Source organism: Streptomyces sp. NPDC097107, from assembly GCF_044762405.1.
In the GTDB taxonomy this organism is placed as follows: domain Bacteria; phylum Actinomycetota; class Actinomycetes; order Streptomycetales; family Streptomycetaceae; genus Streptomyces; species Streptomyces thinghirensis.
In genome coordinates this window covers 1-114446 of record NZ_JBIWEF010000016.1, presented here as the reverse complement: position 1 = coordinate 114446, position 114446 = coordinate 1, and the positions used below count along the sequence as shown (strand labels likewise).

Genomic DNA, 114446 nt, shown 5'->3' with positions numbered 1-114446 from the left:
TTGATGTTGATGCCCGGACCGAGCACGACGTGGACGGCGTGGGCACGGGCCTCGGCGGCGATGGCGGTGGCGACCCGCCGGGCGAGATCGCGGTCCCAGCTGCTGCCGAGCGCGACGGCCGGCGGGAAACAGGTGGTGGGTGCCGCGCTGTGCAGGTCGAGCTGGCCGCCGTCGCCCTGGTCCTTGGGAAGCCGCAGACCATGGGGCCCGTCGGACAGGGAAAGCGCGGGAACGCCACCCACCGCTTCGGTGACGAAGTCACCCGCGCCGCTGGTCAGAGCGGCCTTCTGAGCGGTCGTCAGAGCACCTGTGTCGATCGCGGTCTCCCCCGCCGAGGGGGTTCGAGTCTGCTGGGTCATGGAGTCTGCCCCGGTCGTTCGGCGAGACGGCACTCTGCCGCCACACCAAAACCATATATTGATCGGTTTTGGAAGTCGAGAGTGCGGCGCGAGGGAGGCCGCAGTCGCCGGGGCCGTCCGGTTTCCGCCGTGCGCGATCCATTGACGGCCAGAAACCGATCGATCTACGGTTTTCGCGCCGGATCGGCCGCCACCCTCACGAGAAGAGGTACAGCGATGACGCTGCGCCCTGCCCACGATCACTCCGCATCCGCCGGTTCCCCGCGCCGGCGCCGTGCGGCACTGATCACCGTCTGCGCCGGAGCCGTGCTCGCCGCCACCGCACTGCCCGCCAGTGCCGGCCAGGCCGGTGGGTACGACCGCGGGCACGACCACCCGGCCGAGGCGGCCCGCGCCGCCGCTCCGCAAGCCGGCCACTACGCCGCTCTGGGCGACTCGTTCAGCTCCGGCCTCGGCATCCCCGCCGAGACGGACGCCACCTGCGGCCGCTCCGACCACAACTACCCCACTCTCGTCGCCACGGCCGTCGGCGCCCGGGCATCGACCGACGTGACCTGCGCGGGCGCCGAGACCCGTCATGTGACGGAAGCCCAGAACACCGCCGCGCCGCAGATCGACGCGGTCCGACCGGACACCTCCGTGGTCACCGTGGGCATCGGCGGCAACGACCTCGACCTCGCCGGCATCATCGGACGCTGCGTCCTGCTGGCCTACCTCAACCCGCAGGGCTCACCCTGCAAGAGCAGCTTCACGCTGTTCGGTACGGACCAGATCGGCTCCCGCATCAACGCCACGGCTCCGAAGGTCGCCGACGTCCTTGGAGCCGTCCGCGCCAAGTCGCCGCAGGCGAAGGTGCTCGTCGTGGGCTACCCGGCGATCGTCCCCGACGACGGCTCGGCGTGCCGCGAGGCGATCCCTCTCGCCGTGGGCGACTTCGCTTGGCTGCGCGACAAGACCAGGCAGCTGAACACCATGCTGGCCCAGCGGGCCGCCGCCCACGGCGCCACGTTCATCGACACCTACGGCCCCTCGGTCGGCCACGACGCCTGCAAGCCGGCGGGGGTCCGCTGGCTCGAACCCGCGGAGACGGAGGCCGGTGCCGGCTTCCACCCCAACGCGGCCGGCCACCGGAGCACGGCCGAGACCATCGTCGCGGCGCTCGGTGACTGACGTTCCCCGGCCCGGGGGCTACGGCCGGTGAAGGCCGTGGTTCCCCAGGAACTCCCACACCCGCCCCTCCATCGGTACCGCGGCCGGCTCCAGCAGCCACTGTGTCTGCAGACCGTCCATCAGCGCCAGCAACTGCTGGGCGACGGCGTCCGGATCGGCCGTCACCGGCGGCTCGGCCGACTCGAACAGCTCGCCCAGCAGTGCACCGATCTCGGCCCGCAGCAACCGGTAGCGCTTGACGAAGTAGGCGCGCGCGGGATGACCCGGTTCCGACGCCTCGGCGGAGAGCTTCGCATAGAGCGCCACGAGTCCGGGCGTCCGGCTGTTGCGCCCCACCACGGCGACGAGCCGGTTCAACCGCTCTGCCGCACAAGGCCCTGCCGCGGCGAGGGCCGGAGCGGGATCACTGCCGAGCAGGCCCGGGAACAGGGACGCGGCGTCGACCTCGTCACGTCGGCTGAGCACCTCCAGCAGAAGCTGCTCCTTGCCGGGGAAGTGGTGCAGGAGTCCGGCGTGGGTCAGGCCGGCGTGCGCGGCGATCTCCCGCAGGGACACGGAGTTGTACCCGGAGCGGGAGAACAGCTCGGTCGCGGAGTCGAGGACGCGGGCGCGGGTGCGCTCGCCCTTCGTTCTGGGCGCCTGGCTCAAGGGACGGTCTCCTCGTACGGCGAGGCCGGCGGACACGCGGCGCAACGGAACTTACCAGTTGGTAATGTCATCGCCGGAAAACCTACCAACTGGTCAATTCTGTGGGTAGGGTGGCCGTCGTTCTCGTCCACGGTGCCGCCGGGGACGTTCCTCCGCGCATGAACAGGGCTCTTCCGACGCTCTCCCGACGGGCCCGGGCCCGGGCGCGATTCATACCGGCCGATGCGGCCGCCGGTCACGGATACCGAGACTCATGCTGAACTTCATCGCACGCAGAATCGGAGCGGGAGCGGTGCTCCTCCTCGTCATCTCGTTGCTCTCCTACCTGCTGTTGTCGATCCCTGACGCCGACGTCGGGCGCCAACTCCTCGGCCCCGGCGCGCCACAGGGCGACGTCGACGCCAAGAACGCCGAACTCGGTCTCGACCGGCCGGTGCTCGTCCAGTACACCGACTGGCTCACGCACGCCGTCGGCGGCGACCTCGGCACCTCCTGGTTCTCCAGCGAGGATGTCACCCTCGCCGTCGCCAACCGGCTGCCGGTCACCCTGAGCCTGATGCTCGGCGTCACCCTCGTGACGGCACTGCTGTCCCTCCTGCTCGGTGTCTGGGCCGGTGTGCGGCGCGGCGCCGTGGACCGCTTCGTCCAGCTCCTCGGTGTCGTCGGCTACGCGCTGCCCGGCTTCCTCGTGACCCTCGTCCTCGTCCTCGTCTTCGCCGTGCAGCTGAACTGGTTCCCGGCCATCGGGTACACCCCCTTCACCGAGTCCCCCAGCGGCTGGCTGGCGACCGTGACCCTCCCCGTCGCCTCCCTCTCCGTGGCAGCCGTCGCGGGCGTCTCGCAACAGGTCCGCGGGGCCGTCATCGACGTCATGCGCCAGGACTACGTACGTACGCTCCGGGCCCGTGGACTGTCCGAGCGCCGAATCGTCTTCAAGCACGTCCTGCGCAACTCCTCCGCCCCAGGACTGTCCGTGCTCGGCATGCAGTTCGTCGGACTCCTCGGCGGCGCGGTGCTCGTGGAGCAGATCTTCGGGCTGCCGGGCATCGGCAGCATGACCGTCACGTACACCGCCCGCGGCGACATCCCCGTGATCATGGCGCTCGTCATGCTGACCGTGATCGGTGTCGTACTGATCAACCTCCTGGTCGACATCATGATCGGCTGGCTCAACCCGAAGGCGAGGATCGCGTGAGCGAGAATTGCGAGAGCGCGAACCGCGACAGCGCGAGCCGAGAGAGCGCGAAGCGCGAGGGCCACGTGAGCGCGAGCCGAGAAGGCGACGGCCACGTGAGCGCGAGCCGGGAGAGCGACGGCCACGTGAGTGACGATCGTCCACGCGACGAGCTTCCGGCCCGGCGAGGCGCCGCGCGGCGGCTGCTGCGCAATCCGCTTGCCGTCGTGTCCCTCGCGGTCCTGGTCATCCTGATCGCCGGCTCGCTCCTGGCGCCCTTCCTGGCCCCCCAAGGCCCGGCCGACTCCTCCCTCGCCGACGCCTTCGCCGGTCCGAGCCCGGCCCACCCTCTCGGTATGGACTCCGCCGGACGCGACATCCTGTCGCGCCTGCTCCACGGCGGGCGCAACACACTCAGCGGGGCCCTGATCGCCTTGGCCCTCGCGCTCGCCCTCGGAGTCCCGGCCGGCCTGTACGCCGGATACCGCGGCGGCTGGTTCGACGCCGCCGCCAACTGGACGGTCAACCTCGTCATGGCGCTGCCCGCCATGGTCGTGCTGCTCGCCTCCCGCGCGATCCTCGGCCCGAACGTGTGGGTCCTCATGATCGTCCTCGGAGTCCTCGCCGCGCCGAGCTTCTTCCGGCTGGTACGCGGCATCGTCGCCAACGTGCGCGGCGAACTGTACGTCGACGCCGCCCGGGTCTCCGGCCTGTCCGACACCCGCATCATGGCCCGCCACGTCCTCACGGTCGTCCGGGGGCCGATCATCATCCAGACCGCCCTGGTCGCGGGCATCGCGATCGCCCTCCAGGCAGGACTGGAGTTCCTGGGCGTCGGCAGCGGATCCGAGGCCACGTGGGGTGCCATGCTCAACGAGGCGTTCCAGAACATCCAGCGCGCTCCCGCTCTCCTGCTGTGGCCCGGGCTCGCCCTCGGCCTCACCAACGCCGCCCTCGTACTGCTCGCCGCGGCGCTGCGGGACGTCCTGGAGGACCGCACGGGCCTGCAGACCGGGCGGGTCCGGCGCCGCGCGACCACCCCGGCCCCGCCGCCCGGGACCGGTACGGTGCCGTCGGCCGGGACCGGCCCGGCCGAGCGCGCCGATCTCCTCTCCCTGCGTGAAGTCAGGGTTGCCTACGCCCAGCACGACGGCACCGACAAGGAGGTCGTCCACGGCGTCGACCTCGACGTCCGCCGCGGCGAGATCGTCGGCCTGGTCGGTGAGTCGGGGTCGGGCAAGACCCAGACCGCGTTCTCCGTCCTCGGCATCCTCCCCGAGGGCGGCCGTCTCAGCACCGGCAGCATCCTGGTGACCGGCCGGGAGACCGCGGGGCTTGCGGAGCGGGAGCACCGCGCGCTGCGCGGCACGACCGTCGCCTACATCCCGCAGGAGCCCATGAGCAATCTCGACCCGGCCTTCACCGTCGGCAGCCAACTGGCCGAGCCGATGCGGCAGATCCTTCGTCTGTCCCGCAGCGAAGCCGCCGAGCGGGCCGTCGAACTGCTCCGCCAGGTCGAGGTCCCGGCGCCCGAGCAGGTCGTCCGCCGCTACCCGCACGAGATCTCCGGCGGCATGGCCCAGCGCGTCCTCATCGCCGGCGCGATCTCCTGCGACCCCGCCCTGCTGATCGCCGACGAACCCACCACCGCCCTGGACGTGCGTGTCCAGGCCGAGATCCTCGACCTGCTGCGCCGACTGCGCGAGGAGCGCGGCCTGGGCGTCCTGCTCGTCACGCACAACCTCGGTGTGGTCGCCGACCTCTGTGACCGGGTCGCCGTGATGAACCAGGGCCGCGTCGTGGAGAACGGCACCGCCGAGCAGGTGCTCCACGATCCCCAGGACCCCTACACCCGCAACCTCCTCGCCGCGGTCCTCGACTCCGCCCCCGCACGGGAACCCTGGCGGCCCCGCCCGACAAGGAGCGTCTCCGCATGACCACCAGCCACGCCGAAGCCCTCCTGTCCGTACGGGATCTGCGGGTGTCGTTCCCCGGGAAGGGGTGGCGGGCTCCGCGCACCGAGGTACTGAAGGGCGTCGACCTCGAGATCAGGCCCGGCGAGACCCTCGGACTCGTCGGGGAGTCCGGCTCCGGCAAGACCACCATCGGCCGCGCGATCCTCGGCCTGGTCCCCGTCGCCTCCGGAACCGTCACCTTCGACGGCGAACGCGTCGACACGGCGAGCACCGCCCGCCGCCGCGCGCTGAGCCGCGAACTCCAGGTCATCTTCCAGGACCCCTACACCTCGCTGAACCCGGCGCGGACCATCGGCGACACCCTCTCCGAGCCCCTCCTCGCCCAGGGGATCGACGCCCGCGCGGCCCGCGGCAGGGTCGGCGGCCTGCTGGAGCAGGTCCGGCTGCCCGGTGACGCCGCAGGCCGACTGCCGCGCGAGTTCTCCGGTGGCCAGCGGCAGCGGGTCGCCATCGCCCGCGCCCTGGCCCTGCGCCCCCGCCTCGTCGTCTGCGACGAACCGGTCTCCGCCCTCGACCTCACCACGCAGGCGACCGTGCTCGATCTCCTCCTGGACATCCAGGAGGAGACAGGGGTCGCCTACCTCTTCGTCTCCCACGACCTGTCGGTCGTCCGGCGCATGAGCCACCGCGTCGCCGTGATCCACCACGGTGAGATCGTCGAGACCGGGGACGCGGACACACTCACCCGCACGCCGGACCACCCCTACACCCGAACCCTGTTGCTGTCGGCCCCCGTCGCCGACGTCACCGAACAGCGCAGGCGCCGGGAGCAACGAACCGCTCTCGCCGAGTCCTGACAGCCCGGGACGGTTCGGGACCCCGCCTCGCGCGATCGTGCTCGCGCCGGCCGGTCGCACTCCCTCCGGATACGCAGACTCGTACGAGCTGCGCGGTGGTGCCCGAGGGAAGCGCTCGGCGAGCCGGCGGAAGTGCGGCGGAAGGGCGGCGGAAGGGCCGGTCCCGCCGACCGGATGCCCGTCGTGGCCACGACGGCGCTGTCATGCACGGCGACCAGCAGTATGTGGCCCGGGTCATGCAGATAGGTGTTCTCGATGTCGATGACGTCTTGGTGCCACGCGGGCACGTAGCCGCAGCCGAAGTCCCTCGCAGCCTGAGAGACCGCGCACCTCAGCAACTCGCCGCGGTGCAGTACGTCTTCCAGGACGCCAGGGCGGCGTTCGACGAACACCGTCCGGTCCTGGACCAGGTCGCACGGACGGCCGTGCGGCTGCGGGGCCTGGCCAAGGCGGATGCCCAGGCCGGAGCGCTGACCACGCTCCCCGGCCTCGGCCTGGGCGAAGACCTCGTACGCCGTCGCCTCGGCCTGGGTGAAGACCTCGTACGCCGTCGCCTAGGCCTGGGCGAAGACCTCGTACGCCGTCGCCCCGGCCGGCTGCCCGGCTGCGAACTCCAGCGTGCCGCGCTGGCCCGCGCCTGCCGGCCCGGCCGGGTGTGCTGATCGGTGACGAGATCACGTCCGGCCTCGACACGGTCACCCGGCGGGCGATCCTCGACACGCTCGCCGGACTCGTGCGCGACCGGGGCGAACCGTTCGCATCCCACCGTTCCGGGTCAGCCGTGGCCGTCGTGCGGTCTTTGCACGGCGCCGTACTGCCCAGCCCAATGAGGCAGCTCGTGCCACCCGTGGGCGGACCCGGCGAGTTCCTGTGATGTCCGCCGACGCCTCACAGCACGCACGGCGGTGGTGTATGCGCGCCGGGCACCACCGGTCGGGCGCGCTCACGCCGGCTGCCAGATCCGGGACAGCGCCGTCGGGGTGAGTACGCACTCGGGCGGGCCCTGCCCGACCAGCCGTCCGTCGCTGAGGAGCAGGCAGGCGTCGGCCGAGCGGGCGGCCTCCAGGTCGTGCGTGGCCTGGACGACGGTCGTTCCGTCGGCGACCAGCTCAGTCAGCAGCGCCGTGATCCGTTCCCGGGCCTCGGGGTCGAGCCCGGTGGTCGGCTCGTCCAGGAGCAGCAGGTCGGACCGCTGGGCGAGGCCCTGCGCGATGAGGACGCGCTGACGTTGCCCACCGGACAACTCGCCGAGCTGGCGGTCGCCGAGGTCGGCGATGCCCAGCCGTTCCATGGCGGAGTCGACCACGGTCCGGTCCTGCCGGGTCGGCCGCCGCCACAGCCCTCGCTCTCCCCAGCGGCCCATCTCCACGGTCTGCCGTGCCGTGAGGGGGAGTGCGTCGCCGACGGCGCCGCGCTGCGGGACGAAGGCCGGCGGGCGGCCTGCCGCGTACCAGAGCTGTCCGGATGTGGCGTCGATCACGCCGGCCAGGACACCGAGCAGGGTGGACTTCCCGCTGCCGTTCGGCCCGACGAGTGCGGTCATGGCCAAGGCCGGTATGTACGCACGGAGTTGACGGAGCACCGGACGGCCCGGGTAGCCCGCGTCAAGGTCGCTGAACCGGACGCGCTCATTCCTCGGTTCGTCGTCGAGGGGCGCCGGGCGGTGTTTGTTGAACATGGTTGTCATTGTAGGGTCCTCGTATGGAGTGGTTGACGGCCCCTTTCGAGGTGGCCTTTGTGCAGCGGGCCCTGTTGGCCGGGATTCTGGTGTCGGCGATCTGCGCCCTCGCGGGGACGTGGGTGGTGCTGAGGGGGATGGCCTTCCTCGGTGACGCCATGTCCCACGGGCTCCTGCCGGGCGTCGCGGTCGCCGCGCTGCTCGGGGGGAACCTGCTGGTGGGGGCGGTGGTGAGCGCGGCCGTCATGGCGGCCGGTGTCACCGCCCTCGGCCGTACTCCGCGGCTGTCCCAGGACACCGGCATCGGGCTGCTCTTCGTCGGCATGCTGTCCCTCGGCGTCATCATCGTGTCGCGCTCGCAGTCGTTCGCCGTGGACCTCACCGGGTTCCTCTTCGGCGACGTCCTCGCCGTACGCGAGAGCGACCTGCTCCTTCTCGGCGTGGCGCTGCTGCTGGCTCTGGTCATCTCGACACTCGGTCACCGTGCCTTCCTGGCCCTCGCGTTCGACGAGCGCAAGGCCCGGACGCTCGGCCTGCGTCCCCGACCGGCGCACGCCGTACTGCTCGGTCTGCTGGCCCTGGCCATCGTCGCCTCCTTCCACATCGTGGGCACGCTGCTCGTCCTCGGCCTGCTCATCGCCCCGCCCGCGGCAGCCCTGCCCTGGTCGCGCAGCGTCCGCGGCGTCATGGTCCTCGCCGCGGCCCTCGGTGCGACCGCCACTCTCGGCGGCCTGCTGCTCTCCTGGCACCTGAGCACCGCGGCCGGCGCGACTGTCTCGGCCCTCGCGGTCAGTCTCTTCTTCCTCTCCCACCTGGCGTCCGGATTGCGGCACCGGGTGCGTGCCCGCCGCTCCGTTCTCCCCGTCCGTGCCGCCACGGACACCGCACACGCCCCCACGACCCGACCGAACGAAACCTGAGGCGATCTCGTTGTTCGTCCGAAGAAACGTCACACCACTGGTGCCGGCACTCCTGTCCGCGGTCCTGCTGACCGCAGGCTGCGCGGGCCAGGATGACGCCAAGTCCAGCCCGAAGCGCTCTTCCTCCTCCGCCACCGCCCATGGCTATGTCGAGGGCGCCAGTGAGGCCGCCGAGCAGCAGTCCCGGCTCCTTCTCAGCGACCCCGGCACCGGTGACACCCGAGTGCTGGACCTGATCACCGGCAAGATCCACGACATCGCGCGCAGGGCCGGCACCACCGGACTCACCACCGACGGCCGCTTCGGCTACTTCCACGGCGCGGACGGCACCCGCGTCCTCGACAGCGGCGCCTGGATGGTCGACCACGGAGACCACGTGCACTACTACAGCGCGAAGATCCAGGAGGCGGGCGTACTTCCGGGTGATACCGGTACGAGCGTCCGCAGCGACGCGGGCGTCACCGTCGTCACGGCAACGGACGGCAAGGCGGGCGTCTACCCGCGCGCCGATCTGGAGAAGGGTGCTCTCGGCGCCCCCGACCAGTTCCCGGGCACCTACGCCGGGCCCGTGGTGCCGTACGCGGAACACCTGGTCGCCCTCACGCGCGACGGTGACGCTCCCGCGGAGGTCGTCGTGCTCGACCGGTCCGGCAAGCGCGTCGCCACCCCTGAGTCCGCGTGCGAGGATCCGAAGGGCGACGCGGTCACCCGGCGAGGAGTCGTCCTCGGCTGCGCCGACGGCGCCCTGCTCCTCCACGAGGGCGACGGCACCTTCACCGCCGAGAAGATCCCGTACGGCGCGGACGTGCCGAAGACGGAGCGGGCCACGGAGTTCCGGCACCGTCCAGGCAGCACCACGCTCACCGCACCCGCGGGGAAGGACGCCGTCTGGGTCCTGGACGTCACCGAGCGCGCCTGGACCCGGGTGGAGACCGGGCCCGTCGTCGCCGCCAACACCGCAGGTGAAGGCTCCCCGCTCGTCGTCCTGGAGAACGACGGAGCCCTGCACGGCTACGACATCTCCACCGGCGAGGAGACCACGGTCACCGAACGTCTGCTGACGGACGTCCCCGAGGCCGCCACCGGCGAAGCCGCGGCACCGGTGATCGAGGTCGACCGGAGCCGGGCCTACCTCAACGACCCGGCGGGCAGGCGCGTGTACGAGATCGACTACAACGACAACCTCCGTGTCGCCCGCAAGTTCGACCTGGACGTCCGGCCGTCCCTGATGGTGGAGACGGGCCGATGAGCGTACGTGTGGGGGCCGCGCGGGTGCGCGCCCTGCTGCTGGCCCTGGTCACCTTCTTCGTCGTCGCCGGTACGGCGACCGGCTGCGCGGGCGGCGACGAGCGGCCCCGGGTCGTGGTGACGACCAACATCCTCGGTGATGTCACCCGGGAGATCGTCGGCGACGAGGCGGACATCAGCGTCCTGATGAAGCCCAACGCCGACCCGCACTCCTTCGGACTGTCGGCCGTGCAGGCCGCCGAGCTGGAGAACGCGGACCTGGTCGTCTACAACGGCCTGGGTCTGGAGGAGAACGTACTGCGGCACGTGGGGGCCGCCCGCGCATCAGGAGTGGCCACCTTCGCCGCCGGCGAGGCGGCCGATCCCCTCACCTTCCACATGGGCGAGGAGGGCGGTCCCGACGACGAGGCAGGCGAGCCCGACCCGCACTTCTGGACCGATCCCGACCGCGTGCGCAAGGCGGCCGGCCAGATCGCCGACCAGGTCGTCGAACACGTCGACGGCGTGAACGAGAAGGCCGTCCGGGACAACGCCGAACACTACGACGGACAACTCGCCGACCTCACCACCTGGATGGAGAAGTCCTTCGCGGACGTCCCCGAGAACCGCCGCGGCCTGGTGACCAACCACCACGTCTTCGGGTACCTCGCCGACCGCTTCGGCTTCCGCGTGATCGGCGCCGTCATCCCCAGCGGCACGACACTCGCCTCACCCAGCTCCTCCGACCTGCGCTCCCTCACCCAGGCCATGGAGAAGGCCAACGTGCGCACCGTCTTCGCCGACTCCTCCCAGCCCACCCGGCTCGCCGAGGTCCTGCGCCAGGAAATGGGCGGTGACGTCAATGTCGTCTCGCTGTACTCCGAGTCGCTGACCGAGAAGGGCGAAGGCGCCGGCACCTACCTGGAGATGATGCGCGCCAACACCTCGGCCATGGCCGAGGGTCTCACCGGTGACTGACCAGCTTCCCCGCGGACCGGCGTACGGATCGCCGGCCGCTCCGACACACAACCCCGTGCCCCGAGGGCCGGAGAGGACAGACACACGATGAACAGGTCGACACGCGCCAGAATGCTCACGGGCACGGCCCTCGCCCTGACGGCGTCGATGGCGCTGACCGCCTGCGGCGGCAGCGACGGCGCCTCGTCCGACGCCGAGCCGAAGAAGCAGACCAAGAGCAGCGAGCCCACCGCGGTGGAGAGTCCGCTGGTCGCCTCGTACGACGGAGGGCTGTACGTCCTGGACGGCGAGACCCTCAAGCTGGCGAAGACCGTCGAGCTGCCCGGCTTCAACCGGGTCAACCCGGCCGGCGACGAGGACCACGTCATCGTCTCCACCGACAGCGGCTTCCGCGTGTTCGACGCGGCCCGACAGACGTTCACGGACGCCGAGTTCAAGGGCGCCAAGCCGGGCCACGTCGTCCGGCACGGCGGCAGGACGATCCTGTTCACCGACGGCACGGGCGAGGTGAACGTCTTCGACCCCGCGGACCTGGCCGGCGGGAAGCAGCCGGAGGGCCGCAGCTACACCTCCGCCGAGGCCCACCACGGCGTCGCCATCGAGCTGGCCGACGGCGCACTCGTCACCACCCTGGGCACCGAGGAGAAGCGCACCGGCGCCCTCGTCCTGGACAAGAACGACAAGGAGATCGCACGCGCCGAGAACTGCCCGGGTGTCCACGGCGAGGCCGCCGCCAAGGGCGAGGTGGTCGGTCTCGGCTGCGAGGACGGCGTACTCCTCTACAAGAACGGCGAGTTCACCAAGGTCGACGCCCCCGACGACTACGCCCGCACCGGCAATCAAGCCGGCAGCGACGTCTCCCCGATCCTCCTGGGCGACTACAAGACCGACCCCGACGCGGAACTGGAGCGGCCCACCCGCATATCGCTCATCGACACCCGCACGGCGAAGATGAAGCTGGTCGACCTCGGCACCAGCTACTCCTTCCGCTCGCTCGCCCGCGGCCCGCACGGCGAAGCGCTCGTGCTCGGCACCAACGGCGTCCTGCACGTCATCGACCCCGAGACCGGCGAGGTGGAGAAGAAGATCGACGCGGTCGGCGACTGGACCGAGCCCCTGGACTGGCAGCAGCCCAGGCCCACGCTGTTCGTCCGCGACCACACGGCGTACGTCTCCGAACCGGGGGAGCGTCAACTGCACGCCTTCGACCTGGACTCGGGCGAGAAGCTGACGTCCGTGACGCTGCCGAAGGCCACCAACGAACTGTCCGGGACGGTCGACGGTCACTGACCGGGCCGCTCCCCGGCGCTCCCTGAGCAGCGCCCGTCGGCCTTGCGTCGGCGGGCGCTCCGTACTGCCGCATCAGCGCACACGCCCCCGCACAGAAGGGCCGGTAGGCTCCTCGCCGCCGGTCGGTGAGGCCATCAGACCTCCGTCGTTCCTCCTGCGCGTCCGTCGAGAGAGTTGGCCGCCGTTCAAGCGCGCTGTTCCGCGGAGGCGTTGCCGGGAGGGCGGGGGAGTCGCGATGCCGTCGGCAAGGGTGGTTCTCCGCGATTTCGACGCTTGTGTGGCGCTCGTCCTGACGAGCCGTCACTGCAGGCGGACGTTCCAGGACGAGTGAAGGCCGGCCCGACGTTGTGCCGGCGCGGCTGCGGTTGCGCATGCCGGCAGAAGTAGCTGAGCGAACGCACTGATCGGGCTTCCTGGCGGCAGCAGTGGACGCGAAGGCCCGCCCGCCGGGTATTCGACGGGCACGGGGGTCAGGGGCGCGCGGCGACGACATCAGATTCCGCCCGGCCGCTGTGGCGGGGCGGTACGGGAGAGGACACCGCGTCCCCGGTGATGTCGTCGGCGCGGAGCCGATCACGCCGAAGGCGGTGAATGCCCGCGGCGGCGGCCGCACGGACACCGGCCCCGCGCGCCGCTGGGGGCGGCCGCGCCGAAGACGACCGGACCCGACGGCGAACCCGAGGTGGCGCAGCACGTTGGTGGTGGCGCTGGCCATGACCATCAGCTGCGGTGCACGCTGCCCAGCGCCACGGTCGTGACGGAGCTGATGGTCGGAGCGGATCCGACGCCGATCAGCAGGGCGGGCAACATGGGTGCTGCCAGGTTCAGGTCCGAGATCAAGTGCTGACAGGCCGGAGCCGCGACTCGCCGTCGATCCGCTCAAGCGTTGCTTGGTGTCAGCGTGGAGGCGTCAATGACGTACCGGTAACGAGCTTCGGCGGCTACCACCTTGTCGTAGGCGCCGTTGATCTGGTCGACGGGGATGATGTCGACTTGGGGTGTGATGGCATGGCGGGCGCAGAAGTTGAGAACCTCCTGTGTTCCGGCGATCCCGCCGACGGCGGAGCCGGCGAAGGACAGGCGGTTGCCGAAGGTCATGAAGACTGAGACGGTGATGGGACCTTCGGCCGGGCTCATATCAGGTCACAAGCTCCCGACCGTCCGCGACGCGTGACGGCACCGCCCGGAAGGCCGACGATTCAACCCGAGGTCAACCGGAGCGCCAGTCAGGCGGAGGGTCAAACCCCCAAGCGGTGCCATCTACATCCTCACTGTCAGGCGGTGACCCTGCCGAAGAGGTGGTTGGCAGGAGCATCCGGGTCGTTGCCGTAGAAGAACTCGGTGAGGGCCTGGTGGAATTCGGCGCGGTCCAGCCCACCGGAGCCGTCCCTGTCCAGAGCGGCGAAGACCGTGGCGCATTCCTCGCCGGGCACACCGGCGACCGAGTCGAACATCTGCTGGAACTCGGCCTGGTCGATCTTGCCGTCCGCGTTGAGGTCGACGAGGTCGAAGAAGCAGTTGGTGACCGGCGCGATCTGCTGGGGATAGAGGGCGGGGTCGGTCAGGACGTTCCGGAAGCCCTCGGTCATCTCCCGCAGGTCGACCTTCCCGTCTCCGTCCTGGTCCATCGGGGCGATCACATTCGTCCAGAACCCGTCCATTCCCTCGATGAGCCGGCGGGCCGTCGCGGAGTCCGGCGCGGTGTCCCGGGCGGCGATGTAGCGCTCGCTCATCGCGCGGACGTCTCGCTGGGTGATGAACCCGTCGCCGTCGACGTCGGCGCCCCTGAACCACTGGCCGTACTTGAGGTCTTGAAATGCAGTCATGACTGCGAACAGTAGTCATCTGATTACGCGATCGCAAAACGAGGAGTGGAGCCTCTGGCAGCCGGGACGGCCCGCTGCGCGCTTGACGACGGGGATCATGAAGGACCTGCCCGAAGAGGCAGGCGGCTTGCGTGTCAGTGTTCGAGGTGCGGTGGTGCGAAGGCGAGCACATCCGGCAGGGGGCCGTCGTAGAGCTCGACGTCGACGAGCGCACTGTGGGCGCTCGGTCCCTGGGACAGGCGCGAGCACCCCCGGTCGGCTGTGAGGGTGTTCGGATTGCCGTGGCGGTCCAAGCTGCCGCTCTGGCCTGGCTGGGCCGGGTCCCACCAAGCCCCGGTCGACAGTTGGATGACGCCTGGCATGACGTCGTCCGACAGGACTGCGCCCGCCAGGCAGCTGCCGCGGTCGTTGTGGACTCGTACGATCATGCCGCTCTCGATGCCACGGGACGCGGCGTCCAGCGGGTTGATTGTCACGGGCTCACGGCCACGGATCTTCGACTTGAGGCTGTGGCCGCCGTTGTCGTACTGGCTGTGCAGGCGTGAGGCGGGCTGATTCGAGATCAAGTGCAGCGGGAACCGGTCCGACAGGCCGGCACGGAGCCACTCCACTGGTTCGAACCACGCCGGATGCCCGGTGCAGTCGTCGTAGCCGAAGGAGTCGATCTCCTCGGAGAAGATCTCGATCCGGCCCGACGGGGTCGTCAGGGGGAAACGCTGCGGATCTGCGCGGAGCGTCTCGAAGCTGCCGGGAAACGGTCCGCTCAGCGCCGGCAGCTCAGCCGAGGAGCTCCGCCAGAAGTCGTCGAAGCTCGGCAGGGCCCCCTCGTCGCCGAGGTTGGCCCTCGTCTGCTCGTACAGGTGCCGGACCCATTCGATCTCGGAGCGCGACTGCGTGAACTCGCACTCGTATCCGAGCCGGGAGGCCAGGGCGGTGAAGATGTGGTGGTCGGTGCGTGACTCGCCCGCCGGCTCACGGACTTTCGGCATCGCGACGAGGTGGGGGTCGGAGAATCCGGCGGCGAAGTCGTCGCGCTCCAGGCTGGTGGCGACGGGAAGGACGATGTCGGCGAACTTGGCCGTGGTGTTCCACCAGGCTTCGTGAACCACCACCGTGTCAGGGATCTGCCAGGCGCGGGTCAACCGGTGGAGATCTTGGTGGTGGTGGAACGGGTTACCTCCGCACCAGTAGACCAGGCGAAGTTCGGGCAGGGTCAGGCGCCGGCCGTCGTAGTCGATGGTCCTGCCCGGATGCAGCAGGGTGTCGGCGATCCGTGCGACGGGGATGAAGTCCGCAACAGGGTTGGGAACCCGGGGAACCGACGCCACGGAGGGCCGTCCGGGGGCGACGCCGGTCGCGTCCATCGTCGCGTAGCCCGCACCCCAGCCGCAGCCGGGCCGCCCCATCGAGCCCGCCATGGCGGCCAGCACGACCGACATCCAGATCGGCTGTTCGCCGTGGTCCGCCCGTTGTATCGCGTAGTTGACCATGACGAGGGAACGTTGCGTGGACAGGCGGCGAGCCAGTTCGGTGATCGTGTTCCGGCTGATGCCCGTGATCCTCGCCGCCCAGGGGGCGTCCTTGGCAATGCCGTCGAACTCGCCGGTCAGGTAGGAGGCGAAGCGTTCGAACCCGACGCAGCACCGGCGAAGGAAGTCCTCGTCGTGCCAGCCATTGACCAGCATGGTGTGGGCGATGCCGAGCATCGCGGCAGTGTCGGTGTTGGGGATGACGGGCAGCCACTCGGCGTCGAGGAAGCCGGCGGTGTCGCTGCGGATGGGACTGACGTTCACGAACCGCACCCCGGCCTCACGGCACCTGCGCTGCAGGTCCTGCGTCTGGTGTCTGGCCAGTCCGCCGGGGTTGATCTGGCTGTTCTTTAGGGCCAGCCCTCCGAACGCCACCACAAGCTCACAGTTGTCGGCGATCTCGTCCCACATCGGCATCCGCGACTGGTAGCTCCACGGAGCTCCGCCGATCACATGGGGGAGAATGACCTCCAAGGCTGCGGTGCTGTACGTGTTGCGGGAGTCGGTGTATCCCCCGCCCAACGCCAGGAACCGGTGGAGCTGACCCTGCGCGTTGTGGAACGCGCCCGCGCTCGCCCAGCCGTAGGAGCCGCCGAACACGGCGCTGTTCCCGTGCTGTGAACGTACTCGGCGCAGTTCCTCGCTCACCATGGTGATCGCGTCGTCCCAGCTCACCTCCACGAAAGCGTCCGTGCCCCTGGCCGTGTCGTGGGCGCGTGGCAGGCCGTTCAGCCAACCCTTGCGCACCGCGGGGCGCAACACGCGGGCGCTGTCGTCGGCGGCTGTCACCATTCCGGGTCCGATGGGCGACGGCGCGGGGTCATCGCCCCTCGGCTCAATGCGCACCAACCGACCGGAATCGACCACCGCGACAAAACTGCCCCAGTGCGTCGCGACCGACATGCGTCGTTCCACCATGCATCAACTCCGTCTCCGAAGTTCCCCGGCTCCCCGACAGCGGCCACTTACGTCACAAGGGCTCCGTTTCAGGTGACGGTCCGCAGGACACAGACTCCCCCTGCGGACCGGTGCCCAACCCTGTAGGTGCACGAGCCTTCCAACGGCCGCACAGAAGCGCCGTCCGAGCCGACTCATTGCGTTGAAGCGAGCACAGTGAGTGCTTGTGGTGCGGGTGGGCGTGCGCGAATCATGGATGGTCCCTCGATCCTCGTGAAAGGAACGTCCCCTTCATGGCCCACCGCAAGGTGTATCTCGCCGTCGGCAGGACCAAGACCCGGATCTACCGCTTCGCGCCCATCGACAGTGACACCCGCGTCGTCGAAAACGTGCCGCCCTACGAGCCCGGCTGCACCGCCAAGTTCCACGCCCTGCTCGATCGTCTTGCGGCCAGAGGCGGCAGGTCGAGCGACGGCGGACAGGCTAATGTGCCGGGCGTGGGAGCTGGGACTGCGGCGTCCGGTCCGCGGTTGGATCGATCCCGCCACGGCTTGGTGTGGTGTGCACTGCCTGCCTGCCTGCCTGCCTGCCTGTCTGCCCGCCTGCGGCGGACAGGTCATCGGATACAGCGACGACCGTCAGGTGAAGGCGGACTTCGCATCCAACCACCTGTCGGGCACCGCACTGGCGCTCTACCCGGGACCATTACCCGCTCGGGGCCAAGAACAACTTCTTCCCCCACCAGGTCACGGCGATTCTGGACATCCTCGCCGAGCTTGAGGGTGTCGTCAGGTGGGGCGGCGACAAGGAGTCGCCCATGGAATCGGTCTTCTACATCGACGTCCCACCGGGTTCGGCGAAACTCGCCCTGGTCGCAGAGACGCTCAGACAGTGGAGCGTCACTCCCGGCAAGGGGGCCGGAACCCGGAATATCGAGGATCCCAAGCGCATCAAGGCCGCCAAGAAGCTCGCCAACACGCAGGCGGCCTGACACTGCGGGTGGATAGGTCGTCACGCGGCAGGCATCGCGGTCGTCGCGCCTACCGCTTCGCCGCCGACACCGACGCCCGTCCCCGACACCGGTGCCGAGCGGCGACTCGCGCCGGTCATCCGCGCGGTCGGCCGCTTCGGGCTGTCCTCGCGCATCAAACACTCGACGGCGCAGCGTGCCGTGCACCCCTTCGCGCCGCAGCTGCGTCCGGGGCCCTGTGACGCCCGAGGGCGGCATCCTTCCAGGATGCCGCCCGCGGGCGTCCACGGTCGTGCCGGGGCGCGTTCGTGTCAGAGTGAGCCGGCCGGCGTCCGCTCCTTCGGGGTGGCGTTCTCGTCCGATGCGCCCCAGCATTCCACCTCGCCGCGCAGGCCCGGCACCTGGTCCTTGCGGAAGACCGGGTCGAGGCCCTGGCGGCGCTGGGCCACGTAGTCGTCGAGGAGGCGGAAGGCGACCGTGCTGAGGGGGATGATCGCGATCAGGTTGACCAGGACCATCGCGCCCATCGTGACGTCCGCGAGGCTCCAGACCAGCGGTACGGAGCCGATGGCGCCGAGGACGGCGCAGGCGATGACCATTGCGCGGTACGAGCTCATCACACTCTTGCTGCGGGTGATGAACTGGATGTTGGACTCGCCGTAGTAGTAGTTACCGATCATGGAGCTGAAGGCGACCATGAAGACGACCAGGGTCAGCAGGTGACCGGCCCAGTCGCCGAGCGCGCTGGTGAAGGCGGACTGGGTGACGTCCGCGCCGCCGCGCTCACCGAGGGTCGGGTTGGCGGAGAGGATCACGAGGGCGGTCATGCTGCAGATGACCAGGGTGTCGAAGTAGACGCCGAGGGTCTGGACCAGGCCCTGCTTGACCGGGTGCGTGGTCTCCGCGGCCGCGGCAGCGTTCGGGGCGGAACCCATGCCCGCCTCGTTGGAGAACATGCCGCGCCGCACGCCCTGCAGGATCGCCGTACCCACGGCGCCACCCGCGACCTCGCGGAAGCCGAAAGCCCCGCCGATGATGTCGCCGAGCATGCCCGGCACGCTGTCGAGGTTGAGGAGCACGATGACCAGGCCGACCAGCAGATAGAGCCCGGCCATCACCGGGATGATGACCTTGGTGACGGCCGTCAGGCGCTTCACGCCGAAGAACACCGCGAGCGCGAGCAGCACGGCGAGCACGATCCCGAGGACGGGGTTGAACCAGGAGGCGTCCGAGCCGAAGGAGCCCTTCGTGGCCACCGTGATGGTGTTGGACTGCACCGCGGTCAGCACGAACCCGAACGTCAGCGTGATCAGGACGGCGAAGACCACGCCGAGCCAGCGCATTCCGAGCGCCTTCTGCATGTAATAGGCCGGGCCACCTCGGTATGTACCGGGCTCGGTGTCGCGCACCTTGTACAGCTGGGCCAGGACCGACTCGACGAACGCCGAGGCACCGCCGACCAGGGCCATCATCCACATCCAGAAGACAGCTCCGGGGCCGCCCATGGTGATCGCGGTGGCCACACCGGCGATGTTGCCGGTGCCGATCCGCGCGGCGGCGGAGATGCTGAAGGCGCCGAAGGGACTGACGCCGGACTGCGGCTTGTCCTTGAAGACCCGGAACATTTCCGGGATGAGACGGATCTGCACACCCTTGGAGCGCAGCGTGAACCAGACGCCGGCGACGGCGACCAGTGGAATCAGCAGGTATGTCCAGAAGACGTCGTTGAGCTCGACGACCCAGGTTTCCAACGTGCTCATGCGAGTGCTTCCCGGTTCCTCGTGAGTCGGGGAATCGGCCCGGTTTCTGCGTGTGCGTACAGGTCATGTACGGAGCGGACGGTCGGGCCGGGTAGTGCGGAGGCAAAGGCTCCGCAAACCCCAGGACTTTAGGCTGGCGTCGCCGACCCTGCCTATGGTTTCCGAAGGTGCTCTATCTCACATGAATCCGATGCATGGCAGAAGCCACCGGTCGAAGCCGTTGTCACCGCCTGGCGCCGGGGTGGTGTCGGCCGACCAGCGGCCGGGTCCATGGGCGACGGGGCGGTAGGCGGGACGATGAGGACAGGGGGTACTCGTAGCCGCCGTTCCGCATCCGAAGGCCGTGCGGCCACTTGACCGGAGCGCGACGGTCATGACGCCGACGGCGCCGGCCGCGGCCAGAGGGAAGGGCAGCCCGGCGGCCAGCAGCAGCCCTGCCCCGATCTGGCCGCCGCCTGCGCCGGCGCGGTCAGGGCTTCACCGCGGAACCCGTCTCCCTCGAACTCCTGCGCGCCGCCCGTCGGCCCTTTGCCGTCCGGTGGAAGCTGACCCTTCTGCACCCCGTGGAGAAGAAGGCCCGTGAACGGCCGCAGGATCAACGGACCGGTGTCCGTCGTCGCACTGCTGGAATGGTGGGCGGCGGATGATCGGTCGGCGGCGGTTCGGGTTGACCATTCACTGGGCGTAGGTGACTCCCATGCCGTAGGCGTCGCCGTGTTCCCTCCCGCCGGCGAGCGTCTGGGTGTACCTGTGGCAGGGGTGCGATTACGTCCGCTGCTGGAGTACGCCGTGCGCCTGGGCTCGAGCAGCGGCGATTCCCTTCGACGGGACGGTGGAGCCGTGTCGGCTGCTTCGCCGGTGCGCAACCGCTGCCTCCGTCCGCACGCCTTCAGGACGGCTGCGAGCCGGGCCGAGATGTCCAGGGTGCGGTCGGTTGGAGTACGGCCTCGGAGAGCGCGCGGGTCCGTAGCGCGGTGATCTGCTGATACTCGGGGTCGGCGACCATGCCGCAGAACGCCTCCCGGTCGGGATAACGCACCAGCAGCACGGCGTCCCAGGCCTGGCCTTCGCCGGCCACGAGGGGTGTGGCGCCGTCGCCTGCGTAGAGCAATTCCCCTCCGTACCTGCTGAGGAAGACGGCCGCCCGGCGTGAGTATTCCTCGTAGGACGGCCGGCCGTCCGGCGTGAACCGCAGGAGGTTCAGCATGACGAGCGGCCCCTCGGGGCCGTGCTTGGCGAAGGCGTCGAGAACCGCCTTGTCGGGATCGACAGCCACGGGCTTCTCCTGTCGGTCGTCGGAGGATGCGGCCCGCGCGGGCCGGGTGACTCGAGGTTAGGTGATGACAGGCCCGCTTGCATACCACCCGGTCGGTACGCCCTGTCTCTCGTGGGTTGACCACGTTGGCCGTTCGCCCCCTATTGGGTCTTGCTCCGCGCTCGTCGGCACGGCGGCCGTGCAGACCGGCGGGCGGGGCGGCGTCACGCAGGGACGCCTAGCGGCGGGTGCTCGAGCACGCGGGGCTTGTACTCGACCAGTTGGATGCGGCCGTCGAAGGTGCGGTGCTCGATCATCTCGAGGGCAACGTCCGGATAGCCGTCGTAGATGCGTTCTTCGCCCGTGGCACCGGTGATCACTGGGAACATCACGACTCGGAAGCGGTCGACGAGTCCGGCTCGTAGGAGGGACCGGCATAGGCTGAGGCTGCCGATCGTGCTGAGAAGCCCCGAGCCACTCGACTTCATGGCACGGACCGTCTCGACGGCGTCGTCACGGACGAGTGTGGAGTTGGGCCACGTCAGTGGCTCCTCGAGCGAGGAGGAGAACACCACCTTGGACGCTTGCGTGAGCTCGTCGACGGACGCCTCTTCTTCGGGCCTGAACTCGTCTTGGCCACTGGGGACCTCGCCTGCGGCGAAGCCCGACATCAGGCGGTAGGTGTTCGCTCCCATCAGGTAGGTGGCCTCGGGCTGCTCGCCGAGCCATGCGAGGTACTCCGGGCCCTCGAGGCCCCAGAACCCGGGCCATCCCCGGCCCGATGCGTGGCCGTCGAGGGAGGTGATGAAGTCGACGAGAAGCTCCGACATGGCGGTGTCCTTTCCTGAAGGTGTCATGAGCTTGGACCGGCCGGGAGCCAGAAACTCATCGGCCGCGCCGTGGAGCAACGAGAAGACCCAAGACGCTGCAGCCGATCAGATCGGCGGAGCGGCACTGCTCCGGAGGACCAAGACCCATATGATTGCAATATGCATGCGTCGAGTAATGATCTCCACGCGCGCGAAACCGACCGGGTCTCTTTCGTGGACGGCGTGGCCAGTCGGCTTCTCGATGAGCTGTGTGAGGGCGTCGTGCCGCCATGTCTTTCGCCTGCTGGATGCTGAGAACCGAGCTGCGGTTGACAGCGGCGAGAGGCCAGCCTGGTTCCCTGCCAAGCTGTCATCGGCGCCAAGGAGGTCGCGGACGATCACGTCGCACTGCGCCTGCGTGATGGACGCCGACTCGGCCCGCAGCCGGTCAGTGATGTAATCACCCACATCAGCACTCTCGTCGGAGCTCACAGCAACGACCTTCGAGAAGAGCGCGAGCCTGCCCGTACGACAGCCGGGCCAGCCCGGTGTGCGGGCACACGTCACGCGGGCTGACGGCCCGGCCCCGGCCTCGGTGGGTGACGGACACCGGCCCGCGCGCGGCCTTCAGTAGCCGGAGCAACAGCCGGGCGGTGCCAGCGTCCCAGTACACCGTTCTCCAGCACGAAGTCCTCGCACGCCTGGCCCCGGCGGCGGACCTTGCTCAGCGCACCTTTCGCCTTGACCGGACAGCGACGCCCGGCGAAGTCCGGATCCTCGGTGTTGATGCCCAGGATCTCCTCCGCCCGCCCGGAGGTCTCGTAAAGCATCCGCCACAGGGTCTTCCCCCGAAGGTGGACCTCGCGCCGGGCGATCACCCGGTCGATCGCCCCCTTCGAGCGGGCCGGGGTTTCGGAGCCCGGCACCGCCGGCCGCTTCGCCCAGACCGGTATCGCCGGGCCCTCGTAGCCGCGGTCCCGGCACCAGCTGAGCCAGGACAGCACTCCGGTCCGACGGGAGTCTTGGGTGTCGAACGCAGCGGTGCCCCGGAGCAGTTCGAGAGCATCGCCGGTCTCGTCGTCCGCGACCGACGCCGGCGGCCGGCCCTCGCCGAATCCGTTCGGCGGTCTTGCCGACCCCGATCCGGTAGTTGCGGACCGCGTTCGGGTTGCCGAGCGAGTCGAGGAACGCCGGCCGCCGCCCGGACGGTCTGCGCCTTCCCGGTCGGCAGCTGTACGACGCTGGACACCGCTTCCCACTTGCCGCAGACAATAGGGTCGCTTCACATGGCGACCGGAGAGCGTCGCCGCAGGTGACGGGACAATTCACCGCAGATATCCGGATGTTGCCGGTGGGACGACTTCAGGCCGGTCCGGGCGCCGACACCCCGTCAGCCGCCTGTTCCTCAAGCTCGAGGCCTCAGCAAAGCTTTCTCCGTAAGATTTCGTCCGATCCTGATGGGCACCGCACATCGGGGTACACGGGGCGGTATGGCACCGAAGACCGATCGCATCCAGTTCCTGCGGGCCGTGCGGCAGCTGCGCCGTATCCGCACTTTCTACGCTGCGGCCCTTGTGCTGTGGGCAGGGTCTGCCGTCTGGACCGGCTGGCAGGCACCCGGGAGCCGGCAAATGTGGGTGTCCGTCCTGCTCCTGGCCGTCTTCACCGTTCTCCTGGTCACCGCGAGCGTGTCCCTGCGGCGTCTTGCGGTTCCTGGGACCGGCCGGCCCGTGCATCATGCTGCCTCGCACAAGGCGCCGGACACCCGCCGCCACGCCCACGCCTGAGTACCCGTCCCCCTGCCGAAGTTTCCTGTCTGTGCATAGGCGTTGGGTATGCCAGGTCGTCGTATTCGTTGTCCGAGGGTCAGGCCACGCCTTCGTGACAGTGCGGTAGCCGTTCAGGAGGAGTGCAGGATGCAACGTCCTGACCAGCGTGGCTCGCAGCCTTGGGTCAGCCCTGGGAACCGATGGGGGCCGTGGGTCTACTGGCCGATGCTCTCTGTCAGCATCGCCTTGTTAGCGTGGCGGATAATCGGCGGCGATGGCCCTGGTCCCATCGTCTTCGCGGCCGGCCAAGTCCTCGTGTGGATGTGTCTCCTGGCCGCCAACCGCACCGCACGACGCAAGCAGACGACCTCTTGAGCCGGTCACGCAGCTGCTCCGAGGGTGCGCTGCAGGCAGACTGCCCAGCATGACTGCGGGGTACGTTGGCCGCATCGCGCAGCGGCGCCGGCCTCTGTGGCGCGCGGCTCCACCAGGTAGCCGGAGCGCAACGCAGGTCACTCGCGGGGCAGCAGGCCCGGACACGCAGTGAGGTTTTCTCGACGAAGGTCACTCACAGTGTCCATTGAGGGGGAGAGCGGGCGCGGGCAATGTCGCCGATGCGGCTGGGGCTCAGGATGACCTCGCGCGGGAACAAGCCGAGGAAGAACGCCGGCTCGCCCACGAACGATGGCAGCGGGGCGGACGGTCGCCGAGCGGCGCCCTGCGCGGGGTCGGTGGCAACGTGCGCGGCCTGCTCGCCTTCGACCGGCCCTCGTCTGTGCCATCGACGCCGTCACGCCCGAGATCCAGCGGGCGACAGCGCTGTTGGCCGCACGCCGCGCCTGTGAGGGATGCCGCGGACCAGTGGGATGAGGGCCTGGCCATCAGGCCCTCCACCGGTCCCGACTCCCGCCGTTCCCCGCGCCGCCCGGCCGGCCGGCCGCCGAGCCGGTCAGGAGACCCTGGTCAGAGCCAGGACGACGTTGTGTCCACCGAAGCCGAAGGAGTGGCTGACGGCGACACGGACGTCCTGTCGGCGGGGCTCCTTGGTGACGCAGTCGATGTCGAACCCCGGAGCCGCGGCGTCCAGGTTCGCGACCGGGGGCACCGTGCCGTGCTGAAGGGTGAGCACGGTCAGCGCCGCCTCCACGGCGCCGGCCGCGCCCAGGCTGTGGCCGAGCACGCCCTTGGGTGCGGTGACACTGGGGCGGTGCGGCAGTACCCGGGCGATCAGGGCCGACTCGGCGGCGTCGTTGGCCGCTGTCGAGGTGCCGTGGGCGTTGACGTGGTCGACGTCGCGTGGAGCCAGGCCCGCGTCCGCCAGGGCGGTGCGCAGGGCCGCCTCCGCGCCCCGGCCGTCCGGGGCGGGCGCGGTGGGGTGGTGGGCGTCCGAGGTGCTGCCGCAGCCCACCAGCAGCGCGCGGGCACGGGCACCACGGGTGGCCGCGTCCGCGGTCCGCTCCAGTACGAGGACGCCGGCGCCCTCCGCCAGGACGAAGCCGTCACGGTCGGCGGCGAAGGGCCGCGACGCGCCGGTGACCGCGTCGGTGCGCCGGGACAGCGCGCCGGCGCGCCAGAAGCCCGCGGCGGCCAGCGGGGTGACGGCGGCTTCGGTGGCTCCGGCCACCGCGATGTCGCACCGGCCGGCGGCGAGGAGGTCACGGGCGACGGCGACGGCGGTGGCGCCGGAGGCGCAGGCGGTGGCCGGGGCGAGGCCGGGGCCGCGGGCCCCGAGGTCGATGGAGACCTCCCCGGCCGCCATGTTCGGGATGATCTGGGGGATGGTGAGCGCGGAGACCATGTCGGCGCCCCGTTCCGCCAGCCGCCTGGCCTGTTCCTCGCGCACCGCGTCCGCTCCCAGCCCGCAGCCGATGACGACGGCGACCCGGTCGCCGTCCCACGTCCGGGCATCGAGGCCGGCGTCGTGCACCGCCTCGCGGGCGGCGAGCACCGCCAGCACGGCGTTGTGCGACATGCGCCAGGCGGTGCGGCCGACGCGCCGGTCCAGGTCGTCGCGGCACAGCGGGACGCGGCAGGAGAAGTTCACGGGAAGGCCGGCCAGCGCCGGATCGTGCGCGGCCGCGGTGCCCGCGCCACGGCGGACCGCGTCCCAGGTGGCGCCGGTGTTCTCCCCGGCGGGTGTGATCAGGCCGAGGCCGGTGACTGCGACGGGCTCGGTCACGAGGGGGCCACCGCCCCGGTGTCACCCGCGCGCAAGGTGTCGAGGTGGTCGACGACCTGCGCGACGGTCGTGCTCCGGGAGGCGTACGCGCTGTCGATCTTCACCCCGAAGTGTTCGTGCACGATGAGCACCAGCTCCGCCAGCGCCAGGGAGTCCAGGTCCAGTTGCTCCAGCGTGAGGTCGGGCGCGATCTCGTCCTCGGGGATGCGGAAGGCGGTGTTCAGGATGGATTGGATGGTGTCGTAGGTGTCCGGCACGGTGTCTCCTCGCTGTCGGTCGGGGTGGAGAGGGTCAGCTCCGCAATACCGGCGTCGAATCCGACCGGCGGTGCGAAGTCCAGGTCGCGGCGGGCCGCGGTGAGGTCGAAGTAGTGCGGATGCAGCAGCTCCGCGACCAGGAAGCGGCTCAGGGCGTGGGTGCGGGTACTGCGTGCCGCGCGCAGGAGGGTGTCGCCGACCGCGGCCCCGATGGTGGCGAGCCGGGGCGGTACGGCGCACCAGCGGGCGTCGATGCCGGCGGCCCGCAGGAAGTGGCGGGTGATCTCGCGCAGCGGACGCGGGTCGCCCTGGCCGATGAAGTAGGCGCGGCCGCCCGCCGTCTGCGGTGATCGCCGCAGGCTGTCCAGGGCGAGCAGATGGGCGTGGGCAGCGGTACGCACATGGGTGGTGTCGACGAGGTTGCCGCCGTCACCGGGCATCAGCAGGCGGCCGGCCCGCACGGCGCGCGCGAGAACGGGGGCGAAATGGGGGTCGCCGGGGCCCCAGATGATGTGCGGGCGCAGTGAGACGGTGGCCAGCTCCGGGCCGTGGGCCGCCAGGATCAGGGCCTCGGCGCGGGCCTTGGTGGCGGGATAGGCGGCCAGGTGACGGGGCGCGGGGGGAAGGCTCTCGGTGACCCCCTCCAGGCCGCCGGGCCGGAAGACGACGCTGGCGGTCGAGGTGTAGAGGAGCGTGCGCACGCCGTGGGCGCGGCACTGCTCGATCACATGGCGGGTGCCGACGACATTGGTGGCCCAGTAGGGCCGCGGAGGGCCGCTGACGCCGGCCAGGGCGGCGTTGTGGATGACGGCGTCGCACCCGGCGACGGCACGGGAGACGGCGTCGGAGTCGGTGAGGTCGCCCAGGTGCTGGTGGACGCCCAGCCGTTGCAGCGCGCTGCTGGGGCGGCGGTGGAGAGAGGAGGTGACGTCGCCGCGTGCGCTCAGCCGACGGCAGATCTCCAGACCCAGGAAGCCGCTACCACCGGTGACCAGTACCTTCATCGAACCCTCCCGCGCAGGCGCTTGGCGGCCCAGCCGGCCAGGCGCATGCGGTCGATCTTGGAGTTGTGCCGGGGGTCGGTGGGAAAGGCGGTACGGATCAGCACGGCGCCGACGCGGTGCCCGTCCGGGTGGTCCTTCAGAACGGCGCGGACAGCCTCCAGGGCGCGGGCGCGGGGGGTGGAGGGCATGGGTTCCACGCAGAGCACGGGCAGTTGGCACACGGCCGTGCCCACGCCGACGAGGGCGGTACGCCGGATGCCGGGTGCGGTGTCCGCGGCGGCCTCGACCTCCTCGGTGGTCAGGGTGAAGCCGGTACCGGTGATCAAATGGGCCTTGCGCCCCAGGAACCACAGCCGGTCCTCGTCGTCGAGCCGGCCCAGGTCCCCGGTGCGGTGCAGCACACCGTGGTCGGTGTCGCTCTTGGTACAGGCGTCGGCGTCGGGACGCGCGTGGTAGGCGGGGCTGACGGTGGGGCCGGTGACGGCGATCTCACCGAGCCCGGTGGCGTCGGGGTCCAGGATGCGCGCGCGGATGCCGGGCAGTGGCCGGCCCAGGCAGGTGCCCGCGTGCCCGGCGGGCGGCGCGGTGCGCGAGGCCCGCAGGTCGTGGTCGCCGATCGCGGACACGGGCAGGCACTCCGTGGCGCCGTACACGCTGAGGATCTCGGCGTCGTCCGGCACGGCCTTGCGCAGGGCGTCGGCGAGACCTACGCGCAGCGGGGCTCCGAAGGACAGGATCTGCCGGACCGAGGGCAGGGTGAGGCCGTGGCGGGCGCAGTGACGGGCGATCAGGGTGAGGACGGCGGGGGAGGCCAGGACGATGCTCGCCCGGTGTTCCCGAAGGGGCCCGACGACCTCCTGCGGCGAGGTACGGGCCGGGGCCAGGTGGTTCACGGCCGGGACGACGGTGGCCAGGCCCAGCAGCGGACCGAGCAGCGCGACCGGCAGGAATCCGGCGAGGAGCACGTCGTCGGGCCGGGGGTCCATCAGCGTCGCCAGAGCGTCGAGCTGCCCGGCCAGGGTGGAGTGGCGGTACTCGGCGCCCTTCGGCCGTCCCGTGGAACCGGACGTGAAGGCGATGAGGGCCGGCTCGTCGCCGTCGGGCTCACGCACCTGCGGGGGCGAGGCACTGCCGGCCGGCGTCCGGGTGACCAGCCGCCGTCCCGCGGGCAGCGGCGCGGATCCGGTGACCAGGGCAGTCCGGACGTGGGGGCGGCCCCACCCCAGCGCCCGGCGCCCCAGGTGGGCCAGCGGCTCCCCGATGAAGACGTCCGGGGCGATGTCCTGGAGGCAGCGGCCCACCTCGGCGCGCGGTTCGATCAGCACGGGTACGGCGCCGAGCATGACCAGTGCGTAGGAGACGGCGGTCAGATCGTGGGCGTCGCGGGTCATCACGACGGCCTTGTGGCCGGGCCGGACCCCCGCCTCGCGCAGGTCCTCGGCGAGGCGGCGGCAGTGACGCACCAACTCGCCGCGACGGGTCGTCCGCGAGGTTCCCTTGCGGCTCTCCACGAGTGCGACGGCGTCGGGCCGCTCGGCCAGGCGCCCGGTGAAGTCCGCGGCGGTCGTGGTCATGGGGCTCCCTGGAGGAAGTCACGGATGTGGTCGCCCAGTTCGGCCGCGGCGTCCTCCATGACGAAGTGCCCGGCGCCGGGGAAGCGGTGGATGACGGCCTGCGGGAACCGGCGCGCCCACTCCTGAAGCAGGTCCGGAGTGAACACGGGATCGCGCATGCCCCACCCGACGAGCAGGGGCAGGTCCGCCAACGCGGCCCCGGCGCCGGGTGGTTCGAGCAGGTGCCACGCGGGGTCCGCTGGGCCGCGGGGGATCGCGCGTACGGCGTCGGTGACCGCCCGGCGCTCCGCGCGGCGGGCGTAGGGCCGCAGGTAGGCCCGCCGCTCGGCAGGGAGCATCGGATGGTGGACTCCGGCCCGTACGGCGACGCGGGCGAAGGCGTTGGTGGCATGGACGAGGGCGGCGACCGGCCGGTGGTCCCGGATCCAGCGCAGGTAGAACGGCAGCCGGAAACCTTCGGGGAAGGGGAAGGCCACGGTGTTGCAGACGACCAGCCGGGCCACGACGCCCGGGTTGCGCAGTGCCCAGGCGGTTCCGAGCGGGCCGCCCCAGTCGTGCAGGACGAACGTCCAGCCCCGCTCGGGCAGGCCCTCGTTGCGCACCAGGTGACGGTGGAGGCTGTCCAGGCCTTCCAGCTGGGCCTCGTAGGGGTCGGGCACCCCGCCCGCCGGCCGCAGGTGCCGGGACAGCCCGAAGCCCGGCAGGTCGGGAGCCAGACAGCGGGCGTGCGGGGCGAGCCGGTGCAGCAGCTTGCGCCAGACGTAGCTCCACGAGGGGTTGCCGTGCAGGAACAGCACCGGCCGGCCGGAGCCGAGGTCGAGGTAGTGCTGGCCGGTGACCGGTACCCGCCGCCAGTGCCGGGGTTCGGGGTAGCCCGGCATCAGCCGTTCCAGTGCGGCACGGTCCGGTGCCGGGGCGTGCCCGGCTCGTGCGGTCACCACCGGACGAGCGCCAGACCGAAGCTGAAACCACTGGCCAGGCCGATCATCGCCACCAGGTCACCGCTCTCGATGCGGTCGGCCTGCCGCGCCTTGGCCAGTTGCAGGGGCAGGGAGGCCGCCGCGCAGTTCCCGTGCTCGGCCACCGTGGGCATGCACCGGTCCTCGGGCAGGGAGAAGAGGTCGATCATCTCGCGGTACTGCGGCATGGCGATCTGGTGGAAGGCGATGAAGGAGACGGCGCCGGCCTGTGCCGCCCGGAGCTCGTCCCCCGCGGTGTCCATGATGCGGGGGAGCACGTCGAGCGCGCTCTGCCGCAGGTCTCCGTTGAGGCGCAGGGTGGTGTGGTCGTCGTGGACGGAGAGGTGGTGCATGCTTCCGCCGCCGGCCACCGTGCAGGCCTCCCAGGCGGGGGAGTTGCTGACGAACCGGAGGGACAGGATGCCGGGGTCCCCGTCGCCCGCGGGGCCGGCGGTGAGCACCATCGCGGCACCGGCGTCGGAGGCTGTGTAGCCGGGCAGTGCCCTGAGCAGGTCCTCTCGGGTGGGGAGGTGCCAGCGGGTGGCCAGGGTGGCTGGTTCACCGCAGGCGATGAGGACCGTGCCGTAGCGGCCGGTCTCGATGAACGAGGCGGCCACCTCCATGCCGTTGAGGAAGCTGTTGCAGGCGTTCTTGACGTCGAACACCGGGCAGGAGGCGCCCAGTTTGGTGGCCACGAGGTGGGCGGTCGCGGGTTCGATCAGGTCCTGCGAGGTCGAGGCGAACAGCAGCAGGTCCACGTCGCCGATCTTCAGTCCGGCTTCGTCGAGGGCGCTGCGGGCGGCTGCCACGGCGAGGTCGGAGGAGATGTCGCCGTCCTCGTGGACATGGACCCCGCGCACACCGGTGAGATCCTCCAGCAGGCCGGGCGGCGGGGCGTAGCCACCCGTCTCGGTGATCCTGACGCGGATTTCGTCCAAAGTCCGGTAACGGGACGGAAGATGAGCGGAGACGGCGGCGATACGGGCACGGATGGCTTCAGGCACCGGGTCACCGTAGCTGTTGTGAAACCGGCATGGCGTATGTGTATGGACATTCACTACAACGAGTGCTTCATCTCGGATTCTTCCACTCGCCACACGCTGCGTCCTCTTCAATCCGCACGAAGGTCAGTGATCGGCGTAAAGGGGTGGGGACTTGGCGATGCAGCAGTTCGAACGGGCCGTGGCGGTGGTGGGCGTGGGATGCCGGCTCCCCGGAGGCATCACCGACCTGGACGGCCTGTGGGCCGTCCTGCGCGACGGGCGCGACATGGTCGGCGAGATGCCCGCCGACCGGCTGCCCCGCGACCGGACCGTCGACCCGGGAGGCGTGCGGGCGGGCCGCAGCTACACCGCCGCCGGCGGCTTCCTCCAGGACGTCGCCTCGTTCGACGCCGCCTACTTCGGCATGTCACCCGCGGAGGCCCGGCACATCGACCCACAGCAGCGGCTGCTGCTGGAGATGGCCGCCGAGGCACTGGACGACGCCGCGATTCCCGCCGAGTCACTGGCCGGGACGGACACCTGCGTGTACGTGGGCGTCTCCGACCCCGCATACGGCGTGAACCTGTCCATGATGCAGGACCACACGAGCCCGCACACCATGCCCGGCACCGCCCTGTCCATCACGGCGAACCGGATGTCGTACGCCTTCGACCTGCGCGGGCCGAGCATGGCCGTGGACACGGCCTGCTCCTCCGCCCTGGTCGCCCTGGACCGGGCCTGCCGCACCCTGCGCGAGGGCCCGGGCCGCGTCGCCCTGGCCGGCGGCGTCAACGTGCTGTCCAACCCCTACTCCTTCGCCGGATTCTCCTACGCGGGCATGCTGTCGCGCCGCGGACGCTGCGCGGCGTTCTCCGCCGACGCCGACGGGTTCGTCCGTGCGGAGGGCGGCGCGGTGCTCGTCCTCAAGCGCCTCACGGACGCGGTGGCGGACGGCGACCGCGTCCACGCCGTACTGGCCGCCACCGGCAACAACACCGACGGCCGCAGCACCGGAATGATCGTGCCCAGCGCCGAGACCCAGGAGGCGCTGCTGCACACGGTCTACGCGGAGGCCGGCATCGACGCGGACGACCTGGTGTACGTCGAGGCCCACGGCACCGGTACCCAGGCCGGCGACCCGGCGGAGGCCGAGGCCATCGGCCGGGCCCTGGGCCGGCGCCGCAGCCGCGGACCGCTGCCGATCGGCTCGGTGAAGACGAACATCGGCCACCTGGAACCCGCCGCCGGAATGGCCGGCCTGCTCAAGGCGATCCTGGTCCTGCGCCACCGGCTGGTACCGGCCTCCCTGCACGCCCTTCCCCTCAACCCCCGCATCGACTTCGACGGCCTGGGACTGGCCCCCGCCATCGCCCCCGTCCCCGTCCCGCTGGAGCCGGGGCAGAGGGCGGCCGTCGGAGTGAGCGCCTTCGGTTTCGGCGGGGCCAACGCCCACGCCGTCGTCGTCCAGCCGCCCGCTGCCCGCCGGATCGAGCCGGATCCGGTGCCGCACGGGCGTCCGCTGCCACTCGTCGTCTCCGCCCGGTCCGCCAAGGCGCTGAAGCAGATGACCGCCCGTATGGCGGAGCGACTGCGCAACACCGGGCCGGCGGACTTCTACGACCTGGCCCACACCAGCACCGTACGGCGCACCGCGCACCCGCACCGTGCCGCCGTACTGGCCGCCGACCCGCAGGAGGCCGCCCGGCAGCTGGACCGGCTGACGGCCGCGGAGCCCGCGAGCGGGGCCATGGTGCGCGCCGGCGAGCGGGACGGGACCGCGTTCGTGTTCTCCGGCAACGCCTCCCAGTGGCCGGGCATGGCCGCCGACCTGCTGCGGGAGGAACCGGTCTTCCACGAGGCCGTCCAGGAGGCCGACGCGGCCCTGGCACCCCACCTGGGCTGGTCGGTGGCCAAGGAACTGGCCCACCCCTCCCCCCGGAAATGGCAGCGCACCGAGGTCGCCCAGCCCGCCCTCTTCGCCGTGCAGGTGGGCCTCACCGCGCTGCTGGCCTCGCACGGAGTGCACCCGCGGGCGGTGACCGGACACAGCGTCGGCGAGGTCGCCGCCGCCCTCGCCGCCGGGATCCTCACCCTGGAACAGGCCGCGCTGGTGATCGCCGAACGCAGCCGCACCCAGGGCGCCACGGCCGGCCGGGGCCGGATGGCCGCCGTAGGCCTCCCCGAGGCACAGGCACGTGAGGAACTACTCCGCCAAGACGGCGCACTGGAGATCGCGGGAGTCAACAGCGACCGGGACGTGACCGTCGCCGGGGACGCCGACGCGCTCGCGGCCTGGGGAGCCGAACTGACCGGCCGCGGCGTCTTCTTCCGCGAACTGGACCTCGACTACGCCTTCCACAGCCGGCTCATGGACCCCATCAGGAAGCCACTGCTCGACGCCCTCGACGGCCTCCGACCCGCCCCGGCCCGCATCCCGTTCGTCTCCACCGTCACCGGCACCCCGCTGCACGGGCCCGAACTCGACGCCGCGTACTGGTGGCGCAACGTCCGTGAGCCCGTACGGTTCGCCGAGGCCGCCGCCCGCCTCGCCACCGAGCACGCCGGCGTCCTGGTCGAGATCGGACCGCACCCGGTGCTGCGCCCCTACCTGCGCCACACCGGCGCCCCGTGCGTCCCCACCCTGCACCGCGACGGGGACGGCCTCCGCGAGACCGCGGCGGCCGTCGCCGCCGTACTCGCCGCCGACACCGCGACCGACTGGCGCCACCACTTCCCGCGCCCCGGCCGGGTGGTCGACCTGCCCGCCTACGCGTGGCAGCACGAACGGCACTGGCACGGCACCGCGCAGGACCTGGTCACCCACACCAGCGGCAGCGGACTGCTCGATCATCCGCTGGTGGGCGAGCGGATGCCCGCCCCGCACCCCGTGTGGCACGGCACCGTCGAGCCGCAACTGGTGCCCTGGCTGGGCGACCACAGGATCGGCGACGACGTTCTCATGCCGGCCGCCGCCTACGTGGAGATGGCCCTGAGCGCCGGTCGCCGGGCCATGGACCGCCCGGTCGAGGTACGGCACCTGGAGATCGGCCGCCCACTGTCCCTGCGGTGGCCGGACCCGACGCCGGTCGCCCTGCAGACCGCGGTCACCCCCGACGACGGCGCCGTGACCATCAGCGTCCGTGAGGAACACGGAGGTGAGTGCCTGCCCGTGGTACGCGCACAGGTCCGTACCCTGCTCGGCACGGCACCGCCCCCGCTCGACGTCGGCGCAATCCGGGCACGCTGCGACCGGAGCGTCGACGGCCCGGGCTTCTACCGCATGGGCCAGGGCATCGGTCTGCACTGCGGACCGGACTTCCAACTCGTCGACCACATCGACATCGGCGAAGGGGAGGCGCTGGTCAGCTACCGGCTGGAGCACCCCGCCGACGCCTACACCGCCCACCCGGTCCTGATCGACGCGCCGTTGCAGGCCACCGTGGCCCTCGCCAAGGCCCAGGGGAAGTCCGCCGCGTTCCTCCCGACCGTGTTCGCAGCCGTACGCGTGTGGCGCACCCCCGCACCCACCGGCGTCGTACATCTGCGCCGCCGCAGCCGCAGCGCCAACGAGATGTGCTGGGACATCACCTACGCCGACCCCGACGGCACGGTCACCGCCGAGATCGACGGCTGCCGCACCCGCCGGGCGCACCTGGCCGAACACACCCCGCTGACCGTCCAGCGCACCGTCCTGAGAGCCGCCCCCCACCCGGGCGCCGCCGCCCCGCCCTGGCCGCTTCCCACGCCCACCGAGGTGGCAGCCGCGGTCGAACCGCGCATCACCGCCGCACGCACCGCCCTGGACGACGGCGGGCACCGCCGGTTCACGGCAGCCGCCGAACAGGCCGGCGCCCATTGCTGGGCCGGGACGCTGCGCGGTCTTCTCGCCGACCCGGCCGCCCCGTTCTCGATGGACGACCTGGTGGCCGGGGGCCTCCAGCCCCGGCACCGGCGGCTCGCCCGGCTGATGCTGCCCCTGCTGGCCGAACACGGTCTCGCCCGGCCGGCCGGGCAGACCTGGCAGCTGACCGGCGCGCAGACCCGCGCCGAGGCCCTGCTGCGCGGCCTGGTCGAGGACCACCCCGCCTACGGCGCCGAGACGCTGCTCCTCAACCGGCAGCTGCGCCGGCTGCCCGACGTGGTGCGAGGACACGCCGACGCACGCGAACTCCTGCCGGCCGGGGACAGCGCGTACGAGCAACTCCACGAGTCCGGCCCCGCCCACCGCTTCGCCCACCGTGCCATCCAGGCCCTGCTCGGCGACATCGTCGCCCGCTGGCCCGTCGACCGTCCACTGCGCGTCCTGGAGTTCGGGGCGACCACCACCGCCCTGACGGCCGCGGCCCTGCCCGTGCTGCCGGCCGACCGAACCCGCTACACCTGCACCGCACCCACCCGCAGCACCCTCACCCGCGCCGAACACCGTTTCCCGGCCCACGACTTCGTCGACTACCGCACTCTCAACCCGAACACCGATCCGGCCGACCAGGGCCTGCCCCGAGGCACATTCGACCTCGTCCTCGCGGGCGACTCCCTGCACACCACCACCGACCTGGCCGCGACCCTGCGCCGGCTGCACAGCCTGCTGGCCCCCGGCGGACACCTGCTGGCCACCGAACCGCACCACGCGCCGCTCCAAGCCCTGCTGTACGGCACACAGAACGACTTCTGGGAGCGCGGAGACCACACCCTGCGCCCCGTATCCCGCATCCTCGCCCGGGACCGGTGGGCACCACTGCTGCACCGGTGCGGCTTCTCCAGTGCGGTGCAGACCGGGGCCGAGGACCGCTCCGTCCTCCACGCCGCGGCGGACCAAAGCCAGGCGGTAACCACCACCGAGGCAGCGCGGCCGGTTCCGGACGCCACCTGGGTGATCGCCGTCGAGGACGGCACCGAGACGGCGACCGCGCGAGCTCTGGCCGCCCACCTCGGCAAGGCCACCGTGATCACCGCGCCCGACGAGACCGCCGCCTGGAAGGCGGCCCTGCCCACGGACCCCGATCCGCGCGTCGTCCTGCTGCTCGCCGCACCCGGCACGTACGAGACCGTCACACGGACCACCCGCCGCGCGGCCCTCCTGCGCTCCCTGGCCACCGCCTGCGACGACCTGACGGGCAAAACCAGCCCCCAGGTATGGCTCGTCACACGCCCCACCGGCCTCTTCCCGGCCCCGGAGCAGCCGACGCACCCGGTGGACGCGGCCGTCTGGGCGGCCTGCCGCACCTTCGCCAACGAACGCCCGGACCTGTGCCTGCGCCGCCTGTCCTGCCACCGCACCGGTGAAGCCGACACCGACGCCCGCCGCCTGGCCGGCGAACTGCTCGCACCCGGCGACGACGACCGCAGCGCTCGGGAGGACGAGATCATCCTGACCGCACGGGGCCGGTTCGTGCCCCGACAGGTACAGCACCCGGTCAACGAGCCCCCGGGCGCCCCCGCCGGTACGCCGTTCATTCTGGAAGCCCGTGACCCGGGCCTGCACCGGCGGCTCGTCTGGCGGCAGGCAGACGACCCCGAGCCGGGACCGGGCGAGGTGGTACTGGAGATGCGGGCCGTGGCCCTGAACTACCGCGACCCCATGCGAGCCAACGGCCTGCTCCCGCCCGAGGCGGTGGAGAACAGTCCGCTCAGCCGCGGACTGGGCACCGACGCTGCCGGCATCGTGCAGGCCGTGGGAGCGGGGGTGGAGGACCTGAAGCCCGGCGACCGGGTGTGCGGCATCGTGCCCGCCGCACTCGCCTCACACGCCACGACCCCCGCCTTCTCCGTGGTCCGCATTCCCGACGAGATGAGCTTCACGGAGGCGGCGACCTTCCCCGTCGCCTTCCTGACCGTCCACCAGACCCTCGTCCACCAGGCCCGGCTCGGTGCCGGGGAGACCGTGCTCGTGCACGGCGGTGCCGGGGCGGTGGGTCTGGCCGTCCTGCAGTGCGCCCGCGCGCAGGGCGCCCGCGTCATCGCAACCGCCGGCACGGAGACCAAACGGGACCTGCTGCGGACGCTCGGCGTCGAGCACGTACTCGACTCCCGCAGCCTGGACTTCGTCCCCCGAGTGCGGGAGCTGACCGGCGGTCAGGGTGTGGACGTCGTGGTGAACTCCCTCAGCGGTGAGGCCATCGCCCAGGGCCTGGACCTCCTGCGCCCCAACGGCCGCTTCATCGAGCTCGGCAAGAGGGACATCTTCCTCAACAACCCGATCACACTGCGCCCCTTCAACCGGAGTCTCACCTTCATCGGCTTCAACCTCGACGCCGTCGTGGACGAACCGTCCCTGCGAACCCAGCTCGTCGAGGATTTCGGCGCGGCGATCGGCTCCCGCACCTACCGGCCCCTGCCCCACTCGGCCTATCCCGCCGCCCGTGTCGACGAGGCCTTCCACCTCCTGCAGCACTCCCGGCACACCGGCAAGGTCGTCGTCACCTTCGACCCCCTGGACGAACCCGTCCCCGTCGAACCCGCCCCCGGCTCCCTCCGCCTCGACGGCGACGCCACCTACCTGATCACCGGGGGACTGAGCGGGCTCGGCGCAGCCACCGCCCACCTGCTGGCCGACCGCGGGGCCCAACACCTGGCGCTGCTCTCCCGCAGCGGACCCGACGCCCCCGGCGCGCACACCCTGCTCCGGGAACTCGCCGACCGCGGTGTGCAGGCCACCGCACACGCTGCCGACGTCACCGAGGAAGCGGCGCTGCGCCGGGTCCTCGACGCCGTGGACGCCACCGGGCACGCCCTGCGGGGCATCGTGCACGCGGCGATGCACATGGACGACGCGGTGCTGTCCGACCTCACCGACGACCGGTTCGCCGCCGTACTGGCGCCCAAGGCGGCGGGCGCCGCCCTGCTGGACCGCCTCACCGCCGACCGCGATCTGGACCTGTTCCTCGCGTACTCGTCCGTGTCCGCCAGCATCGGAAACCCAGGACAGTCCGCCTACGCGGCGGCCAACGCCTACCTGGAGGCCCTCACCCGGGCCCGGCGCGGCACCGGCCGGACGGGTACGGCACTGGCCTGGGGGCCGATCGGCGAAACCGGATACGTCGCCCGCAGCGGCATGGAGGCCGCCATGGCCGGACGCGGCCTCGAACTGCTCACCCCCGCCGAGGTCCTGACCACAGCCGACCACCTTCTGGCCGCCGGCACCGATGTCGCCGGAGCCGGCCGTTACCGCTGGCAGACCGCCCGCCATCTGCTGCCTGCCCTGGCCACACCCCGGTTCGCCCCGCTGGCCCCGGCGTCCTCCGCGGCATCCCCGGACGCCCGTAACGAGCTCCTGAACGCGCTGGCGGACCTCCCGGCGGACGAGGCGGTACGCAAGATTACCGACACGATCACCCAACTCCTCGCCGGTGTCCTGCAGGCCGACCCGGCCGGTCTCGAGCCCACGGTCAACGTCACCGACTTCGGACTGGACTCGCTGCTGGGCATGCAGTTCCTGATGCAGGCCCGGGACCTCTTCGACATCCGCCTCGGACCGGCCGACCTGGCCACCGGACGCACCCTGGCCCACTTCGCCCGTCTGGTCCACCAGCGGCTGGACCTGAGCGCCGCCGACCGGCAATAGACGCAACGCGGGCGTCCGCCGTGCCGAGGCATCCCGGTACGGCGGACAGTCGCAGCCACCTCCCGCGGTCACGCATCACCCGCCACCACCTGTACCGACGTCCTAACCCCGCCTGCCCGACTGACACCACCGCCGGCGACAAGGCCGACCGCGACGCCGGCACAGGACGGCTACACGTTGGCCAAAGCACCAGGCGCCTGGCCAGTACTGGGACACGCCAGACAACTGCTGCGAGATCCGCTCGCCTTCATGGAGTCGTTGCCCTCAATCGGGCGATCTCGTCCAGATCGGCGTCGGCCCGCTCACGGTGACCGTTGTCTGTCACCCGGACCTTGCCCGCCAAGTCATGCTCGACGACCCGATCTTCGACAGGGGCGGCTTCCTCTGGGACCGCATGCGGGAGGTCGTCGGTGACGGCGTGGCCACCGTCGGACGTCACAAGCACCGCCGTCAGCGGCGCATGCTCCAGCCGGCCTTCCGACCCCAGGCCGTCCGCCGTCCGCACCTACGCAGCGGTCATGAGCGAGCAGGTCACCACGATGACGGCCAGTGGGGGGAGAGGGTGTGCTCGACACGGGCGCGGACCATGCGGTGCTGTGCGTCGTCCTCCTCCTCGCCCTTGAGCAGAGGCCGTCCGGGGCGTTTGCGGTGCGGGCGATCAGGCCGGTGCTGATGTAGGCGCCGTCGCCGCGGACCGTCACACCTTCGCAGTGTGCGGCCAGGCCGGAGTCCCGCCAGGCTCTCGCGTCCGCCGCGTTGCCGGGCACCGGCCACCACCAGACTCCCCCGACGCCCCCGCTGGCCGAGGCGCGAGGTGGGTGGGCCGATGTCCTTCGACTGTCGGGTGGTGGTTCGTGCTCACAGCCTCACGTGGGTGAGGAAGGTGGTGCGGCTGGGGCAGGTGGTGTGAGGGAGGTAGAGCGCGTGGAGTGGCGCGTGGATGGGGGGTTCGAGGGTGAGGACGTGCGCTTTGCCGCCCGCCGCGCGGCCCGGTGGTGTGGTGACGAAGGCGATGTGGCGGGTACCGATGACGGCTGTGATGGGGGGTGTGCCTTGGCGTGCGGTGCGTTCGGTGTTCGGTTCGAAACCGGCGTTGCGGCAGTGGTCGATGAGGAGGTCGGAGTAGCCGGAGCGGCCGGGGGCGCCCCAGACGAGGAAGGACTCGTGGGCGAGTTCGGGCAGTGTCACGGATGTGCGGGCGGCCAGGGGGTGGTCGCAGGCGACGGCGATGTGCAGGCGCTGGTGGCCGAGGGTGGTGCGGGTCAGACCGTGGGCGGGCGTCATTCCGCGGCACAGGCCGATGTCGATGTCACCGGCGAGGAGGGCGGCGGTCAGCTCCGAGGGATAGCGCTGGTGGATCTCGGGGGTGAGGGCGGGATGGGTGTCGGTCACCGGTGCGAGCAGGGTGACGAGTTCGTCGCCGGTGACGGCGGGGGTGTAGCCGATGCGGAGCGTCTGGGTCTCGCCGCGTCCGATGTGCCGGGCGCGGTGCAGGGCGGCGCGGGTCATGCCGTTGAGGACACGGGCGTCCTCAAGCAGGGCCGCCCCGGCGGGCAGCACGGTGACGCCGGTGCTGCCGCGCTCCAACAGCGGCACCCCGACTTCGCGTTCGAGGACCCGGATGGAGGTGGACAGGGCCTGCTGGGACAGGTGAAGCCGGGCGGCGGCGCGGGTGAGACTGCCTTCCTCAGCAACGGCAATCAGGTGGTCGAGTTTGTTCAGGTCCAGGCGCACCTCAACGCCTCTCGGCTCGATGGTGGACGGTGAAGAGGTTGGCTGCCAGCGTGGCGGCCACCGCCAGGCCCATGCCCAGGACGGCGCCGCCGATTCCCAGGGCGGGTGCGCTGAAGCCCAGAGCCAGCACCACGAGTGCACCGGCGACTACCAGCAGGGCGTGCCCCACCGCTCCGTTACGGGTGGCCAGGTGCAGTGCCCCCAGCATCAGGAGCGCGAGCACCACGGGGACGGCGACCGCCAGTCCGGCCCCCCGGGTGGAAAGGTGTCCGTGGTGTTCGGCGGCATCCAGAGCCGCCTCCAGACCCGCGCCGATCGCGGCCAGCGCGGCGAAGACCACGTAGTGGCTGTACCCCCAGACCAAGGCGGTGCGCAGCGTGGTCAGCCCGGCTTCGTTTCCGGTGAAGTAGATCCACCACAGGGCGAAGACGAGCAGCAGGCCGCCGATCGCGATCAGGAGGACCGGGGCGGACAGTCCGCGGTCGGCCACGGTGGAGCGGAGGGCGGCGAGTGAGCCGAGGATGACCTCGCCCAGGACGATGATGGTGAAGAGGCCGTAGCGCTCGGCGATGTGCCCGGGGTGCCAGCTGGTGGGTTCGCCCCGGTATTCGGCCCATGCCGGCACGGCCAGCTCGGCTGCGACCAGCACCAGGAAGGTGGTCCACGCCCAGGCGTCGGGTGCCCACAGGCGGGCGACCCAGCACATCTGCACCACGGTGATACCGGTGGCGTAGCGCAGTGCACCGCCGCGGCCCTCGGGGTGCTCAAGGGCGGCGCGCAGCCACTGCGCGACCATCGCGACCCGCATCACCACGTAGCCGACCACGACGAGGGTGAAGTCGCCGTCCTCGAACACGGCGGCCACCCCTGATGCCAGCACGAGCACGCCGGCCATCTGCAGCAACGTCAGCAGCCGATAGGGCACATCGTCGGTGTCGTAGGCGGAGGCGAACCAGGAGAAGTTCATCCAAGCCCACCAAATCGCGAAGAACACCGCCGCATAGGCAGCCAGCCCGGAGCCGACATGGTCTTCCGCGAGGGAGTGATGCAACTGGGACGCGGCCTGAGAGACGGCGACCACGAAGGTCAGGTCGAACAACAGCTCCAGCGGCGTCGCCGCCCGGTGCCTCTCCCTCGGATCCCGCCCGCGCATCACCCGCCGCAGCGGTCCGGTCGGCGTGACATCAGCCTGGCCGCTCATCGCGTCCTCTCTTCCGCATTCGGTCGGCGTCACTGACCGGTCCCCGTCCTTCCCGCACGACCGGGACGCCACGGGCACAGGCACCGAGCGGGCCGGTCCGCCCGGCCCGCGATATGACATCGGTGTTGTGCTGTACGCATCCCCCGGTACCACCGGCATGGCCCACCCGCCAGCCGCGAGCTGGGCCGGTGAGCGAAACATGCCGCCATGCGGGCGATCCCATGGACGCCCCGAACCCGGCACGGCGGACAGGAAGGACCGCTCAAGGCCTGGCCGGTTTCGGAGCTGCTGATGCGCCCGTCGGTGACGGTGAAGGCCCACCGAGTGCGCATACTTCCCCAGGTGGCGTTGGTGTATGTGACCGTCAGTGGTCCGACCGTCGGGCGAGACGCCCTTGATGTCCATGTGGCCGCTCGAGGAGAGGATCTCGCGCTCCGCCCACGCGGCAAGGTCACGGTCAGTGCCGTCGTCGGACATGGTGGCTTCATCGGTCAGCGTGGCGAAGAAGACGTCCTTGTCGCCGGCGCTGGCGACGTCGACGAAAGCGGCCGCCGTGGGGTCACTCGGATGTGAGGTCACCACTACCTCCTGGGGTTGCGCGCAGGGCGCCGACGCCGGCGGAACCCGGCCGTGCCGGGGCCGGCCGGGACGCCCCGCCGGGCGGGCACGAGGTCAGCGGGTGGTGTAGCCGCCGTTGGGGAACATCGTCTGGCCGGTGAACCACCAGCCTTCGGTGGCCAGGAACCTGATGATCGGGACGATGTCCTCGATGTGGGTGAGCTGGTTGCCCATCGCCTGCGACTTGTGGAACTCCACCCGCTCCGGGGTCTCCTGACCGTAGAAGAACGGCGTGTCCATCGGCCCCGGAGCCACCGTGTTCACGGAGATCCCGCGGTCCGCGAACTCCTTGGCCGCCGCCCGGGTGAAGTGCTCCAGCGGCGCCTTGCCGCCGGCGTAGGTGGAGTAGCCGTCAGTGAAGGCGGCCAGCAGAGACGTGCCCAGGCTGATGATCTTGCCGTGGTCGTTCAGCCGGCGCCCGGCCTCCTGGATGAAGAAGTACGCCGCCTTGGCGTTTATGCCGAACATGCGGTCGTACTCTTCCTCGGTGGTCTCCAGGATCGGCTTGCGCAGCACCATCCCGGTGGTGTTGACCGCGATGTCGGCGCCACCGTAGGTGTCCACTGCCGTGTCGAAGAGCCGCCGTACGTCGGCGACCTCCGTCAGGTCCCCCTGGACGGAGACGGCCTGCCCTCCGGCCTCCTGGACCGCCTTCACCGTCTGCTCGGCGTCGCTCTCGGAGCTGTGGTAGTGCACGACCACCTTCGCCCCGGCCTCTGCGAACGTCCTGCTGATCAGCCCGCCCAGGTTCTTCTCGCCACCTCCGACGACGGCGACCTTGTCCCGCAACGTGTTCTCAGTCATGCTCCGCACTCCCTCACGTCCTTGCCGGCGATCGTCTTGATCACCTACTACGGCGAGCCTAGGCGGACATTCCGGTCATCGGGTAACAGAAGTTTCGGGTCGCTCCACAAGCATCATCGGTACCCCAGTCGGCAGACCAGCCCGCTGGAGAGCGGCTGCTTCCCGCCTTCCTCCACGGTGTCGCCTCAAGCGCTCCCGCACTCGCATGGCCGCCATCTGCGGAAATTTCCGGTCAGTCCCGGTACTCGCAGTGGGGCTGCGACCGCATCTCCCTGTGCAGTGCGCGGGCCGGGCACCGTCGCCCGGACGGACAGGACCAGGCGGCTGTTCCTGTCGAGCGCGAACCGGCCGTACGGGTTCATGCGGGTTCAGAACAGCGGTGGCAGGGCCCCGCCGGTCGGCGTCGGTGAGCCGCTTCTTCCACTTCTCTTCGTTCGGAATGTCCTGCAGCAGCAGGGTGTTGACGTGCGCCAACGCGGACTGGAGCAGGTGCAGGGCGGGCAGGGACATCTCCTGGGTCTCCTTGTCGGAGCCGGTCAGGTCGCCGTCCTTGCCGTAGAACCCGTCCACCTCAACGCCGGCCGGACCATGATCAAACCCAACGGCGCTTTCTGTACCGCAACTACCCACACCCGCGTACGGTGCGGCCAGGGCTACAGCCCGCGGTCAGCGCCGTTCCTGTCGTGCATCGAGATTCCTTGCCCGCTGCCAGCCGCTCGACGGCGGCCAGGGCGTCCCGGCGGTCCCGGCTCAGCGCAGGCCCGCCGCGAGTACCGGAACCGGGTCGGCACGGCCACACCGTGTGCCTCGCCCATCTGGCTGACGCCGATCGCGACGCCTACCTGACGGGCCTGGCTCCCGGTCGCCGGAGACTTCGCTCCGCGACAGAGGGGGCGGATGCAATCCGGCCGGCTGCGGCCATCGGGACGCTACGCGGGTCCCGGGGGCAGGTGGACGGTCATGATCAGGTGGCAGGTCTCGGCGCCTGAACCGCGGTAGGTGTGGGGGGCGTCGGCGTCGAAGGTGGCGGTCTGTCCGGCGGTGACGGGGTACTCGGCGCCGTCGACGACGAGCACCATCTCGCCTCTGGTGACGCTGACGGTCTCGGTCACGCCGGCCTGGTGGGGGTGACTGGGGTACTCCTCGCCGGGTGCCAGTGCCCAGCGCCAGACCTCGGTGGCCGCCGGGCCGCCGGTGGTCAGCATGAGCCGGGCCTCGCTGCCGCGCTCTCCCTTCCACAGGGGCATGACGGTGTCGGCGCTCACCACCCGCACGCGCTGTTCGGGGCTGCCTTCCATCAGTGCGGAGACGGAGACGCCGAGGGTGTCGGCGAGGCGGACCAGGGTGGCGAAGTTGGGGTTGCCCTGGGCCCTCTCCAGGGCGACGAGGGCCCCCTTGCTGACCTTGGCGCGGCGGCCGAGTTCGTCCAGGGACAGTCCGGCGCGGGTACGGGCCGCGCGGACGTTGTGCGCGAGCGTCCGCAGTGCCGCCTCGGTCTCGGCCATCGGTTTTGTCCTCCAGCAGCAGGTCGTTGTGCTGCACCGTGCGGTCGTTCGGTTGAGAGCTGCGGTCGGTGCGTTGTACGGTGCAGTCGTTCCATTGATAGTAAGGGCTGTACGTACCGTGATCGCTCTCCTGCTGGCTGGGCAGCTCCCTGGTCTACGGGTGCGCCGACTTCCTCGGCGGCCTCGGCGCCCGCAAAGCCCACGTTCTGCGGAGCGTGATGATCGCCGCACCGGCCTCGCTCACCGTCGAGCTGCTGCTGTGGCCCTTCCTCGGCGCCTCCTTCGCCCCCGCCGCCCTCGCCCGGGGCGCGGCCTCCGGCGTGGCGTCGGCCGCCGCGTTCGCCCTGCTGTACCGCACGCTCGCGATCGGCCCGATGAACGTGCTTTCCCCGATCACCGCGCTCATTTCGGCGATGCTGCCGGTCGGCGTGGGGCTGGTGCAGGGCGAGCACCTGGGCCTGGCCGGGCTGATCGGCCTGCCGCTGGCACTGGCGGCGGTGGTCCTGGTCGGCGCCGGGCACGGCGCAAAGTCGGCACGCCCCTCGCGCACCGCGCTGCTGCTGGCCTTCGGCGCCGGGGCCGCCATCGCCCTGCAACTGGTCTTCCTGATACCAGGCGCCGTCCGACAGCGGCGTGGGCCCGCTGATCGTCGGCCGCGCCATCTCCTCCGCCCTCACCCTGGCCGCCGCCGGCGTGATGTTCCGGCGCCTGGGCCTGGAGAAGCCCGCCTACGCGATCTCGGCGGCGGCCGGTGTGCTGGACTCGGTGGCCAACCTGTTTTTGCTGGCCGCCCGCAGCGGCAACCTGGCCGTCGTCGCCGTGATCACCGCCCTGTACCCCGCCGCCACCGTCCTGCTCGCCCGCAGTGTCCTGGCCGAACGATCCACCGCGGCCAGCTGATCGGCCTGTACCCCGCCGCCGTCGCCGTCGGCCTCCTCGCCCTCACCTGAACCACCACCCTGTACGGAAGGATCCCGGCATGTTCATCCAGCCCTGGGACGCCGCCCTGGACGACGCCGAATGGCAGACCTGGATCGCGGACGGCCACGACTTCGGCATCCTCAGTGTCAACGGCCTGCGCGGCCAGGCCCCGGTCGTCGTGCCCACCCACTTCACCGTCGACGGCACAGCCCTGCTGATCCATCTCGCCCGCCCCAACCCCGCCTGGAAGACGATCGAGGCCGACCCGAACGTCACGTTCACCGTCACCAGCGACTACGCCTTCATCCCCGGACCCTGGCGGGCCAAGCCCGGCACCCCGCCCACCGACGGCGTCCCCACCAGTTACTACGCCGCAGTCCAGTTCACCTGCCAGGCCACCATCGTCGACGAACCCGAGGCCAAGGCCGAACTGCTGCGCCGCCAGATGGCCCACTTCCAGCCCGACGGCGACCACGCCCCCATCGACCCCGGCCAGCCTCCCTACGGGCGGATGCTGCCCGGCATCCGCGGCCTGCGCCTCGACGTCGCCGAGGTCCGCGCCAAGTTCAAGTACGACGACCATAAGCCCGTCGAGCAGCGCACCGACGCCGCCCGCCGGCTCACCGAACGCGGATCCTCGCTGGACGCGCCCACCGCGGCCCAGCAACTGCGCCGCCTGGACCGCGTCGGTACCTGGAAGTCCTGACCGCCCTCGCCCCCAGCCCGATCCCGGAACGGAAGCGCTCTCACGATGACCACCTTCCGCATCAGCCCCGCCGTCGCCGACGCCTTCCCCGACACCCTGATCGCCGTCGTCACCGCCACCGGCCTGCACGGCTGTGAGCCCTGGCCCCGCACAGCCGCCGCTGTGGAGATCCTGGAACAGGACCTCGCCACCGGCGCCTGGACCCCCGCCGACGAGAGCGACCCGCGCATCGAGGCATGGCACACCGCCTACCGCTCCTTCGGCACCAACCCCCGCCGCACCCGGCCCAGCGTCGACGCCCTCGGCCGCCGCCTGGCGAAGAAGGGAACGCTGCCCCGGACCAACCCGGCCGTCGACTCCTACAACGCCGTCTCCGTCCGTCGCGGCCTGCCCGCCGGCGCCTTCGACCTCGACCACGTCACCGGCGACGTCGAGATCCGCTACGCCGAGGGCACCGAGACGTTCACCCCGCTCGGCGAACCCGACACCGTCGAGAATCCCAAGACCGGCGAGATCATCTACACCGACACCACCGACGTCCTCACGCGGCACTGGAACCACCGCGACGCCCACCGCACCCGCGTCACCGAGAACTCCACCCACGTCGCCTTCGTCGTCGAAAGCCTCCACGCCACCCGCGACGGCCACCTCCTGACCGCCGCCGCCGACGAACTGCAGGACCTCCTCACCGAACACTCCCTCCAGAGCACCGTCCACTGCCTCAGCCCCGCACACCCGCAGGCCACCCTCTGACACCACGCCCTGGCATCCGGGTGACGGCGAAGGCCGGACAGCACCTCGTCCGGGCCTTGTTGCTTACTCCTGGCCACCGCCGTCCTCGTCCAGCTCCAGCGCGTCCGGGTCTCGCAGCGGACGCAGGGCGCCCGGAGGCCGGGACCTGGGCGGTTAAGCTGTAGCGGCCGCCGAGCAGGTAGGTTGCGGTGCCTGCGCGGGAGCACGTCCCCCGCCCCTATGCGCCCCCTCCCGCGCCCGCCTCTCTGACGGCCTCAGTTGAAGGCCTTCTGCCGACGGCCGACCTCCTGCTCGCTGGCGACCTCACCGGCACCGCGGTCGCCGGCCGTGACCGCGGAGCCTGTATCGCCCTGCGGACCGCCCTGAGACGGGCGTTGACCAGGTGCTTGACGCCGCGGTGCCGGGGCTTGGCGACGCCACCATGCGGGCCAAGCTGTAGTAGTGCGCTGTTCGGGCATGGTCCGGGCGGTCAGTTCGACCTCGACGATCTGGAGGACGATGTGGAGGTGGCCGGTGACGCCGGTGATGGGGTTGCGGGAGGAGCGGGAGGCCGCTGCCCGGGTGTGTGCGGGCGGAGCTGGCCGAGGCCCTGGCTGCCGCCGATGGCGGAGCAGCGCAGGAGGTGCCGGAGCTGGTGCCGGCGGCCCAGCGGTGCAGGTCCCGGTCGCGGGGTCAATCGTGCCGCACTTCGGTGACGACTGCCGCCCTCTGCGGTGCAGGAGCGGCGTGCTCCCGCCGCCCCAAATGTGCCGCCGCCGGTGACGACCGGGGAGTGTGAGCGCTCGGCGTTGCCGGACCTCAGCCAGCTGTCACGGACTTTGCGTTCCCCGTCCGCTGCCGAGCGTGTCCGCCCAGGCCAGCAGTTCGGGAGCGTCCAGCGTCGGCAGCCACCTGTCGGCCTGGCCGGTACCGTCGCCCTTTGGCCGGGGGCCGACGCCCAGGACCCGCAGGCCAGCCCGTCGGGCCGCTTCCACGCCGGTTAGTGAGTCCTCCACCGCCAGCGCCCGGTGCGGGTGGACACCGCAGAGCCGGGCCGCCACGGCGTACACATCGGGGTGCGGCTTGGGGCGCACGCGGTCCCCGGTGTCGGGTACGACGAGGTGCTCGAAGTGCTCGAGCAGCCCGGCCCGTGCCAGGCTGCCTTCGACCACGACCCTCGGGCAGTTGCTGGCCACCGCCAGCGGCAGGCGGCCGGAGAGCAGCCGTACGACCCGGACCGCACCTGGCATCGTCACTGGTTCGTCGGTGACGAGTGCCAGGAAGTGGTCGAGAAGCGCGCCTGTCAGGCCCTCGGTCAGTTCGGGTTTGTGCACGGACTGCGCCATGAGTCGGCCGCAGTCCTCGTAGTGCAGGCCAAGGGCCTGCTCGGCAAACCCGGGCGGTGGCTGGAGTCCGTGCTCCCGGAACGCCTGGCTGCGAGCCTCCTGCCAGTGGCGTTCGCTGTCCATCAGGGTGCCGTCGCAGTCGAAGACGACGGCTTCGGGCGACCAGTCGAGCAAATCGTGGTCCGAGCGGGTCACTGAGGTCTCCCATACCTTCGCATGTATGTGGCATTCCCGTAACCGGAGGAAACGGAAAGATAGCGACGGCTACGTTATTTCCGTCCAGGCAAATCGGGCAATAACCCTTTTCGGTGACTAGGCGTGCGCCGGAAGTAGGCGTATGGCTGCGCCGCGGCGACATCTGCGAAGCGGGCCGCCAAGGCCTTCAACTCCTCGCGCGGGCACGCCGGTTGCCGCGCTTGCTGGATCGTGCGAGGCCCTGGAGTGCTTTGCTTCCGATACCACTCGCAGGCGTTCGCATTCGAAAGAACTATGTAATCAGCGCACGAAAGAGCCCTGTTGGAACGCCAGGCGTACGCTGGCGCACTAAATTCTTGAGTGGTGTGAAATCAGAGCGAGGGCGGACGGAACATTGCAGGAACGGGCGAAGGAAACCCGCAGATCACTGCTTGAAGCGGCTGCCCAACTGTTCGCTGAGCAGGGATACGCGGCCACCAGCGTCAATGACATAGGCGCGAGGTCCGGCCGGACCAGCGGTGCGGTGTACTTCCACTACACCGGCAAGGAGGGGATCGCCGTCGCCGTCGTCGAGGACCGGTTCGCCACCTGGTCGCAGCTCGCTGCACGATATGGAGACGAGACGCTCCCCCCGCTCGAACGGCTCGTCGCCCTCAGCTACGACATTGCGCACGCCCTCACTCGGGATCCCGTGACGCGTGCCGGTGCCCGTCTGTGGGCCGAGCGCACCGTCATCACAGCTCCCGTACCCCACCCCTTCGCGTTGTGGACCGCCGCCGCCACGCGACTGCTCGCGCAGGCCCGGCTGGCAGGACAGGTCAACGAGCACGTCCGCCCCGCCCGTGCGGCCCGCGCTCTCGTGCCTGCGTTCTTCGGCCTGTGCACTCTCACCGAGGCCCTTGAGGGTACGACCGTCCTCAACGACCGCCTGACCGACTGGTGGCACCTGACCTTGCCGTCCCTCCGGCCGCAACCGTCTCGCGACGACCATCCGGCATGCCGGTGACGCACATCGGGCTGATGGGCCGGTGCGATGGTCGCGGGCCGGCGGGGGTGCCGGGGACCGCCTCATCCTCGTTCGCTGTCCTGGTGGCGGCTGGAAGAGGGCAGCGGACCTTGATCCGGCCAGGGCTGCGGCCGGCTCTGTGCGCCTTGGTCGAGCCCGACGAGCGGGTGACCCGATGTCGCCGATGCGGTGCACGACGAGGAGTTCGTCCATTTGGCGAGTCTGCGGTAGCGGATGAGGCTGCAGGCGATGGCGGTGAAGGCCAGGAAGTGCCAGGCCTTCCGTTCGAAGCGGCGGTGCAAACGGCGGCAGTCGATCCAGGACTTACGGGCCCGGGACTGGGCCGAACACCCCACGCTCACCGGCAGACTGGCCGCCGTGATCGCCCTCGGGGAGCTCGCGATCCACCACCAGGACATCGTGCGCGGCCTCGGTCTGGACGGTGAACCGCCGCCCGCCGTGCCGTCGTACATCCTGTGGGTGGGGGCCCTGCTCAGCAGCCATTCGAACCTGCGCGTGTGGCGATATCGCGTGGTCCCCACCGACGGACACCCGCCGTTGGGCGTGCCGCAGGCCCTGCGGCCGCCTGAAGTGCTCGGCACCCGGGAGGCGCTGGGCATGTGGCTCGCCGGGCGCGACGCCGCCGCCGGGGAACTGCACTTCACCTCGTCCCCGCCGACGGGCGACGGCGGACGGGACCCCGCATCGGAGCAAGGGGTGAGCAGGTGAACCCCGAACACATCGAGGCCCGGCGGGTGCTGGTCGACGGGGTCTCCACGCTCTACTGCACGCACGGGGAGGGCGCCCCGGTCCTGCTGGTGCCCGGCGTCGGCACGAGCGCGCGGGACTGGTCACCGGTGATGCGAGAGCTGGGTGAGTCCTGCCGCGTCCTGGAGGCCTTCCGCAGTGCTCGGAACCGACCGGGCAGCGCCGCGACATCCTGGTACTGGACCGGCTGCACCGCGTCCGCGTCCCGACGCTGGTCGTCTGGGGCGACACCGACACCCTGTTCCCGGTCTGGCAGGGACGGGCGGCGGCGCGCAGGTTGCCGAACGGCAGACTCGTCGTCCTGGCGGGCGCCGGGCACGCCTCCTACCTCGACCGGCACACCGACTTCATGGACGCCGTCGGGCCTTTTATACGCGACAGCGACGACCGGGCCCCCTGACCGCGGGCGCACAACGGAAAAGGGGTGCACATGACCGACCGAGCCCGGGAGGGCTTTCGCGAGGAACGCCACGACGTGGTGATCGTGGGTGCGGGGGTGGGCGGCAGCGTCGCAGCCTTCCGCCTGGCCCAGTTCGGCGTACGCAATGCCGTACTGGAACGCGGACGGCGCTGGCCCGTCGATCCGTCGGGCGGGACCTTCCCCGCCTTCCCCTCGCTGGACCGGCGGCTGATCTGGCTCGACGACGAAAGCGCCGCCCTCACCGCGCCGCGCGACGCACCGTGGTCGGTCCTGTCCGCAGCGGTGAAGGCTGCGCTTCCGCGTTCCACCGGACTGCTGGACATCGTCGTACAGGAAGGCGCGATCCTGGTGTGCGGGGCGGGAGTCGGAGGCGGCACCCTGGGGTACGGAGGAGTGCTCGCCCAGCCACGGCCGGACGCGTTCCACCGGGTCTTTCCGGCCGGGCCCGACTACGAGCTGCTGGCCCGGGACCACTATCCCAGGGCCCGGCGCCGGCTGGGCGGGGCGCCGTTCCCCGAAGACCTGCTGACCGAGCCACCCTATCGCGCCCACCGGCTCTTCGACCGGGCGGCGCGCGCCTGCGGCCGCACTTGTCAGCCCAGCGCCGATGGACAGTGGCCTTGCCGGCACCGGCCCGCGCCGCCACGGCGTCGACGGACACCTGTTCGCAGCCCTCGTCGCGCAGCAGCTCGCTCGCCCCCCGTCGCGCGAAGGTGTCGATCAGATCTGGTCGACGGGAAGGCGTACGACGAGGCCGTCCAGGGCGGGAGACAGGGAGATCTGGCAGCTCAGTCGACTGAACTCGGTTGGTTCCAGAGCTGCTTCGAGCATGGCGTCCTCCATGTCCGATCGTGGCTCCAGGCCCTGGTTCCACGGAGGTTCGACGTAGCAGTGGCAGGTCGCGCACGCCGCGATGCCGCCGCACTCGGCCAGGATGCCCCGGACGCCGGTGCGGACCGCGGCGCGCATCAGACTCTCGCCGACCGTGCCGGAGCGCCGATGGACCGAGCCGTCAGCCGACACGAAGGTCAGCTCGACCGTCATCAGGACTCCGCCCCGGCGATCGAAGGGACCGAGGGGCCGGTCATCGGGTAGGGGGTCAGTTCGGTGACGCGCTTGCCGTCATCGCTGAAGCGGACCTTCGTGCGGAACATCATCCGGACGCGGTTGTCCTGCCACACGCCGTGGATGGGATCCACGCGGAAGAAGACCTGCCGCAGCCGGACGCCGGCCCGACGGAAGTTCTCGTACATGTCCGAGTCCTTGAGCCAGTCGAACTGGTCGTGGCTGAGCTGCAGCACATGCTCGATCTCGTCGGGCTCCTCCAGGAAAGTGGCCCGCCCCGTGACCTGGACATGCCGTGCCTGCGTGCGGCCGTCGAAGCCGTCCGAGGGCATGTGGGCGACGGTGTAGCTGACCCGTCCGTCGCGCAGGATGCTCGCGTACTTGCGCGTGTAGGTGAAGGTGTGCAGGTAAGCCCTCAGCCCGTCGCCGGCGAAGTGCATCATCGCGACGGACGGAAAGCCGTCCTCGTCCAGGACCGCGACTGCCCCGATCTCCTCCTCGCGCAGCAGCTCGGCGATGGCCAGCGTCGCGTCATCTGCAGTGGGTTGAGTGACCGCCATAGTGCCCTCCAGAGGTTCAATGTGTACGGCACCGTACCGTTGGACTCATGTGGCCGCAATGCTTCGCGCCCTGTCTCTAAGTCAAATGTGTACGGTAGCGTTTTGTTCATGGAGCTCTACGATGTAGTCATCGTCGGTGCCGGTCAGGCAGGCTGCACCACGGCCACGCGCCTACGCGCCCTCGGATTCGACGGAACAATCCTGTTGATCGGGGAAGAGTCCGCTCCGCCCTACCAGCGCCCGCCGCTCTCAAAAGGCCGCCTCAGGGCAACCGCGGAGCCCGCCCCGCTCGAACTGCGCCCTGTGTCTGTCTATGGTGACGAGCACATCGAGCTGCGACTCGGCAGCCGGGTCGACACGGTGGACACCGACCGGCGTTTCGTCGGCCTCGCGGACGGCACGAGAATCGGCTGGCACCGTCTGGTGCTTGCCACCGGGGCCGCGCCCCGCCTCCCCGCGTTGCCGGGAACCCAACTGTCTCAGGTGCACGTCCTGCGGGATCTCGATGACGCGGACAGACTGGCAGCCGCTCTGGGACCGGGACGTCGCCTCGTCGTCATCGGTGGCGGCTACCTCGGGCTGGAGGCCGCCGCCTCTGCCCGCGGCATGAAGACCGATGTCACTGTGGTGGAGGCGCAGGATCAGGTCCTGGCGCGCGTGGCAAGCTCCGAGGTCGCGTCGTTCCTGGAGCGGTATCACCAGTCACACGGCGTGCGCATACGCCTGCAATCCCAGGTCGAGGCCTTCGAACACGCCGGTGACGGACAAACGGCAGTGGTGCGGATGGCGGACGGCGCACACCTGGAATGCGACGCGGTACTTCTGGCTGTCGGTGCGTCGCCGCGAGTCGTGCTCGCCCGTCAGGCCGGCCTTGCCTGCCAGGGCGGCATCCCCGTCGACCTGCGCGGGGCCACTGGCGTTCCCGATGTCTACGCCGTCGGGGACGCCACCGTGCGCCCTGTGCCTCCCGACGGCCGCCGGATGCGTCTGGAGAGCGTGCAAAGCGCCAACGAGCAGGCCCGCAACGCTGCCGCGGACATCTGCGGCGTGCCCCCGCGCCCTCATGAGACGCCGTGGTTCTGGTCCGACCAGTACGACCTGAAGATCCAGATTGCAGGCCTCAGGGCAGATGCAGATGTGGCAGTGGTGCGAGGAGACCCCCGAGGCCCGGGTTTCGCGGTCTTCCACCTGAAGGGGGGGCGGTTGCGCGCGGTCGAGGCCGTCAACGCTCCCAGGGACTTCGCGTTGGGGCGAAAGTTCATCCGCGAGGGCGTCCACGTTTCGGCTCATACCCTCGCGGATCCGGCGACGCCGCTGAGGGACGCGGTGCTCACGGCAGATGAGTCCGTGCCCGGATGACAACCACCGGGACCGCAGCCAGAGCGGACCGCGGTGCTCGCTGTACCCGATGAACAGCGAGCCGTCGGTATCGGACGAGCCCCGGGCGCCGACGGCTCGTTCCCGGTCCGGGCGCAGGTCCGCGGCCGGCAGGCCGTCGAGGATGCGTCCGACGGGGCCGATCTGAGGGCAGCGTTCGATCTGAGCACGCCGCGGTGCGTGCTCAGGCGACACGCGGCTGCTCACCGGCGAGGCACTCGGGGAGGGTGTGGAAGGAAACAGCCCCAGCCGAGCTCGTCGGCTGGGGCTGCATCACTCGCCGGCCCTCTGGGGCCGGCTGCGGCCGCCTGCGGTGCCGTCCCCTGCTCCCGGCGGCCGCCCCATGCTCCATGCGGCATGGGGGGTCTGGTGATTACGCGGTTGTCGCGCCGCTGTTGCGGGCTGCTTCGTGGTCATGGTGGAGGAACTGGCGCAGCCGGGTGAGTGTGTGGGGGTGGATGCGGTGCCAGCCCTTGCGGTCGTAGAGCCAGGTCACACCGAAGCCGATCAGAAGACTGGCCAGGAGGCCGGCGCCCAGTGTGATCCAGGCACGGTCGAGCCCTGCGGCCGCCTGCGCGTCGAAGTACATGATGGCGCGTGTTCCGTCGGAGATGGCCCGCTGCGGTTCGAACTGGGCCAGGAACTGCCAGAACGGAGGCATCGCCTGCACGGGGATGGCGCCACCCGAGGTGGGGATCGCGGCCGCGACGAAGAAGATCATCGCGGCGACGATGCCCGGCCCGCCGAGGGCGGCCAGCACGGTCAGGGTGCCGATGCCCACCGCGGAAGCCGCAGCGGTACCGAACACCCAGAGCAACAGCGAATGCGGCAGGTCGAGGTGGAGAGCGAACGTGGACACTGCCAGGATCGCGGCGGACATGACGGCAGACGCGCCCACCATGATGAGGTACTTGGCCAGGAGGGTCTGGCGCCGGCTGATGTGCTGCGGCAGGGCAAGATGCCTCTTGGGACCCAACTCGTTCGCGCTGTAGCCGAGTGCGGAGTCGGTCGTTGCGTGGATGAGATTGGCTCCGAGGAAGCCGGACATCATCAGCAGCAGCGCATAGAAGAATGCGGTCATGCCCTGGCCCGTGCGGTCACCGAGGGGCGCTCCAGCCTGTGTGGTGACGGACACCGGGCCCTTCACAAGCGCCTGGTTCGCGGCCGGCACCGTGGCTCCTGCCTTCTGGGCCTGCTGCAGGATTCCCGTCGCGGCTCCCGATGAGGCGCCACGGACGGCGCTTTCGGCGATCTGCTCACCGATCGAGGAAGCCATGGACCCCGCACCGTGGTTGGTGAGAACCGTGACCGCCGGCTTCTCCGGGGCGGTGCCCAGGAGGCTGAGCATCTTGGTGCTGTAGTCGTGCGGCAGGACGACGGCCGCGAACAGTTCGTTCCGTCCGATCGCCTGTTTCGCCTCGGCGAGGGAGGCGAAGGTCCTCCACTCCACCGACCTGTGAGGCTTCTGCGGCTGCTCGGCGATGCCTGCCGTGACTTGACGGCCTATGTTCTGGTGCCCTGCCTCCTTGGTGGATACGCCCTTGTCCAGGCTGACCAGGCCGATCGGGGCATCTCTGAGGTCGGCGCCGGGATTGGCGACGCTGCCGTTGAAGAGCAGGGTGATGAGGCAGAGAGCAAGAGTGAGCAGCCCCGCCGGGACGAGCCACACCTGAGGGGTACGCAGCAGGCGTGCGGCTGTGGTGACCGCGGAGTGTTCGGGAGAAGCAGAGGGCATGGGATGCTTCCTGACAGCAGAGAAAGCTATGTATCTATAGCTTTAGGATTAGAGGTATTGGGCCTGATTGAACTGGGGAGTGTCCGCTGCGGGTGGTGGTGCCGCCTACGGGGTCGGTGCCAAGGTGCGTGCAAGTTCCCACAGGTCGGGCAGTGCGGCGCTGATGCGTTGCTCGGCGCCGGCCGGCAGCTGCTGCAGAGTCTCCGTGATCGCCTTGCCCAGGCTCTCGTTGACTTCGTCGCCGGCTGTGATCATCTTCCCCGTGGGGTGCAGCTCCACGAACCGTCGGTCGTGTGCGCTGGGGCGGCGGTCGATGAAGCCGTCGCGGGTCAGCTGGGTGACAAGGGTGCTCACGTTGTTGGGCTGCATGCTCAGAGCGGTGGCGATCTCGCGGACGCTGATGCCTGGCCGGCTGTCGATGAGGCGCAGAACCTCCACCTGGGCGAGCGGGCGAGCTGACTGGCCTGTCGGCGGCGTCTGGCGCTGCCGGAGCGCCCGGTGCAGTGTCCATGCAAGGCGGATCAGGTCATCGGGTAGCCGTTCGGGCTCTCGCTCGCTCACTCGCCCACTATACCTCTAAAGCTAGAGCTGTATCACTTGTCGAGCCGCGGCGGGTCGCGGGTGACTTGACGGGAGGGGTGAAGGGAATGACTCTAGCGTTAGAGGTATAGCTCTAGATTTACACACCCCCTCTCTCGCATCTTGGCGTTCCGCCTTCTATGCTGACCGTAAAGCAGGACATGAGTCCTCTTATTCAGGACTGGAGCCGCCATGAGTCCCTCCACCGTTTCGACCGGCCGACCGGCCGAGCCGGAGATCGAACGCTCTCTCACCCTGCATCTGCGCGGCGACTGGGGCACCGCGAACCTGCACCGGGTCTGCGGATGGATCGCCCAGGAGCTCGCGGACCGCTGCGGGCCCCACACCCGGATCGCCACGTGGAACAGCAGGGGCTTCAGCGACGCGGTACGGGCCGTGGGCCGGGGAGAGGTGCAGGTCGCCCTCACCACACCGACGGCTTTCGCCGCCGCGGCGCTCGACGGCCGCGGCGTCTACGCGGACGAGTTCTTCCCGGACCTGCGCGCTCTCGGCGTGGTGCCGCAGCGGGACCGCCTGGTCGTGGCCGTGCACAAGGACCTCGGCGTCACCACCTTCGCCGAACTGCGTCAGAGCAAGCCCGCCCTGCGGCTCGCCACCTCGGTCCACGACGGCGTCAACCACGTGGGACTGGCCGCCCATGAGCTTCTGACACGTGCGGGCGTCGACGTGGTCGGCTGGGGCGGCGAACTGCTTGAGGACGAGCGGCCGTTCGAGTCGTTGGACCACGCGACGGAGGGACGGGCGAACGCCATCGTCCATGAGGCGATCATGCTGCCCGCGTGGCAGGAGATCGGCCGCCACTTCAACTTCCTCGAAGTCGAGGACGACGTCCTGGACAGCCTTCATGACGACTTCGGCTGGCCGGCGGCAGTCGTCGACGACGAGTACTTCCCTGGCCGGACGGCCTTCAAGACCCTCGACTTCTCGGACTTCCTCGTCTGTACCCGCGCCGATCTCGCCGGGGACGTGGCCTACGCCATCGCGTGGGTGCTGGGGGAGACGCGGCACCTCATCGAAGGGCAGTACCGGCACCTGGCTCCGGAACGCAGCCCCATCACCTATCCGCTCGACCCCGTCACCATGGGCAGGACCACGATCCCCCTGCACCCCGGGGCCGCCCGCTACTACGACGCCCTGCCCACCGCATGACACCGGCCCAGGCCCGCAGGCTCGCCGTGGAAGCCTCCCATGCTCTGGCCGCGGCCGGCCAGGGCGACATGGTCTGGGGGCACGTTGCCGTGCGCGACCCGGACGGCCGCGGCATCTGGATCAAAGCCCCGGGCTGGGGCCTCGAAGAGGTCCGCGACGACCGGCTGCAGCTCGTCTCCCACGAAGCCGAGGTGCTCATCGGCGACGGGAGCGCGCACAAGGAGTGCCACATCCACCTCGAGGTGCTGCGCGCTCGCCCGGAAGCGCACTGCAGCGTGCATACCCACGCGGTGTCGGCCATCGCGTTCGCCGCCCTCGGTGTGCCCCTCCTGCCGCTCTCCCACGAGGGCGCCCTGTTCGGGGGCGAGGATGTGCCGAGGTTCAGGGAGACGGGAGGACTCGTCAGCAGTTCCGAGCTGGGGCAGAAGCTCGCCGCGGCTCTCGGCGAGGCCCCCGCCGCCCTCATGCCCAAGCACGGGCTCGTGGCCGCCGGACACACCGCTGCGGCAGCCGTCACGCACGCCGTACTGCTCGACAGCGCCTGCGCCATCCAGCTACGGGCCCAGGCGGCTGGTCGGGCGGTCGTCCACTCCGACGCCGCAGAGGCCCGCGCCAAACGTGCCCAGTGCTGGCCTGACAGCCAGCTGGAGGCCGGCTACCGCTACCTCGTCCGGAAAGCGGCCACCACGGCCGCCGCGCGCGGCTCGCTTTCGTGCCCAGCCTGACGCCGGGCTCCGCAGCTTCCGCACTTTTCACAGGGTGTGCCCCCGTCACACCGGTTTCCTGATCCACAGCAGAAGGACTAGTGCCATGACCGACCAGCCCAACTCCGCCGCAGCCACCGACTGGACCACCCTGTCCACCGGGGACGGACCGATGCGCGTCTTCGTCGCGCGGCCCGCACAGCCCACGAACCGGGCCGTGGTCGTCCTGCAGGAGGCTTTCGGAGTCAACGACCACATCCAGGACATCGCACGCCGCTACGCCGCGCGTGGCTTCCTCGCCCTGGCCCCGGACCTGTTCCACCGCAATGGTGTCGGCACCCTCGCCTACGAGCAGCACGCCGAGGCCATGCCGCTGATCGGCGCCATCGGACCGGACGCGATCGTCACCGACGTCGAAGCCGCCCTGACGCACCTGGCCGAGAAGGAGAACGTGCCCGCCTCCCGTACGGCGATCCACGGGTTCTGCTTCGGTGGCCGCGCCGCCTTCACCGCCGCCACCGGCATCCGCGGCCTCGGCGCCACCGTCGTCTTCTACGGCCCGGGCATCGCAGCCGGCCCGCACGCGGTCCTGGACCGGGCCGCGAACATCGACTCCCCCATGATGCTCCACGTCGGCGCCGAGGACCCCACCATCCCCGGCGACCAGGTAGCGGCCATCGAGGGGGCTCTCACCGCCGCGGGCGTTCACTTCGAGAGCTACGTCTACGAAGGTGCCGGGCATGCCTTCGCCTGCGACGCCCGCCCGCACATGTACGTCGAGGACAGCGCGGAGCGCGCCTGGCAGCGCACCCATGCCTTCCTGGACGAGTACCTTCCCGCAGCCTCCTGATCGCACTCCTCCCGACGAAACAAGGACGTTTCATGGGTACTGTCACCGAAGTCGTCGCGGTCGTCTGTTCCGACCAGCCTTCCCGCACCGTCGAGCGGGACGAGCACCTTCTGCTGTCCCCTCCGCACCCCAATCCCTTCCCGGTGAAGCTCTGGCGCGATCACGAGCCCTTGAGCGTGGTGCACTTCCCCCACGCGTACGAGTCCGTGCCGTTCGCCCCGCCGCGTGGCGTCTACGAGAGCGCCCAGGTCCGCGTCGAATGGCAGACGATGGACAACCGGCAGCCCTTCTACCACCGCAACTGCGACGTCGACGAGATCTCCTACCAGATCGCCGGCGAGCGCACCCTGATGACCGAACTCGGCACCGTCGAGCACCGGCCCGGGGAGTTCTCACGGCTGCCCCGCGGTGTCGCCCACGACAACTACGGGCGGCGCGAGAGCCACCTGCTCTTCTACACTCCCGCCCCCGTCCGCGAGGAACGCCCCCCGGTCAGGCGGTCCGAAGCGGTGTTCCCGCCCTTCCCCGGCTGGGAACCGGGCAACATCAACGAGGCGGTCACCCAGTGCATGGGCACGCCCGGTCATGACATCACCGTCGCCCCTGTCGACGAACAGCGGCTGCTGGAACAGGTGCACGCCGAGAAGGAACGCCTCAGTGTCCTCACCGGGGCCGACGAAGTCGGCATGACCTGGCTGTACTGCTCCGCCGGCTTCCGTCTGGGGTCCGTGCGGCTGCGGCCCGAGAGCGAGCGTGTCTACCGGCGCACCCTGGACGCCGACGAGATCCAGTACCAGATCAGCGGCCGCCGCACTCTGGTCAGCCAGCGCGGCATCGCCGAGCTGGGGCCGGGCGACTTCGTCCGTATCCCGCTCGGTATCGCGTACACCAGCGTGTGCGCCGAAGCCAGCGAGCACATCGCTCTGTTCGCCGACCGCGAGCTCCCGCAGATCGCCGAAACGACCAGGACCGCCGAGCCGTACACCCCCGAACGCCTGGCCGCGCTGCAGCACTGAAACGATGTAGGAGCCACACATCATGAACGCCATGCTCGCCGCGCGCGCCCAGAAGGGCTCCGACGCGCTGCACCTGCACAAGGTCGCCATCCCTGAGCCGGGACCCCAGGACGTCCTGGTGAAAGTGGCCTCCGCCGGCCTCGCCCCGGGGATGATGACCCTGCTCGCCCAGGGCGCCTTCACCCACCTGCCCACCACACTCGGGCACGAGGCCGCCGGCACCATCGCCGCCGTGGGCGGCGAGGTGGAGGGGATCCACGTCGGCACTCGCGTGCGGGTGCACCCCAACCTCAACTGCCGTACCTGCGGATACTGCCGCTCCGACCGGGACATGATGTGCCCGCAGCAGGCGATGATCGGACACGCCGCCTTCGGTGACGTTCCCATGCCGCTGTACGACCGCTACCACGACGGCGGACTGGCCGAGTACATCCGGGTACCGCACTGGCTCGTCGACACCCTGCCCGACAGCGTGTCCTTCGACGTCGGCGCCAAGGTCCACGACCTCGCCAACGCCATCCGTGCCCTCAAATGCGCCGACCTGCCGCTGGGCGCCACCCTCGTGGTCACCGCCGCCACCGGCACGATGGGCACCGCCACCGTCAAGCTCGCCCGGCACTTCGGCGTCTCCCGGCTCATCCTCGTCGGACGCAGCTCCGAGCGGCTGGACGCGGTCCGGCCGCTCGCGGGTGACATACACACCGACGTCGTGGCACTTGAGGGACTGCCGTCGAACTGGGCGAAGGAAGGCGGTCTTACCCGCGCCCTGCGCGCGCTGGTCCCGCAGGGCGCGGACGCGGTCCTCGACTTCGTACCGGAAGGACCTGCCACGTCCCAGGCGCTCGCCGCCCTGGCAACCGGCGCAAGCCTCGTGCACATGGGTGCCAACCGCAGCCCGCTGCTGTTCCCGATGATCGCCGTCATGGTCAACTGCTGGCGCATCGTCGGCACCCGCGCCTGCACTCGCACGGATGCCCGGGAAGCTCTCACCCTGCTCGGGCGGGGCGCGCTGGATGCGGAGGAGCTCATCACCCACCGCTACCCACTGGCCGCAGCGAACGAAGCCGTCGCCGCGCTGCAGAACCGGACGGAACCGATCTGGATGGCGGTGGTCAACCCGTGACCGCGGCTCAGCAGCTTCCCGTACTCGTCGTGGGCGGCGGTCCTGTCGGCCTGACCGTGGCGAATCTCCTCGCGGCCCGCGGCGTGCCACTCATCCTTGCCGAGCGCAACGCCTCCACCAGCGATGAGGCCAAGGCCATCAGCCTGGACGACGAGTCCCTGCGAACCCTGCAGACAGCAGGTCTCGCGGACAAGGTCCTGGAGGTCGTCGTCCCCGGCACCGGAACCCGCTACTACGACCGCAAGGGCCGGCCGCTCTTCCACGCCCGCGGCCCGCAGCCCTACCGTCTCGGCTTTCCGTTCAAGAACCAGTTCGCCCAGCCCGAACTGGAAAAGCTCCTCCTGGACGAGCTGAAGTCCCGTCCCCAGGCGGACGTCCGCTTCTCCACCGAGCTGGTCACCGTGACGGAGAATCCCGACGGTATCGGCGCCACCGCCGCGATCCGGTCACCCGGTGACACCGTCACGGAAGATCTCCAGGTCAGCTGGGTCCTGGCATGTGACGGGGGCCGCTCCACCGTACGAGAACTGCGTGGCATCGACATGACCGGCACCAGCCACCAGGACGTCTGGCTGGTCGCCGACACCACCGGCGACCACCACGACGAGCGCTACGGCATGCACCATGGCACCCCCGACCGGCCCACGGTGATCGTGCCCGGCCGCGGCGGCCGCTGCCGTTACGAGTTCCTCCTGTACCCCGGGGAGGGCGAGAAGGGAGCGAAGCCCGACTTCGAGACCCTGCGCGCACTCGTCGCGCCCTACCGCCCCCTGACCGAGGACCAGGTGGAACGCTGCACCGTGTACACCTTCAATGCCGTCGTTGCCGACCGGTGGCGCGACGGGCATGTCCTGCTGCTCGGTGACGCCGCGCACATGATGCCGCCCTTCGCCGGCCAAGGGCTCAACTCCGGTGTCCGGGACGCCGCGAACGTTGCCTGGAAGATCGACGACGTGTGGCACGGCCGCGCCGGAGACAGCCTGCTCGACACCTACGAGGCGGAGCGGCGCCCCCACGCCACCGCGATGGTCCGCTACTCCGAACGACTCGGTGATGTCGTTATGACCACCGACCGGCGCCGCGCTCTCCTGCGGGACATCGCCGCCCGGACTCTGCTGCGTATACCACCGGGGCGCCGCTACCTCACCGAGATGCGGTTCCGTCCCCACGCGCGGCACGAGACCGGCCTGGTGGTCGGAGACCACGCGCTGACGGGTACCCAGCTTCCCCAGCCACGGGTCCTGGTCCCGCCGAGCCTGCACCCCCAGTGGTTCGACCAGGTTCTCGGCCGGTCCTTCGCTCTGCTGGGCATCAACGTCCCAGACGCCGCCTGGCAGTGCTTCGACGGCACCCACTGGCCGGACGACAAGTTCGACATCAAGCGGATCGACGTGCTGCTGGACGACCGGCTGCCCTCGGCGGCGGCAGCACGCGAAGCTGTCGCGGACGCGGACGGCCGCCTGGAGGAAGCTCTGGCTGCTGCCCGTAACCGGTTCGTCCTGGTCAAGCCCGACCGTTACATCGCTGCCGTCATGGGACCCGACGACATTCCTGCCGTCGCCGAGGCATTGCGCAGGAACACCCGGTGACCTCGATCCCGACGACCACGGCCGCCGTATGGGTCTACGAACACGGCGGCCCTGAGCAACTCGTCCACGAACAGCGGCCCCTGCCCGCCCTGGGCCCCACCGACGTGCTGGTGGCCGTCAACACCGCCGCCGTCTCGGGCTGGGACCTGAAATACCGCCGCGGACTGCAGCCCGGCACGAAACTCCCGGGCCGCAACCCCTTTCCCATGCCCCAACAACTGGGACGTGAAGCCGCAGGAACGGTCGTCGCCGCCGGACCCGACACCCAGCTGCTGCACGTGGGCGACCGGGTAGCGGCCGTCGTCCATCCTGAGAACCCCTATGCCCCGGAAACCTACCGGGGCCTGGGGAACCTCTCCACGGGCATCGCCATCCCCGGCCACCAGGCACCGGGCGCCTACGCCGCGTACGTGGTGCGCGACGAGCGGCTCTTCCTGCCGGTGCCCGACCACGTCGACCTGGAACAGGCAGCCATCACCCTGTGGCCCTACGGCACCAGCCACCGCGTCCTGCGCGACCGGCTGCGGGTCACCGCGGGCGACACCCTGCTCGTGACCGGAGCCGCCGGCCCGATGGGCCTGGCCACCATCCAACTCGCCCAGCTCTTCGGCCTGCGCGTCATCGCCACCACCCGACACACGGAGCGAGCCGACGCTCTGCGCACCACCTGCAGTGCCGAGGTGGTCGTCACCGACGACCTCGACGCCGCTCGGCACGCCGTACGGGACCTCACCCACGGCCAGGGCGTCGACCACGCGGTCGACTACTCCACCCACCGCGACCTCCTGCGTCTGGCCCTGGACGTGCTGCGGCTGGGGGGCAGGCTCTGTCCGGCGGCCGGTGAACAGAACCCGCCGGGCCCGATGCCGTTCACCGTCTTCGACCTCACCCGTCTGGAAGCCGACATCGTCGGCGTCCGCGGAGCACGGCACGAGGACGCTCTGCGTGTGATGGCCCTCCTGGCCGACGGCAGGCTGCACTCACGGGTCGCGGCACGCTTCCCGTTGGCCGAGGCTGCGAAGGCCCACGAACTGATGGAACAAGGCACCACCGTCGCCGGGCGCATCCTCCTCAAACCCGGGACCTGAAAGCGCGCGGGTGGCCGGTTCCTGCCCTGACCCGGCCACCCGCGTTTCCTCATCGCACGAGAGAAGAAGCTCTTGCCCACCCTCACCACCGTCGCAGTGGCCCGCACCGGCGAGGACACCTTCCACTGGGAACGCGCCGTCCTCGACGATCCCGGCCCAGGCGAAGTCCTCGTCCGCCTCGTCGCTGCCGGCCTGTGCCACACCGACCTGTCCGTCCTGGCCGGCCGCCTGCCCACCCCTCTGCCCGCCGTCCTGGGCCACGAGGGAGCAGGAACCGTCGAAGCCGTGGGAGCCGACGTAGCCGGCATCGCCCCCGGGGACCACGTGGTGCTCTCCTTCAACTCCTGCGGCCACTGCAACGCCTGCCGCACTGGCCGTCCCACCACCTGCGAGACGTACTTCCCCCTCAACTTCCGGGCCGCACGCGCCGATGGCACCACACCGATCCACACCGAGGACGGCGCACCGCTCGGCGGCCTGTTCTTCGGACAGTCCTCGCTGGCCCGGCACGCCGTCGTCTCCGCGCAGAGCGTCGTCCGAGTCGACGTCGCGGACGAGGAGGAACTCAGCCTGCTGGCACCCGTCGGCTGCGGAATCCAGACCGGAGCCGGAGCGATCCTGAACCTGCTCAAGCCCCACTACGGTGACAGCGTGGCCGTCTTCGGCGCCGGGGCAGTGGGACTGTCCGCCGTCATGGCCGCCCGCCTCACTCCCGCCCGCACCATCGTGGCCGTGGACGTCGTCCCGTCGCGGCTGGCCCTCGCCACCGAACTCGGCGCCACCCACACCATCGACAGCAGCAAGGAAGATCTCCGGTCCCGCCTCGCCGACCTCGTCGGCCCCGGCGGCCTGACCTACATCGTCGAAACCACCGGCGTCCCCTCACTGCTGGAACTCGCCGCCACGGCCATCGCCGCCGACGGAACCGTCGCCGTCATCGGCGCCCCCTCCGCCGGCAGCCGGGCCTCCTTCGACATCAACTCCCTCATCGACGGCCGCACCATCCGCGGTGTCACCGAGGGCGGCAGCGACCGCACCACCTTCATCCCCGCCCTCATCGACCTGGCACGCCAAGGACGCCTGCCCTACGAGAAGTTCGTCCGCTTCTACGCCGAAGACCGGCTCCACCAAGCGGTGACCGACGCCCGCTCCGGCCACACCATCAAACCGGTGATCTGCTTCGACAACCAGAAGGGGGAGGAACGATGAGCCTGCCGCACGCCCGCAACCTGATCGACGGCCAGTGGCACGACGGACACGCGACAGGCACCGCCTGCGCACCGGCCACCGGACAGCCCATCGGCACCTTCGCCGACGCCGGAGCCGTCAGCGCCCGCCACGCCATCGACGCGGCCCGCCGCGCCTTCAAAGACACCCCTTGGGCCCGCGACCGGCAGCTGAGAGCCCGCGCCCTGTCGGAGCTCGCCGACCGGATGTCCGCCCGGCGCGACGAACTGGTCGATCTGCTCTGTCTCGAGAACGGCAAACGGCGAGCGGATGCGGCCATGGAGATCGACTCCGCCATCCCCAAACTGCGCTACAACGCAGCCCTCGCCCTGACCGACACCGGCCGCGCCGCGGAAACCAGCCCGCACAGCTACTCGATGACGATCCACCAGCCCGTCGGCGTCGCCGCCGTCATCGTCCCGTGGAACTCTCCCGTCATCCTGGCGGTGCGCTCCTTCGCCCCCGCCCTGGCCGCCGGCTGCACCGTGGCCATGAAGATGCCCGCCCAGACCGCCCTGACCAACGGCCTGCTGTACGAGATCATCGCGCAGACCACCGCGCTGCCAGCCGGTGTCGTCAACGCCTTCACCGAGTCGGGGAACGAGGGCGCCCCCCTTCTCGTCTCCGATCCCGGTACCGATGTCGTCAGCTACACCGGCTCGACCGCGGTCGGCCGCGTCATCATGGCGCAAGCCGCCCGGCATCTGAAGGGCTGCTCGCTCGAACTGGGCGGCAAGTCCCCGATGGTCGTTTTCGACGACGCCGACCTGGACACGGTCGTTCCCGTGCTCACCGCTGCCGTCACCACCTTCTCCGGCCAGTTCTGCATGGCCGGCAGCCGCATCCTCGCCCAGCGGTCCGTAGCCGACGAGCTCCGCGGGCGGCTGATCACCGCTCTGCAGTCGGTCCCGGTCGGCCCGGACGCCGATCCAGGAGCAGCCATGGGCCCGGTCATCGACCGGGCCCAGGCACTGCGCATCGACTCCCTGGTCGCCGAATCCGCCGGCTACGGCCGGGTCCTCGTACGAGGTGGGCTGCTCACGCCCGACGGCGACGACGCCTTCGTACGGCCGAGTCTGGTGGAGTTGGACGACCTCGCGGCCCCGCTCGTCCAGCGGGAGGTGTTCGGGCCGGTCGCCACCTTCGAGGTGTTCGACGACGAGGACGATGCCGTTCACCGGGCGAACGCCACCGAGTACGGCCTCGCCGCCTCGGTCTGGAGCCGGGACGTCGACCGGCCGTTGCGGGTCGGGCGGCGCCTCGACGCCGGAACCGTCTGGATCAACGGCTGGGGCGTGATCCGCGACCAGTTCGAAGAGGGCGGATTCAAGCAGAGCGGCGTCGGCAGGCTCAACGGCCCCCGGGCCCTGGCGGAGTTTCAGGAGATCAAGCATCTGGTCCACACCCCCGGCGCCGGCTGACGCAGGGCTCCCGTGGTGCGGCACGGGAGCCCTGCGCACAGCGGACGCCACAGGCGTGCCGGGGCCGGTGACACCGGTCCCGGCACGCCTGTCATGCGCAGGGCGCCACGGTCATCGGGGAGCGGGGGCCATGGCTGGCGACTGATGTGTCAGTTCGGGTGCCCGCGTCTTTGGCAGACAGGCCACAGCCACCGCTCCGAACATGGCCGGCACGGTGAACGCGTAGAACCCGGCCTTGGGAGAGGCGACCCAGGTGGTGACGGCCGCGAGGTAGCTCGGGCCCACGATGGCGCCGAAGCGTCCGACTGCGAGACCGAAACCCATGCCGATGCCCATCAGATGGGGCGGGTAACTCGCCGCCATGCAGCCCACCACCAGGCTCTGGGTGCCCAGGGAACCGACTCCCGCCAGTGCCGAGAGCAGCAGCAAGACGGGGCGTGGCTGGGGGGTGCTCCGCGCGAGGAGCGCACTCGCGGCATACGTGTGCAGCATCAAGCGCGCGTGCGGAGCTCGACGTCGTCGGCTCCGCACGGCCGGTGAGCCTCAGCCCCGCGCCTCGCGGACGCACACGTTGCGGGTCTCGCCCAGGCCCTCGATGACGGTCCTGAGGGTCTGACCCTCCTTGAGGTAGACCTTGGGGTCACGCCCGTCGCCGACGCCGCCCGGCGTGCCGGACAGGATCACGTCGCCCGGCTGCAGCGTGATGATGTCGCTGATGTAGGAAATGATGTCGGCGATCCCGAACAACAGGTCCGACGTGCGGGAGATCTGCATCACCTCGCCGTCCACCTCGCAGCGGATCTCCAGGTCCGGCTCCAGGCCGCCGAACTCGTCCGCCGTGACCAGTTCGGGCCCCAGGGGTGTGGTCGCCTCGAAGGTCTTGCCCGCCAGGAACTCCCTGGTGCGGCGCTGGTATTCGCGCACGGTCACGTCGTTGGTGACGGTGTAGCCGGCCACGTAGTCGAGGGCCTCGGCCTTGGGGGCATGGCGGGCGACCCGGCCGATGACGAAGGCCAGTTCCGCCTCCCAGTCCACGGTGTCGCTCACCGTGGGCAGGATGACCGGGTCACCCGCGCCGATGAGGGAGCCGTCGTACTTCGCGAACAGTGTGGGGTACCGCGGGGTGTCGCGTCCCATCTCCTTGATGTGCGTGGCGTAGTTCAGACCGAGGCAGATGATCTTGTTCGGGTGCGGGACCACCGGGGCGAAGGCGGCCTCGGAGGCGTCGACGCGCTCGCTTCCGCCGGCGGCGCCCGCCCGGACCCAGTCGTCACCCGAGTTCAGCAGGTCCCCCACGTTCGCGTAGGGGAGCAGGACGTAAAAGCCCCCCTCGCGCCGAGCGGCCCGGGTTCCGTCACCCGTCCGCAAAGTCGCCAGTCGCATGCCTGATGCACCTCTTCCCTTCATTGACTGATTCCGAGGTCGATCGTACGCTAGGTGCGACATGCAGGATAGATGTCCTGCTAAGCGAGACAAAGGAGGGGTGGCATGGCAATCACCGGACTCGGTCACACGGGACTGTGGGTCTACGACCTGCCGAAGATGCGGGACTTCTACGAGCGCGTCATGGGGCTGAGCGTCACGGACGAGGACGAAGGCCTGCAGATCGTCTTCTTCAGCGCCCGGCCCGACGAGGAGCACCACGAGTTCGTGCTCCAGTCCGGACGGACCTCTCCCATCGGCGACAAGCAGCAGCACCAGATCTCCTGGCGCGTGGAATCGATCGAGGACATCCGCACCTTCCACCGGCGCTTCGAGGAAGAAGGGGTCAAGGTGCAGCAGGAGGTGACGCACGGCAATGCCTTCGGGATCTACTTCTTCGACCCCGAGGGGAACCGCAACGAGGTCTACCTGCGCATCGAACGGGACGTACGGCAGCCCTTCCGCAAGACCATCGACTTCAGCCTCCCGGCGGAGGAGATCTACGCGGAGGCCGAGCGGCTGCTGAGCGACGGCGGCGCCGCCTACCAGCCGGTCCAGTAGCCAGGATCGGGTCCCTCACTCTCTGTTAGGTAGCCTGTATGTCGGGATCCGTCTCTCGTGACGTGGGAATCGGGCAGGGGCGCCGGGGGAGGAACGCGACCGCTGACCGAGCGCTGGACATCCTCCTCATGTTCGACGACGACCGGCTGGTCCTCTCCGCCGCCGACGTGGCGGACCGTCTCGGGGTGGCCCGGTCGACCGCCTACCGGTACCTGCAGAGCCTGACCGGCAACGGCTTCCTGGAGGAGAAGGGCGGCTCGGGATTCCGGCTGGGACCCCGGGTCGTCGATCTCGCACGCCTGGCACGCAAGGGCGTGGGGCTGTCGGACCTGGCACGGCCCATCATGCGAGGACTGGTGAAGCGCACCGGCATGCCCGCCCTGCTCACCCGCAGAACCGGTCGCACGGTCGTATGCCTGGAACGCGAGGACGCGGGCACGTCACTGCGTCTTTCCTACGAGCGAGGGGAAGTCCTGGCCATCAACGCGGGAGCTTCCGCGCTGGCCCTGCTCGCCTGGGCCCCCGCGGAGGAACTCGACGAACTCCTGGCCAGCCCGTTACCCCGCTACACCGATGCCACCCACGCCGATCCCGCGGGGCTGCGTGCCCACCTCGCCGAGATCCGGGAGCAGGGATATGCGGTAGGCCATGGCGAACTCGACCCGGACGTCCTCGGGATCGGCGCCCCGGTCAGAGGGGACGACGGCAACGTCATCGGGGCACTCAGCGTGGCGGCCTTTGCCCACCGGGTGCCGGACAAGGAAATTCCACACCACATCGAGGCCGTGTGTCAGGCGGCCGACGAGCTCTCGGGCCGAGCGGCGCGCATGGGGATCGGCTGAACGGCGGCCCATAGCCCGCGACACCCGTACGATGTCCTGCATGACAGGACGTAAGTCAGATAGGGCCGCTCCGGCGGGCCAGTACCGGGAACGCAACTCGACCGCAGACCGTGCGCTCGACATCCTCGGGCTGTACTCGCAGGACAAACTGTCCCTCTCCGGCCAGGAAGTGGCGACCGCTCTGGGGACGGCCCGCTCGACCGCATACCGCTACCTCCAGAGCCTGGTCGGCAGCGGGTTCCTGGAAGAAGACCCCCAGGGCGGGTTCCGGCTCGGTCTGCGGGTCCTGGAACTGGCGCGCCTGGCCCGCCGGGGATACGGACTGTCGGAGATCGCTCTGCCGCTGATGCGGGAGCTGTGTGCCGAGGTCGGCGAGACGGTACTGCTGACGCGCCGTGCCGGAGGCGCCGCCATCTGCGTGGAGCGATGCGAGGCAGAACATCCGGTGCGCATCTCCTACGAACGCGGCAGCGTGCTCCCGGCCAACGCCGGCGCCTCCGCCCTGGCGCTGCTCGCCTGGCTGCCCGAGCAGGAGTGCCGTGAACTGCTGGAGGCGCAGAGACTGCAGCGCTTCACCGCGCGCACGATGACCGACGTCGACGATCTCATGGCACGGCTCGCTCAGATCCGGCAGGACGGCTTCATCGTCAGCCGGGGCGAACTCGACGCCGACATCCTCGGCATCGCCGCCCCGATACGCGGGTCGTCCGGGGCCGTGGTGGCCGCGCTGAGCATCGCCGCACTGGAGCACCGGGTGCCGGACCGACGGCTCGACGAGGTGGTCGCAGCGGTCCGCCGTGCCGCTGAACTCATCAGCGGCCAGCTGGCGGTCGTCGGGGACTGACCAGAGGGCCCGCCGAGGGTGTCGAGGGTCAGATGGGTGTCGGCTGGCGGCCGTTTCGCACCGGACAGGGCCGATCACCATGACGACGGCCGCGGTCGACATCCGTCCGTCTGGCTGAGCGCGGTGACCTTCGCCCCTCGCGGGAAGAAGACGCTACGCGACCGGGTACGGGAGCAGGCCGCCCGCTGTCTTTTCCCAGGCGGCCCTCAACTCGGTCAGCAACTCCGTTTCGATCCCCGCGAGATCAGCCTGTTCGCGTGCGTCGTCCGCCAGGTTGTACAGGTGATCGCTGCCGGCGCTGTCCCGATGGTACTTCCACCCACCACGCCGCAGCGCCCGATTGCCCCTCACCCGCCAGAATAGGTCATGCTCCGGTGTCTTCTCGCCCCTCAGCAAATATCCGGCGAGGCTGGTGCCGTCCAGTGGGTACGCCGGGTCGGGCCGGGCGCCGCCCACCTCCAGCAGGGTCGCGGTCCAGTCGGGGGAGAGGTTCGGTTCATGGCTGACCTGGTGGCCCTCGATCCGGGCCGGCCAGCGAAGGATCGTCGGCACCCGGATGCCGCCCTCCAGCAGGAGGGACTTCCCGCCGCTGAGCGGCCACTGGTAGGAGTAGCGCTCGCCACCGTTGTCGCTGGCGAACAGCACCAGCGTGTTCTCCTCTTGACCAGAACGGCGCAGCGTCGCGAGGACCTCGCCGATGGCCGCGTCCAGGCTTTCCACCATCTGTGCGTACTTCTCCACCGAGCCGCCGTCCTGGTGGTAGAGCGCCGCTCCGACTTCCATCGGAGTCTTCGCGGCCCGGATCCGCGCCGCGATGACGGCACCGGTCTCCGCGTCGTCCTCGGTCAGCCACGGCCAGTGGGGGGTGGTGAAGTTGAGGTTCAGCAGCCAGGGCGTGTCGTGGTTCCGGACGATGTACTGCACGGCTCGTTCGGTGAGGACCTCGGTGTAGTAGCGCAGGTCCTTGTACTGGGCATCGCCCTCGTAGAGGTCGTGCTCGCCGAACTGGCCGAGCTTGGATAAGTACTCCAGGATGCCGCCGAGGTTGCCGAAGAACTCGTCCCAGCCCGACTTGGTGGGGCTGTAGTCGGGCAGCCAGCCGCAGTGCCACTTGCCGATCAGCGCGGTGGAGTAGCCTGCCGCTTTCAACAGGGAGGCGAGGGTGGGGTGGGCGGGGTCGAGCCCTTGCGTCCTGTCCGCGACCGGCTCGGCCCGCCCGCCGGGCGTCCGGCCCGGATAGCGCCCGGTGTAGAGGCTGAACCGGGTCGGTGAGCAGGTCGCGGACCCGGAGTACGCGTCGGTGAACCGCACTCCCTGACGGGCCAGCCGGTCCAGATGGGGGGTCCGGATGTGCGGGGCGCCGTACGAGGAGAGGTCTGCCCAGCCGAGGTCGTCAGCGAGGATGACCAGGATGTTCGGGCGCTTGTGGGACCGGGCGCCGGGGCGGGCCCTGAACGGCCGCTCGGCGGGCGCCGCCTCGGCTGCGCCGGCCGTGGTCACGAGACCCCCGCCGACGAGACCACCGAAGGTACGACGGGATCCTTCTGGCATGAGTGATCCTCGGGTGGGTCGGTCCCGAGAGGGACGGGAGACCGGCAACCGGGACCGCGAGGGATCGGGAAGCCGGCCGAGAAGGCCAGGAAGAGGAAGGAGGAAGTCGGGCGGAGAGCTGCTTTTGGACGGCGCCAACCGAAAGACGCAGCAGAGCAGTACTGGCCGAGTCCATGTCTCAGGCGACGCACACTCCCGGCACCGCTGCCGTGCGCATCACGACCGGATGGGAGATCGAGCCGTCCGGGTAGAGCGTCAGCGTGCTCTGGAACTCCTCGGTCAGGAACGCGTCTCTGAGAGAAGTCAGGGTCTCCCAGACGGCCACGTTCGTCAGCAGGCGGCTGTCGCCGACGCCGCGGTACAACTGGGCGGAGACGAAGCCGGGCTGCGCCTTCATGATCAGGGAATCCTGGCGCCAGATGTCGATGACCTTGTCGACCTGTCCTTCGGGTGCGAGGAAGGTGTTGACGAGAGTGACGGGCTGTCCGTCGTCCGGTCCCTGGAGCTGTGCCAGGAACGGGGCCGAGGGGTCGAGGTCCTTGAGCTCGATCATGTGAACTCCTCCGGGAGCAGGTCAGGCGCTGTGGGAGCCGGTCATCAGCCCGGCCAGGTCGTCGGGCTTGATGAACGAGGGGGGCGGGGGCGGCCCCCAGTTGAACAGTCCCTTGGCGCCCTCGAAGACTTCCGGCTTCCACAGCTGGTCGTCGACGATGCAGTCCAGGTCCGAGTAGTACTCGGAGAAATTGCCGGCGGGGTCCTTGAGGTACCAGAAGAAGTTGGAACCGGCGTGGTGGCGGCCCAGGCCCCACACGTGGCGTTCGGGGTGGTCCTCCAGCATGGCCGCGGCACCGCGGCCCACTTCGTCCACGTCGTCGACCTGCCAAGAGGTGTGGTGCAGGAACGCCACCGGAGCCGCGAGCACGAGGACGTTGTGGTGATCGGTGGAACAGCGCAGGAAAGCGCCGACGTCGCCCATCAGGTCGGACACCTTGAAACCCAGGCCGTCACGGAAGAAGCCGGTGGTGGCCTCGAAGTCGGTGGTGCCCAGGACCGCGTGCCCCAGCTTCCGGGGGCGGACCCGATCGCTTCGCAGCAGGGCGGGCGCTCGGGTGCCGGTGCGTTCGACGCGTCCTGGGCCGTTGTAGGGAGTGGGCGGGGTCTCGGGCTGGGTGACGCGGGGTTCCACCTTGAGAACGGCGCGGACGCCGGTGATCTTCTCGTAGGCGGTGAGGGTGCCGGCCTCCTGCAGGGCGGAAACACCCAGCCGGTCCAGCCGGGCGGCGGTGGCGGAGAGGTCGTCGGGGGAGTCGACGCCCACGGTGATCTCGACGAGCCGACGCGTGGGCGTGTGGACGACCTGGAGCTGGCGTCCTCCGTCACGGGTGCCGAACCAGCCGTCCCCTTCGGGTGTGAGCCCGAAGTCGGCGTAGTAGGCGGCGGTCTGGGTGGTGTTGGGGACACCCATGACGATGGAGGACAGACGGTGCAGAGCCATGGTGAACTCCTGGACGCGGGAAGTGCGTGGTGGTGGGGGAGCAGGCTTCAGGCGCGGAAGGTCTGGCGGAGCTCGCCGATGCCCTGGACATAGCTCACGAGGACGTCGCCGTCGGCGAGCCAGCGCTGCGGTGTACGGCCCATTCCGACACCCGCAGGGGTGCCGGTGAAGACGACGTCGCCGGGCAGCAGGGGAAGGACGGCCGACAGCCGGGCCACCAGCGCGGGCACGGAGAAGATGAGGTCCCTGGTCCGGCCCTTCTGCACCTCCTCGCCGTTGATCGAGCAGCCCAGCTCGAGGTCATCGCTGTCGGCCAGAGCGTCCGGCGTGACCAGGTACGGCCCCATGGGGGTGAATCCGGGGAAGGACTTGCCCAGCCCGAACTGAGGTGCTGGTCCCGTGAGTTGGGTGATGCGCTCCGAGATGTCCTGGCCCACGGTCAACCCCGCGATGTACGACCAGGCGTCGTCCTCACCGACCCTGTGGGCGGGCTCGCCGATGACGGCGACGAGCTCGACCTCCCAGTCCGTGTGGCCCTCTTCGGGGAGCCGGACTTCGGTGACGGGGCCCGTGATGCTGGAGACGTACTTGGTGAATACGGGCGGCAGGGTGTCGGGGGCCGCGAAGCCGGACTCGTCGGCGTGGGCGAGGTAGTTGAGACCTACGGCGAGCACCTGCCGCGGAGCGGGGGCGGGTGAGCCCAGGTCCGTGGCCGCGAAGGGCCGACCCGCGGGCAGCCCGGCGCTCGCAGCCCACGTACGGAAGGCGGTCCAGCGCTCGTAGACCTCTTGGGGATCGGGGCCGAACCGGCCGTCACTGGCCTGCTCGACGTCGACGGCCGTGTCGTCGTCGGTGATGATGACGAGACGTCCGGACAGGTTGGCGGTACGCACGTGCTGCTCCTCTGAGGGGTGGGGGTGTTGTGCGGGTGGTCACACGAGGGGGGTGATCTTCTCGTCGATGCCGAGCAGGGCTTTGCCGTACACCTCGAACGCCACCGTCGGCGCGGCGACTGCGTGCCGGCCCGCGGTGTTGGCGTCGCGCCAGATCCGCTGCAGGGGGTTGACGTCGGCGAAGGAGCCCGCGCCGTGCACGCTGACGAGGGTGTTGATCGCTTCCAGCACGTTTTGGATGGCCCAGCCGGTGTCCGCCCGCACCCGGGCGCGCTGGGCGAAGTCGAGATACACCCCGTTCTGCGCGGCCTGGTCGATCTCGGCCGCAGCGCGTTGCGCGTGGAGCGTGGCGGTGTCGATCCGCAGGGCTGCCTCGGCGATCTGCAACTGCACGGCGACCGACTCGGCCTGCGTCTCGTAGAAGGTGTACGAGATCGGCTTGCGGGAGGACTTCTCCGTGACGTACTCAAGTGCCGCGCGGCCCAGCCCCAGTTGGGGGCCGGCCAGGACCAGGGCCAGGATGGGCACGAAGGCGGAACGGGACAGGACCTCGTCCGTGTGCTCGGTCGGATACCGGCCCTCGATGGCGGCGGGCACGGACAGGACCCGGTGCTCGGGCACGAAGATGTCCTCGGCGATCAGACAGTTGCTCGCGGTGCCCTTCATCCCCGCGACGAACCAGGTGTCCTCCAGGGCGAGGTCACCGCGGGGCACGAGCGCGAGTGCCTGGTCCACCACCGCGCCGTCCTCGTCCGTGAGAGGAACACCGAGCACGGCCCAGTCGGAGTGCGAGGAGCCTGAGTTGTAGTACCAGCGGCCCGAGACCTGCCATCCGCCGTCGACCTTGGTCGTCGTGGAGGTGGGGCTGAGTACCCCGGTGACCCGGGCGTCGGGGTTGGCGCCGAACACGTCGTCCTGGGCTTTGGAGGGGAAGAGGCTGGTGAGCCAGTTACAGACGTTGACGAGGGTGACCACCCAGGAAGTGGAGCCGTCTCCCTCGGCCAGGGCGGCCGACACGTCGAGCATGGTGCGCATGGACGTCTGGTGACCGCCGTACCGACGGGGAGTGGCGAGCTTGAACAGGCCGGCGTCGGCGATGGCGTCGATCACCGGGTCCGGCACCCGGCGGCCGGTCTCCGTGGCAGCCGCGTGCTCACGCAGCAGTGGCCGCAGGGCTGCGGCGCGGGCGACGAGGTCCTCATGAGTCGTCATCGTGGTGCGCTCTTTCTGTCATCGGCGGGACAAGTGGTTTCTGGTTCGAGCGGGAGGAGCGGTCAGCGTGCGCAGGCTGCGACGTGTTCGCGGATCGTGTGGCGCGGGCGGTCGGCGAAGGCGGAGTGGGTACCGAACGTGCGGTGCCCGTAGACGAGCGGTGCCGCCGGCGTCGTTTTCGCGTGGGTGACCAAGCCGAGGATCAGAAGGTGGTCACCGCCGTCCACGGCCTGAGCCACCTCGCACACCAGCCATCCCGGGGCCGACTCGATCCGGGGGAGGCCGTGATCGAAGTCCCAGTCCACGCCGGCGAAGCGGTCGGCCCCACGGCGGGCGAAACCCAGGGCGAGATCGTCCTGGGTCCGGGCGAGGACGTTCACACCGAAGCGTCCGGTGGCGGTGATGTGGGACAGGACTCTGGACCCGCGGTCGAGAGCCACGGTCACCATGGGCGGGCGCAGCGACAGCGAAGCGAAGGCGCTGACCGTCGTGCCGTGGGGGAGACCCTCCGCCGTGGCGGTGACGATGGTGACCGGGGCGCAGACACCGGCCATGAGATCGCGGAATGCCTGCTCACCGAATGAGGGGATCATGAGGATCTCCATTCATCATAATGATTACGGTGATGCTGCATCCGGGTTACATGAGGCGTCAAGAGGTGCGACTGTATTCGCCATAATGATTTTCGGGAGCTGGTCGAAGGGGTGGAGTGGCCGTGGCGGTGCGCAAGAACGACGCTCGGCATCGAGGTGCGGGCGCGAGCAGGGGAGTCGATCCACCGGCATTGCGACGCGCCGAGTGGGGACAGGCGGGGAGTGCATCTCGTGCCGAGGCGGCAGCGGACGCTGTGGCCGAACTGGCCGCGCATGTCGCTCCCGGCACCCGTCTGGGCACGAAGGATGAACTGCGGTCCCGCTGCGGGGTGTCCGTCGGGACGTTCAATGAGACGCTGCGCCTGCTCCAGACCAGGGGCGTGGTGACCGTGCAACGCGGTCCGGGCGGCGGCCTGTTTGCTGCCGAGCAGACGCCGATGACACGGCTCGCCCACTCCGTTCTGGCCCTGGACGCCTCCCGAGGTGATGTGGCGCAGGCGTTGCGCATCCGCAATGCTCTTGAGCCGCTGCTGTGGCAGGACGCGTTGTGGCATGCCTCGCCGGCCGACGTCAAAGACCTCCAAGTGCGTCTGGAAGGCATGGCTGCGGCCGCGGCCTCGGGCGACGCGGACGAGTTCGTGCTGGCCAACTGGCGGCTGCATGCCAGGGTCGCCGATATCACTCCGAACTCCCTCCTGTGTTCGCTCTACGTAGCCCTCCTGGAGCTGGTCGAACGTCATGCCCTGGAGGTCCGGCCGCAAGCCGGCGTCTCTCTCGCGCATCACATCCGCGACCGCTGGCAGCTGCATGCCGCGATGGTCGACGCCCTCGACGAGCGGGACGGGGAGACCCTCTTGCGGCTTGTCGCCGAGCACGACACGACCGCCGCCGTGGGCGAAGAGTGAGGCAGGGGCGGCCGGGAGGGCTAGGTGACGGCGGTCGTCTTGCATAGGAGGACCATTGTCCTGTTTTATCGGTCAGGTATCCAGGGGTCGGTCTTCTACTGGCCGAGCACCTCGGTGAGGTGATGCGCCTCCTCCAACAGCTAGGGAGCCGAGCTCGGGCCGTCCGAAGGCGCGGAAGCGATTCCGCGCCTGCGAGGGTCAGTGCTAACGCCGGTACGCCCGCGCGGTTGAAGACCGCCGCCGCCATGCCCCAGCTTCCTTCGACCACGAAACCGGGCCTGAGTACGTGGACCCACCTTGCGCGTAGCCGTGATCCGCTGCGCGACGCCGCGGATCTCTTGGTCGCCGCCTCGCCGCGAAGGACTCCTTCGACGCGGTGACCAATCTCGCGCGCTGGTTCCCCGTCGAGGTCGTCGGCGATCTGATCGGTCTGCCGCGCGAGGGGCGCGAGCGGTTGCTTCCCCTTCTCGACGCGAACTTCAACTGCTTCGGACCCAACAACGCCCGGACCCAGACATCGTTCCCGCAACTGCCCGAGCTGGCCCCGTACGTCATGGCCAGTGCGACTCGCGGAGCACTGCCCGAGGGCAGCATGGGCAGGGCGGTGTACGGCACCGTCGACGCCGGGGGAGATCCCGGAGGCCGCCGCTCCATGGCTGGTCATGACCTACGTCACGGCAGGGATGGACACCACCGTGCACACGCGATCGGCCACACCGTCTGGTCCGACACTTCAACAACATCTTGTGTGGCCTGGATTCGCTGCCAGCAACTGTCGTCCCTGAGACGTGACGCGGCGCCCTCGTCAGCAGGCGCCAGCTGCCTGGAATGACCCGTCCTGGGCAGCGACCTATGGGAGGCGCCGATGAACGGCCATCACATGCTCTTCGTAGCAGGCATCCCGGCTGTGCCTCAACCCCCGGATGCCGCCGTGCTCATGACACGCAGACACCTTCGACTGCTTCTTTGCCAAGTAGTTGTCGCGTGGAGTGATAGCACTGTCCGAGGGCGGCATGGGGGGAGCGGTTCATGACCCGTCGACGCCGGGAAGTGCCTGACGGTTGGCAGCTCTGTGCCCTTGCTCAGCGGCGAGCCAGGGTGCGTCACCTCGGTCGATCTTCAGCGAGTGTCCAGGGCCTGAGCCGCGGACCGGCGGCCTGACCGCCGCAAGCCGTTCTAGCTAGGCGTGCTGGGTCAGGACATGGAGCAGAACCGTGTCCACGAAGTGTTCTCGCACGTCGGTGGTAAATGCCTTCCCCTGAACCACGCTGCGCGCGAGGACCTGTCCAAGAACCAGATCGAACAGAACATCCGACAGGGCGGCGTCCTGGAGCTCACCTCGACCGATGGCGCGCTGGACGACATCCCGGCAGTTGCGGCGCATCGGGTCCAGGGCTCCGTTGCGCAGGGCTTCGCCGACGGCAGGCTCCTTCTGCGCCGCGGCGAGCAGGCTGACGAAACCCGGAACATCCTCCTGATCGGCCAGAGCGGCTGCCAAGTCCGTCAACGCCATCAGGTCCTCGCGCAGGTCGTGCGCCCCTGACGGCAGCTCCGGGGCGGACACCGAACGGTCCAGCAGCGCAGCACACACCAGTGCGCGCTTGTCAGCCCAGCGGCGATAGATGGTGGTCTTGCTGGCGCCGGCCCGCGTCGCGACCGCATCGATCGACAACTGCTCGTAGCCCACTTCGCGTAGCAGTTCGTGCGTGGCGCCGATGATCGCTGCAGTACGTGCCGCAGTGCGGCCGGGTAGCGTCGTCCTCTGGGGCATGGTGTACGTAACCGTATCTTTCACCTTGCTGTGCAGCAAGGAAGAAGGACGGTATCCAGGCAGCAGCCGAACGGGAACGTCCGCCTCACGTGTACGGCACCGGATCGGAGGGTCTGCGGGGGAGTGCTGACTCGCGAGGGAATGCCGCCGTCACCACGGGTCCGTTTCCGGCGAGAGGACCCGCCGGAGACGGACCCGTGGCGTCCTCACCTCCGGCCAGCGAAGGCGCCGGTCGGAGGTGGCCGGCCGGGCGGCGCACTCAATGCATCCCCCGGCCCGTAGACGATGCTGTTGGCCTATTCGGGGGCTGGTCCTACTTCGCCCCGCCGAGCATGAGCTCGGCGGGGCGAAGTGCTGCGAAGTGGCTGGTGCGGATGTTGGCTCGGGGTGTGTTGGTGAGGTGGGCGTCGATGCGGGCGAGGTTGATGGCGGCGCTGGTGAGCTGGTGTTGGAGGCTGGTTTTCGCGAGGCCCCGGTAGCGGGATCTGCGCAGGACGCAGCGTTGGACGCCTTGGGAGATGGTGCCCTCGACACCGGTGCGCATCTTGTAGCGCTCCTTCCAGGTGTCGGTGTCCTGGTCGACGCGGGCCTGGCGCAGGGCTTTGACCAGAGCAACGCCCCAGTCCTGGGGGAAGTCGGCCGGCAGGCCAGGCCCCCGGCCGCAGGACCGGGTGGTGCGCAAAGCTCCACGCCCGGATCCGCCGCCAATGGCCCTGCCACCGACGGCGCGTGCGGCTCACCGGCTCGTGTCCACATACCCCGTGCCCCGTGTCCGCTCGCCGTTCTACAGCGCCCGCTGATAGATCCGGTAGGTCTTGGTCCTCTGGGCACCCATCTTGGCGATGGCGCTGTTCATCGCCCTGTTGTCCTCCAGGACCCAGGAGAGTTCGCAACTCCAGCCGATTCGGCGGCCGATGCGCGCGAGGTGGGTGACAAGCAGCGCGTCGAGTCCCCGGCCGCGGTATTGCGCCTTCACCCCCAGCGCGATCAGCCGGCATCGGTTGATCTTCCGTGCCGCCAGAGCGGCCCGGAGCAGTCCGATGGGGAAGCCGAAGCGGGTCAACCGGCCCCCGGCCGCCTTCAGTATCCGGTTGGCGTCGGGGACGGTGAGGCAGAGGGCGGCAGGAGCGCCGTCCACCTCGGCGACGAGGAGCAGATCAGGGCGGGCGATACGCGCCAGTTCCTTCGCGAGGTGGCGGAACTCCCGCCGTGTGGGCGGCACGAAGCCCCAGTTCTGCTCCCAGGCTTCGCTGTAGACGTCCCACAGCCGCTCGGTCTCGGCCTCGAAGGCGTTCAGGTCCAGTTGCCGGATGCTGAGGTCGCCCCGGTTGGCCGCCCTGTTCGCGATCCGGTTGACGACAGGAGACTCGGGCGTGTCCGGGGTCCACTCCCAGGCCCACAGGTCCTTGGCCTTCGTGAACCCGCACGATTCCAGGAGGTTTTGGTGATAGGGCGGGTTGTAGGGCATGAGGACGGCCGGGGGAGACGAGAAGCCCTCAACAAGGCTGCCGCATTCACCGTTGGTGGAAAAGCTCACCGGCCCCAGCATGGAGGTGAGTCCGCGCTCGCGCAGCCAGTCTCCGGCCGCGGAGAAGAGCGCCTGCGCGGCTGCGGGGTCGTCGGCACATTCGAAGAGCCCGAAGAATCCGTCGCTGCCGCCGTGGTGTTCGTTGTGGCGGGGGTTGTGCACGGCGGCGATGCGTCCGACGACCTGTCCTCCCCTGTGGACGAGGAACAGTTCGGCCTCGCCGAAATCGAAGAACGGGTTCTTGTGACGTACCTGTCGTGCAGGCTTATTGATCTTGATTGTGACCTGCTGTTGCTCACTTGTACTGGGTGGTACTTCCGCTTCGTCGGGGAGACCAGCGTCGGGCTGAAGCGCTGGCGATGGCGGTACGTGGGCTGAGCTGGCTGTTCCGTTCTGCTCAGTGGGCTGAGTGTGATGCTGGCTTTTGCGCAGCGTGGTCGGCGCGCCTAAAGGTAAGGGCGGTTGCGGCCGTTCCCGGCTGGGGAGTGGGGCCTGTTCAGCGGGCGTACAGGCGTTGCCAGAGCAGGTCGTGGTCGGCGGGTGCGAGGCGGGGCAGCCGGAGGCGGTCGGCCAGGCGGTGGAGGAAGGCGGTCTGTTGCGGGCGTGTCAGGGGGTACGGGGGCAGGCGGTCGAGGGCCGCGGCGAGGGTGCGGGTCTCGGGGTAGGTGATCAGGTTCCGGCAGGTCAGGGCTGGGGAGGCCGGGCCTGAGGGGATGTGGGGGTTGGCGTCGGTGAGGCGGTCAAGGCGTGTTTGCCATCGTTCGTGCAGGTGCTGATGGTGGTCGTACCAGCGTGTCGTGATTGTTGATGCCCAGTTCAGGGAGACGGTCGTCGCACGGCGGGCCCTGGGGTGGGGCCGGGTGAGCTCGGGGACCGGGCGGATGTCGAGGGGCGCGGGGTGCCGGGAGTCGCTGGAAGCCTGCTGGTGGCGTGCACAGATCATGATTCGGGGTGGGTGGGTCGCTGGGTGGATCCACGCGGGGGCGGCGTGGTGCGGGCTGCGGCGGATGGTGCAGGCGGTGCACGCTGGCAGCGGCTGCACGGCGGGCGGGACGGGCTGCCAGAGGGCGATGGCCGCGCGGGCGGTGCCGATGGAGGCGGGTGGGGGCTGGCGGGCCAGCGCGCGGGTGAGGTGTGCGGGCGGGATGCGGGTGAAGGCGGACAGCCGGTGGGCGGCTTCGGCGCTGAGGTGGATGTCGGTGGCGGGCGGGGCCGCGAAGGTGCCGGTGGTGGTGATGTGCAGCCCGTCGAGGAGCTGGGCGGCGGTCAGGTGGTAGGTGGCTGCAAGGCGGGTGAGGTAGGAGGCTGCTGACTCGCGGGGCAGGGGCCTGGCCCGCAGGGCGCCGGGCTGGGACGGCCACGTCGTGCGTGTCCGCACCGCAGGGCTGCTGAAGGCGTGGGCGGTCAACGGCTGCTGGGTCGTGTGCGGCGGCTTGTCGGGGTGCGGGGCCGGTAGTGCTCCTCGGCGAGGTGGTCCAGCGCGATGGAGTCCAGCAGCGTCTTTGTGATGCGTTCGGTGCCGTCGAGGATGGCTTCGATGGCGGCCTGGCGGATGAGGCGGGCCAGGCTGCCGATACGGCCGGCGGTCCGTTCGTGCAGGTAGGGGGCGAGCCTGGGCAGGCTGCCGGTGCGGGGGAATGGAGGTCGAGGGCCGCTTCCAGAGCGGCGATGAGCTCACGGAACGGTTCCCGCTCGCCGGCACGGGCGGGCAGAGCCCCGCAGTCGATGAGCGAGGCGCGTCCGGCCAGCTGCGCGCCGCGGACCCCGCTGAACACCGAGCTGGCGGTGACGTCGATGCCCGCGTACACGAACGTGGCGCCGACGCGCTCGGTGAGGTCCTTGAGCCAGTCGGCGGCCTCTGCTCCGCTGGAGCTGCGGGGGTTGAGCCGGTGGATCTCGTCGATCAGCACCAGCTGAACTCCGGCCGCGGTGTAGGTGTGGCAGACGGCGGTCGTGATCTGCGCGGTGGTCATGCGGGTGGTGACGGGGATGCCGAGGTAGCGGGCGAACTCGCAGGCCAGAGTCTTGGCGGTGGCGCCCGGCGGTACCAGCACATACGCCACAGGCACGCTGGTGTCGCCCGGGGCGGCGCGGCGGGTGTGGGCCAGGTGGCAGGTTCGGCCGACCTCGAGCAGTGCGGTGGTCTTGCCGGTGGTGGCCGGCCCGGTGACGATCAGGGACGGGCGGGCGGTGACGCTCTGGCTGCGGCCGAGGATCATCAGCGTGCGCACGCTGCGCGAGAGGCTCTCGATGGCCGGGGTACGCACGGTGACGAACTGCGAGTGGTAGGCCAGGCGTTCTTCCACCGAGCGTGCCGGCTGGCCCGGCTGCGGGGGAGCGGGCGGGACCGTGTGGGCGAACCGGGCGAACGCATCGAACGTGGTGACCGTCCCGGGGGAGGCATCCTCGGCGGCGGGCGGGGTGTGGGGGCTGGTCACCAGCGTTCGGCCTCCTCGAAGGCGTCATACAGCGCGTAGCGGCCCACAGGCGGGGAGAGTTCCTCACGATCGTCGGGGTGGCCGTCAGAGTCAGGAAAGTGGGCTTCGATCGCGTCGAGACGGTCCTCGGCCTGCGTGTCGCCGCCTGCCGTCTTCGGGCCTGCTGTGCTTGTGGCTGCTCCGTGGCCTGCCGCTGCTGCGGCGGGTGCGCCGGTGCCGGGCCGGGGGCGGGCCCGGCGCAGGACCTGATCGGCTGCTTCGGCCAGGTCGGCCTCGTGCCGCTCGCGGTCTGCGCGCCGGCCCAGGGCGGCGCGGATGTGGCGCCAGGCGGCCTCGCTCATCGGGGCGTGGACGTGGTCACGGTGGATCCACGGGATCTCGTGCAGGTGCCCGTCTGGCAGCCGGATGTAGACCTGCCGCACGTCGTGCGGGTTGAGGTGGACCTCCCACCTGCCGCCGGGATGGGTGGGGCAGGGCCGGCCGCGGTGCTCGTTCAGGACGACGTGGTCGTAGGTGCGGTAGTTGATGCGGATACCGCGGCCGGTGACGGGATGGAAGCGCACGGGCAGCAGTTCCAGATAGTCGGCGCCGGTCAGCGGCAGCGGCACGTACCCGGAGGTGCCCAGCAGCGCGCTCCACATCTCGTTGGGGGCCAGTGCCTTCTTGGGCAGGACCGGGTGGCGCAGCCCGTCGTGGGGGCGGTGCTGCCAGCACGCGGTGACCCACTCATCCAGCAGCTCCTGCAGCTGAGCCGCGGTGAAGTGCGCCTCGTCGTCCACCGCGTGACCGCGCTCGAGGACGTGGGAGCCGGTGTAGCCGGCGACGTGCTGCGCGAACAGCGAGTTGATACTCCCGAACGTCCGCTCGACGGCGCCCTTGGCGGCCGGCGAGCGCGGCGGCGCGGGCTGCACGCCCACCCCCAGGGTTTCGCAGGCGGCCAGGAACGCGGCGGAGACGAACACCCGCCCGCGGTCGATGACGATCGTCTCGGGCACCACCACCGGCCGCGCCGCCGCCTGCTCCAGGCGCGCATCGAGGGCGAGCAGCCGGTCGTAGGGGACGGCCGCATGGGCCAGGCGCAGATGTTCGGGCCAGCCGGGCCGCGCCGGGTGGGGCACGGCCATCTCCGCCAGCAGCAGGGCCGCGTCCACGGCCTTCGTGCTCTCCGCGCGCAGCACGGCCGCCACCACCGACCGCGTGGCCACGTCCAGGGCGATGGTCAGCTCCGGGCGCACCGGGCGGCCGTCCTCGCCCACGGCCATCACATCCAGGAGGGTGGTGTCGACCTGCACCAGCTCGCCCGGCCGCAGCGCCACCGTCGGCGTGAACGGCCGCACCGGCGTGGTGGTGGCGGTGCGGGCGGGGCGGCCGGGATGCTCCAGCGGGTCGGCCAGTACCCGCACCAGCCGGTTGAACGTCGACGGCGCAGGCAAGGCCACCACACCCGGACCATGGGTGTCGGCCAGGATCTGCCCGGCAAGCTGCCGCAGCCCCTTCAGGGTGCCCTTGGAACGGCCGCGCTGGCGGCGCAGCGCCTCCAGCACGGCGGCCACCACCCGCTCATCGGCCCGCCCCGTCGCACGGGCCGGCCTGCGCTGCGGGACCAGACCCATGAGGCCGCCCGCGTGGTAGCGGGCGCGCATGCGGCGCACGGTGGCCCGGCTGACCTGCGGCCAGCCCAGCTGTGCGAGTTCGTCGGCCTTGGCCTGCTCCCGCTCGGCCATCGACCGCTGCTCGGGGTCGTATGCGGGCCGGGGCATCCCGCTGCTTGCCGGGCCGCCGGGCAGCCCGGTCTCGATCTCGCGGATGTGCCGCTGCCAGGCCAGAGCCCGCTCCCGCTCCCGTGCGGGCACCGTCTCCATGAGCCCCCACGGCACCACCCCGGGCGCGGGGGAGTCCACCACCGCGAACGTGGGGTCGGCGAACAGGAACGAGGCCAGCACCGACGCCGTCTGCCCGTCCTCGTCGACCAGGCGCACCGAGGCCCCCGCCACGGCGGCCACCTGCCAGGCGCGGCCCTCGAACGTCACATACGCCCCCAGCTTCACCTGCCGGTGCCGGGCAGCGGCCACCGGGCGGCCGCCGTGCGCGCTCACCACTGCCCGGCCTCCGCCTGCGCGTCCCACAACCCGAACCCCTGACCGCCACCGGCGGTGCCGTCGGCAGCCGGGCCGCCGCCCGGTTCAGGTGCAGCCATCACGTCGGCGATCTGACTCATCCGCCTGTCGTCTTGTGCCCGCGCTCCGGTGCCTGGGCCGGGGCCGGAGATTGTCCCGCCGCGCGTGCGGCCGGCGAGGACGTGCGTGATCCGGCGGTGCACGGTGGCGTCGAAGGGCCGCTGCGCATGCGCCTGGTCAATCCAGGCCAGGGGGTGCAGGAGGCCGTCGGGCAGCCGGATGTAGACCTGCCGCACGTCGTAGGGGTGGTGGTGCACTTCCCACCGACCGTCGTCCGTAGTGGGGCAGGACCGTCCGCGGTGCTCATTGAGGCACTCATCGTCATACCGGCGCCTCCCCAGGCGCACCCCGGCGTCGGTGACCGCCTTGCGGCGCACCGGCAGCAGCTCCGCGAAGTGCTGCCCGCTCAGTGGCAGCGGCACCGCCCCGCTCGCACCGAGCAGCACCCGCCACATCTCATCGGGCGTCAGGGCCGCTCTGGGCAGCAGGGGATGCCGCAAGGCCTCCTGCGGGCGCGTGTGCCACGACGCTGTGATCCACTCCTCCAGCAGGTCCTGCAGGTGCGGCATGCTGAACCAGCCTCCCGCCGCCGGCGCTTCGTCCTCCCTGTGCCCGACGTCAGGCCGCGCGGCGTCGGCCAGATCGGCCGCGTACCGGGTGAAGGCTCCGGCGAGCACGCCGAGCGTGTGCCCCAAGGCGCCGGGCGCGCTGTTCCCCCGTTCACGGACGGATTCCACACTGACGCCGAGGCCCTCGCACACGGTGAGAAACCACGACGTGACAGCAGGCCCTGCGGCATCCAGGACCAGCGTCTCGGGTACGGCTGCCGGCCGGGCCGCCGTCGCCTCGAGGCGTGCCTGAAGCGGCAGCAGCCGCCGCGGGCCGTCCTCGTGCGCCCGGCGCAGCAGCCCCGGCCAGCCCGCGCGCAGCGGCTGCGGCACGGCCATCTCGGCCAGCAGCACCGACAGTTCGGCTGAGGATTCCTGCGGGTGCAGCACGGCGGCCAGCACGCAGCCGGTGGCCTCATCCAGAGCGGCCGTCACCGACACCGCAACCAGACGACCGTCCTCGCCCGCCACCCATACCCCCAGGCGGGCGGTGGCGGCATGAACCCGCTCCGCAGGCCGCAACGCAGGCGGCGGGCCGCCGCTTCGCCGTGGGCCGGTGGCGGTGCGCGCCGGGCTGCCCAGCAGCTCGGCCGGATCAGACAGTGCCTTCACCAGCCGGTACATCGACGCCGCCGACGGCAGCTTCACCCGCCCCGGCCCATACCTCCTGGCCACAATCCGCTCCGCCCGTTCGATCACCTGCTTCACGGTGGTCGCCTTGCGGCCACGCAGGTCCCGCAGCGCCTCCAGCACGGCGGCCACCACCCGCTCGTCGGCGCGGCCGGTTGCCGATCGGGGGCGCACCGTCCGCTGGTCGACCAGCCCCATCAACCCCTGCTTGTGGTAGGCGATACGCCGCCGCTGCACCGTGTTCCGGCTGACCTTCGTCCAGCCCAGCGCGGCCAGCTCGGCGGCCTTGGCGTGCTCGCGCTCGGCGAGCGTGAAGCGCTGCGGGTCGTAGCCGGGCCTCGGCTCGCCGCCGCTGCCCGCTCCGTCGGGCAGCCCGGTCTCGAACTCGCGGATGTGCCGCAGCCAGGCCAGCGCCCGCTCACGGGCGGCCAGTGGCAGCGCCTGCCACACCTCGGCCGCAGGAAGTTCATCGGCGCTCCGGCCGACGACGGCGAAGTCGTCGGCGGCCACCAACAGGGCGGCCAGCACACACCCGGTGGCCCCGTCATCGGCAGCCAGGTGCACCCGCCCATCGACCAGGCCGGTCACCTGCCAGGTGCGCCCCTGGAACTCGACCCGCGCGCCAACGTCAACATGCCGCCCGCCGGGGACGGCCATCGCCTGCCTGCTCAACTCTCCTGCTGCTCCCGCTCAGCGCCTGCCGCCGCCTCGCCAGTCCAGACGACGGTGTGCTCGCCCAGCGGCCGGGACAGGTCCGCGGACAGCCGCCCGCTCCACAGCGCGTGGTAGAGCACCGGCAGCGCGCTCAGGACCTCACCGGCCGCCGCGGCCCCCGCCATCAACGGCCGCGGGGCGGCGAACGCCTCCAGCACCGCCTGCTCAAGACCGCCCGCACCGCGGTAGCGGGGATGGCGGTAGCCGGCCAGCCACCGCACATTCGCCCCGAACACCCGCTCCGGCGGCACCAGGCGCCGGTAGGTGAACCCCACCGCCGCACACGCCGACTCAAGTACCGCGGCCGCCCGCGCGGCACGGTCCCCGGCGGGCTCCTCGCTCGCGGGACAGTCGGCCAGCAGAGCGCCCCCGTCGGAGTAGCGGGCGAACACCTGCGGCACCCACGTCAGGACCCGCCCGCTGCCGGGATCGCGCCAGATCAACCGCACCGGCCGCGCCGACAGGCCCACCACTTGCGGGTCACGGTCCAGCAGCATCAACTGCGTGCACATCGCCTGCGACCCGTGCATCACATGCCCGGCCGTGGTGGCCGACCACCACCAGCCCGGCCCCCACCTGCGCCCGGGCACCACCGGAAACGCCGCCACCGGCTGGAGCTGCTCGAACCGAACAGCCACGGCGGCCTCGACCCAGCGGCGTTGCACGAGTGAGCCGTCCGCCCCGGCGAACTCTGCCTCCACCACACCCGGTTCCGGCACCCGCAAGGCCCTGCCCGCGACGGCAGATAAGCCGTTCTGGCTGCTGTCGATGATCACGTACTCCACACAACGTCATACCTGACACACCCCGCAGGAGAACCGGCCGGTAACCGCAACTGCCGTGCCAAAAAGGTCGGTTGCCCTGTGCGGGGCCAGGATGCCGCCTTGGCGTGCCAGTGTCAGTGCAGATTCCTGCACTTTTCCGGCCGGCGCCCGCCGTGTCGCGGCGGCGGGCCGTGGCCCGGGCCCCGCCCGGTCGCCGCTACCCCAGAGACGACAGCGCCCATCCCGAGTCGTCCTCGTCGCAACCGAACCGGATCAGGGCGCCGGACGGCATTGCCGCACCGCGTGCGAGCGTATCGACGAAGGAATCAGCGAGCGCGTCGACCCGCTCGCGCCCAGCACCCTGGTCGTCGTCGTAGATGCCGGAGTCAAGCCACAGAGGGTCGCGGTGTCCCGTGACCTTCAGCATGATCTTGAACGTCTCGTAGTCGTAGGGCGGATCGCTCACGGTGACGCCCATGACGGTGTCACCGCGCACCAGGTCATTCCGAACGCGCACCCACACATCGCGTTTGGCCACTGCCCCCACTTCCCGCCTTGTCGCATCAGCAGCCCGAGCGTAGCCGCCCCGGGCCCTCTGGCTGAGCCGGACAGGGGAAGGCTCAGCCGCCTTCATACGGGCCCTTAGCAGCCCGGGGCCTGATGGCGGCCAGGATCAGGAGTGGCGGAAGCCGCGGTCGGGGTCGCGGGCCTGGCGGGGGCGGAAGGGCTCGAACCAGTCCGCGGCGGCCAGGTTGGCGAGGCCGAGGGCCTGGTTGATCTCGTTGCCGCTGTCCTCGATCCCGTCCAGGGAGGCGTCGAAGAGCATCAGTACGTCGTGGTCCTCGAACAGCACGGTCGAGCACCAGTCCCAGTCGAAGTCACGGCGGTCCTCCTCCAGCCCCTCCACCGTTTCCGCGACCAGGCGCGGCCGGTTCCGCGTCAGCGACTTGGCCCGGTCGATGCCCAGGTGCAGGGCCATCTCCTCGCCGGTGCACAGCGGGCGGACGGTGCCCGTCTCGGCGAGGTCGGCGGCCAGGTCGTCGAAACAGCGGGCCATCTGCCGACGCCACTTCTGGTCCTGGTGATAGGTGATCGGCGGCAGCGAGCCCAGGACACGGCCCTGACCGCGCCTCAACGGCGCGTCACCCACGGCGGCGACGTCCTGCCAGATCTGCTCGGACAGCTCCTCGAGCGCCACCCGCAGGACCGTAGCGGTTCGCGCGGTGAGCTCCTCGTCCTCCTCGCCGTCCTCGTCGCAGTCGTCACCCTCCTCGTCACCCTCGTCCCACGCCGTCGGCTGGCCGTGGCGGGCGAGGGAACGCAGACGCCTGCGCACGCGCTGCGCGGCCTCTTCGGGAGCGGCCAGGGCGTTGTCGATGATCTGCAGCTCGTCGGAGAACTCCCTGGCGCTCAGCAGCGTGCCGGCCTCGGCGAGCAGAGCGGAACCTGCATCCGTGGAGGCGTTCTTGGCGGGCAGGACCACGGCGAAGTAGTTGTCCGTCAGCCGGTCCACGACAGAGGCCACCACCCCCGCGACGACCACAGGGTCGGCGAAGGCTTCCTCCAGGTGCAGCCGGTCGACGACGAGGACGCTGGAGGCCGACTCGATGAACTCCTCGAACTCGTAGGTGAACCGGCCGTCCTCGTCCAGAAGCTGGGCGGCCACCAGGGCGGGGAAGGACTGCTCGTCGGCCATCCGCTCGCGCAGATTGTCGGACTTCCAGTACAGGCCCCTGACGGCCGTCAGGCTTCCCACCGGTGTGCCGGCCACGGTGATGCGCACCTGCCACTCCTGCACTCCCTGCGCGGCAGGATCCAGCAACTGGTGGGTGTGGTGGAAGTCGAGCGCCAGCCGGGCAAGGTCCGCCCCCGCTGCCACCGGACCCGGATGAGTACTCAACGTGCTCCCTTGGCGCCGGTCCCCGGGCCGCTGCCTCCCTGCGGCCCCGCCTCAGCCTAGTGGCCACACGCAGCAGTCCTCCCGCAATATGGCATCACCCATCCTCCCCGGGAGACAAACCGGACCCTAGCTGTGACCGGGCTGCGGCGTACGGCGGCTGACACACACCACCCGGCCGCCGGTCGCGTCACTCCTGGCCCGCGGTGAGGATCTCTGCCAGCTCCTGGGCGGGCAGGCGTGACCAGGCGGCCACCTCCTCCAGCGCCACCCCGGCGGCGACAGCCGCGGCGGCAGTGTCCACCAAAGCCTGATCGATCAGGGCGGCACTGCGGCTGAGGTGCTCCAGCAGCGTGCGGGCCACCTCGGCGGTGGTGCCGCTGTGCCCGCCGCGCAGCTCCTCCAGCTGCTCGCCGGCCTCTTTGACCAGTTGGGTGATGCGGAAGCGGTGTTCGGCGGACACGGTGGCCCGCCACCGGGTCGCCGAGCCGCCTGACTGTGCCTCGGCCGCCATCACGCGCAGCTGGCCAGCCATCGTGGCGGGCTGCTGTTCGCGCTGCAGGCGCCACGGATCGTCCCTCCACCCGGGCAGCCCGCCCTGATCGCGCCGCCGGCGGATGACCGCGCCCATCCAGGCGAGCAGCGGCCCGCCGTAGTCCACCGCCGACAGCGGGCCCAGCCAGTCACGTCCCACCCGCTCGCCCAGCCGACGGCAGAACGCCCCGTCGGCGGGCAGCGGCCGCGGCCGCCCGGCACCGCTGTCCCTCCACACCAGCTCGGCCATGGCCGGGTCCAACAGCGCGTCGGCCACGGCCACCACCTCCGGGAAAATGACCGGATCCCGGCCCACGATCCGCCACCGCTGAAGATCCGTTCCCGCGTTGCCGCCCGCCACCCGATGCAGCCGGTGCGGCCAGATCTCCTCCCGCTCCCAGTGCAGGGCCTCCTCCCACCACCGGGCCACGACCGCGTGCGCCAGGGCGAACACCTCCGCGCCCTCCGCCCCGGCCCGCCCCGCACGCCGCGCCACCCCCGCCCAGCGCCGCTGCGCGGCCACCACCTCCGGGACACCGCGCAGGTCGAGGTGTTCCAGAGGCTGGTCGGCGTCCGCGTCCAGCAGCCACCGCCCGTGCCGCACGCACACCCGCTCCCAGCGCGGCAGATACCGCACCGCCCGCTGAGCCTGCCCGGTCCGCCGCGCGGTGCACAGCCGGCAGGCGAACGCCGCTTCTCCCGCCACTGTGCCCGCCGCCCGCCAACGCACCTGCGCCAGAGCGGCCTCCCGGCCAGTACTGATCTTGGGATCGTCCACGGTGAAGGCGGGCAACGCGCGTGCCAGCACCGCCGGTTCGACTCCGCACAGTTCGGCGAGCACATTGCGCCCCGCTCCGTTGAGGATGACCTCCGCGTCAGCCCGCACGCCGCCGCCGTGCCGGGCGGGGGAGTTGCGGCATGTCCACAGCCGCAGCACCCCCGCGGCCGGCAGGCCGTAGCGGTCCGCGGCCCGGTGGATCAGTGACGAGGTCAGCTCCCCGGCCAGCGGCACGGTCCGTAACGCTCCTGCTGTCACAGCTCTCCCCGACGCCCTTTCTGCTTCCTGCCCGGCGCACTGACCGGCCTACAGCTCGAACTGCAGGTCGACGATGTCGTTGAGTTCCACTTCGAGGCCGTGGGCACGCCGTCCGCCGTCGCGGAAGTACACCTCGCCCAGCGCCTCGGCCGCGAGGTCGCGGAGGTCGTCCTCGTCGACGCCGGCTTCCTGGGCTTGAAGGAGGCGGGCGGCGTGGTGGGGCGGCAGGGCCAGGGTGAGGTGACGCACGCGGGCCTGGTCGGTGCTGCCGACGGCGGCGGTGTAGCCGAACCTCGCCTGCACATCGATCATGATGCCGCTCGTGGTGGCCGCTACCTGCTTCGCCTTCGCCCTGATCTGCGGCTGCCAGCGCGTGCGGACCTCACGCTCGAGCCGGTCGGCGAGCTGCGGCCGGGGGGTTTTGATCTGGTTCTTCACATACCGTTCCACTGTGCGCTGGCTGATGCCGAGCAGCTCGGCCACCGGCATCGTCCGGCCGCCGTGCTGCTTGACGAGGTAGCGCATCTGCGCCCCGGCAGACTTGGGGACGGGCCGGGTGAACGCGCCCTGCACCGCCCTGTCGAGTTCTTCCCCGACCGTGACCATCGGCGTAACTCCCCTACTCTCCGGTGTCCTTGGCGGTGACCTCGCCGGTCTTGATGTAGCGGGCGAGGTTGGCGACATGGCCGTCCCCGGCGAGCTGCTCAAGCACGTCCGCGCCCCACAGCACGCTCTGGGTGCCCTCGTGCTTGACCATCCCGGGCGAGACCCCCAGCCGGAACGAACCCGGCACCGTCTTGCCGTCGGCGCTGTACGGCAGCACATCCAGCGGGCTGGGCCCGTCGGCCGCGTACACGGCGCAGTCGGAGAGGACCGCGACCGGGTAGCGGCCGGTGGCCGCCGCCAGGTTCAGCATCTTGCGGTGCATGTTGACCCGGGCCCGGGAGATGACGGTCGCGCGGATGTCCGGCCGCCACGTCGGGCGGGCCAGGGCGGGCCAGGCCTGCCCCGGCTTCCATCCGCCGCCGCGCGCCTTCTCCTGCAGCTTGCCGATACCGCCCTTGACGGTCATCTTGACCGCGTCCACCACGATCCCCAGCTCCGGATCACGGCTCTTGTAGCCGTCCATCGCCTTCAGGAACTCGCCTGGGGGAAGCTTCTCGGTGACGCCGAGGTCCGCCATGGTGGCGACGTAGGCATCGCGCAGCCGCTTGTACCAGCCGTCCAGGAACCGGCCGCTCTCCCGGCGCACCCACGCCTCCACGGGCGCGACGTCGTAGCCGAGCTCCACGGCGTACGCCACGGTGGGCGTGGCGTACCAGGCCGGACCGGTCGGGCGCTGGCCGCTCGGCGTGAACGGGCTGGGCAGCAGGCCACCGTCGAGGTCACGCCATTGCTTTGCGACCTTCACCCGGGACAGGTCGACGTGGGAGAGGTCGACCAGCCAGGACCCGGGCACCGCTGGGTCGAAGACGGGGCGGGTGACGTGCACGGGCGGACTGGCCAGGCCGACGACCGCGCCGTTGGCGGCCGCACCGAACGCCAGGTTCACATCCAGGCCGACCAGGTAGCGCTGCATGCACTCGGCATCGGTCAGATCCCGCGCCCAGTCGTAGGCCTCCTCGAACAGCCGCTCCTCAGGCCCGCGCACGTGGAAGCGGGGCAGGTGGGCCAGGACTGGGTGTCCGTCGGTCGCCTCGCACGGCGCGGGATCCATCGGCTCCGTCCCCAGCGAGCCGGGCCGGTGCTCGCGGTGCCGTCTGCCGGTCTCGTCCGGCTCGCTCGCCCTCGTGGGCGGGTTGAGCGCCGTCATCAGCTGCAGCCCCGTCACCGCGGTGGAGCCCACCGGCGTCATCACCCGCTGCGCGAACACCCCCAGCACCCGGGCGAGGTCGGCGGGATGAAGCTGCGCGGCGTGGCCCCAGGCGCGGCCGTTCAGCGCACGCCAGGAGGGAATGCACAGCTGTACGCACTGGCGGCGGCTGCCCTGGGCGGGACGGTAGATCCGCGCCCACGGCCCCAGCCCTCGCTTGGTGAGCTGCCAGCCGGCGCGCTCAAGCTGCTTGATGACCTTGTGCCCTTCCGGCAGCCGCCCGGCAAGCCGCTCGGCCTCGGACAAGGCGGCGGGCAGGCCGTAGCGCGCGCACGCTGCCTCAGTGAGCACCAGCAGCGGGTCGCCGTCCTTGCCCGAGCCGTGCAGCTTCTCCGACCCCAGCCGCGCCTCGGTGAGCGTCCACTCCACCAGCGCAGGCAGCGACTTGGCGGACACGTCCAGGATCAGACCGCCGACGCCGTAACCGGTCACCTGCCGCTCGGTGTCGGCGTCGAGGACGAGCAGCGGACCGTGCGCGTACCCGCCGCCGGGCGCGGGGGTGTTCGCCGGGGCGGCCTTCCTCGCAGCGGGGCGCCGCGAGTTCTGCGGCGCCCGCTCGGCACGCGGCACCGGCCGCTGTGTCGCCGCCGCGTGCCGAACAGGCGCTGGGGGAACGGCCGGGGGCTCCTCGGCCTCCGCAGCCTCCGCCGTGGCAGTAGCTTCCGCTGCCCCGCCCGCGGGCCCAGCCTGCGCTGCGGTCGCTGCGGTGGTGAATGCCTGCGGCTCCGCGGTGCCCGTGTCCTCCTGCGGGGCGCCGGTGCTCTGGGGGGCGGGGTAGAGCGTGGCGAGCTGCTTCAGCAGGCGCGCGTACGCCTCCCGCTCCGGCGGCCGCGGCTCGGTCCGCCCCGACTCCCAGGCGCCCACGGTCGCCCGCCGCACGCCCAGAGCGGCGGCCACCTCGTCCAGGGTGAGCGCGTGCGCCTGACGCAGCCGCCTGCGCTCGGCCGGCGGCGGCAGCGGGGAGCGGGACGCGACCAGCGCGTCGACCGCGTCGAACAACTCGGACATGGGACACCTCCGTCCCTGACCCTACCCCGAAACGCACCTACCGCGTACTAGAAGCGTTCTAATCACGTACATTGAGCGTACGAACGGTGTTGGGGGTGATAGTGTCCGGTCAGCGGACTTGGATGGAGCCAGCGGCCTGTAGTGCCCGCGTTGCTCGGGGGCGGTCGAGTGGCGCGAGGCATGCGACGTGTTCGAGGGGGAGCGGTGGCGGCAGCGAGTGACGGCTGGGCGGGCATGGGCTGGGACTGGACGGATGCCGACAACATCCGCCGACGCCTGGACCAAGGAGCCGATCCGGAGAGCTGGAACGGGAGCAGGCCCCTGCATCGGGCAGCGGTGTTCGGCTCCCCGGAGGCTGTGACGGAACTGGCCCGCCGGGTTGCGGATGTGGACGCGCTGGAGAACGGGGTGACGGCACTGTGGGAAGCCGTCCTGTCCAGGAAGCCGGCCAACGCACGGGCGCTCGCCGCCGCCGGGGCCGATCCCTGGCGGCCGTCGCTCGGCGGCTGGTCGCCGGGGCGGCTGAGCCTGGCCGGACCGACGCCCGAGCTGTTCCCGGTCCCGGAAGGGGTGTCCCTGAGCGTCACCGAGCGTGCGGCAGCGCAGGAGGCCCATCGCCTCACCACGGCCTTGGGCGAGTTCTACTACGACGGCACGGGCCTGGCCTGCGTGGCGGGCATCGACGCGGCCGAGGCGGTGCGCCGTCTTGGGGCGACACCGGTACACGGCGAACTCATCGACGAGCTGCTGGAGGACCCCCACGCGTACGACATGGACGAGAGCCTGCACATCGTCGGCGTGACGTCCGTGCCGGGCGGCTGCGTGGTCACCCAGCCCTGGGGATACGCGCCGCAGATGCCGGGCGTGCTGACCCGGTTGTCCGCCGGCACCCTCTGCTACGGCCTCTACGCCAATCCCAAAAGCGGCAACCAGGGCAGCATCGCCCGCCATGGAATCATCGAGGGCTCGGACCTGCACCCCGGAGGAGCACCTGGCGAGAACGACACCTCCGAGCAGGTGCTGGCTTCCTACCTCTACCAGCACAACGCCGTCGCCTACGCCTGCGCCTTCGCAGGCCTGCGACCCACCGACAGCCGCGCCGTGGCCGGACCGCCCGATATGTGGGTCGAACTGCCCCGCCGCGACTACTGGAGCCACTGACTCGAAAGAAGAGCTGACATGACTGTGGCGGAACTGCCGCGCCCCGGCCGCCCCGGGCCCGCGCAGCTCTTTCCCGACCAGGCCGAGGCCGTCATGCGGCTGGCACGGCATCTGCGGCGTGCGGGGACGCGGGGTCTGTTCGTGTCGGCGACGGGCACCGGCAAGACGCTGGTCTCGATCCGCACCGCGGACGAACTCGGTGCGCGGCTGGTGCTGTTCGTGGTTCCCACTCTGGATCTGGCCGCGCAGACGGCGCTGGCCTGGCGGCGGGATGATCACCTGGAGCACATGGTGATCGTCTCCTCCCTGGACACCAGCGGCCGGGACGACCTGGTCGCGGCCCGGGTCATGTCGACCACGAACCCGCACGCGCTGGGCGGGCTGATGTCGGTGGTGGGGGAGGAGGAGGACCAGATCCGTGCGCTGACGGTGATCTGCACCTACGACTCCCTGGACAAGATCGAGCAGACCCAGCGCACGGGATACGCGGTGCCGCCGTTCGACCTCGTGGTCATGGACGAGGCACACCGGATCGCGGGCCGCGCGGACAAGAAGTGGGCGATCGTCAACGACGCGCAGCGGATCCGCGCGGACCGCCGTCTCTACATGACCGCCACCCCTCGCATCTTCGCCGCCCCCGAACTGGCCGAGTCCGCCGACACCACCCGCCCCCGCCGCCGTGCCACCGTGCCGAACCAGGAGCTGGAGGTGGACGCGTTCGCCAACTCCATGGACAACGAGGCCGTCTACGGCAAAAAGATCTTCGAATTTCCCCTCGCGCAGGCAGTGGCTGACGGCCGGACTGCGGACTACCGCATCGTGGTGCCCACCCTCACCGACGCCGACCTGCGCCGCCGCCTGAACCTGACCGCCCCCGCCACCACCCCTCCCGGCGACGGTGAGGAGCAGGACAGCGCGCTGCGCACCACCGCCCTGCACCTGTCTGTCCTGCGCGCCATGACCGAACACGGCCTGAGCAAGGTCCTGGTCTACTTCAACCTCGTCTCCGACGCCCGCCGCTTCGCCCGCGAACTCCCGCACACCCTGCGCCTGCTGGCCCGCACCGACCCCGGCCTCGTCCCGGACATCACCCCCGAGCTGTTCTTCGCCCACGGCGAGCACACCCCCGCCCAGCGCGCCGACACCTTCGCAGCCTTCGCCGCCGCCGACTGCGCGATCCTCGCCAACTCGAAGCTGATCGCCGAAGGCGTCGACATCCCCAGCGTGGATGGCATCGTCTTCGCCGACCCCACCCGCAGCGTCATCCGCTGCGTCCAGGCCCTCGGCCGCGCCCTGCGCCTGGACGTGTCCGGCAAGACCGCGTCCCTGATCGTCCCCGTCTACATCCCGCCCGGCACGGACGGCGAGAACATCCTCGGCACCGCTTATGAGCCGGTGTGGGCGATCGCCTGCGCGCTGGCCAGCCACGACCACCGCATCCTCGAGCGCCTCCCGGACAAGGCCAACCGGCTGCCGAAGGAGACCAGCGACGTCATCGCCCGCCGCTGGCACTTCGACTTCACCGTCCACCCCGAACGCATCGCCCGAGCGATGGACCTGTCCTCCTTCGACCCCCGCGGCCCGGCCGTCTCCCGCTCCCGCCGCCTCGGATTGGCCGCTGCCCAGTCCTACCGCGACGAAATGGGCCACCTCGACGTACCCGCCGACTACACCGACCCCACCGGCTACACCCTGGGCACCTTCATCACCACCATGCGCGACGCCGCGAAAGCCGGCCGCCTCGAAGCCGACTGGATCGCCGAACTCGACGCGCTGGGCATGATCTGGGACAAGCACGAAGCCGCCTGGCGCGCCCGCCTCGCCTCCGCCGCCGACTACCTGCGCGCCCACGGTCACCTCGCGGCCCCGGCCACCACCGGTGTCGGCGCCTGGCTCGCCGAACAACGTCACCTCGCCGCCAAGAACGAACTCGACTCCGCCCGCGCCGAGGCTCTCACCGCCCTCGCCGCCGACTGGCGCCTCCCGCACGGCGCGGACTGGCACCGCAAATACCACCTGCTGCGCGCCCACCTCGCGACCGGCGCCGACCCGGCCGCCCTCACCCGCGACACCCTCCTGGCCGGCGTGAAGATCGGCTCCTGGCTGCACCGCCAGCTCACCACCTGGCCGGCTCTCGCCCCTGGCCAGCAGCAGTTGATGACCGCTCTCGGCCTCACCCCCGACAGCAACCCGCTCGCCCCCGCACGCCGCGCCCGCCGCACGTTCGAGGAGACCGTCCAGCTCCTGGAACTCTTCCTCCACCGCGAAGGCCGTGCCCCGCAAGTCCGCGAGACCATCCGCGTCGACGGTGACACCGTCAAGATCGGCGCATGGCTCGCCAAAGCCCGCACCAAGCACCGCTCCGGCCAGCTCCCCGAGACCCATGCCCGCCTGGTCGCTGCGCTCTTCGACGGCGACTGGACCACCGAGGACACCGTCCCCGCACTCCTGGCCTGAACGCCCGTCTCCAGCAGGGCACGACCCGGCCCCGTATCCTGCGCCAGTCCGCGAACCGCCCGCTGAAAGGAGCAGACCCGGTTTCTCGGTTCGAGCTGCCAGACCCCAGCGCGGCCATGGCCTCTTCGCGGGTCAACCCGCACCGTTGAGGTCATGCGGGTCGGGACGCTGGCGGGGGATGTCCGGGCGGATCCGGCGCTTGAGTACGCTCCAGCGGTGCCGGGCGCCTTGCCGTGAGACGTGCCAGGCGCGCCCGAGGTCTGCGAGGCTGGCGCCCTTCTCGACGGCCCGTGAGGCGTAGATCAGCCGCAGATCGTCCAGCGCCTTCTGGTGGTCTTCCACCGCTGCCAGCAGAGCCAGCATGGCTTCCTTGTCGCTCTCGGCGCCCCACGAGGTGGACGACCGGCTCAGCGGCAGATGGAGGCCGGCCCGGACGTTTCGGGAGCTGGCCGACTTCATCGCGTGCCGCTGGATCAGTGTGTGCAAGAGGTGCAAGCAGTCCCGGTGATCCGCCATGCGACAAGAGTACTTGTCGCCCTGTCCGGCCTGCCCAAGCTGTTGACCTGCACGGACGTCAGATGGTCTTGCCTTTCCCGTGGCAGTGAAGCAGGATTTACCGCAACCCACCCCTGCCCGGAAACTTGGCGGAGGAACGGCTGACAGGGCGAAGGAGATACCTCCTCGCCCTTTTTTCATGCCCGCATCCGGGCGCAGCCCTGTCTGCAGCCCCGCTGCCACATCACCCCTTTCACCGGCCCCGCTCACCACCGAGCGGGGCCTTCTCCGTTCCCGCGCCACGGCCGCGGACCACCTCGAGAGGCACAGTCATGCCCGATCTCTCCCGTGACCCCGTCTACCTCTGGCTTACCGGAGCCCGCCTCACCACCGCCGGGCCCGGCGCTCCCACCCCGGCAGACATGCCGGCCCGAAGGCCAGCCACCACTACCGCCTCCGACATCGCCCGCCGCGAGGGCCTCGACCTCGGCGACATCTCCCGCTACCAGCGCCGCGACCGACGCGCCCGCCGGAGCAGGACCCGCAAGCCCACCGTGCTTCAAGCCGTGACCCGCTTCGCGACGACAGGGCTGGGCATCCCGCGCGCGACGGCCGTCACGCACGCACAGCGCTGGGCAGCCTCCCGCATCACCGAGCCGGACGAGGCCGTGGAATGGATCAGGCTGCTGGGCCTCGGCGGTCTCGACACAGCGCTGCGCCTGCGACGCAAGGGCGTCACACCCGCTATGGAGAAGATCCGCCGAGAAAGCGAGGAACAGGCCCGGCGCGACGCCCGGGCTGCGGAAGACCGCGTCTGGGCCGAGATCGCCGCACGGTACCGGCCCGGCATCGCGGCCCAGCTGCGGCTCAACGGCTGCACCCAGGACACGCTCGACCGCGTCATCAACGGCAAGACCGCCGACCAGCTGCTCCGCGAAGGACGTCCCGTCCAGATCGTCATCAACGCCCTGCGCGACAATCACGGCTGAACCCCGCGCGCCGCTGCACCCTATGCGGACGCCCCCTGCGCGGGCAGTCACGCCGCGCCCCGTCTCTCGGTGAGGACCTGCCCAAAGGCAGGTCCTCACCACGCACACCGGCAAGCGGCGCTCAGGGAAGGCAGACAGGGCACTCTGCCCGCGACGCAGTCCGGCTGGTATCAGCCCTTCTCGCCCGGCCGCGCGGCGAGGTGGGTGAGCGAGGCCCGATTCGGTCAGCTATGGCCCGGGTCCACTGCCCGCTCACTCAACACCTTGACCAGAACGTCATTGGCGACCTGTGCCAGTCGGCCAAGCTGCACCGCCTCGAACTGGAAGTACGGGTTGACCTCGAACGGCCCCGCATGGCCGCCGTAGCCGAGGACCTGCTCCGATCCGAACAACGTCCCTCGGTGCCCCGTATGCGAGCGCTGGTCGTACAGCGGGCCCGCCAGCTCCTTCACCTGCTTCTGCGTCAGCACGGTCTTGAGTGCTTTCCGGAACCGCTTCTCGGCAACTCCCTTGCGGTGCTTGCACTCGGGATGGCAGTCGCACATGGAGTCTGGGACGGACCTCATACCAACGCCCTCGATCGCGGCTACGAAGGTGAGCAGCGAGAGCGACGGATGACGTCCCCCCAGGCGTACGGCCTCGTAGTACGCGCTGAGCGCGGTCTCCAGTTCGGGGTCGCCGTCCAGCCTCTCCCATGCCACAAGCACCCACAGCGGCAGCCTCCAGTTTCCTGTCCCCGGAGGGACCTCCCCGGTCCACTCCTCCCCGTGCGGGCTCGGGAATTCGGGACCGACCGAAGTCGGGATCTTCAGAACCGACCCGTCGGGGCCTTGAGGCCAGGGGAGCGTCCGGGGCTCCCACAGCTGCCTCCGGTGCAGCGTCAAGAGAGCGCAAAGACGGCGCAACTGCGCCTGAGCGACCGGGACAACGGGGTCCCAGTGGTAGCTCTCGACCTGGCCGGTGACGACGACGGGGAAGCTGCGGGAGATCGTGGTGAACTGCGAGTCGACTCGGTCCGGCCCTCGGAACTCGCGCATGTAAACACCACCGGGGGCGAGAGCCAGCGGCCCTATGTCTGTCGCCCTGATCTGCCCCAAGGGGTGGAATCCCTGCACGGCGGACGGGCTGACCCCAACGAGCGCATCCCATACGTGAGTCCGCTGATGGTGCCCGATCTCGTCCACGGCCTTCCGCGCGCCAGTCCGCCAGGGGTCTACCTGGTCCGCTGACGGGGTGCCGACATCGCCGACGACCGTACAGCTGATGCCGTCGGGGTGAGGGTGGACGCGCAGGATGCTCGTCATGGAGTCGTCGAGGGGCGGCCCCATTTCCACCGGGCCGCCGTGGCTGTCAGTGCCGCTGATGCGGCGAAACCCGCCGCCCATGGCGTTCCCAAGGTGGTGGGCCCACTCGTTGCCGTGCTCGGTGAAGTCCACGGGGAAGGTCCCGATGCTCTGTTCCCACACGATGGCCTCCAGCCCCTTCGACGACGTTGAGGGTCGCTGACCACAGCGGCCAGGACCTCGACGTCCCACGAACAAGGTCATCGTCCCGTTTGTGTCTAAAGGGGCGCCACTCAATACAGCCGGAGAACGAGACAGCCGAACTGCTCCGCCATGTCCTCACCCCCTCGACACAGCCCCCTGCCCGCATACGGGACTGGGAAAGATCATGCAGGAACTTGCGCGGGCACGTTCGGCTGCGACATCCGAGAGGGAACGCCGCGCCACCACAGTGGAGATCCTGGATCGGCTTCCCCGCAGCGGGCGCGTGGACGAAGTTGACGACAGGGGCCGTCAGCGCACCTACGAGGTCGCCCCGGCCCGCGCGCGGTCCCGCAGGAAGGGCGGCCGCCAGTGACTGATCCCGACCGGACCGCGCCCGGGCCCCCACGAACGACTGCCTCGCCGCTCGATCCGCTCGCGCCTCACCGCCCAAGCTGCGGCCCCGGGTAATGGGCTCTCGCGGGCGGCGAAGTGCGCTACGTTCGTGCCGCATGGAAGCAACATCCCAGCTGCGTCAGGCCGCTCTTGCCTGGCTCGAGCAGGCACGCGATCTGCCCTCCATACCCCAGGCCATCACCGATGTAGCACTGTCGGCGCGGCCGGAGTTCAAAGCCGTGATCAACGCGGTGGTGAGTGCCGCGCCGAGATCCGAGCACCGCGACCTGTACGGCAAGGTCGACGGTGACTGGCTGCCCCGGTGGTCCACACTGCTGGGAGGGTCGAGACTGGGGGATGCGACCCGTCTGGTGGCCCAGGGCGCGTCGGTGCCGGTGGACGAGGTCGCGGACAGTTTCGTCGCCTTCTGCACGGCCCCCGCGCTAACAGTAGAGGACTGGCTGCTCCTCACCGGCGAACTCCCTGCGGGGGCACAGATCACGCTGGGCCGCTACACCCTGCAGGCCTTCACCGCCGAAGAACTGAAGCAGATGGGCCCCATGCCCGCCCTCCAGGGCCTCCAGCCGGGCGGGCTCGACCTCGGTCTCCTGGCCGGTGCCCCTTTCGTCCACGTCCCGAACCCTGAGCGCGCGCCGGACCGCAGGGGCACGGGCTGGTTCGACTTCGCCGGTCCACGTCCGGAATCCCTGCACTGGAGGGCGCTGCTGCCGCTGCTCCTGTGGAGTGAGGAGCTGCTGCACGTCGACGCGGTGTTCGGCGTCGAGCGCGGCCGCTACTTCGACCTGAACCCACGTCAGGTGCCCACCACCATCCAGATCTACGAGGACCGTCACGGCCTCCCGGAAGAGGTCGAAGTCCGGGAGAGCGGCAGCTTCTACGTCGCTCCAGCCGCTCTCCCGCGGCTGCAGTCCTTCTGCTCCGCGGTGACAGCGAAGATCGATGCCGTCATGGACGGCATCACCCACGAACGGAGTCTTCCCAGGAAGCGCGCCCGCCGCTTGGAGCGAGCTGCCCGTCACCTGCTGCAGGCCTACCAGCGCACCTACAGGGATGACGGTGTGTGGGAGGAGGAAGCTGACGAGCGGCTGCTGGACTACGTCATCGCGCTGGAAGCCCTGATGGTCAGCCCCGGAGACAAGCACGAGGGCATCAGCGAGAGGATCCGGACCCGGACGGCGGCCCTGTTCCCCAGCCCTCTGAGCCAGGGCATCGAGAGCAGAGTGCAAAAGGCGTACAGCGCGCGTTCGAAGTACGTACACGGAGACCTGCTCGCCGACCAGAAGAGGGCCGAACTGCGCGAGCTCAGGCTGCTCGTCCGGCAGGTCGTCCTACGCTGGCTCATCCTCACCCCCAACGACACGCAAGACCTCGCACCTCGTCTCGATGCTGCAGCCGACTGCACCAGCTGCGCACGCGCCATCAACGAACCCCTACGCGCCTTCTTCCAGGCATCACCGCCACAGGAGGACATCCGGGCCTGAGGCGGCACTGCCTCCGCTGCCACAGGCCGGCATCGCCGCACGCCGAGCCCGGATCTCCGGTTCGGCAACGCCGTGGCAGGTGCACCACAGGTACGAGTGGCACCGGCCACGGCATCAGGGGGTGAGGTGCGCGCCGTCGAGCCGCCGGTGCACCATCGACAGCGTGGTGAGCAGTTCCAGCAACTCCTCGTCGGTGACCGTGCGGTGAAGGCGCGGCTCGTGCGCGGCCGGGTTGCGGTACATGCTGAACAGGCCCTTGACCAGGTTCGCCAGTCCCTTCTGCTCATCCAGCTCGGGTCCCGTGACGTTCGCGTTGATGGCTACCCGGGCCGTGCCCTGGCCCGGCATGAGCACCGCGTCGACCAGCCGCGCCCCGTCCAGGCCCTGGCCGGTGAGCTGACGCAGCCGGTCGGCCACCGACTTGACCGCCTCGAGGCTGGCGTGGAAGGGGTTCTTGGCCAGGATCTCCAGGGTGCAGTAGCGCAGCACCTCCGGATGCGTGGAGCGGCGGCGCAGCTCGGCCCGCAGGGAACTGGCGTGCCGTGCGGCCTCGCTCAGCGTGGCAGCCGCCGGCCCCCTGGCAACCTGCCCCTGGTCGTTCACCCGCAGCCCGACATGGACCAGGACCTCGTTGAGGTCGTCCTGCCGGCGCGAGAACGTGTGCGGCTGCTGAACGTAGCGCACCGGGGCCATCGCCACTTTGATGAACGCGATCACGCAGTTCGACGCCCCCTGGCGTGCCTGCTGCGCCAGCAGCGCCCCGGCCAGCCGGTCCCGCTTGTTGCCGCCGTCGACGTCCGGCACCTTCACGACGGCCAGCAGCTGCCCGATCTCCCGCCCGGTCAGGCCGTGAGCGGTGTCGCCGAGCACACCTGCCACCGCCGTGACGACCGTTGCGGGCCAAGGCTCGTGACGTGTTGCCATATGCCGCCTCTTTCCCTCGTCCCATGGCCAACCGGTCAGGATGACATGGACGTGACGGGCAGATCCCCGCTTTCTTCTGCTCCATGGCGACGGTGTGTGCGGCGAAGCCGGGGCAGGTAGCTCGCTGATGGACACGAATGTCGGCCCTCGACGCGCGCCGCTCTCGCGGCCGAGGCGGACGGCCTTCTACTCGTCGTAGGGCTCGTGGGCGGGTACCTGCCCGTCACGGCGCCGCTGCCGGTCACCGCTGAGCGCGACGATCCGGTGAACGGGCACCACGATGGCCGGGTGGCCGCCCGCGGGGGAGAACCCCACCCAGCCGGTGCCGGGCTCGTAGGAGGTCACCGTGCCGTACAAGCGGTGCAGCACGGTCTCGTCCCGCATCCCGCACTCGACGTCCAGGCGCAGCATCCAGTCCTTGAGCCAGTGGACGGGCAGGTTCTCCATCTCAGCGGCCGCGGGCCCGGGGTGTACGTCGTCGGGGACCCAGCTGTACTTGCCGACGACCAGGTCGTTGTAGATCTCCATCGAGTCGGGCCCGCTGTAGGAGGCCCGCCGCCCGAGCTGGGCGGCACGCCGCACCGCCCTGGCCGTCGTCACCATGGCCGTAGGCCCGGCGCCCGGCCCGTCGGCTTCGGCGTCCGCCGGCAGATAGGGGTAGGCGCGACGCAGCAGCGCCAGCACGTCCCGCTCGTCCGGCTCGGCGGTGCCCCCGGCAAGGTCCGGTCCGAGGACGACCCGCTGCCGGTCGTCGCGGGTGTGGTCGGCGGCATGCCGGGCGGCGAAGCCAGGGACGGCGAGCACGACAGCGTGGTCGGGTTCGACGCCGTAGCCGCTACGGCGACCACCGAAGGGGACCGTGGGCCCGTGCTGCTCGTACTGGGCCAGGTAGGCCAGTTCCGCATCCTGCTTGCGGGTCAACGGCCAGCCGCTCACCAGCACCAGCCGCCACCCGTCGCCGCCGTCACCCGTGGCCGCCCCCAGCGCTTCCTCCAGCCGGTCGCAGCAGTCCAGCACGTACTGCTGCCAACGGTGCTGGAACTCCGCATCCGCCCACTGCGCGGGAGAAGCGAACCTGCCACCCCTCACCAGGGCCGGCTCCGGCAGCGCCGTCACATCACACACCCGCGCCCCGCCCCAGACGGCTTCCACCGCCTTCATGGCCGCCGTACGCGCCGCAGGCGCCCGGCCGCCCTGGTCCCGGACACCACTCCACGCCCGTCGGACGGCCGCCCACACGTCGAACGGCTCCGCCCACCGGGACCGCAGCACCGCGGCCGCCAACTGCAGACCCTCCTGCTGCACACTTCCGTCGGCCGCCACCGCATCGCACGCCCCGCTGACCGACGTCGCGGAGCGCGCCGCGGGCGCCGCAGCCCGCCAGCTCGCCAACGCAGCCTCAGAACGCTCCAGCACTCCCGACCACGCCTCAAGCACCTGCCGCGCGCCCGCACCGACCAACGGGTCAGCCGTCCACGGCTCCAGCCTTCCGCGCACGTGTGCATCGCGGTGGCGGGCCGCTTCCCACAGAACCCGCGCATAGCCCTCCCAGGACCGCGGGCCCGCCTCCTGCTCCTCTAGCTTGCGCACCCGCCCGTCAGCCGCGACGACTTCGGCCGCCGCCCGCCACAGTGCTTCCTCGCCCGGCTTGACACGCAACACCCGGGCGCAGTGACGACACACCTGCTCACAGACATCCAGCAGAGCCAGCGGATGGCCCGTCAGGTGCTCCGCATACCGGCAATGGCTCCGCCACCCTGCGTCCTCGTCAGGAACGTGCCATTTCCCGCCGCCCGCACGCCCGACGACCACGGTGATCTGCCGCAACGGTCCGACGTTCACGCCGGCGGCCACCAGCTGCTTCTCCCGCAACACCGGAAGTTCTCGGCTGCGCCCCACGATCGCCCCTCTGTCACGGTCTGCTCTTGGCCAGCGCCCTCCTCAATGGCACAGTCTGGACGCGCGGCCTGCATGCGCGTCATCTGCGACGGGCCCGCCGGGCTCTTCGTGCACCGGGACACCCTCGACGCCTGCTGCCGCGACCTGTGCATCCTCACCTCACAGCTCGCCCGCCGCCTCCGCCTCGACAGCAGCCTGCTGCTCCACGCCACAGTCACCTCCGGCCTCCACAAGGCCGTGCCGCTGATCCCCGTCACCGTGGACCACCCCGGCTTCACCTCCGTGCCCGACGGAGCCCGGTACCCGCACACGATCCAGCCCGTCACCGCCAGCCTCCTCCCCGCTGACACCGACGAAGCCCTCCAGAACAGCGCGCAGGAACTGTTCACCGACCTGACCAACCAGTTCGGCCTCGACTGAAGGCTGTCAGCCGCCCGGCCGCCTACGTCCGCCACAGCGGCACCAGCCTCGCCCGCTTCCGGCGCAGGGGCGTCGTCGGTGCCGCAGGGGGACGGCCCGCCGCCGAGCCGGGGAGGAGATCGGCGCGCTCTTCTCCCCGGCGGCCGCAGCCCGCGCGGACCGGCCGCAGCCAGAGCATCCACTCGCGGCAGGGGTCACTCTCACTGCCCCGGCTCGTTGAGGAGGACGACAGCAATGGCCGAAGACGAGAAGACGCGGGTGAGAGCGATGACGCAGCTGGCCCAGGCACAACAGCCGTTGTGGCGCCGCTACGAGGAGCCGGACGACCGGGGCCTGATCGACGCCGTGTGCGAGGAAGTGCGCCTGCTCGCCGAGCACGGCACCCAAGACCCCGGCCAGACCATCGCTCTGGCGGTCGCGGGGGCCGAAGCGGCCGAAGGGCTCGCGGCCGCGCTGGAGGACCCCTGGGCGCTGTACACGCCGCAGCAGGTCGCAGTGACCGCCTCCGCCCTGTTCACCCAGATCACCGCGGCCGGTACGGCGCTCGAGAAGCTCGACAGGCTCCTGGACGTCATGGCCGAGCGCGGAGACATCACCGAGCCCGATCACGACGGGGTGGGGGAGGCCGAGCACCTGTGCACCGCGCAGAGCACACTGGGTGCGGCGGGACAGGAGGCCGCCGGCGCCATCGACGTACGGGCCTGTGAGGAGGCGGTGGACATCCTCACCTCCACGCCCTGCACCGCGGTGATGCCCACCAACACCCACGAGACTCTCACCCAGCTGGCCGGCCTGCTCGGCGACAGCGCCACCCTCATCCCCGGCTGCCGTCCGCCCCATGGCACGGACTCTGCCCACCAAGACTTTCAGGACGGCTGCGGCTGCCACATCGAACTGACCAGCCGCGACAATGCCGCCTGGACACTGCAACGTTCAGACGCAGCCTGGTACCTCATGCCCCTGGCCAGCCCTCACGACGGCGGCAGTGACCTTTCCGGGATGGAACTCTCCATGACCGAGACCTGTCCCCACCCCCGCCACTTCGCGCTGCTGCTCCACCGCGCCCTGGACACGGCCGCCTGACCGCGGGGCCTATCTCGTCGTGCCGCCGCACGAACCGCCCGGCCCCAGCACACCCGGCGCTGCCGCCCGCGCAGGCCAGGAGCGCGGCCGCCGCTGTCCACCCGGCCGGGGGAGTCGTCGCTCTCCGTCGGCCAGCCGGCCTGGTGGATGACGGCTACTGGTCGGGGTGGACGGCTTGGACGCCGGTGCCCGCGTACGCCTTCGGCGTCAGCGTGAGGAGGAACCGCCCGGCGGGATGAGTGGCGGAGGGGCGGGCGGCGTGGATGGCGTGGACGGCGGCCCAGGAGTGCCCGAAGCGCAGCAGTTCGGTGGCGGTGACCGCGGCGTCGGTGTCGAACGCCTCGATCCGGATGAACCGCAGCCCCTTGATGTAGCCGAGCAGGCCCGGCCGTTCGGCGTCGCCGGCCGTCAGGGAGAGCACCGGCGCGTACAGGTCGCCGAGTCCTCCGGAGGCCTGCACGTAGAACGCGGCGACGGCCTCGTTGAACGGGTCCTTCGGGTCGTACAGCGCTGCAGCGGTCGTGTGGTCCAGGACGACCGCGATCCCCGCCACTACGCGGCCGCCCGCGGGCTGTGCGTAGCGCCGCCCAGGCGCTCCAGCAGCGCCCGGGCCTTCGCCTCGGCCTCCGGGCTCGGCGCGCTGCCGAGGGCGGAGGTGAGCTCGGCACGGGCCAGCTCGGCACGCTCGGCGTACTCGGCCTGCGTGGGCGTGCTCTGCGCGAGGTCCTCCACCAGGCTGCGGATGGTGGTGCCGTGCTCGGCCGCCAGCTGGGCGAGCCTGTCCCGCGCGGCCGTGCTCACCTTGATGCTCGTCTCGTCTGCTGCCATGCTCCTCACTTTACCGCGTTCCTCTACTGTAGGTAGAGGAACGCGTGGCGGGCCCGTAGGAGTCCCTGCGTGCACGCACTATGCGGGGTCGAGGCACGCCGTCTGCGCACACCCGGTACGCGAAACGTGCGCTTGAGGTGCAGGCCAGGGCCCGGTGGTGCTGCATCAATGGGGTCAGGGCCCGGCGCTGCTGGGGAAGGCCCGGGTCCGCTCGGCCTGTGCTCTCGGCAGTACATGGTCGGGCTCGCGCCACACCAGACGTCGGACCAGCGTGCTGGCCGTGTGTCCGGCCCGTACCGCGAGGAAGATGGACGTAGGGCTCCCGTCCCGTGTAACCCCCGAGCCGGGACGGGAGCCTTCAGCCGCAGGTGGCCTACCTGAGTCACGGTGGCACACGGCACCATGCTCTCCATGAGGGATCAGCGAGCTCAGGAATTCGCCCGGTGCGCCGTCGTGCTGGCCGCGGAGCTGCGCGAGACACGGCACGAGCGTGCCGTAGCCGCCGACCCCGAGAAACAAGCGGACCCGTTCGCCGCTCCCGCCCCGACAGGCGATGATCCCTTCGCTCCGTCCATGGCCGGCCGGGAGGGCGTCTTCGACCAGGCGCTGTCCAACGCCCTGGCCGCGATCGTCGCTTCGGAGTGGCCGGGCGAGGAGTTGGACCGCAACGGACGTGTCAAGTCGGCCAGCGCGCTGCTCAGGCTGATCGAGAAACACGTGCCTGCCACGGGCGGCATCGTCCTCGTTCCTGACAAGGATCCGATGCCGGAGATCCGCCAGGGCGCCACGGACTCGCTCTTCCAGGCGCCGCGATTCTCGTCGCACACCCGGATCGATGTGCGCACGCTCCAGGACGGTATCGAGGCCAGTCAGGCAGCCCGCCACGGCCGCGGTGCCGGAGGTTTGCAGCGTCGTCATATCGAGGCACTGTTGGCCCTTGACGGTCACCGGAGCCTCGGCGTGATGGGAGAGGAGCAGCAGGACCGGATCCAGCAGCTCGCGCAGGAAGAGGACACGGCTTCCCAGAAACGAGCTGCCGAATACCTCGAACACATCGGCGGGGAAGAAGCCGCCCGGCGCGCCGAGAACGTGACCAATCCCAACGCCAACCACCCGAAGCGCAATCCCGGCGGACATGACCTCGGCACCTGCCCCGTCTGCGGGCACGAGACGTTCTGCGTTGAGGGCCTCGACCCTGTCTTTGGCCGGGTGGGGTACGGACAGTGCCTAGTGTGCACCTACATCCGCACCCCGGGCGCCGCAGAGGACGAGGCCTTCACCGAACATCTCCGGTCGATGGACCACAAGTGATGCCATCAGGCACGCCGAGCCGCGTCCCTTCGGCTGCCAGCCCTCACACCGCACCCGAACCGGGGCCCGGCAGACCGGTGCCGCAGCGCCGTGACCCCGGCGGGACGACTGTCGTTGTCCTGGCTGGTGCCGCCTCTTTGCCCGCGCTGTGACGGTGCCCGGCCGAGCGCCGCGTCAGCCCACGACCGACGCGGACAGGTAGGCCCCAGACGCGCCGCGTCACTCACAGCGCCCCGCCGTGGCGGCACCGGCCGCCCAGCAGGCGCCGGATCGTGGGACCGGCCGCAAGGGACGGCACGGCCATGACCCCCACCTACCCCCGTAAACGACCCCAGCGGCGCAGCGAAATCCCCCGCAGCCCGCAGCAGACCACGGGCCTGCAACAGATTCGTGACACCCTGCCGCCCGCACCCGAACCCCGCACGGTCGAGCCCGCCCCGCGCCTGGCGGGCCAGGAGGTGCCACCTGAGCTGCTGGCCCTGGTGGCCCACCACTGCCGCCGCATCAACGCCTACCTCGCCCGCGCCCAGCACCTGCAGACCCTGCACGGCGAGGACATGAGGCAGTGGCAGCGCCTGATCCTGTACGCCCTGACCGACGCCCTCGCCCACAACCACCTGCTGGTCGGCACCCTTGCCGCCTACCTCCAGCGCCAGGACCTCGCTCCAGATCTGCTGCGCCGCTACCTGCAATCCCCGGACGCCGACCGCTACATCACCCGCGAGGCCGTCCAGCACCTCGACGGCCTCACCGGCGCCGTGCCCGAGGAAGCGGCCGAGCTGGTCTGGACCGCCATCGGCAGACGGATCGCCCGCGACGGCGGCTGACGACCCGCTCCCAGGCCACACGGCCGCACGGGACGACTCCCGCCCGCATCGAACAGCGAGGGCCATCGGCAGTGCACGGCCTCAGCGGGGTTCGGTGAAGCTGGGCAGCTGCAGCGGCACGGGAGTCCACCCGCTACCGGGTGCGGCATCGTGCAGCAGGTGCCGGAAGCACTCGCCGCCGACGGGCCGTACGGTGACTTCACAGCCTTCGCCGCGCCCGGCCTCCAGCGCGGCCAGCGCCCGTCGGCCGTCCTCCTCGTCGACGGTGACGTGAGGGTGGTAGAAGTGCGCCGGGCCCAGCTCCAGGTGTCTTCCGGCGAGGGTGAGAGCGAACGCGGCGGTACTGCCCCGCACGGCGTGGGGCTCGCCGCTGAGCAGGGACCGCAGCGTGGGGGAGTCCTGCCCGTTCAGGGTGAAGCGGTCTCGGGTCAGGAACGGGGAGGCCACGCAGTGCCCCTGGATGAGCAGGCGCGCCATGCGCAGGGCGATCCGGTCGGTCGGGGTGAGCTCGTCAGGAATGGGAAAGTACTGCTCGCAGTGGCGCTGCACCGCCTCCAAATCCTCGATGTAGCTGCGCAGCTGGGCCGCCTCCTGGCGCGCGGCCTCGGGGCGTGGCGGCAGTTCGCCGCCGCCGATGGCCCCGGCGCTTGCCCGGACCTCGAAGGCATTGCCGGCCGCGATGCGCTGATAGATCCGCAGCAGACGCAGCCCGGCCGCGGGCTCCAGCTTCTCCAGCGAAAACGTGAACCGCACCGAGGCCAAAGCACCGGACGCCGCAGGGATCATCAATTCCAGGCTGCCACCGGCCAGATCCACCCTGACGGACCGACCAGCACTGCCGCGTCCCACATGTGCCAGCGTCCCCGGGTAGCAGGCGGTGACGTGCTTGCCGTCGAGGAAGGCCACCTCTACCGCCGTCTCGGCCAGGGGAACCTTGTCCGCCGGCTGCCACCGCACCTCGATGTCCCGGTGTTCCCCGGGCAGCCACTCCGGCCCGCTGACCGTCAGGCTCTCCACCGCCCCGCGCGGGAGCACCACTTCCTGCGGCAGCCCGAAACCCAGGCTGCGCCGCACGGCCTGGGCCAGGTCGGGCGTCAGGGGGCCGTTGCCCGTCAGGGTGATTTCCACGGGGGAGACCTCGTGTGCCCGCGGGTGTTTGGCCCGCAGCGTGTGCACCACCGTCTTGCCCTGGCGGGCGAAGTCCACGGTCCAGTGGTCGTCCAGCCCGTCGGTCTGACGTCCCAGCGCCGTCACGCGGGCGCTCACATCCCGCACCCCGTCCATGAGCAGCGCCCGTTCCTGCCCGTAGACCTTCGCCGCCTCGAACAGCTGATCCCGGGTGAAGGAGGCTTCCAGGTCGGAGTGGGTGGCCAGCAGCCCGTCCAGCTTGGCCCGGTCCCACACCCCGACCCGTACTGCCTGTCCGGCCGCCAGCGAGGTGACGAACTCCCGCTCCGCCGTGGTCAGGGTGCACGGCACCACCAAGATCCATTCCCATGGCTGGTGCTGCATGGCCCGCGTGAACGACTGCCTGATCGACTTGCGGCGCCCTTTGTGCGCCGTGGTCGGGAAACCGTCCGGGTAGTACTTCAACTGGAAGATCCGCACCCTCGTTCCGTGGGTGACCTTGATGTCGATGCCGTCGTCCCCGCCGCGCCCGTTCACCGCCTCCACACGCGCCGTCGCGTCGTACACGCGGTGCACCAGCGCTTCGACGATCCGGTCGAACCCCGGCTGTCCGACCCGGTCCCACTTCACCGCCACAACCGGCCCTCTGCCCTCGCAGACACCCCGAGCGATGATCCCACCCGGCACTGACACCCCCGGCTCCGGCACTGCGCCCCACACACCGATGCCGGGCCGCCTGCGTCAGTGACGCGCGACCTGGCGGCCGGCACGCGGGCGGCACACGAACTGCGACGCTTGGGCCCGCAACGTGCCAGTGCTCGCGGTAGCGGACACCGGCACGGCGCCGTCGTGGACCCGCCTGCCTGCCGCCCGGTCCTGGCCATCAAGGCGACTCCTTCGCCGTGGAGGGACTCGGGCCGATGCGCTCCCTCCCCCCAACGGCCCGCGGCCCCCGCGTCATCGACTGGTTGGGTTGCGCACTCCGTCCACCTCGCGTTCAGCACCGCCCTCGCCGTCACCATCGGTGTTCACCACGCCGATGGCAAATATGGCCGCCCCGTCCTCCCGCACGACCATGACGTCACCGTACGCACGGCCAGCTCGCTCGAAAGCGTCAGCACTTACACCGCACCCGGCTGTCTCAATGACCAGCCACTGCCACAAGCCGCTCCAGCTCCCCGGCCCGGCACAGCCTTGACCGTCCCGATCTTGCGACACCCGCATCCAGCGCAAGCTGCGCGCGTCTTGTTTCCCCTCCACCAACAGCACGACAGTCCCAGCGAGAGCGTTCTGCCCCGGCCGTACGGGCACCGGCAGCCTGCGCGAAGAGCGCTCGACGATGCCCCGGTACATGCCGCTGACGGGGGAGCCCACGGGCGGGCGCATGCACTCCGTGAGCTTGAGAGCCTCCTCCAGGAGGTCCCACCCGTACTGGGTGTGGGCCACCTCAGGCCCACCGACATGCCGCCGGGCCTTGCGGCGAATCTGAGCGGCTCCCTTCCGCGCGTCGTCGATGATCAGCAGGGCCTGCTCCCGAGCCTCGGTCAGCGTCTCCTGGGCGCGACGCCGAGCCTCCTCAATCTCCGCGACCTCCGCCTGCACACCCTCAGCCTTCTGCCGGACCTCGGCCAGCAACGCCGCAGCTTCCGCACGCTCCCGCTCGGTGTCCAGCACGATCCCCGCGCAGGCGGCCGCTGTACGTTCGGCCTGCTGCCGAGCCTCAGCAAGGATCGCGTCGGCCTCACGCCGAGCCTGCGCGGTGATCCGCCCGGCCTGCTGCCGGGCAGCCGCCACTGCCTGATCGACGTACAGCTGCTCTACGGACGAGGCCCATGCCAGAGCACCAAGACGATGCTGGCCGTCCTCCGCCCACGGCCGAAGGGGGGACGGGATCGTCTCGCAGGGCACGACGCCTGCCGGGGCATGAGCGCCACCGACGGCCGCCCCATCCGTGAACTCGTCGAGCGCCTGCCGCAAAGCGATCTCTTCAAGGGCCCGGGCTGCGCCGGGGATGTGGTGGCCGGCGGCCACCCGAAGCCACCGCCGTGCCGCCTCGAAGTCGCCGCGCTCGAGGTGCTCCTGGCCCAGGGCGTACGCCTCGTGCCCGAGCGCCACCGCCTCGGACTGCGCCTGCAGCCGGGCGCGGTCGTCCGGGCTGTGGCTCTGCAAGCGCTGCATGACCGCGGCGAAGCCGTCCGCCTTGTCGTCGGCACTCAGCGTGGGCTCGTGCCGCATACCGTCCTCGTGCTCCCGGGGGGTCACCCGCGCACCTCCTTCGCCGTCCCAGCGCTGTTGTAGGCGTCCATGCCCGGCGCCCGCCGCAGAGCTACCCGCGCCTTGCCCAAGATCTTCTTCATGTTGTCGACACCGGTGCCGAGCGTCTCGGCACACTCGGCGACCGACAGGTTGGCCACGTACTTCATCAGCAGGGCCTGCCGCTGCTGCTCGGTCAGTGTCGCCAGCGCCTTGCGCAGGTCATGGTGGCGGTCCACGGCCGCGAAGTCATCACCGTCCGCCCCTCCGGCGAGGTCCTGAAGATCGCTCGGCTCGACCGTCAGCTCCCGTCCCCGTCGGCGCAGGTAGTCGTACAGACGGCACCTGGCGAGCCGGAACAGCATCCCAACCGGCTCAGCTTGGTCCGGGTGCTGCTGCCACCAGACGAAGAACTGCTCGAAGACAAGATCGGCCAACTCCTTGCCGACGTCCCGGTCCGTCCTGCGCGACAGGAAGGCGAACAACTTGTCGACATGTGCGTGGTAGAACACGCCGAACTCGGCTTCACCGAGCGCCACGGGAACGGCCCTGACCGTTCCGGGGCTCCCGACCGCTCCTAGGCCGGGAGCCACCATGCCTGATTGGTCCTGCAGGGTCACCGGCGCCGCCTTGTCGCGACCGTACGCCCCCGCACCGGCGCCGCATCCTCGAAGGGCACCGCACGGCCCGTCGGGCGACCTCCAGCAGTGCCCGTCAGCGACCAGACGCCGGCCGCACCACCGTGGTGCACCCGCACCTCACGGTCACCCTCGGCGACCCCGCTCACCATCTCGGCCAACAGTTCCTGCTCCCGCTCCCGGCGCCGTTCCCGGGCCAGCTGCACCCGCCTCCACTCGCGCGCGACGATGACGACCACCATGATCACAAGGGCACTCACCCCTCAGGCCCCCACATCCCCTGGACCATCTCCACCGCCCCGTTCCTCATCGAACTCGCCTGTCACCCTCTACATCGCGCGAACCGACCAGGACGGGTACCGACTCTTTCAAGATCTTTTAGCCGACCGTTCACCAGGGCCGCCGCCAGCGCCGCCGTCCCGCCCCGGCAGATCGCGTACGGCCCCCATCCAGGCCTCACCGAAGCCGACGACCCCCGTCTCATCGCCCGGGAAACGAAAGATGACCGGGTCTTCCGCGAGCTGCTCCATGAGCGTCTCGTAGAGGTTGTCGTAGAACGGCTCGAGGCAGACCACCAGGAGCTCGGCGAACTGCCCGGGGGAGGGATTGACAGCGATGACGTGGTCCAGGAGGGGGAAGATGCCGAGGTCGTCGATGCGCTGCCGCAGCGCGGCCTGTGCCGGCGTGTCCGGCAGGAGCAGCCCGTGCAGCACGTACAGCCCGTAGAACCCGCGCAGGCCGATCATCACCGTCCGAGCCCGGACCAACTCCTCGTCGCCTGCCCGCTGAACCTGCCCCACGAGGTCCGCGTGCTGCTGGAGCTGACCCCAGTCCACTGGCGGCCCCTCACCGCGCTCCGCCGCCCCGAGCATCTGCGCCCAGTCCTCGACCGTCAGCCCGAGCATGCCGAACGCGGCGAACGCCTCGGCCAGCGCATCCGACCCAACCTCCTGACCCCCCAAGCCGACCGCGGCCACCAGATGCACCATGCTCCTGAAGTCCCCCTCCGCATCGACCGGCACGTCCTCGCCGGCTTCGAGAGCCGCGCGTACCAGCGCAGGGTTCGCCGCCCCGCGGTACGCCCCCAAGACCCGGCCGGCCGCCGCATACAGCGCGTCCTGCCCCTCCTCACCCGCCCCCGCCGCGCTGCGAGCCAACTCCACCAGCCGCTGAGACACCGACCGCTCCAACACCCACACCAGCGCCCGACGCACAGCGCAGATCGCAGGCTCCGGCACCGGTGCTGCCCCCGGCCGCACGGGCATACCGGCCTCGGCGAACCACTCCAGCACCGCCAGCCGACAATCCCGCCCCTGGCGAAGATGGCGCGCCAGCACCGCCGCGCTCTCCACGACCACCGGATCGACCGCGTCCACTACCGATCCCCGGCCCCGCCCGAGCCCTCGCCGCCGATGCCGCGGCAGCAGCCCTGCCCGCCGCCAGCTCTCCAACTGGCTTGCCGTCACCGCCACCCCACATGCAGCCAGTTCACGGATGACCTGCAGATCAGCCGGACTCGGCGCTCCTTGTGCCATGCCCACCATTACAACCCCGAGAGGTGTCACTTTTTGCGGATTTGCGGCTCTGGCTCACTGGTCTCGGCACCACCCAGACATCCGCCAACTCCAAGAGGACAGAAGGCCCGACCATGACCCCCGAGCACCGAAACCGCATCCGAACCAAGGCCGCCGCAGGCCTCGCCACTGCGTTCCTCACCCTCCTCATCGCCAGCGCCCTCCACCACCCCGGCCACCTGACGAGCATCCTGCTCACCCTCACAGCCGCACTCGGCGCGACCACCGCCACCCTCGCCCTCGCCGCAGCCTTCGCCCCCACCACCGCCACCCGCACAGCCGCCCGCCACACCCTCGACCTCCTGCTGCGCCTCGTACCCTGGTACACACCCCGAGGCTGACGACACGGGCGGCAGCACCAGCCTGAATGTCTGTGCAGGGAAGCGGAACTGACATCACCACACCCGTACGGGCACTCCGCTGCGCAACGACTGTGATCTCCATGCCGGGAGGCACCAGCCCCAAGTCCGGACCCATCAAAAGTTTTCACCGAAGGCAACGACCGGACCCCACCCCACCTTTGTAGCCAGCCGCCCGCGATAGCGGGCCAGGTCCGGGAGCGAAGCGGACGGACCTCAAGGCTCCCTCCAGGAGCGCAGCGACGAGGGAGCCGCCGACTCGAAGGGCAAGCGGAGAGCCGGAGAGGCACGCACCCAATCTGCGGATACAACCAAAGTTCTGACGGAAGGAAATACGGGCTCGGAGCGCAGCGCAGAGCCCCACTCCTCGCAACGCGAGGACTCCCACTCCGTTCCCGCGCGCAGCGCTGTG

General features: G+C 70.6%; 99 protein-coding genes and 8 pseudogenes (1 of these 107 running past the window's edge). 44 read left to right on the top strand and 63 right to left on the bottom strand.

Annotated features, from left to right (window positions below; genetic code table 11):
• On the bottom strand, positions 1-359 hold the 5' end (the start) of the coding sequence (locus ACIQ1J_RS31270) for a glycoside hydrolase family 3 C-terminal domain-containing protein (RefSeq protein WP_403562116.1). 1966 nt of this gene lie to the left of the window's left edge; the window shows 359 of its 2325 coding nt (coding positions 1-359); its start codon is at positions 357-359; its stop codon lies beyond the left edge, outside the window.
• 216 nt (positions 360-575) lie between these two features.
• On the opposite strand from ACIQ1J_RS31270, the gene ACIQ1J_RS31265 reads away from it, so the two are divergent.
• Complete coding sequence (locus tag ACIQ1J_RS31265; protein ID WP_403562114.1) at positions 576-1529, top strand: SGNH/GDSL hydrolase family protein; 954 nt, start codon at positions 576-578, stop codon at positions 1527-1529.
• Positions 1530-1547: 18 nt separating this feature from the next.
• Here ACIQ1J_RS31265 and ACIQ1J_RS31260 read toward each other — a convergent pair whose 3' ends face one another.
• Positions 1548-2177, bottom strand: a complete 630-nt coding sequence (locus tag ACIQ1J_RS31260; protein WP_403562112.1) for a TetR/AcrR family transcriptional regulator — start codon at positions 2175-2177, stop codon at positions 1548-1550.
• Positions 2178-2430: 253 nt separating this feature from the next.
• Here ACIQ1J_RS31260 and ACIQ1J_RS31255 point away from each other — a divergent pair, with 253 nt between their 5' ends.
• From ACIQ1J_RS31255 to ACIQ1J_RS31240, 4 genes are all read left to right on the top strand, one after another.
• The gene (locus tag ACIQ1J_RS31255) at positions 2431-3372 is read left to right on the top strand and encodes an ABC transporter permease (protein ID WP_403562110.1); all 942 of its coding nucleotides are present in this window, start codon (positions 2431-2433) and stop codon (positions 3370-3372) included.
• A 125-nt stretch (positions 3373-3497) separates the two neighbouring features.
• Complete coding sequence (locus tag ACIQ1J_RS31250) at positions 3498-5288, top strand: dipeptide/oligopeptide/nickel ABC transporter permease/ATP-binding protein (RefSeq protein ID WP_403562108.1); 1791 nt, start codon at positions 3498-3500, stop codon at positions 5286-5288.
• Entirely contained in the window at positions 5285-6124 is an 840-nt protein-coding gene (locus tag ACIQ1J_RS31245) for an ATP-binding cassette domain-containing protein (RefSeq protein ID WP_403562106.1), read from the top strand. Before ACIQ1J_RS31250 ends, ACIQ1J_RS31245 begins: the two co-directional genes overlap by 4 nt.
• A gap of 347 nt (positions 6125-6471) precedes the next feature.
• The gene (locus ACIQ1J_RS31240; protein ID WP_403562104.1) at positions 6472-6786 is read left to right on the top strand and encodes a hypothetical protein; all 315 of its coding nucleotides are present in this window, start codon (positions 6472-6474) and stop codon (positions 6784-6786) included.
• A 281-nt stretch (positions 6787-7067) separates the two neighbouring features.
• Here the strand turns inward: ACIQ1J_RS31240 and aztA are convergent, their stop codons facing one another.
• The gene (gene aztA, locus ACIQ1J_RS31235) at positions 7068-7811 is read right to left on the bottom strand and encodes a zinc ABC transporter ATP-binding protein AztA (protein ID WP_403562102.1); all 744 of its coding nucleotides are present in this window, start codon (positions 7809-7811) and stop codon (positions 7068-7070) included.
• Positions 7812-7825: 14 nt separating this feature from the next.
• On the opposite strand from aztA, the gene aztB reads away from it, so the two are divergent.
• The 4 genes from aztB (at position 7826) to aztD (ending at position 12217) form a co-directional block, all read left to right on the top strand.
• On the top strand, positions 7826-8722 hold the full coding sequence (aztB, locus tag ACIQ1J_RS31230) for a zinc ABC transporter permease AztB (protein WP_403562100.1): 897 nt from the start codon (positions 7826-7828) through the stop codon (positions 8720-8722).
• Positions 8723-8732: 10 nt separating this feature from the next.
• The gene (locus tag ACIQ1J_RS31225) at positions 8733-9971 is read left to right on the top strand and encodes a hypothetical protein (RefSeq protein WP_403562098.1); all 1239 of its coding nucleotides are present in this window, start codon (positions 8733-8735) and stop codon (positions 9969-9971) included.
• Positions 9968-10927, top strand: coding sequence for a zinc ABC transporter substrate-binding protein AztC (aztC, locus tag ACIQ1J_RS31220; protein WP_403562096.1), 960 nt, complete (start codon positions 9968-9970; stop codon positions 10925-10927). Before ACIQ1J_RS31225 ends, aztC begins: the two co-directional genes overlap by 4 nt.
• An 87-nt stretch (positions 10928-11014) precedes the next feature.
• The gene (gene aztD, locus ACIQ1J_RS31215; RefSeq protein WP_403562094.1) at positions 11015-12217 is read left to right on the top strand and encodes a zinc metallochaperone AztD; all 1203 of its coding nucleotides are present in this window, start codon (positions 11015-11017) and stop codon (positions 12215-12217) included.
• Between the two features lie 879 nt (positions 12218-13096).
• Here aztD and ACIQ1J_RS31210 read toward each other — a convergent pair.
• From ACIQ1J_RS31210 to ACIQ1J_RS31200, 3 genes are all read right to left on the bottom strand, one after another.
• Positions 13097-13315, bottom strand: a complete 219-nt coding sequence (locus ACIQ1J_RS31210) for a hypothetical protein (protein ID WP_403562092.1) — start codon at positions 13313-13315, stop codon at positions 13097-13099.
• A gap of 176 nt (positions 13316-13491) precedes the next feature.
• Complete coding sequence (locus ACIQ1J_RS31205) at positions 13492-14043, bottom strand: EF-hand domain-containing protein (protein WP_210958505.1); 552 nt, start codon at positions 14041-14043, stop codon at positions 13492-13494.
• A gap of 134 nt (positions 14044-14177) precedes the next feature.
• Positions 14178-16475, bottom strand: a complete 2298-nt coding sequence (locus tag ACIQ1J_RS31200) for a molybdopterin-dependent oxidoreductase (RefSeq protein WP_403562163.1) — start codon at positions 16473-16475, stop codon at positions 14178-14180.
• 811 nt (positions 16476-17286) lie between these two features.
• On the opposite strand from ACIQ1J_RS31200, the gene ACIQ1J_RS31195 reads away from it, so the two are divergent.
• A complete protein-coding gene (locus ACIQ1J_RS31195; protein ID WP_403562090.1) occupies positions 17287-17460 on the top strand; it encodes a hypothetical protein in 174 nt (57 codons plus the stop codon).
• A 290-nt stretch (positions 17461-17750) separates the two neighbouring features.
• Here ACIQ1J_RS31195 and ACIQ1J_RS31190 read toward each other — a convergent pair whose 3' ends face one another.
• The 5 genes and pseudogenes from ACIQ1J_RS31190 to ACIQ1J_RS31170 all read right to left on the bottom strand — a co-directional run.
• The gene (locus ACIQ1J_RS31190) at positions 17751-19199 is read right to left on the bottom strand and encodes an alanine/glycine:cation symporter family protein (protein ID WP_403562088.1); all 1449 of its coding nucleotides are present in this window, start codon (positions 19197-19199) and stop codon (positions 17751-17753) included.
• Positions 19200-20088: 889 nt separating this feature from the next.
• A complete protein-coding gene (locus tag ACIQ1J_RS31185) occupies positions 20089-20475 on the bottom strand; it encodes a DUF1330 domain-containing protein (protein ID WP_307852020.1) in 387 nt (128 codons plus the stop codon).
• 203 nt (positions 20476-20678) lie between these two features.
• Positions 20679-21284, bottom strand: coding sequence for a dihydrofolate reductase family protein (locus tag ACIQ1J_RS31180; protein ID WP_403562085.1), 606 nt, complete (start codon positions 21282-21284; stop codon positions 20679-20681).
• 105 nt (positions 21285-21389) lie between these two features.
• Positions 21390-21755 (bottom strand): hypothetical protein, encoded by a 366-nt coding sequence (locus ACIQ1J_RS31175; protein ID WP_403562083.1) that lies wholly within the window; start codon positions 21753-21755, stop codon positions 21390-21392.
• A gap of 10 nt (positions 21756-21765) precedes the next feature.
• Positions 21766-22512 (bottom strand): annotated as a pseudogene (locus ACIQ1J_RS31170) (site-specific integrase); the annotation flags it as partial.
• Between the two features lie 241 nt (positions 22513-22753).
• Here ACIQ1J_RS31170 and ACIQ1J_RS31165 point away from each other — a divergent pair.
• Positions 22754-23050: a hypothetical protein gene (locus tag ACIQ1J_RS31165; RefSeq protein WP_403562081.1), complete on the top strand. Its 297-nt coding sequence runs from the start codon at positions 22754-22756 to the stop codon at positions 23048-23050.
• A gap of 931 nt (positions 23051-23981) precedes the next feature.
• Here ACIQ1J_RS31165 and ACIQ1J_RS31160 read toward each other — a convergent pair.
• Genes ACIQ1J_RS31160 through ACIQ1J_RS31135 form a run of 6 tightly spaced genes read right to left on the bottom strand, consistent with a single transcriptional unit; the run spans position 23982 to position 30009 of the window.
• Entirely contained in the window at positions 23982-25211 is a 1230-nt protein-coding gene (locus ACIQ1J_RS31160) for a beta-ketoacyl-[acyl-carrier-protein] synthase family protein (protein WP_403562079.1), read from the bottom strand.
• Complete coding sequence (locus ACIQ1J_RS31155; RefSeq protein ID WP_403562077.1) at positions 25208-25468, bottom strand: acyl carrier protein; 261 nt, start codon at positions 25466-25468, stop codon at positions 25208-25210. Before ACIQ1J_RS31155 ends, ACIQ1J_RS31160 begins: the two co-directional genes overlap by 4 nt.
• The gene (locus tag ACIQ1J_RS31150) at positions 25432-26472 is read right to left on the bottom strand and encodes an NAD-dependent epimerase/dehydratase family protein (RefSeq protein WP_403562075.1); all 1041 of its coding nucleotides are present in this window, start codon (positions 26470-26472) and stop codon (positions 25432-25434) included. The genes ACIQ1J_RS31155 and ACIQ1J_RS31150 overlap by 37 nt, the downstream gene beginning before the upstream one ends.
• Positions 26469-28046 carry an AMP-binding protein gene (locus ACIQ1J_RS31145; RefSeq protein WP_403562073.1) on the bottom strand — a complete coding sequence of 526 codons (1578 nt, stop codon included), beginning with the start codon at positions 28044-28046 and terminating at the stop codon, positions 26469-26471. The genes ACIQ1J_RS31150 and ACIQ1J_RS31145 overlap by 4 nt, the downstream gene beginning before the upstream one ends.
• Positions 28043-28984: an alpha/beta fold hydrolase gene (locus ACIQ1J_RS31140; protein ID WP_403562071.1), complete on the bottom strand. Its 942-nt coding sequence runs from the start codon at positions 28982-28984 to the stop codon at positions 28043-28045. The genes ACIQ1J_RS31145 and ACIQ1J_RS31140 overlap by 4 nt, the downstream gene beginning before the upstream one ends.
• Positions 28981-30009, bottom strand: coding sequence for a 3-oxoacyl-ACP synthase III family protein (locus ACIQ1J_RS31135; protein WP_403562069.1), 1029 nt, complete (start codon positions 30007-30009; stop codon positions 28981-28983). The genes ACIQ1J_RS31140 and ACIQ1J_RS31135 overlap by 4 nt, the downstream gene beginning before the upstream one ends.
• Positions 30010-30166: 157 nt before the next feature.
• On the opposite strand from ACIQ1J_RS31135, the gene ACIQ1J_RS31130 reads away from it, so the two are divergent.
• Positions 30167-37549, top strand: coding sequence for an SDR family NAD(P)-dependent oxidoreductase (locus tag ACIQ1J_RS31130; protein WP_403562067.1), 7383 nt, complete (start codon positions 30167-30169; stop codon positions 37547-37549).
• 247 nt (positions 37550-37796) lie between these two features.
• On the opposite strand, the gene ACIQ1J_RS31125 is transcribed toward ACIQ1J_RS31130, so the two are convergent.
• From ACIQ1J_RS31125 to ACIQ1J_RS31090, 8 genes and pseudogenes are all read right to left on the bottom strand, one after another.
• On the bottom strand, positions 37797-38054 hold the full coding sequence (locus ACIQ1J_RS31125; protein ID WP_403562065.1) for a hypothetical protein: 258 nt from the start codon (positions 38052-38054) through the stop codon (positions 37797-37799).
• A 53-nt stretch (positions 38055-38107) separates the two neighbouring features.
• Positions 38108-38319 (bottom strand): annotated as a pseudogene (locus tag ACIQ1J_RS31120) (IS5/IS1182 family transposase); the annotation flags it as partial.
• A gap of 88 nt (positions 38320-38407) precedes the next feature.
• On the bottom strand, positions 38408-39283 hold the full coding sequence (locus tag ACIQ1J_RS31115) for a LysR substrate-binding domain-containing protein (protein WP_403562063.1): 876 nt from the start codon (positions 39281-39283) through the stop codon (positions 38408-38410).
• 1 nt (position 39284) lies between these two features.
• Positions 39285-40484: a low temperature requirement protein A gene (locus ACIQ1J_RS31110; protein WP_403562061.1), complete on the bottom strand. Its 1200-nt coding sequence runs from the start codon at positions 40482-40484 to the stop codon at positions 39285-39287.
• 266 nt (positions 40485-40750) lie between these two features.
• Positions 40751-41063, bottom strand: a pseudogene (locus ACIQ1J_RS31105) (nuclear transport factor 2 family protein); the annotation flags it as partial.
• A gap of 93 nt (positions 41064-41156) precedes the next feature.
• A complete protein-coding gene (locus tag ACIQ1J_RS31100; protein ID WP_403562059.1) occupies positions 41157-41906 on the bottom strand; it encodes an SDR family oxidoreductase in 750 nt (249 codons plus the stop codon).
• Positions 41907-41981: 75 nt separating this feature from the next.
• Positions 41982-42416: a hypothetical protein gene (locus ACIQ1J_RS31095; protein WP_403562161.1), complete on the bottom strand. Its 435-nt coding sequence runs from the start codon at positions 42414-42416 to the stop codon at positions 41982-41984.
• 419 nt (positions 42417-42835) lie between these two features.
• Positions 42836-43411 (bottom strand): XRE family transcriptional regulator, encoded by a 576-nt coding sequence (locus ACIQ1J_RS31090; RefSeq protein WP_210958526.1) that lies wholly within the window; start codon positions 43409-43411, stop codon positions 42836-42838.
• A 118-nt stretch (positions 43412-43529) separates the two neighbouring features.
• On the opposite strand from ACIQ1J_RS31090, the pseudogene ACIQ1J_RS31085 reads away from it, so the two are divergent.
• From ACIQ1J_RS31085 to ACIQ1J_RS31075, 3 genes and pseudogenes are all read left to right on the top strand, one after another.
• Positions 43530-44361 (top strand): annotated as a pseudogene (locus ACIQ1J_RS31085) (EamA family transporter).
• Between the two features lie 29 nt (positions 44362-44390).
• Positions 44391-45038 carry an FMN-binding negative transcriptional regulator gene (locus ACIQ1J_RS31080; RefSeq protein ID WP_403562057.1) on the top strand — a complete coding sequence of 216 codons (648 nt, stop codon included), beginning with the start codon at positions 44391-44393 and terminating at the stop codon, positions 45036-45038.
• Between the two features lie 45 nt (positions 45039-45083).
• Positions 45084-45791 carry a B3/4 domain-containing protein gene (locus tag ACIQ1J_RS31075; RefSeq protein ID WP_403562055.1) on the top strand — a complete coding sequence of 236 codons (708 nt, stop codon included), beginning with the start codon at positions 45084-45086 and terminating at the stop codon, positions 45789-45791.
• Positions 45792-46600: 809 nt separating this feature from the next.
• Here the strand turns inward: ACIQ1J_RS31075 and ACIQ1J_RS31070 are convergent.
• Positions 46601-47311, bottom strand: a complete 711-nt coding sequence (locus tag ACIQ1J_RS31070; protein WP_403562053.1) for an HAD family hydrolase — start codon at positions 47309-47311, stop codon at positions 46601-46603.
• 394 nt (positions 47312-47705) lie between these two features.
• Between ACIQ1J_RS31070 and ACIQ1J_RS31065 the strand changes: the two genes are divergently transcribed.
• The 5 genes and pseudogenes from ACIQ1J_RS31065 to ACIQ1J_RS31045 form a co-directional block, all read left to right on the top strand.
• The gene (locus ACIQ1J_RS31065; RefSeq protein WP_403562051.1) at positions 47706-48317 is read left to right on the top strand and encodes a ScbR family autoregulator-binding transcription factor; all 612 of its coding nucleotides are present in this window, start codon (positions 47706-47708) and stop codon (positions 48315-48317) included.
• 70 nt (positions 48318-48387) lie between these two features.
• Positions 48388-48525: pseudogene (locus ACIQ1J_RS31060) on the top strand (ISAzo13 family transposase); the annotation flags it as partial.
• Positions 48526-48551: 26 nt separating this feature from the next.
• Positions 48552-49046 (top strand): hypothetical protein, encoded by a 495-nt coding sequence (locus ACIQ1J_RS31055; protein WP_403562048.1) that lies wholly within the window; start codon positions 48552-48554, stop codon positions 49044-49046.
• A gap of 151 nt (positions 49047-49197) precedes the next feature.
• On the top strand, positions 49198-49485 hold the full coding sequence (locus tag ACIQ1J_RS31050) for an alpha/beta fold hydrolase (protein WP_403562159.1): 288 nt from the start codon (positions 49198-49200) through the stop codon (positions 49483-49485).
• 30 nt (positions 49486-49515) lie between these two features.
• Positions 49516-49644 (top strand): annotated as a pseudogene (locus tag ACIQ1J_RS31045) (NAD(P)-binding protein); the annotation flags it as partial.
• 100 nt (positions 49645-49744) lie between these two features.
• Here ACIQ1J_RS31045 and ACIQ1J_RS31040 read toward each other — a convergent pair.
• The 3 genes from ACIQ1J_RS31040 to ACIQ1J_RS31030 are packed head-to-tail and all read right to left on the bottom strand — an operon-like array spanning position 49745 to position 51131.
• The gene (locus tag ACIQ1J_RS31040; protein WP_403562157.1) at positions 49745-50194 is read right to left on the bottom strand and encodes a TetR family transcriptional regulator; all 450 of its coding nucleotides are present in this window, start codon (positions 50192-50194) and stop codon (positions 49745-49747) included.
• Positions 50195-50226: 32 nt separating this feature from the next.
• Positions 50227-50550, bottom strand: coding sequence for a 2Fe-2S iron-sulfur cluster-binding protein (locus ACIQ1J_RS31035; RefSeq protein WP_403562046.1), 324 nt, complete (start codon positions 50548-50550; stop codon positions 50227-50229).
• Positions 50550-51131 carry a pyridoxamine 5'-phosphate oxidase family protein gene (locus ACIQ1J_RS31030; protein ID WP_403562044.1) on the bottom strand — a complete coding sequence of 194 codons (582 nt, stop codon included), beginning with the start codon at positions 51129-51131 and terminating at the stop codon, positions 50550-50552. The genes ACIQ1J_RS31035 and ACIQ1J_RS31030 overlap by 1 nt, the downstream gene beginning before the upstream one ends.
• Before the next feature lie 108 nt (positions 51132-51239).
• Between ACIQ1J_RS31030 and ACIQ1J_RS31025 the strand changes: the two genes are divergently transcribed.
• Positions 51240-52490 (top strand): NAD(P)/FAD-dependent oxidoreductase, encoded by a 1251-nt coding sequence (locus ACIQ1J_RS31025; RefSeq protein ID WP_403562042.1) that lies wholly within the window; start codon positions 51240-51242, stop codon positions 52488-52490.
• A 391-nt stretch (positions 52491-52881) separates the two neighbouring features.
• On the opposite strand, the gene ACIQ1J_RS31020 is transcribed toward ACIQ1J_RS31025, so the two are convergent.
• Both ACIQ1J_RS31020 and ACIQ1J_RS31015 read right to left on the bottom strand, forming a co-directional pair.
• Positions 52882-54243 carry a DUF3533 domain-containing protein gene (locus tag ACIQ1J_RS31020; protein ID WP_403562040.1) on the bottom strand — a complete coding sequence of 454 codons (1362 nt, stop codon included), beginning with the start codon at positions 54241-54243 and terminating at the stop codon, positions 52882-52884.
• Between the two features lie 105 nt (positions 54244-54348).
• Positions 54349-54804 carry a MarR family winged helix-turn-helix transcriptional regulator gene (locus ACIQ1J_RS31015; protein ID WP_403562038.1) on the bottom strand — a complete coding sequence of 152 codons (456 nt, stop codon included), beginning with the start codon at positions 54802-54804 and terminating at the stop codon, positions 54349-54351.
• 210 nt (positions 54805-55014) lie between these two features.
• On the opposite strand from ACIQ1J_RS31015, the gene ACIQ1J_RS31010 reads away from it, so the two are divergent.
• The 9 genes from ACIQ1J_RS31010 (at position 55015) to ACIQ1J_RS30970 (ending at position 65010) form a co-directional block, all read left to right on the top strand.
• Complete coding sequence (locus ACIQ1J_RS31010; RefSeq protein WP_403562036.1) at positions 55015-55992, top strand: TAXI family TRAP transporter solute-binding subunit; 978 nt, start codon at positions 55015-55017, stop codon at positions 55990-55992.
• Positions 55989-56717, top strand: coding sequence for a class II aldolase/adducin family protein (locus ACIQ1J_RS31005; RefSeq protein ID WP_403562034.1), 729 nt, complete (start codon positions 55989-55991; stop codon positions 56715-56717). Before ACIQ1J_RS31010 ends, ACIQ1J_RS31005 begins: the two co-directional genes overlap by 4 nt.
• 85 nt (positions 56718-56802) lie before the next feature.
• Positions 56803-57546 (top strand): dienelactone hydrolase family protein, encoded by a 744-nt coding sequence (locus ACIQ1J_RS31000; protein ID WP_403562032.1) that lies wholly within the window; start codon positions 56803-56805, stop codon positions 57544-57546.
• A gap of 32 nt (positions 57547-57578) precedes the next feature.
• Positions 57579-58562 (top strand): hypothetical protein, encoded by a 984-nt coding sequence (locus ACIQ1J_RS30995; protein WP_403562030.1) that lies wholly within the window; start codon positions 57579-57581, stop codon positions 58560-58562.
• A 22-nt stretch (positions 58563-58584) separates the two neighbouring features.
• The gene (locus ACIQ1J_RS30990; protein WP_403562028.1) at positions 58585-59685 is read left to right on the top strand and encodes an alcohol dehydrogenase catalytic domain-containing protein; all 1101 of its coding nucleotides are present in this window, start codon (positions 58585-58587) and stop codon (positions 59683-59685) included.
• The gene (locus ACIQ1J_RS30985) at positions 59682-61274 is read left to right on the top strand and encodes a bifunctional 3-(3-hydroxy-phenyl)propionate/3-hydroxycinnamic acid hydroxylase (protein ID WP_403562026.1); all 1593 of its coding nucleotides are present in this window, start codon (positions 59682-59684) and stop codon (positions 61272-61274) included. Before ACIQ1J_RS30990 ends, ACIQ1J_RS30985 begins: the two co-directional genes overlap by 4 nt.
• Entirely contained in the window at positions 61271-62362 is a 1092-nt protein-coding gene (locus ACIQ1J_RS30980; protein ID WP_403562024.1) for a zinc-binding alcohol dehydrogenase family protein, read from the top strand. Before ACIQ1J_RS30985 ends, ACIQ1J_RS30980 begins: the two co-directional genes overlap by 4 nt.
• A gap of 72 nt (positions 62363-62434) precedes the next feature.
• The gene (locus ACIQ1J_RS30975; protein WP_403562022.1) at positions 62435-63571 is read left to right on the top strand and encodes an NAD(P)-dependent alcohol dehydrogenase; all 1137 of its coding nucleotides are present in this window, start codon (positions 62435-62437) and stop codon (positions 63569-63571) included.
• Positions 63568-65010, top strand: coding sequence for an aldehyde dehydrogenase family protein (locus tag ACIQ1J_RS30970; protein ID WP_403562020.1), 1443 nt, complete (start codon positions 63568-63570; stop codon positions 65008-65010). The genes ACIQ1J_RS30975 and ACIQ1J_RS30970 overlap by 4 nt, the downstream gene beginning before the upstream one ends.
• Before the next feature lie 111 nt (positions 65011-65121).
• On the opposite strand, the gene ACIQ1J_RS30965 is transcribed toward ACIQ1J_RS30970, so the two are convergent.
• Both ACIQ1J_RS30965 and ACIQ1J_RS30960 read right to left on the bottom strand, forming a co-directional pair.
• Positions 65122-65502, bottom strand: coding sequence for a hypothetical protein (locus ACIQ1J_RS30965; protein ID WP_403562018.1), 381 nt, complete (start codon positions 65500-65502; stop codon positions 65122-65124).
• A gap of 51 nt (positions 65503-65553) precedes the next feature.
• Positions 65554-66393: a fumarylacetoacetate hydrolase family protein gene (locus ACIQ1J_RS30960; protein ID WP_403562016.1), complete on the bottom strand. Its 840-nt coding sequence runs from the start codon at positions 66391-66393 to the stop codon at positions 65554-65556.
• Positions 66394-66498: 105 nt separating this feature from the next.
• Here ACIQ1J_RS30960 and ACIQ1J_RS30955 point away from each other — a divergent pair, with 105 nt between their 5' ends.
• Genes ACIQ1J_RS30955 through ACIQ1J_RS30945 form a run of 3 tightly spaced genes read left to right on the top strand, consistent with a single transcriptional unit; the run spans position 66499 to position 68679 of the window.
• Complete coding sequence (locus tag ACIQ1J_RS30955) at positions 66499-66993, top strand: VOC family protein (protein WP_362484749.1); 495 nt, start codon at positions 66499-66501, stop codon at positions 66991-66993.
• Positions 66994-67031: 38 nt separating this feature from the next.
• Positions 67032-67835: an IclR family transcriptional regulator gene (locus ACIQ1J_RS30950; protein ID WP_403562014.1), complete on the top strand. Its 804-nt coding sequence runs from the start codon at positions 67032-67034 to the stop codon at positions 67833-67835.
• A gap of 40 nt (positions 67836-67875) precedes the next feature.
• Positions 67876-68679 (top strand): IclR family transcriptional regulator, encoded by an 804-nt coding sequence (locus ACIQ1J_RS30945; protein ID WP_403562012.1) that lies wholly within the window; start codon positions 67876-67878, stop codon positions 68677-68679.
• A gap of 153 nt (positions 68680-68832) precedes the next feature.
• Here the strand turns inward: ACIQ1J_RS30945 and ACIQ1J_RS30940 are convergent, their stop codons facing one another.
• From ACIQ1J_RS30940 to ACIQ1J_RS30915, 6 genes are all read right to left on the bottom strand, one after another.
• A complete protein-coding gene (locus ACIQ1J_RS30940; RefSeq protein WP_403562010.1) occupies positions 68833-70230 on the bottom strand; it encodes a sulfatase in 1398 nt (465 codons plus the stop codon).
• Between the two features lie 178 nt (positions 70231-70408).
• A complete protein-coding gene (locus ACIQ1J_RS30935) occupies positions 70409-70783 on the bottom strand; it encodes an antibiotic biosynthesis monooxygenase family protein (RefSeq protein ID WP_403562008.1) in 375 nt (124 codons plus the stop codon).
• Between the two features lie 21 nt (positions 70784-70804).
• Complete coding sequence (locus tag ACIQ1J_RS30930; protein ID WP_403562006.1) at positions 70805-71725, bottom strand: VOC family protein; 921 nt, start codon at positions 71723-71725, stop codon at positions 70805-70807.
• Positions 71726-71772: 47 nt separating this feature from the next.
• Positions 71773-72618 carry a fumarylacetoacetate hydrolase family protein gene (locus tag ACIQ1J_RS30925; protein ID WP_403562004.1) on the bottom strand — a complete coding sequence of 282 codons (846 nt, stop codon included), beginning with the start codon at positions 72616-72618 and terminating at the stop codon, positions 71773-71775.
• 39 nt (positions 72619-72657) lie between these two features.
• Positions 72658-73830, bottom strand: coding sequence for an acyl-CoA dehydrogenase family protein (locus ACIQ1J_RS30920; RefSeq protein WP_403562002.1), 1173 nt, complete (start codon positions 73828-73830; stop codon positions 72658-72660).
• 62 nt (positions 73831-73892) lie between these two features.
• On the bottom strand, positions 73893-74423 hold the full coding sequence (locus tag ACIQ1J_RS30915; RefSeq protein ID WP_362484763.1) for a flavin reductase family protein: 531 nt from the start codon (positions 74421-74423) through the stop codon (positions 73893-73895).
• Positions 74424-74677: 254 nt separating this feature from the next.
• On the opposite strand from ACIQ1J_RS30915, the gene ACIQ1J_RS30910 reads away from it, so the two are divergent.
• Both ACIQ1J_RS30910 and ACIQ1J_RS30905 read left to right on the top strand, forming a co-directional pair.
• Positions 74678-75328, top strand: coding sequence for a FadR/GntR family transcriptional regulator (locus tag ACIQ1J_RS30910; RefSeq protein WP_403561999.1), 651 nt, complete (start codon positions 74678-74680; stop codon positions 75326-75328).
• A gap of 376 nt (positions 75329-75704) precedes the next feature.
• Positions 75705-76160, top strand: a complete 456-nt coding sequence (locus tag ACIQ1J_RS30905) for a hypothetical protein (RefSeq protein ID WP_403561997.1) — start codon at positions 75705-75707, stop codon at positions 76158-76160.
• A gap of 348 nt (positions 76161-76508) precedes the next feature.
• On the opposite strand, the gene ACIQ1J_RS30900 is transcribed toward ACIQ1J_RS30905, so the two are convergent.
• From ACIQ1J_RS30900 to tap, 13 genes and pseudogenes are all read right to left on the bottom strand, one after another.
• The gene (locus ACIQ1J_RS30900; RefSeq protein WP_403561995.1) at positions 76509-77138 is read right to left on the bottom strand and encodes a TetR/AcrR family transcriptional regulator; all 630 of its coding nucleotides are present in this window, start codon (positions 77136-77138) and stop codon (positions 76509-76511) included.
• Between the two features lie 274 nt (positions 77139-77412).
• Positions 77413-77700: pseudogene (locus ACIQ1J_RS30895) on the bottom strand (transposase); the annotation flags it as partial.
• Positions 77701-77883: 183 nt separating this feature from the next.
• Positions 77884-78789: a GNAT family N-acetyltransferase gene (locus tag ACIQ1J_RS30890; RefSeq protein WP_403561993.1), complete on the bottom strand. Its 906-nt coding sequence runs from the start codon at positions 78787-78789 to the stop codon at positions 77884-77886.
• A gap of 334 nt (positions 78790-79123) precedes the next feature.
• A complete protein-coding gene (locus tag ACIQ1J_RS30885) occupies positions 79124-80035 on the bottom strand; it encodes a TniQ family protein (RefSeq protein ID WP_403561991.1) in 912 nt (303 codons plus the stop codon).
• Positions 80032-81065: pseudogene (locus tag ACIQ1J_RS30880) on the bottom strand (TniB family NTP-binding protein). The gene ACIQ1J_RS30885 and the pseudogene ACIQ1J_RS30880 overlap by 4 nt, the downstream one beginning before the upstream one ends.
• Positions 81062-83164, bottom strand: coding sequence for a helix-turn-helix domain-containing protein (locus ACIQ1J_RS30875; protein WP_403561989.1), 2103 nt, complete (start codon positions 83162-83164; stop codon positions 81062-81064). The pseudogene ACIQ1J_RS30880 and the gene ACIQ1J_RS30875 overlap by 4 nt, the downstream one beginning before the upstream one ends.
• Positions 83158-85152: a transposase gene (locus ACIQ1J_RS30870; protein ID WP_403561987.1), complete on the bottom strand. Its 1995-nt coding sequence runs from the start codon at positions 85150-85152 to the stop codon at positions 83158-83160. Before ACIQ1J_RS30870 ends, ACIQ1J_RS30875 begins: the two co-directional genes overlap by 7 nt.
• Positions 85149-85979, bottom strand: a complete 831-nt coding sequence (locus ACIQ1J_RS30865) for a TnsA-like heteromeric transposase endonuclease subunit (RefSeq protein ID WP_403561985.1) — start codon at positions 85977-85979, stop codon at positions 85149-85151. The genes ACIQ1J_RS30870 and ACIQ1J_RS30865 overlap by 4 nt, the downstream gene beginning before the upstream one ends.
• Before the next feature lie 196 nt (positions 85980-86175).
• Positions 86176-86496, bottom strand: a complete 321-nt coding sequence (locus ACIQ1J_RS30860) for a hypothetical protein (protein ID WP_403561982.1) — start codon at positions 86494-86496, stop codon at positions 86176-86178.
• 135 nt (positions 86497-86631) lie between these two features.
• The gene (locus tag ACIQ1J_RS30855; protein ID WP_403561980.1) at positions 86632-87858 is read right to left on the bottom strand and encodes a hypothetical protein; all 1227 of its coding nucleotides are present in this window, start codon (positions 87856-87858) and stop codon (positions 86632-86634) included.
• A gap of 187 nt (positions 87859-88045) precedes the next feature.
• Complete coding sequence (locus ACIQ1J_RS30850) at positions 88046-89401, bottom strand: DNA-binding protein (protein WP_403561978.1); 1356 nt, start codon at positions 89399-89401, stop codon at positions 88046-88048.
• Between the two features lie 72 nt (positions 89402-89473).
• Complete coding sequence (tpg, locus tag ACIQ1J_RS30845; RefSeq protein ID WP_403561976.1) at positions 89474-90031, bottom strand: telomere-protecting terminal protein Tpg; 558 nt, start codon at positions 90029-90031, stop codon at positions 89474-89476.
• A 13-nt stretch (positions 90032-90044) separates the two neighbouring features.
• Positions 90045-92306 carry a telomere-associated protein Tap gene (tap, locus tag ACIQ1J_RS30840; RefSeq protein WP_403561974.1) on the bottom strand — a complete coding sequence of 754 codons (2262 nt, stop codon included), beginning with the start codon at positions 92304-92306 and terminating at the stop codon, positions 90045-90047.
• Positions 92307-92510: 204 nt separating this feature from the next.
• Between tap and ACIQ1J_RS30835 the strand changes: the two genes are divergently transcribed.
• Both ACIQ1J_RS30835 and ACIQ1J_RS30830 read left to right on the top strand, forming a co-directional pair.
• A complete protein-coding gene (locus tag ACIQ1J_RS30835) occupies positions 92511-93467 on the top strand; it encodes an ankyrin repeat domain-containing protein (protein ID WP_403561972.1) in 957 nt (318 codons plus the stop codon).
• A gap of 18 nt (positions 93468-93485) precedes the next feature.
• Entirely contained in the window at positions 93486-95924 is a 2439-nt protein-coding gene (locus tag ACIQ1J_RS30830; protein WP_403561970.1) for a Helicase associated domain protein, read from the top strand.
• A gap of 132 nt (positions 95925-96056) precedes the next feature.
• On the opposite strand, the gene ACIQ1J_RS30825 is transcribed toward ACIQ1J_RS30830, so the two are convergent.
• A complete protein-coding gene (locus ACIQ1J_RS30825) occupies positions 96057-96440 on the bottom strand; it encodes a hypothetical protein (RefSeq protein WP_403561968.1) in 384 nt (127 codons plus the stop codon).
• A gap of 311 nt (positions 96441-96751) precedes the next feature.
• Between ACIQ1J_RS30825 and ACIQ1J_RS30820 the strand changes: the two genes are divergently transcribed.
• Positions 96752-97408 carry a hypothetical protein gene (locus tag ACIQ1J_RS30820; protein WP_403561966.1) on the top strand — a complete coding sequence of 219 codons (657 nt, stop codon included), beginning with the start codon at positions 96752-96754 and terminating at the stop codon, positions 97406-97408.
• A 224-nt stretch (positions 97409-97632) separates the two neighbouring features.
• Here ACIQ1J_RS30820 and ACIQ1J_RS30815 read toward each other — a convergent pair whose 3' ends face one another.
• Entirely contained in the window at positions 97633-98874 is a 1242-nt protein-coding gene (locus ACIQ1J_RS30815; RefSeq protein WP_403561964.1) for a hypothetical protein, read from the bottom strand.
• A gap of 530 nt (positions 98875-99404) precedes the next feature.
• Here ACIQ1J_RS30815 and ACIQ1J_RS30810 point away from each other — a divergent pair.
• Positions 99405-100790, top strand: coding sequence for a hypothetical protein (locus ACIQ1J_RS30810; protein ID WP_403561962.1), 1386 nt, complete (start codon positions 99405-99407; stop codon positions 100788-100790).
• Positions 100791-100904: 114 nt separating this feature from the next.
• Here the strand turns inward: ACIQ1J_RS30810 and ACIQ1J_RS30805 are convergent, their stop codons facing one another.
• Together ACIQ1J_RS30805 and ACIQ1J_RS30800 are read right to left on the bottom strand one after the other, a co-directional pair.
• Positions 100905-101714 (bottom strand): TIGR02391 family protein, encoded by an 810-nt coding sequence (locus ACIQ1J_RS30805; RefSeq protein ID WP_403561960.1) that lies wholly within the window; start codon positions 101712-101714, stop codon positions 100905-100907.
• Positions 101715-101900: 186 nt separating this feature from the next.
• On the bottom strand, positions 101901-103019 hold the full coding sequence (locus ACIQ1J_RS30800; protein WP_403561958.1) for a hypothetical protein: 1119 nt from the start codon (positions 103017-103019) through the stop codon (positions 101901-101903).
• A 666-nt stretch (positions 103020-103685) separates the two neighbouring features.
• Between ACIQ1J_RS30800 and ACIQ1J_RS30795 the strand changes: the two genes are divergently transcribed.
• Together ACIQ1J_RS30795 and ACIQ1J_RS30790 are read left to right on the top strand one after the other, a co-directional pair.
• Complete coding sequence (locus tag ACIQ1J_RS30795; protein ID WP_403561956.1) at positions 103686-104033, top strand: hypothetical protein; 348 nt, start codon at positions 103686-103688, stop codon at positions 104031-104033.
• A 234-nt stretch (positions 104034-104267) separates the two neighbouring features.
• A complete protein-coding gene (locus tag ACIQ1J_RS30790; protein WP_403561954.1) occupies positions 104268-105116 on the top strand; it encodes a hypothetical protein in 849 nt (282 codons plus the stop codon).
• A 154-nt stretch (positions 105117-105270) separates the two neighbouring features.
• Here the strand turns inward: ACIQ1J_RS30790 and ACIQ1J_RS30785 are convergent, their stop codons facing one another.
• Together ACIQ1J_RS30785 and ACIQ1J_RS30780 are read right to left on the bottom strand one after the other, a co-directional pair.
• Entirely contained in the window at positions 105271-105669 is a 399-nt protein-coding gene (locus tag ACIQ1J_RS30785; RefSeq protein WP_403561952.1) for a hypothetical protein, read from the bottom strand.
• Positions 105669-105944, bottom strand: coding sequence for a hypothetical protein (locus ACIQ1J_RS30780; RefSeq protein WP_225625763.1), 276 nt, complete (start codon positions 105942-105944; stop codon positions 105669-105671). Before ACIQ1J_RS30780 ends, ACIQ1J_RS30785 begins: the two co-directional genes overlap by 1 nt.
• Positions 105945-106355: 411 nt before the next feature.
• Between ACIQ1J_RS30780 and ACIQ1J_RS30775 the strand changes: the two genes are divergently transcribed.
• Together ACIQ1J_RS30775 and ACIQ1J_RS30770 are read left to right on the top strand one after the other, a co-directional pair.
• Positions 106356-107255, top strand: a complete 900-nt coding sequence (locus ACIQ1J_RS30775) for a hypothetical protein (RefSeq protein ID WP_403561950.1) — start codon at positions 106356-106358, stop codon at positions 107253-107255.
• A 302-nt stretch (positions 107256-107557) separates the two neighbouring features.
• A complete protein-coding gene (locus ACIQ1J_RS30770; protein ID WP_403561948.1) occupies positions 107558-108082 on the top strand; it encodes a hypothetical protein in 525 nt (174 codons plus the stop codon).
• A gap of 81 nt (positions 108083-108163) precedes the next feature.
• Here ACIQ1J_RS30770 and ACIQ1J_RS30765 read toward each other — a convergent pair whose 3' ends face one another.
• The 5 genes from ACIQ1J_RS30765 to ACIQ1J_RS30745 all read right to left on the bottom strand — a co-directional run bounded on the left by ACIQ1J_RS30765 (position 108164) and on the right by ACIQ1J_RS30745 (position 113477).
• Positions 108164-109846 (bottom strand): hypothetical protein, encoded by a 1683-nt coding sequence (locus ACIQ1J_RS30765; RefSeq protein WP_403561946.1) that lies wholly within the window; start codon positions 109844-109846, stop codon positions 108164-108166.
• 321 nt (positions 109847-110167) lie between these two features.
• Entirely contained in the window at positions 110168-111472 is a 1305-nt protein-coding gene (locus tag ACIQ1J_RS30760) for a hypothetical protein (RefSeq protein ID WP_403561944.1), read from the bottom strand.
• Positions 111469-112002 (bottom strand): RNA polymerase sigma factor, encoded by a 534-nt coding sequence (locus ACIQ1J_RS30755; protein ID WP_403561942.1) that lies wholly within the window; start codon positions 112000-112002, stop codon positions 111469-111471. Before ACIQ1J_RS30755 ends, ACIQ1J_RS30760 begins: the two co-directional genes overlap by 4 nt.
• A gap of 77 nt (positions 112003-112079) precedes the next feature.
• On the bottom strand, positions 112080-112361 hold the full coding sequence (locus ACIQ1J_RS30750) for a hypothetical protein (protein WP_403561939.1): 282 nt from the start codon (positions 112359-112361) through the stop codon (positions 112080-112082).
• 108 nt (positions 112362-112469) lie between these two features.
• Positions 112470-113477, bottom strand: coding sequence for a hypothetical protein (locus ACIQ1J_RS30745; protein WP_403561937.1), 1008 nt, complete (start codon positions 113475-113477; stop codon positions 112470-112472).
• Positions 113478-113749: 272 nt separating this feature from the next.
• Between ACIQ1J_RS30745 and ACIQ1J_RS30740 the strand changes: the two genes are divergently transcribed.
• Positions 113750-114016, top strand: a complete 267-nt coding sequence (locus ACIQ1J_RS30740) for a hypothetical protein (RefSeq protein ID WP_403561935.1) — start codon at positions 113750-113752, stop codon at positions 114014-114016.
• Positions 114017-114446 lie beyond the last annotated feature (430 nt).

Excerpts from the sequence above, each read along its gene's own strand:
- ACIQ1J_RS31265 (WP_403562114.1), top strand. The coding sequence starts at position 576 with ATGACGCTGCGCCCTGCCCACGATCACTCCGCATCCGCCGGTTCCCCG.
- ACIQ1J_RS31255 (WP_403562110.1), top strand. The coding sequence starts at position 2,431 with ATGCTGAACTTCATCGCACGCAGAATCGGAGCGGGAGCGGTGCTCCTC.
- ACIQ1J_RS31245 (WP_403562106.1), top strand. The coding sequence starts at position 5,285 with ATGACCACCAGCCACGCCGAAGCCCTCCTGTCCGTACGGGATCTGCGG.
- aztA (WP_403562102.1), bottom strand. The coding sequence starts at position 7,811 with ATGACAACCATGTTCAACAAACACCGCCCGGCGCCCCTCGACGACGAA.
- aztB (WP_403562100.1), top strand. The coding sequence starts at position 7,826 with ATGGAGTGGTTGACGGCCCCTTTCGAGGTGGCCTTTGTGCAGCGGGCC.
- aztC (WP_403562096.1), top strand. The coding sequence starts at position 9,968 with ATGAGCGTACGTGTGGGGGCCGCGCGGGTGCGCGCCCTGCTGCTGGCC.
- aztD (WP_403562094.1), top strand. The coding sequence starts at position 11,015 with ATGAACAGGTCGACACGCGCCAGAATGCTCACGGGCACGGCCCTCGCC.
- ACIQ1J_RS31210 (WP_403562092.1), bottom strand. The coding sequence starts at position 13,315 with ATGACCTTCGGCAACCGCCTGTCCTTCGCCGGCTCCGCCGTCGGCGGG.
- ACIQ1J_RS31205 (WP_210958505.1), bottom strand. The coding sequence starts at position 14,043 with ATGACTGCATTTCAAGACCTCAAGTACGGCCAGTGGTTCAGGGGCGCC.
- ACIQ1J_RS31200 (WP_403562163.1), bottom strand. The coding sequence starts at position 16,475 with ATGTCGGTCGCGACGCACTGGGGCAGTTTTGTCGCGGTGGTCGATTCC.
- ACIQ1J_RS31195 (WP_403562090.1), top strand. The coding sequence starts at position 17,287 with ATGGAATCGGTCTTCTACATCGACGTCCCACCGGGTTCGGCGAAACTC.
- ACIQ1J_RS31190 (WP_403562088.1), bottom strand. The coding sequence starts at position 19,199 with ATGAGCACGTTGGAAACCTGGGTCGTCGAGCTCAACGACGTCTTCTGG.
- ACIQ1J_RS31180 (WP_403562085.1), bottom strand. The coding sequence starts at position 21,284 with ATGTCGGAGCTTCTCGTCGACTTCATCACCTCCCTCGACGGCCACGCA.
- ACIQ1J_RS31165 (WP_403562081.1), top strand. The coding sequence starts at position 22,754 with ATGGCACCGAAGACCGATCGCATCCAGTTCCTGCGGGCCGTGCGGCAG.
- ACIQ1J_RS31150 (WP_403562075.1), bottom strand. The coding sequence starts at position 26,472 with ATGAAGGTACTGGTCACCGGTGGTAGCGGCTTCCTGGGTCTGGAGATC.
- ACIQ1J_RS31145 (WP_403562073.1), bottom strand. The coding sequence starts at position 28,046 with ATGACCACGACCGCCGCGGACTTCACCGGGCGCCTGGCCGAGCGGCCC.
- ACIQ1J_RS31130 (WP_403562067.1), top strand. The coding sequence starts at position 30,167 with ATGCAGCAGTTCGAACGGGCCGTGGCGGTGGTGGGCGTGGGATGCCGG.
- ACIQ1J_RS31110 (WP_403562061.1), bottom strand. The coding sequence starts at position 40,484 with ATGAGCGGCCAGGCTGATGTCACGCCGACCGGACCGCTGCGGCGGGTG.
- ACIQ1J_RS31100 (WP_403562059.1), bottom strand. The coding sequence starts at position 41,906 with ATGACTGAGAACACGTTGCGGGACAAGGTCGCCGTCGTCGGAGGTGGC.
- ACIQ1J_RS31095 (WP_403562161.1), bottom strand. The coding sequence starts at position 42,416 with ATGTCCCTGCCCGCCCTGCACCTGCTCCAGTCCGCGTTGGCGCACGTC.
- ACIQ1J_RS31090 (WP_210958526.1), bottom strand. The coding sequence starts at position 43,411 with ATGGCCGAGACCGAGGCGGCACTGCGGACGCTCGCGCACAACGTCCGC.
- ACIQ1J_RS31080 (WP_403562057.1), top strand. The coding sequence starts at position 44,391 with ATGTTCATCCAGCCCTGGGACGCCGCCCTGGACGACGCCGAATGGCAG.
- ACIQ1J_RS31075 (WP_403562055.1), top strand. The coding sequence starts at position 45,084 with ATGACCACCTTCCGCATCAGCCCCGCCGTCGCCGACGCCTTCCCCGAC.
- ACIQ1J_RS31055 (WP_403562048.1), top strand. The coding sequence starts at position 48,552 with ATGAGGCTGCAGGCGATGGCGGTGAAGGCCAGGAAGTGCCAGGCCTTC.
- ACIQ1J_RS31035 (WP_403562046.1), bottom strand. The coding sequence starts at position 50,550 with ATGACGGTCGAGCTGACCTTCGTGTCGGCTGACGGCTCGGTCCATCGG.
- ACIQ1J_RS31030 (WP_403562044.1), bottom strand. The coding sequence starts at position 51,131 with ATGGCGGTCACTCAACCCACTGCAGATGACGCGACGCTGGCCATCGCC.
- ACIQ1J_RS31025 (WP_403562042.1), top strand. The coding sequence starts at position 51,240 with ATGGAGCTCTACGATGTAGTCATCGTCGGTGCCGGTCAGGCAGGCTGC.
- ACIQ1J_RS31020 (WP_403562040.1), bottom strand. The coding sequence starts at position 54,243 with ATGCCCTCTGCTTCTCCCGAACACTCCGCGGTCACCACAGCCGCACGC.
- ACIQ1J_RS31010 (WP_403562036.1), top strand. The coding sequence starts at position 55,015 with ATGAGTCCCTCCACCGTTTCGACCGGCCGACCGGCCGAGCCGGAGATC.
- ACIQ1J_RS31005 (WP_403562034.1), top strand. The coding sequence starts at position 55,989 with ATGACACCGGCCCAGGCCCGCAGGCTCGCCGTGGAAGCCTCCCATGCT.
- ACIQ1J_RS31000 (WP_403562032.1), top strand. The coding sequence starts at position 56,803 with ATGACCGACCAGCCCAACTCCGCCGCAGCCACCGACTGGACCACCCTG.
- ACIQ1J_RS30995 (WP_403562030.1), top strand. The coding sequence starts at position 57,579 with ATGGGTACTGTCACCGAAGTCGTCGCGGTCGTCTGTTCCGACCAGCCT.
- ACIQ1J_RS30990 (WP_403562028.1), top strand. The coding sequence starts at position 58,585 with ATGAACGCCATGCTCGCCGCGCGCGCCCAGAAGGGCTCCGACGCGCTG.
- ACIQ1J_RS30970 (WP_403562020.1), top strand. The coding sequence starts at position 63,568 with ATGAGCCTGCCGCACGCCCGCAACCTGATCGACGGCCAGTGGCACGAC.
- ACIQ1J_RS30965 (WP_403562018.1), bottom strand. The coding sequence starts at position 65,502 with ATGCTGCACACGTATGCCGCGAGTGCGCTCCTCGCGCGGAGCACCCCC.
- ACIQ1J_RS30960 (WP_403562016.1), bottom strand. The coding sequence starts at position 66,393 with ATGCGACTGGCGACTTTGCGGACGGGTGACGGAACCCGGGCCGCTCGG.
- ACIQ1J_RS30955 (WP_362484749.1), top strand. The coding sequence starts at position 66,499 with ATGGCAATCACCGGACTCGGTCACACGGGACTGTGGGTCTACGACCTG.
- ACIQ1J_RS30950 (WP_403562014.1), top strand. The coding sequence starts at position 67,032 with ATGTCGGGATCCGTCTCTCGTGACGTGGGAATCGGGCAGGGGCGCCGG.
- ACIQ1J_RS30945 (WP_403562012.1), top strand. The coding sequence starts at position 67,876 with ATGACAGGACGTAAGTCAGATAGGGCCGCTCCGGCGGGCCAGTACCGG.
- ACIQ1J_RS30940 (WP_403562010.1), bottom strand. The coding sequence starts at position 70,230 with ATGCCAGAAGGATCCCGTCGTACCTTCGGTGGTCTCGTCGGCGGGGGT.
- ACIQ1J_RS30935 (WP_403562008.1), bottom strand. The coding sequence starts at position 70,783 with ATGATCGAGCTCAAGGACCTCGACCCCTCGGCCCCGTTCCTGGCACAG.
- ACIQ1J_RS30930 (WP_403562006.1), bottom strand. The coding sequence starts at position 71,725 with ATGGCTCTGCACCGTCTGTCCTCCATCGTCATGGGTGTCCCCAACACC.
- ACIQ1J_RS30920 (WP_403562002.1), bottom strand. The coding sequence starts at position 73,830 with ATGACGACTCATGAGGACCTCGTCGCCCGCGCCGCAGCCCTGCGGCCA.
- ACIQ1J_RS30915 (WP_362484763.1), bottom strand. The coding sequence starts at position 74,423 with ATGATCCCCTCATTCGGTGAGCAGGCATTCCGCGATCTCATGGCCGGT.
- tpg (WP_403561976.1), bottom strand. The coding sequence starts at position 90,031 with ATGGTCACGGTCGGGGAAGAACTCGACAGGGCGGTGCAGGGCGCGTTC.
- tap (WP_403561974.1), bottom strand. The coding sequence starts at position 92,306 with ATGTCCGAGTTGTTCGACGCGGTCGACGCGCTGGTCGCGTCCCGCTCC.
- ACIQ1J_RS30830 (WP_403561970.1), top strand. The coding sequence starts at position 93,486 with ATGACTGTGGCGGAACTGCCGCGCCCCGGCCGCCCCGGGCCCGCGCAG.
- ACIQ1J_RS30825 (WP_403561968.1), bottom strand. The coding sequence starts at position 96,440 with ATGGCGGATCACCGGGACTGCTTGCACCTCTTGCACACACTGATCCAG.
- ACIQ1J_RS30820 (WP_403561966.1), top strand. The coding sequence starts at position 96,752 with ATGCCCGATCTCTCCCGTGACCCCGTCTACCTCTGGCTTACCGGAGCC.
- ACIQ1J_RS30810 (WP_403561962.1), top strand. The coding sequence starts at position 99,405 with ATGGAAGCAACATCCCAGCTGCGTCAGGCCGCTCTTGCCTGGCTCGAG.
- ACIQ1J_RS30805 (WP_403561960.1), bottom strand. The coding sequence starts at position 101,714 with ATGGCAACACGTCACGAGCCTTGGCCCGCAACGGTCGTCACGGCGGTG.
- ACIQ1J_RS30795 (WP_403561956.1), top strand. The coding sequence starts at position 103,686 with ATGCGCGTCATCTGCGACGGGCCCGCCGGGCTCTTCGTGCACCGGGAC.
- ACIQ1J_RS30790 (WP_403561954.1), top strand. The coding sequence starts at position 104,268 with ATGGCCGAAGACGAGAAGACGCGGGTGAGAGCGATGACGCAGCTGGCC.
- ACIQ1J_RS30780 (WP_225625763.1), bottom strand. The coding sequence starts at position 105,944 with ATGGCAGCAGACGAGACGAGCATCAAGGTGAGCACGGCCGCGCGGGAC.
- ACIQ1J_RS30775 (WP_403561950.1), top strand. The coding sequence starts at position 106,356 with ATGAGGGATCAGCGAGCTCAGGAATTCGCCCGGTGCGCCGTCGTGCTG.
- ACIQ1J_RS30770 (WP_403561948.1), top strand. The coding sequence starts at position 107,558 with ATGACCCCCACCTACCCCCGTAAACGACCCCAGCGGCGCAGCGAAATC.
- ACIQ1J_RS30740 (WP_403561935.1), top strand. The coding sequence starts at position 113,750 with ATGACCCCCGAGCACCGAAACCGCATCCGAACCAAGGCCGCCGCAGGC.